The following is a 115343-nucleotide window of genomic DNA, read 5'->3' as shown; positions in this document are numbered from 1 at the left end:
GCGTACGTGTTTACCTGCCCGACGGGACGTTGCTCGGCCGGATCGCCACCGCGACGCCGGCCTCCAATGTCGAGTTCGGCGGGCGGGACGGGAATCGCCTCTTCATTTCGGCGGGCTCCGTGGTGGCGGCCATCGATCTCAAGGTCCGAGGCGCGGTGAAAGCCCGCTGACCGCATTCATATCCTTCAGGATTGCAGCATCCATGACCTTCGCTCGACGTGACATGCTGGCTGCCGGCCTCGCCGGATTTGCCGCACGGACCAGCCAGGCCTCCGCTGAGCAAAAGGGCGCGTCCCAAGCGGAATCCGGCACGGGGGTCGCCAGCGATCAGGGCGTTCCCGGGCTCGAACTCGCCATGGTGGCGAATGCGCCCTCGAACCCCACCGGCATCACCCTGTCGCGAAGCGGCCGCGTCTTCGTGATGATGCCGCGCTTCAACGCCAAGGTCCCTTTCACCCTCGGCGAGGTCATGCCGGACGAGAGCGTGACGCCCTATCCCGACGAGGCCACCAACCAGCCCGACTCGAAGGCCTCTCAGCACCGGCTCCTTCACGTGCCCAATGGTGTGATGGACCGCGACGACAGGCTCTGGGTGCTCGATGCCGGATTGCCGGATGGGTCGGGCCCGCCCATGCCGGGAGGTGCCAAGCTCGTCCGGTTCGATCTGACCACCAACCGGATCGCCCAGGTGGTCCCGCTGGAGGCCGGCGTCACGGCGACCTCCTCGCTCAACGACCTCAGGGTCGATATCCGGGACGGACGGGCGGTGGCCTTCATCACCGACCAGGGCCAGGACGGCCATGGTGCCATCCTCGCGGTCGATCTCGCGAGCGGTCGTGTCACCCGGCGACTCGCCCGGCATGCCAGCACCGAGTCCCAGAAGGGCATCGTCAAAGTAGTCGAGAATCGCCAGATCCTGCAGCGCAAGGCCGAGGGGCCGCCGCGTCCGGTCCAGGGCGGCGCGAACGGCATCGCCCTCAGCCCCGACGGCCGACGCCTCTACTACGCCCCACTGATGGGCCGGCGCCTCTATGCGGTGGAGACCGCTCTTCTCCTCGACCCGGCGGTGTCCGATGCCGAGGTCGCCGCCGCTGTGGAGGATCTCGGCGAGAAGGGCATGACCGGAGGGCTCATTGCCGATTCCAAGGACCGCGTGTATCTCGCCCTGCAGGAGCACAACGCGGTCGGCCGGCGCGAGACGGACGGTACCGTCACGATCCTCGCCACCGATCCCCGGCTCATCTGGGCCGACACGTTCTGGATCACCCCCGACCGCTGGCTCTACATCACGGCCGCGCAGGTCAATCGCAGCCCCGACTACAATAATGGACGCGACCTCAGGCAGCCGCCCTATGCGATTTTGAGGATGCGCATCGACGCCGACCCGGCCTGATCAGCCGAGCAGATGTGTGAGCAGGGCGCGCAGTTGCGCCGGCTTGATCGGCTTGTGCATCAGCTCCGCCCCGAGCCTCGCCACATCGGCTTCGATCGCGGCGGAATGGTCGGCGGTGGTGACGATCGCTGGCAGGTCCGTGCGGATCACGCCCCGCAGGTAGGTGGCCACGTCGAGGCCGCAGGCGCCGTTGTCGAGGTGGTAATCCAGGATCAGCACGTCCGGTGGTGGACGTCCGGCGGAGACGTACTCTCCGACGCTGGCGAGATCGCGATGAGCACTCACATCGGCATCCCAGTTCCGCAGCAGGCGCGTCAGTGCATCTGCGGTGGCCGGATCGTTCTCCACGATGAGCACGCGCGCGCCCGTCAGCCGCGTCGCGATCGGCGTGGGGCCGGCCACCGGCTCGATCGGAGAGGTGCCGATGGGGACGGTCAGGCTCATCCGCGTTCCGTGGCCGGGCCGGGAATTCAGGGTGAGCGCGTGATCGAGGGCCGTTGCCATGCGCTGGACGATGGAGAGCCCGAGACCGAGACCGGGCTCACCCTCGTCACCCTCCCTGCCGCCCCGGTAAAATTCCTCGAAGACGAGATGCCGCTCGCTCTCCTCGATGCCGCAGCCGGTATCGATGATCTCGATGCGGCACGCCTGGTCCCGCCGCCGCGCGGCGATCAGCACACCTCCGCGGCTGGTGTAGCGGACGGCATTGGAGACGAGGTTCTGCAGGATGCGACGAAGCAGGATCGGGTCGCTGTCGACCCGGAGCTCCGGGCAGCGGACCGCGAGGCGCAGGCCCTTGCGCTCGGCCATCGGCATGAAGCTCGCAGCGATGCCCCCGAGCAGATCGGCGAGGGCCACCGGGTGGATGATCGGCCGGACGATGCCGGCATCGAGCTTGGAGATGTCGAGCAGCGTCTTGATCAGATCTTCGATGGTCTGCAGGCCTCGCTCCACCTGCCCCGACATCGCCAGTGCTTCCGGGCTGAGCGGCATGTCGGAGAGGGCCGAGGCCGAGAGGCGCGCGGCATTCAGCGGCTGAAGCAGATCATGGCCGGCGGCGGCGAGGAAGCGGGTCTTCGAGCGGTTGGCGGTCTCGGCTTCCTCCTTCGCCGCGATGAGGGCGGCGTTGGAGCGCTCCAGGCTGTGCATCAGCCCGGTCAGCTCCTCGGTGCGCGAGCGGACCCGACCTTCGAGGATGATCGCGGTCTGAAACAGCGAATAGGCCCCGCCCTGCTGGTCCATGTTGCGTTCCACATGCGCCATGAGGGCGGCGTTGATGCGCTCGAGCTTGGCGATGCGGCGGGCGGCATCGTCCGCATGATCGGCCTTCATCGGGCGCGCGGCCGGCCGATGGCGATGCCGGTGAACGTCTGGTTGAGATGCATCGCCCGGTATTGCTCGCCGTAGGTCTCGAACCCGACCACGTCGTAGCGGCGGTAGAGTTCGCAGATGCCCTGACGGACCTGCCGGCTTTCCGCGTCGAGGCGGCGCAGGACGCAATCGAAGCCGATGATCAGGTCGATCCCACCCAACGCCGCATCGAGGCGGGCGAGGTCGTTGCGGGTGGTCTCTACGATGTCGCGTGGCTGGGCCAGGGTCAGCACGACGCCTTCGTCGATGGCGCAGAAGAAGGTCAGCGAGCCATCGGCGTTCATGCGCCGGATCGAGCGGCAGAAATACTCGCCGCCGACCTTTACGGCGAGCGGATAGGCGGCAAAGCTCATCGGTGTGAGCGCTTCCGGATCGAGCCCCACCGCCATGGCGTATTCGCGGGCGGCGGGCTCGGCGTTCAACTCATGGACGATGCGCTGCTCGTCGTCGGAGGCCGTCACCACGAACTTCGTCGATGTCGGCTCGAAATGATCGCTCTTGAAAGTCTGGAACGGGTGATCCGTCTCCACCAGCACCACCACGGCCGCCCTGCGATGGATCGTGCCGCCGTGAAGCAAGACCGTTTCGCGGAAATGCAGATCGTCGCCGGCCGATCCCCCGACCAGCGGAATGCCGTCGAGGGCCCAGGCGATGGTCGACACCACCGTCTCCTCCGCATTGGCGAGCCCGTCGATGAAGGACAAGGCGAAGAGCCGGTTCGTCGCGTGGTCGGTGGGGTCCGTCGCCAGCGCCCGGCGCAGCGTGCGGACCGACGAGGCCGTGCGAGCCACATCGAGATGGTCGATGGCATCGAGGATCGCCGAGACGACGCGAAATCCCTTGGCCGGAAACGCCACGACGACGAGGCCGCCCTCCAGGCCTCCCGCAGGGCAGATCCCGCCCGACATCGTACACCCGGTGATGGGCGTGCCGGCGAAGGCCTCCCCCAGGGCGGCGTTCAGGGCGCCGACATCGTAATCGGGGGAGAAGAAGGCCAGCATGTGCGAGAGGCCGGCCGGGTCGATATGGGCGGCGATGTCCGCCACGGCGTCGGCCTCCGCCGTCGCCATCGTCCAGGAGGTCTTGATCCCGCACAGATGCCCACGCATCCGCGTGTCCTCCTCCACCGTCGCGCTCCCTCCGGCGTCGTGGAATGGCTTTGCGCCTTCGTCGTCACGCCGCCGACGTGTATGTCGGCGCGCCGAGCGGGGTGCAATGGCGGCGCTCTCCCGCGCCGCCCTTACCTGTCAGTCCACCGTCTTGAGGTCCTTGACCGAGACGTCGCCCTGCCGCGACGAGAAGGTCGGCGCGGAACCGTTGCTCTGAGAGACGCCGCTGATCTGGTGATCGCCGGTATCGTAGGTGGTGCGCTTGCCGTCGGTATCGATTACGAGGCGGCGGGCATCGGGGAAGAACGCATAGCGCATTCCGTTCTGGCCGCCGCTGGTGGAGGGCTGGCCCAGCTCCTGCGGCCACCAGGCCTCGCCGCCGGACATCGGTTTCATCGGCTCCATAGGCTTCATCGGTTCCATGGGCTTCATCGGTTCCATCGTCATCCTCCAAACAGGGTCGCGCGTCTGGCACGGCTACGCCTGAAAGCCGACATGGTTGCATCCCGGGGGAGCCGCCGACCCATCGATTGCACGACCTGCCGGTTTTTCGCGCCGTTCCGAGTCGGCACACCGGTTCGCTTCTCGCGGCATCTGTTTGCCCGCACTCGGTTGCACGCATTGAATTTCCCCGTTGTAGGGATCATATCGCGCACCGTTCGATCCCCGGAGGCAAACCCTTGAGCGATACCCTGGAACGGCACGAATTCGGTGCCGAGGTCGGCCGGCTGTTGGACCTCGTGGTCCATGCCCTTTACTCCGACCGTGAAATCTTCCTACGGGAACTGGTGGCCAACGCCGCCGATGCCCTGGACCGGCGCCGTTTCGAGGCGCTGACGCAATCGGTCTCGGCGCCGCCGGCCGACGCAAAGGTCACGATCACCCCCGAGAAGACCGCGCGCACGCTGACGATCTCCGATCCCGGCATCGGCATGACCAAGGCGGAGCTGGCGCAGAATCTCGGCACCATCGCCCGTTCCGGCACCCGCGCCTTCAGCCAGTCGCTCGGAGATGCGAAGGCCGAGGACAAACCCAGCCTGATCGGCCAGTTCGGCGTCGGCTTCTACTCCGCCTTCATGGTGGCCGACCGCGTGACCGTGACCTCTCGGCGCGCCGGCTCCGACGAAGCCTGGACCTGGGCCTCGGAGGGCCAGGGCAGTTATACCCTGGAACAGGCGACACGCGACGAGCCCGGCACCGACATCGTCCTTCATCTCAAGGAGGATGCCGACGAGTATCTGGAGAGCTACCGGCTCGACCACGTCGTGCGCAAATGGGCCGACCACATCACCGTGCCGGTCGCCATCGTCGCCGAGGGCAAGACCGAGACCGCGAACCAGGGCACGGCCCTGTGGCGCAAGTCGAAATCCGAGGTCACCCCGGAGCAGTACACCGAGTTCTACCGCCATGTCGGCATGAACTTCGACGAGCCCTGGGCGACCCTGCACTGGCGGGCGGAAGGGGCCCTCGAATTCTCGGCGCTGCTGTTCATCCCCGGCATGAAGCCGTTCCAGGCGGTGGAGGGCGAGCGCGCGAGCAAGGTCCGGCTTCACGTCCGGCGCATGTTCATCACCGACGAGGCCGAGTTGCTGCCGACCTGGCTGCGCTTCGTACAGGGCGTGGTCGACACCGAGGACCTGCCCCTCAACGTCTCCCGCGAGATGCTGCAGGCGACGCCGGTCCTCACCAAGATCCGTCGCGCCGTCACCGGTCGCGTCCTCTCCGAACTCGGCACCCGAGCCAAGGATGCGGAGGGCTACCAGTCCTTCTGGGAGAATTTCGGCCCCGTCCTCAAGGAAGGCATCTACGAGGATTACGAGCGCCGGGGCGAGATCGCTCCGCTTCTGCGCTTCCGCTCCTCGGCCGTGGAAGGCTGGACCTCGCTGCCCGATTACGTCTCGCGCATGAAGGACGGTCAGGAGGCGATCTATTACCTCGTGGCCGACGATGCCGACGCCCTGGCCTCCTCGCCGCAGCTCGAGGGTTTCCGCGCCCGGGGCGTCGAGGTTCTGCTGCTCTCCGACCATGTGGACGCGTTCTGGCCGGAGCAACTCGGCCGGTTCGAGGAGAAGCCCCTGCGTTCGGTGACCCAGGGCGGCCTCGACCTCTCGAAGATCGCCGCCACCGAGGAAGCCGGCGAGGCGCCCGCCTCCGTCGATGCCCTCGTCGCCGCCCTCAAGACGGCGCTCGCGAAGGACGTCGCCGACGTGCGAACCACCGACCGGCTGGTGGAGAGCGCCGTGGTGCTCTCGGCCTCCGGTAGCGGACCCGACCTGCAGATGCAGCGCCTTCTGCGCCGGGCCGGGCGTGGAGCCGGCGGATTACCGATCCTCGAGATCAACCCGCGCCACCCGCTGATCGCCTCCCTCGGCGCCAAGGCGGAAGCCGGGGAGGATGTGGCGGAGGCCGCCGGCACACTCGTCGATCTCGCCCGCATTCAGGACGGCGACACCCCGCGCGACCCCGTGGCCTTCGCCCGCAAGGTCGCTGCTGCCCTGGCCCCCGGCGCCTGAACGCACGACCGGAGGCGCCTGCCGGGAGCAGGCGCCTCCGTTGGCCAGCCATGAGTACCGATGCGGTTCTCGACTTGCGCTTCACGTCTTGCGATCTCCGCCGCACTCGTGCTAACGAGCCTTCGTCTCATCGAGGCGCCCCGCGGAGAGGTGGCAGAGCGGTTGATTGTACCGCACTCGAAATGCGGCATGGGTGCAAGCCCATCGGGGGTTCGAATCCCCCCCTCTCCGCCAATCAGCCTGAAAAGCCTTATTTTTCAGACGCTCCCAAGGGAAACAGCGACTTCGCGGCCGTTCGGTGGTACACACGGGTGGTACACGCGTGGTTCTGGCAATGTCACGTCCCTGGCCCCATCCGAAGACCGGCGTCTTCTGGTTCCGCAAGCGGGTCCCGAAGGACCTGCTGGCGCTCGTCGGCAAGCGGGAGGAGAAGGCTAGCCTCGGAACGAAGGAGGTTGGCGAGGCCAAGCGCCGCCACGCTGCGCACGCGGCGCTGGTGGAGGCCCGCTGGGCGAACCTGCGGTCCGGCGTACAGCAGCTGAACATGCTTGAGGTCCATGCCATCGCGGGCGAGTTCTACGATAACCTCGTCCCTAAGTTCCGAACTGGCCAGTTCTCCCCCGTCTTCAACCTGCTCGCGACCGGGGTCATCGAGCGCTTCATCGCCGATACCGGTTCAAAGCAGCGCACCGAGTTCATGCGCTTCTACGGGGCCGAGATCGACGGCCACCTTGCCCGCAAGGGGTTGCTCGTGCACCCCGAGTCGCGCGGCGCACTGGATTACGCGATCGCCAAGGCGATCCTCCAGGCCGTCGAGCAGAGCCTAAAGCACCTAGACGGAGATTTTAGCCCGGACCCGATGGCCGGGCGCTTTCCAAAGATGCCGTCCAAGCCAGCGGCTCCCATCCTACCCCTGGAGGAGTGGTTCGCGAAGTACGCAGAGGAATCGAAGCTCTCAGCCTCTACGCGGAAGCGCTGGCGGCCGGCCTTGGCGACGCTGGAAGCCTCCGTGGGCCACGACGACCTCGCCCGCGTCACCCCGGACGACGTCTCGAATTGGGTCGACACGCTCAAGATCAAGGGGCGCAGCAACAAGACTGTCCGCGACGTCTACCTCGCCTCGGCCAAGGCGCTGTTCGGTTGGCTCAAGGGCGAGCGGAAGATTGCAATGAACCCATGCGCGGACGTCCGGGTGAAGGTCGTCGAGGGGGAAGTGCTGCGCGCCCGCGACTTCACCGAGGCCGAGGCGTCGAGCATCCTCGCGGCAGCTCTTGCCCCCCATGGCGGGCGCCTCAGTCCAGAGCATGCGGCGGCCCGCCGGTGGGTTCCGTGGCTGTGTGCCTACTCCGGCGCGCGGGTCGGCGAGATTACCCAGTTGCGCCGCAAGGACGTGCTCGAACAGGGAGGGGTGCCGTATCTCCGCATCACCCCGGAGGCGGGCACGGTGAAGACGGGGCAGTTCCGGGACGTTCCGATCCACCAGCACCTGATTGAGATGGGGTTCCTCGACTATATCGGAACGCGGACGGGTCCCTTGTTCTTCGACCCGGCGCGCGGACGCGGCGGCTCGGCTGCCAACCCAATGTCGAAGAAAGTCGGCGAGCGGCTGGCGGCGTGGGTCCGCAAGCTTGGGATCGACGACGTCGGCGTCGATCCCAACCACGGCTGGCGGCACAGCTTCAAGACGCGCGGCCGCGCGTGCGGGATGCGGGAGTCGGTCCTGGACGCCATCCAGGGGCACGCTCCTCGAACGGAGGGCGGGAAGTACGGGGGGTACACTCTCGAAACCAAGGCTTCCGAGATGAAGCTGCTCCCGCGCTATGCCGTCACTTTAGCTTGAGCGGGGAGGTAAGGGCTGAGCCGAGGCTCACAAACGGACTGTCCATTTATACCCCCTCTTTCGCCTACCATCGGTTACCGGCATGTGGGCATCGTATGCAATTGCTGTGTCTCATACCTCATCGGTCCGCGTTGCTTGAAAGTAGTGGCCCCAAGACATTGAGCTCAAGCCGGCACCCCCAAAGCCTGCGTCGCCATGGTCCGAAAGTCGGCAACCATAGTCTCCACGGCGACCCGATCCGGTAGGGTCGCGAGATCGACCTGTCGGCCGACGATGCGGAACGGGCCTTGCGGGTGCTGCACCGGCGTCCCATCGACGTCGGGCCACGGGCCGCGCTCCCAGACCCAGTTGTACCAATTCTTCGAGACACCTTCGTCGCACAGCCACATGTAGAGCCATAGCGAGGAGGTACAGGCGTCAGCCGGCTCGAAGAGTGCGGGATCGACCTCGCCTTGCTCGTTGTAGCCCTCGTGCCCGCTGTCGACACGAACGCGAAGTTCCACCATCCATTCGCCGGCCTTCGGGGCGTTCCGGTCGGCGCCTCCGGGCAGGAACAGAAAACAGACCTCGGCAAGTGGAAGGAAGTCCCAGGCCCAACGTTTCAACGGGTCGCCGGTCAGTTGCGGCGGTGGATCGCTGACCCTGGGGCGCCACGCGTAAAACTCGTGCTCGGGGAAGGAGCCCAGCACGACCTGCGCGAGGTCCAGGACGCGACGCTGGTACGACCAGACCAATCTGTACGCCTTGCGGACGTCGGTCAGGGCCTCGGCAAGTGCGGGATCCACATCCGGCATGCGTCACATCCTTCGTAGGGCCCCGTGGGATGCCGGTCCCGAACGCATGCTCTCTATGCGCGCGAGCCAGCCGGCGATGTAATCGGGACGGGCTCCACGCTCCTCCCGTACTTCCTCCGGTGCCCGGAGAGAAGAGGCTGCGAGAGCCTCCTGCGATCGTTCGAACGTTGCCCGCTCCCTGGCGAGAGTCCTCATCTCACGAACGTGGAGGTGGCCATGCAAGGCAAGCGCGTCGAGGATGTCTCCGACGACGCGCCGGTCCCGGTCGTCGAACGTCAGTTGCGCCAGCGTATCTGTCAGGTCGCGCCAGTCCATCGCGACAGCGCGAAAACCCTCGGGCATCGGATCCGGGTACGAGCCGAGGATCGTAGCGACCTCCAGGAGCGGAGCCTTCCCCCACCTGCCGACGGCGAGGAGTACGACGTCCGTATCGCAACCTTCGTCGGGGTATATCTCCGCATGGGCGCGCCACTCCCGCCCCCATTGCCAGCGGTCATGCCCGCCCCCGCGTTTGCATTCCACGATGAGATCGACGCGTCGCGGAGGCTCGCCAATTTCGAACCGCATGAAGACGTCAGGCTCGACGCTCCGCATGCCGGCGGCCGTGGTCAGCGACCATCCAGGCCAGAATTGTACCGCCGTCAACCTAATCGGTTCAGTGCCGACAGGCAGTTCGGCGCGCGTGGCGCATCTCAGAGTGGCCCAGAGGAGGACCGGATCGAGGTAGGCGAGACGCGAAAAAACTGCAGCCGTAAGCGGATCCTCGGCGCTACGGAAAACGCTCTTGAAAGAATCACCTGGTCGCGCGGTTTCCGGCAGACGCCGCCCTTTTCCCCCAAGAATAGCTTTCAGCATGGCGTCTTCTGAACCTTCTTGACGCTCCGCCGTCGTCGCGAACGATGTCCGTCAGACCCTCGGCCCTACGGATCGATACCACCATCCTCTACGCCCGCTGAGCCCCCTCAACTCCATATTTTCGAGCGCGTAGGTCGAAGGCCTTCAGGCCACCTTCCATGATCCGCGTAACGGCTTGCCTTACGGCAGGCGTCTCGATCGCACCATCGACCTCGACACGCACATGCGTCGTACCTTCCGGAGCGCGGTCCTCAGCGATGGTCGAGACCATGGTGACGACCTTGTCGGCATCACCATTGACGACGAGGTTCGCGTTGTGGGTCGAGAAGATGATCTGGCGAGAGGTTTTCGAGGTGCGGATCCTCTCGACAATGCGCATGATCACACGATTGTCGAGGTCGTCCTCCGGCTGGTCAACGATGAGCGTCCCCGCCTCCTGGCGGAGAAGCAGCTCCAGAAGAGCCGAGGCCTGCTGCCCGGGTGATGCCCGTGCAAAAGCGATGTTCTGGCCGTCGCTGACGTAGTGTCCGTCGTCAGATGATTTGGGACATTCAGCGGTGTTCAGGAGCAGAGGCTCTGGTCCATCTGGGGTAAGAGGTTAGGCGGCCTGCGCGTGGTGGCGCAAGCGGCGATCCATCAGGGTCTGGCGCTTGATGCGTTCCCGCTCGGCCAGGATCCCTTCGCCGCATCCGAAGTAGACGTCAGCGGGCGTGAGGTTGCTCAGGCTCTCATGGGCTCGGGCATGGTTGTAGTGTTCGACGAAGTCGGCAACCTGCGTCTCCAGCTCGCCGGGCAAGTAGGCGTGTTCGAGCAGGATGCGGTTCTTGAGCGTCTGATGCCAACGCTCGATCTTGCCCTGCGTTTGAGGATGGCATGGCGCGCCGCGGATGTGGGTCATGCCCCGTATACTGAGCCAGTCGGCCAAGTCGCTGGCGACGTAGCTCGGCCCGTTGTCGGAGAGTAGGCGTGGCCGATGCATCACCCGCGCCTGATCGAGCCCAGCCGCACCCAGCGCCAGGTCGAGCGTGGCGGTGACGTCGCTGGCCTGCATCGTCGTGCACAGCTTCCAGGCGACGATGTAGCGTGAGAAGTCGTCCAGCACCGTCGACAGGTAGTACCAGCCCCAGCCAACGACCTTCAGGTAGGTGAAGTCCGTCTGCCAAAGCTGGTTGGGCGCGGTGGTCTTATCGCGGAACTCGTCGGCGGCCTTGATGACGATATAGGCCGGGCTGGTGATCAGGTCCTGAGACTTGAGCAACCGTTAGACGGTCGCTTCCGAGACGAAGTAGCGACGCTCGTCTGTGAAGCGCACCGCCAGCTCACGCGGACTGAGTTCAGGCTGCTCCAGAGCCAGGGCAACGATCTGCTCGCGGATCTCCGCAGGCAGGCGGTTCCAGACCCGGCTCGGCCGCGAGGGATGGTCATTCAACGCCTCGGGGCCGCCGCGCTGGTAGGTGTCGTACCACCGGTAGAACGTCGAGCGCGTGATGCCGAGCTTGTCCAGGCTGGCACGCACCGGCAGATGGGATTGCTCGACCAGCCGGATGATCTCCAGCTTCTCGGGGGCCGGGTACCTCATGCCTCGTCGCCCCCAGCCCCGCTCATGCTTTTTTTAAGCAGACGGTTCTCCAGCACGAGATCAGCCACGACCTCTTTGAGCGCCCCCGTCTCGCGGCGCAGATCCCGCACTTCATCCGTGGTGGCCGCACGAGCCGTGTCGCCGGACAGGCGCTTCTTGCCAGCCTCCAGGAACTCCTTGGACCAGCCGTAGTACATCGAGGCGACAATCCCCTCACGTCGGCACAACTCGGCGATGCTGTCCTCGCCACGCAAGCCTTCCAGCACCACGCGGATCTTCTCCTCGGACGAGAAATGCCGACGTGTGGCCCGACGTATGTCCTTGATCACCGCTTCTGCCGGCTTCTTGGCCGGTCCGGATGTCTGCTTCATCTTCGCTCCTCAGGGGCTACGATGAACCAGTCATCCTCCGTTCGTGAAGACCCTCAATCTGTCCCACAGGTGCTGACGTCGGACAATTGAGCGCGCCTTTTTAAGCCAGGAAATCTTCCAGGGGGAAGTGATCGATCTCCCCACCGAACGCATCACGGCGCGTGATCGGTTCTCCATAAGGGTAAACCCCGAAGCATCGGACTAACTGCCTGAGCTGAGCCAACGCAAGCTGAAGCTCCGTCGCGTGGCTCGCAGTCAACGATACGTGGCGAAACCGCTGGCGTTTTCCATTTCGAAGCGTCGGTGCCGGCAACCTGAGCTATCGATTTGCCTATCCTCATCCACTACGGCGAAGCCCCGAGCTTTGTAGAACTGCACGGCAGAAACATTCTGCGCGAAGACGTGAAGCCAAAGGATCTGGTGACGATCTTGTGCCGCCTGCAGGAGGGCCGATGCCACACCCCGGCTGACATGTGGGAGATCTACGTACAATGCTGAAATGTAATCTCCATCATCCACGGTGATGAAGGCAATCACGGAGCTATCCACCTCTATTATCAGAGTTTCTGAGTGCCTCAGTAGAAGTGCCAGATGCTCACGAGCAGCGGTTTGCTCCCGGCCCTCCAAGAACGAATGCGAGATCGGGAACGTCCTGTCAAAAACCGCGAGGGCCGCAGCCTCGTCGTCTCCACACCTGCAGGGACGGATATGCATGTCTTGCCGGTTTCTTCCTAGATTGTCAGCCGTAACGCCCAAGGCGAGGGAAGTGCCTCAACTGAGCAGATACGCTTCGCAACGCTGAGACACATTTCAGCGACATCCCGGCCAGCATTGCATTGCGATCCCACCACTGCGCCGACGATGATGTTTAGCACTCTCGCGGATTGAGTGCTAAGGCTACGTTGCGGGGTTAGCTGTAGGACTTTTACGGTCGCCTCTCCTGCAATTCCGCGCCGTACTGGCGACGGTTGATCGCCAGGAAACCGGATCCAAAACATGAAGTTTCGCCCCCTACACGACCGTGTCGTCGTCCGCCGCATCGAAGGCGAAGAGAAGACCAAGGGCGGCATCATCATCCCGGATACCGTCAAGGAGAAGCCGCAAGAGGGCGAGATCATTGCCGTCGGCCCTGGCGCTCGGGACGAAGCCGGCCGGATCAACCCGCCTGATGTGAAGGCTGGCGACCGGGTGTTGTTCGGTAAGTGGTCTGGCACCGAGGTCAAGATCGACGGTCAGGACCTTCTGATCATGAAGGAATCCGACATCATGGGCGTCGTCGCCTAGGTCGGTTGCGTCGCTCGCAAACCCAATGACCTGCCCTTTCGAGGCGGCCGCTGTGGCGTGCCTCAGGGCCTTACATCACTGAAGAGATCACCCCCATGGCTGCCAAAGACGTTCGTTTCTCCGTCGATGCCCGCGAGAAAATGTTGCGCGGTGTCGAGCTTCTTGCCAGCGCCGTGAAGGTCACGCTGGGGCCCAAGGGTCGCAACGTCGTCATCGAAAAGAGCTACGGCGCGCCTCGCATCACCAAGGACGGCGTCACCGTCGCCAAGGAGATCGAACTCGCCGACAAGTTCGAGAATATGGGCGCCCAGATGGTGCGCGAAGTGGCCTCGAAGTCGAGCGACATCGCCGGCGACGGCACCACAACGGCAACCGTGCTGGCTGCCTCCATCGTCCGCGAGGGCGTGAAGTACGTGGCTGCCGGCATGAACCCAATGGACCTGAAGCGTGGCATCGACCTCGCTGTTGCGGCGGTCGTGAAGGACATCGGTGAGCGTGCCCGCAACGTGGCCTCCTCCGAGGAGATCGCCCAAGTGGGCACGATCTCTGCCAATGGCGACAAGGAAATCGGCGAGATGATCGCCCACGCCATGGAGAAGGTTGGCAAGGAAGGCGTCATCACTGTCGAAGAGGCCAAGAATGCCGAAACCGAGCTCGACGTCGTCGAGGGCATGCAGTTCGACCGTGGGTATCTCTCGCCGTACTTCGTCACGAACCCAGAGAAGATGATGGCGGATCTCGAGGATCCCTACATCCTCATCCACGAAAAAAAGCTCGGTTCGCTTCAGGCCTTACTGCCCATCCTCGAAGCCGTGGTGCAGACGGGTAAGCCGCTGCTCATTATCGCCGAGGACATCGAGGGCGAGGCGCTTGCCACCCTCGTGGTGAACAAGCTGCGCGGCGGCCTCAAGGTAGCCGCTGTGAAGGCTCCGGGCTTTGGTGACCGTCGCAAGGCCATGCTCGAAGACATTGCCCTGCTGACCAAAGGCCAGATGATCGCCGAGGATCTTGGGATCAAACTCGAGAACGTCACCCTTGAAATGCTGGGCCACGCCAAGCGGGTGCGCATCGACAAAGAGACCACCACGATCATCGACGGTGCCGGCGACAAGGCCGACATCGAAGCACGTGTGGCGCAGATCAAGGCGCAGATCGAGGACACCACCTCGGACTACGACCGTGAGAAGCTCCAGGAGCGGCAGGCCAAGCTCGCCGGCGGCGTCGCCGTCATTCGCGTCGGCGGCTCGACCGAGGTCGAGGTCAAGGAGAAGAAGGACCGCGTTGATGATGCGCTTCATGCGACCCGTGCGGCGGTCGAGGAAGGCATCGTGCCCGGCGGCGGCGTAGCGCTCCTTCGCGCCAAGGCCGCGGCTCAGGGTCTTACCAACGACAACCCTGACGTTCAGGCCGGCATCAAGATCGTGCTGAAGGCGCTCGAAGCCCCGATCCGTCAGATCGCCCAGAACTCGGGCGTCGAAGGCTCGATTGTGGTCGGGAAGATCCTTGCCAACTCCTCAGCGACTTATGGCTTCAACGCCCAGACTGAGGAATACGTTGACATGCTCCAGGCCGGTATCGTTGATCCCGCAAAGGTCGTGCGTGCAGCACTACAAGGTGCAGCGTCAGTTGCTGGGCTCCTGGTCACCACTGAAGCCATGATCTCGGATGCTCCGAGGAAGGAAGCGCCGGCGATGCCCGGTGGCGGCGGTGGTATGGGCGGCATGGATTTCTGATCCGCGTAAAAACCCAAGCTATCCGGTTTGATAGGGCCGCCTTTTGGGGCGGCCCTTTTCAATATGGCATGCCACTCAATCGGCTACGAAGCCTGTTTCGGCTTGCTACCTGTACGAACTCCCCGCAGTCCGGTTTCGGGATCGCGGGTGCGTGGCGGCCTGATGAATCGGCTCGGGAATAGGAAGGGGCTCCGCGCATGCCGATCAGCAGGAAGGATCTGGCGGATGCGGGCTCGCTGGAGGCGCTCGTCAAACGCATCTTACAGGCCGAGCCCAACCTTCTGGTACCCGTGCCGATCCAGCAGCTATGCGCGCGCCTCGGAATCCTGAGGATCGACGACCTCGACGCCGATGGGTTCGAAGGCGGCCTCGCGACCGACGCGAAGCGGTCCGAAGGGATCATCCTCGCCAAGCGCGGGGGCGAACCGCGTCGCCGCTTCATCATCGCGCACGAACTCGGCCACTTCCTGATGGCGCACCATGTCCCGGATCAGCCCGGCCGGTTCCTTTGCAAGAGTTCTGACCTACTGCGCGTGCAAGCGAAGGAGGGCGACCAGCGGCAGCGCAGGGAGGTCGAGGCCAACCCCTTCGCCGCTCTCGTGCTGATGCCCCCGCACCTGCTGCGAGGTGCCATGGCAGCCTTTCGCGAGCCCAATCTGCAGCACGTTCTTACGCTCGCGCGCGATTTCGGGGTCGGTAAGGAAACGGCGGCTCGGGCCTACGTGCAGTACCACCCCGAGCAGATCGCCATCATCGTGGCGGGCAATGGTCGGGTGCAGCGGTGCTACCGCAGCCTCTCATTTCCAACCATCACCTGTGCAGGTGGCAGCCCGGTCCCGACAGGCTCGCGCTATTATAGCAGTTCGCATCGGCCTAACATCGCGGGCGACATCGCCGCATGTAGTGCCGATCTCCGGATCGATGTAAGGCGCGACCTCCGCGCGCCGGCCCTCTACGAGCAGGTGTACCGCCAGCAGAACGGCTTCGCGATGATCCTGCTGCGTCTGGAACCCATCCCGGAAGAGAGCGCGGAGGAACGCAGGCTGGAGGAGGGATGGCGCTACCGCTTCTACTCGGGGCGAAGGTAGCTGAGACCCATGCCGGATTGGATCGGGCGGGGCACTGGTTTCTGGCGATCTCGCGTGGCTTAGGCGGCCTCTGGGGGATGTGCCTCAATTCGGGCCACAGGTTCATCCGTTATCACGAATTAGGTGCTGAAGGCCTGCAGCTATCGCCGAGCATCCGAGCGCGACCATTATCAGCCGCGACCGTTCGGGGGCCTTCCGCTATTTGGCGCGCGATATAGACACACTTCAACCGGCTCGCGTCGATCTAATGTACGAAGGAGAAGGCCCAGGGGACAGGCCGCCCATCGTGGTGTGCTCCAGTCGCAATCCTCAAACGACGCCCTATTTCAAAGCCGACGAACTCATGCTCAACCGGCGGCGGTGGGGATGTTTTACACCGTCATTTGGCCTCGCCGGCATCAGCCACCGCGACAGGCGGCTCAAGCGCCTGCGCCAACGCCGACTTCGTCGCGCCCCCGGATCTCGCAGCCTGAACCGCGAGCTTGTCCGCCCTGTCGTTGAAAGGGTCGCCGCCACTATGACCCTTCACCCAAACAACCCGAAGCTTGATGTCTGCGCTGACTGCCGCGAACTCATCCCAAAGATCGCGGTTCGCTGCGACAACAGCGCCCCGGTTCACCGTATTTGCGATGTATTGCGAATCGGTCCGGATGATGACGGACGAGCCGCCTCCGGCATGTTTTAGCGCCTCTATCACGGCGCGCAGTTCCATCCTGTTGTTTGTTTCGCCAGCCACGTAGCCAGACCGCTCGACATTTGGCGAATGAACGACGAACGCCCAGCCACCCGCGCCTTGATCTCTCCCCTTCCGGCGGCCCTGTCCTTGGATCGCGCCATCCGTCGATATCGTGAGGGCTTTGGCGCCCATTCTCGTTCGCGGAAGAGCTGCAAGTTTCACGGGAAGGTCGTCGAGGGATTTCTTTCTTACGTCTTCTAGAAGACAAATCCCGCCGAGCCGGCGCTTCGTCTTCCAGTCGGTTCCCCGAAGTTGCCTGGCAAACCAATCTCGAAAATCGACGAGCCTCTTCTCGATTGCTAGATCGAGGTCCATCGTCGTTTGGTTCGCAGTACTATACGAGAAAGCCTCACCCCATCCACGGATAACACGGTCAATGGTGGCCTGTGTCTGCACGTACTTCTTTTTGGCGGCAAAACACTATCCCTGTCGTTTTACCTCAACGATATCATCTCGGCCGGATCTAAGATGGTCGGCGACAACGCTTTCTAGCTTCTGCCTTGCCTTGGCAGACGGTTGCAGCAGAGCCGGGAATATGTCGTACCCCAGGAATACGAACCCCTTATCGACATGGCCGTAGGCCGCCTTATCCTTCGGTGTCTTTCCATTGAAGGGGTCGTGACTTTTCAAGTTCAGACGTTCAAGCGCCCTTCTGGCACTATCGTAAGACTTCGCCGCCTGACTTTCGGACTCAGCCAGTATTACAAAATCATCGATGAAGCGGATGCAGCGTATCCCTCTTGTATTGAATTCTTGGTCGAAATCTTTCAGCAGAATATTCCCAATGAGCGGGGAAAGCGGCGAACCTTGCGCCACTCCCTCGTTATCCGTTGGAAAGACACGTCGATCCTCCCCGAGTGTAGTCTCATTCGAGAGAACGACAGCGGTTGCTTCAGTAAGGACCCGAATGAATTCCGGTTCTTTTATATCGGCAGCAATTCTCTCGATGACTTGAACACGTGGGATGTGATCGAAAAAGCCAGAGATGTCTGATCGAACGAAATGCCTTTTGCCCTCCGAGATCGCATCATGGATCAACTTCAGGCCGTGAGGAACACTGCGTTCAGGGACGCCGCCTACGCTCGTGGGTTCGTTGATCACTCGCTGTACGAGTGGCGATTTCACTTGAAGGTGATTGAGCAGCGCGCGTTCGACGACACGATTTTCCACGGAGGCCATGACGATACCTCGGTGTCCGCCGCTCGATTTTTTGACCAGAACACCCTTTTGAGGCGCGAACTGAAATTTCCCCTGCCGAACTAGCTTCTGGATTTGTCTTAGCTTTTGTTCGGCATGCTGCCCGAAACTATCGATTGCTGCTCGTGTCTCTTCTGCAGACGACAGGCGGCCATTCGACCTAATCTTATGCCATGCCGCCTGCAGATTTCTAAGAGTGGTTGTTTCGTCGAGGTGTTTTCCCAAGTTAAATAAGCTCTGTCTTGGTGGACGACTTCGGTTGCCTTCGCCCTACCTCTGTAGGCTCGACGCTCAACAGGACCTCGGCCTGCAATCCGAAGACCGCCGACCTCGGCACCCCATAGGCTGCTCCTGGCTTTGACCCCAAGCGCAAGCCCGGCTGACAACATCACTCCGGCGCTCAATGTGAACCCGGCGACCGCCACCAACCAAAACGCTGCCGGCACGCGTGCTCCGGCTAAGCTTCGCCGGCCAGGTTGGCTGGCATGTTTTTGCATGCGGGCATCGTCGTCACATCCTTCTCCTAGCGGAGCTTAGCCTTTTTGGCCGGGATGCAAGCGGTTCTGTCGCACACCTCCCGGACGGAGCCGTAAATAGTCCTTTGTGACCACCCGAAACTTCATCTCGATATCGAGATCAAGGGCTATGGTCGTAACAGAGGTAAAGCCCGTCCGACGCTCAACAGGACCTCGGCCTGCAATCCGAAGACCGCCGACCTCGGCACCCCATAGGCTGCTCCTGGCTTTGACCCCAAGCGCAAGCCCGGCTGACAACATCACTCCGGCGCTCAATGTGAACCCGGCGACCGCCACCAACCAAAACGCTACGCCAACCGATGCCGCAGCTCGTCGAATACAAGCGGTCTGCGCGGTGATAGTGCCGTGAAAAGTTACGCAGATGGTTCGCCACGGTGCGAAGGCGCGGAGGCGATCTACCTATTAAGGTAGTCCGTTTGGGACGCCGCCGTGTCGGAATCCAACGACGAGTCCTCTTTCCACGTTCGATGGGATGGCGACGAGGTCGCCTCGCTAAGAGCGGGAGCATAGGCCACCTGCCACCTAGACAGATACATCCGGCCGCGGATGCCGCGGTGCTTTCGACCGGGAATCCGCTCCGTAGTGCGTCTAGCCAATCCGCTATTCACGTCACATCGCTTTGTGGCAACTAATTGATCTGCTCGTAAGGCTGAGTCAGGCAGATAGCAGATCGCCCGCCCCTGGGCGTGCGGCCAACTTTCGCTCAAGGCTCATAGTGGACGCCGACGTGTTTGAGTAACTTTAGGGTATACCCTGACGTGACGTAACATGGCCCGCACCGGCCGTCGTAACATCTGGGTTGACACCGGCTATTTGTGACACTGTAGCCTCGGGCCTAAAGCTTGAGGTTACAAATCATGGCCCGCATTGGTTACGCCCGCGTCAGCACGCTCGATCAGGATCTTGATGGGCAGGTCGCCCGGCTGAAGGCTGAAGGCTGTGGGGTCATTCGGTCGGAAAAGGTTTCGGGCGGCAGCCGCGACAACCGCGCCGAGTTGGCGACAGTGCTGGAGTTCCTACGGCCGGGCGATGAACTGATGGTCACGCGCCTCGACCGCCTTGGCCGCGATACCCGAGACGTCCTCAATCTCATTCACGAGGCCGAGCAGCGCGGCGCCCACGTCACCGTGCTCGACCCGCACGTCTCGACCCGGGGCGAAATGGGCCATGTGGTCCTGACTGTGCTCGGCATGGTCGCGCAGATGGAACGACGATTCATCAGGGAGCGCCAGCGCGAGGGCATCGAACGCGCGAAGGGCAGTGGCGTGTATGCCGGCGGCAAGCGCCGCCTCGACCGCGAGCGGATCAAGGCGATGGCTTCGGCAGGTGATGGGGTCGCGACGATTGCCGCCGCTTTGGCCTGCTCCCGTATGCAGGTGTATCGGGTAATCAGAGAGCCCTGACGGGCCGACTGTATCGGGGCAAGCCGGTTTCTTGGTTTGGCGACAAGTGGTCGTTGAGCCGCCCGATACATGTGGGTATGCCATCGGCAACGGCTCATTGCCACGCTCTACCACGGCTATCCCGTGCTGCCCTCCTATGGAGAGAAGTTATGTTCACCCACGTCATGATCGGCAGCAACGATCTGGACCGGGCTCGGAGCTTCTACGATGCCACATTCGTCGCGTTGGGAGGGAAGCCCGGCGTGATGGACCCCAGAGACAGGCTGATCTACGACCACGAGGGCGGGCGGCTGATGATCACGAAGCCCATCGATGGCAAGCCGGCGACAGTGGCCAACGGCGGAACCATCGGTATCGCCGCATCAAGCCGCGAGCATGTTCTGGCGTGGCATCAGGCCGGCACCGAGCAGGGTGGCGCCGCCATCGAAAGCCCTCCCGCAGAGCGCCCGAACGGGTCCTTTGTTGCTTACCTTCGCGATCCAGACGGAAACAAGCTCACCGTACGGACCCAGGCCACGGACTGACAAAATCCATGGTCGCCATCGCTCTGCTCGGCGTCGAAACCGAGGGCTGATGCTGTGCGTCCTAGAAGGACGGAGAGCGGACCCTGGCCTTTCGCCCTGAAGCGGACGTTCCGCCTCCGACCCAACCTAGTCGAAGACGTAACTCCTAACCGTTGCCGGAAGCAGACGTTCGCCAGTAAAGCTAACGAGCGAGTGCCTTAAAACGATCTCAGGAGGAGGCGTCCAAAGCTTTCTGAGCGACGGCACGAACAACTTGGCGCAGCTCTACCGGCTTGCGCAGCCGTACCACATCCGAGAACGCCTCGGGGATGACGACGTCGTCGTAGCCGGTGACGAAAACGAACGGGATCCCCTTGCTCTGCAGGGCCGAGGCCACCGTGAAGGAGGCACCGTGTCCCAAGTTGATGTCGACCACGGCATAGCCTGGGCTGTCATGCTCGATCACCTGCAGGGCGGTCCGCTCGTCCGGACATGGACCGAGTACGACCGCACCGGCTTGCTGCAATGCTCGCTGGCTATCGAGAGCCAAGTAATAATCATCCTCGACAACGAGGACACGAGCGCCTGCGAGGTTCGCCTCACCTGTCATGTCCAGTTCGCCTCCCGCGATGGTGGTTTGTAGGGTCACAGCATCGGTTTCCAGAATGCTGTCGCCTCGTACGAGCGGAAACTCCAGGCAGCACCGAACGCCCGTCGGCTCGAATGCGAGACTGCCTCGCCCATGCAATTCGTAAGGCACGCGGCGTGTGATGAGTTCCGTACCGAACCCCTTTCGCTGCGGTGGCGGGACACCGGAGCCTTTGTCCTCGTCCCAGTCGAAGCGCAGCCAGGGCTCTCCACTTTGGTAGATCACCATCCAGGCGATGATGACCCGGCCATGCGGCTCAGCCAGAGCCCCATACTTCAGGGCATTGGTCGCCAGTTCATGGACGGCCAGCGTGAGGACTTCCGCGGCCTTTGGAGCCAATAGGAGTTCCGGTCCGGAGAGACGGTACTGGTCGTCGTGCTCCGCCTGGCCCCTGATCTCTTCTCGGACCAGGGTGGCCAGATCCACGCCGGCATTGGCTGTTCGGGTGAGCAGCGTCTGCGTCCGGGCGAGTGCACGAAGGCGACCCTCCAGGCGGTTGCGGTAATCCTCGACGCTGTCTGCCGTGTCGCCCGTGCGGGCCGTCACTGAGCGGATCATGGCCAGGAGATTGCGTACCCGGTGCTGCAGTTCGGCCAACAGGATCGCATGATGTTTGATCGACTGCTTGGCCTCCGTGATATCCTGCGCGATGCCACCGACACGCTCGATCCGCCCGTCTTCGTCGTAGAGCGGGAAGTCGGTATTCCGGATCCAGCGGAAGGCCCCGTCGGAAACGCGCACGATCCGAAACTCGTGCGTGACGGCCTCGCCGTTTCGACCTCGTTCCAGATGTTCCAAAGCCGCGTCGCGATCCTCGGGTACGATGAGGGCGGCCCAGTGCTTGGGGTCACCGAGGAGAGCCTCAGGCGGCACACCGTAGATCGTCTGGATGGCGGGGCTGGCATACTCCATGGCGAGCGTCCGCGCGTTCCGGATCCAGAGCGCGTCCGAGGATGAGGCGGCAAACTGGGCAAAGCGTGCCTCGCTCTCGCGCTGCGCTGACTCCGCCCGGGCGCGCTCGGCTGCGGCCCAGGTACGCTCGGCGACGTCCGCGATGAGCGTGATCTCTGCGGAGGACCATTCCCGAGGACGGCTGGCGTGGACGCCGATGGCGCAGACCACCCGCCCGTTCTTGATGAGGGGCACCGCGGCCTGCGCGGCGATGCCTCCTGCCAGCCAGACGTGTCTCACATCCTCCCGCAGCCGCGGATCGGAGGCGACATCGGAGACGATGACGCGTCCGTTGGCCTGGAACGTCTCGTCCGCAAAGCCCTCGCTGACCATCTTGTAGGGAAAGCGCTCCGGAAAGCGAGTTCCCTCGCGAACGTGCTGGCTGCGAATGATGACTTCGGCATCGTCGCCCACTCCATAGACTTCGGCATACATGATCCGGCTGGCGCCGAGATGTTGCCCGAGCAGGTACGATGCGGCCTGTTGGATGTCGGCGGCCTCAGCCAGAGGCTGCAGCGCGTCACTGAGTTCGAGCAGGAAAGCCTGACGTTCCTCGCTCTCGCGAAGGGCTTCCTGGTGAGCCGCGCGCCGACGCTCGGCGAGCACGTGCTCCGTCGTCTCGAAGGCGGGGTTGAGCACGCCGACGATCCTACCCATTCCATCCCAAACCGGGCTGAAAGTGTAGTTGAAAAAGGCTTCCTCCGGACGCCCGAGCCGCTCAAGTGTGAAGGGGGCATCCTCCAGACGTATCGTCTCGCCTGCGAAGGCGCGTTCGATCTGTGGTGCGATGGTGGCCCGCGCTTCCCCCCAGACCTCGAGGAAGGAACGGCCGAGCGCTTCAGGCTTCTTGCCGAGCAGGGGGCGGTAGGCGTCGTTGTAGAGCGCGATGAGCTCCGATCCCCAGCACAGCACCATCGGCAGCGGGTGGTCGAGAACCATGCTCGATGCGATGCGCAGCGAGAGCGGCCACAGCTCCAGGGGGCCGAGAGGGGTGGCAGACCAATCGTGGCCGCGAACGGCCCGAGCCATCTCGCTATCGCCCGTAAGCCAGTTCGACACGACCTTCACCATGGATGCACTAAGCAGCATCCTGGGGGCCGCTTCATCACTCTAGGTTAGTCGACTCCCTCGAAACGACTGATTGCGGCATTCCTCCCACACGGCTTCGTGTCTTCGCTCCACCCGATCACGCAACGCCGGGCCGGCATCGACGTGATGTCATGCGCGAACGCCCCATCGGGTCCGCCCGTGAGCGGGCCTCTGTCACTGAAAGCCGACTTCTCAAGCCCCCTCGATCAGACGGGCATACTCGGCCTCGGGTGCACCGTAGCTGCCATCTGCGAGCGCGATCAGGCTCGCTCGGTCGCGGATGATGACGCGACCCCGCTTGGCTCTGATCATGCCGTCACCCTCGATCTCCTGCACGGCTAGCGTGGCGCTAGAGCGCCGGATGCCGAGCATCAGGGCCAGGAACTCGTGCGTAATGATGAGCTCGTCACCCTCCGTGCGGTCGTGGCACATCAGGAGCCACCGAGCGAGCCTGACCTCGATCCGATAGGTCGCATTGCTGTAGGCGGTTCGCCCCAGCTGTACGATCTGCGTCTGAATGTAGAGAAGCAAAAGCCCGCGAAGCGAAGCACTCCCGTTGCAGGCCGCCATCAAGGCAGCCGCTTCGATAGCCAGCATCTCTCCGGGCGCCTGGACGAAAACGTGGTGCGGGGTACGGTCGGCGCCGAGCAGGACGGGCGTGGCGCCAATCAGGCCCTCTCGGCCGACGATGCCGATCTCGGACTTGCCCGGCAGCCCATCCGCCACGACGGAGCCATACCCGATCTCGGGGAAGAACAGACGATGGATGGGTTCGTCCGGTGTGACAAGCGTCTGGCGCAGTTCGGTTTCGACAGTCGTCAGGAACGGCTGCAGCAGTGCGAAATCCGAGGGCGAAAGCGCACGCAGCAGGCGATTGCGAACAGTGGCTTGTCGCAGCACGGGCACGGCACTGATCCCGTCAGGGCAACAGTACCGGGGAGGCTCCCAAACACCTGCATCCGGATCCTCCGGTCGACGTTCGCTCAATAAGGCAGGGCGCCGCTCAGCTCGCCATTACAAAAGTTGGCCCTCATCGACCGGTTGCCGAGGCCTCAATCCGGATCGCCTGCCTTCGCCTTGACGCGGATGTCCGCTTATCCGCTTTGCCGCCCGGAAGCAGACCGGCAAAAAGCCACCCTTCTCAGACGTTCAGGGTGGGTGCCGGGCGTCAGTTTTTCACCATTGCATACCAGCAGGGCGCGACGATCACCCCCAGGGCAAAGTCGAGGATCGTCACCAAAATAAGGAAAGTGCGGCTGAGCGGGCTTCGCCTGACGCGCGGAGTCTTGTCGGATGGTAAGAAAGGCAAACGGGGACCATCATGACCAGCCTTCCCGGATTGCCCCCCGAAGCATTTGCTAAGCAGGATCCTACGCCGGATACCCTGTTCTACGCGCAGCCCCGCTTCGTCACCCATATCGACGACGCAGCCATCGAAGCCGTCACCGACTTCTATCGGTCGCATTTGCCGCCCGGCGGTCGCATCCTCGACTTAATGTCGAGCTGGGTCAGCCACCTGCCCGGGAAGGCCGCTTACGCCAATGTGATCGGGCATGGATTGAACGAACGCGAGCTTGCCGCCAACCCGCGCCTGACGCAGCATTTCGTGCAGGATCTCAACGTCGATCCGATCCTGCCACTCGAAACCGCAAGCATCGACGCCGCGCTCATCTGCGTCGGGGTTCAGTACCTCCAAGACCCTGTGGCGGTCCTCAGCGAGGTCGCGCGGGTGTTGGTACCGGACGCCCCCGTGATCATCACCTTCTCGAATCGGTGTTTCGCATCCAAGGCGGTGGCTATCTGGCGCGCGCTGGGCGGGGACGATCAAGCACGGCTCATCGACCTCTATTTGCGACATGCCGGGTTCCCCACCGTAGAGGCCTATGCCGTAGTGCCGGAGGGCGACCTCAGCGATCCACTATGGGCAGTGGTCGGTCGAACGCCATGACCAAAGGACGACCGATAGTGCCACTGGGATGATGAGAAATCACACGGCCGTGTTAGATGGCGCAGCTCGACGACCTAGAACAGCGCGATCTGCCCATAAATTTGACTATAGCAAATCAACCCTTGCTACCTCCATCAAACGTCCGTGATGGGTGGTTTTCAGTCTTCCCGCTTATTGGCAGACGCTTAGCGAAGCGGACGTGCCTTTCCGCCTAGGGTGCTACAATTGGCGACGTGCATGGCCTCCAGCGCTTGGAACCCGCGTCCTCCAGAATGCTGGTCGTCACCCATCATGATGATGGGTTTCATTGTCGATAATGAGAGCATGAGGCGTATCGCCCGAAATAAGATGGTTTACCGAACTCTAGCTCTCATTGAGCGCAAGGATGCGATCAATCTCACATTACATCCAAAATAACCGCCGGGCGTACCTTTGAGCGGGACCAAGGGCCCCCATTATAACTTCCACCGACGTACGATCAGGATAACACAAAGCTGCCCGGACCGTGCCCGGACAGCCTTGCTTCGCTCTAAATTCGGAACCTACTTTGGCATCAGGACCGTGTCGACGACGTGGATCACGCCGTTCGACTGCATCACGTCGGCGATAGTGACGGTCGACTTGCCGCCCTTGCCGTCGACGAGCTCAATCTTACCGCCCTTCTCCTCAGCAGTCAGGCTACCGCCCTCGACCGTCTTCAGCATGGCCTTGCCACCACCGGCCTTAATCGCCTTCTGGAGATCGGCCGCCGTCATGGTGCCGGACACCACATGGTAGGTCAGGATCTTGGTCAGCGTCGCCTTGCTCTCAGGCTTCACCAAGGTGTCGACGGTGCCGGCTGGAAGCTTGGCGAAGGCGGCGTTGGTCGGCGCGAACACCGTGAACGGGCCCTTCCCGGAGAGCGTCTCGACGAGGCCGGCGGCCTTCACAGCGGCAACCAGGGTAGTGTGGTCTTTCGAGTTGACCGCGTTCTCGACGATGGTCTTGGACGGGTACATCGGCGCCCCGCCGACCATCACCGTCTTCTCTTCCGCCGCCTGGACCGCCGTGCCAAACGCGCCTGCGCCGGTAAGCGCCATGGCGAGGGTGAAGCTGGCGACCTTAAACATGCTGGTCATACGTATCTCCAAGTTCCGAACCCGTTATGTGGGATCATCGCTCGTTACGGCCCTGCGAGAGGTGAAGTTTCAAAAAAATCATAGCCGGAAGAGAAAATTCCTGACTTCCCGTTGCAATAATTCCGAGTGGATCGTGCTTCGTGAGGAGGCTGCGCGTTCGCCGCGAATAGCGGCCAAGGTCCATGTGCAAGAGAGCCGCCGGCCGTTTGCCAATTCGAACGTCCGGGTTCGGCAAAGACGGAATTTGCACGCTAATTGCGTTGGAGCGCGATCCGTCCGTCTGCTCAATGACTGGGTTGAGTGGGACACTGTCGTGAACCTTTTCAGAAACTCTCCCGACGGTTCCGAGGAGGTCGTGAAATAATTGATTAGGCCGCCCTAATTTTTCCACTTACATCCCCCGCCCGAACAGGGGCTGCCATTCATGGACGATGACGAGAAGCAGCTCGCTCAGGCTGATGCCCGCGAGGGTAGCTCAGGCGAACCCGCCATGGGTTTGATGGACTTCGGCGCCAGGGAGCCGTTGGGTGGGCCGGGGCTCCATCACTGGCGACAGAGCACGATCACGAGCCCGGGCCTTGAGGATCGAGGCGACGTCTTCTTCGCCGCCATTGAGATGACCCGTATGCCGATGATCCTGGCCGACCCACGCCAGGAAGACGTACCCATTGTTTTTGCCAACAACGCCTTCCTTGACCTCACCGGCTACGAGGAGGGCGAGGTTTTGGGCCGCAACTGCCGCTTCCTGCAAGGGGCCGAGACGGATCAAGCGCATGTTCGGGCGATCCGTGACGCGGTCCACAAGCAAGAAGCGATAGCTATCGAGATTCTGAACTATCGCCGGGACGGAACCCCATTCTGGAATGCGGTGTTCATGGGGCCTGTGCTCAACCCCAAGGGCGAGATCATCTACTTCTTCGCCAGCCAGCTTGACGTCACCCAGCGACGGGAGGCCGACCAGCAGTTCCGACAGGCCCAGAAAATGGAATCCATCGGTCAGCTCACGGCCGGACTGGCGCACGACTTCAACAACCTCCTCCATGTCATCACCAGCAGCTTGGAGCGTCTCCCGGCAAAGCGCCACGATGACCGTGCATTTGAGAGGTATCTGAACGCTGCGACGGTGGCGGCAGAGCGCGGGGCCAAGCTCACCAACCAACTCCTGGGCTTCGCCAGGCGCGGGCGCCTGGAGCCCAAAGGCGTCGACCTCAGTGAACTCGTAAACTCGATTGCCGAGTTGCTGGAGAGTTCGGTGGGCACCAAAGCGACCCTGCACCTCAATCTTCAGCGTCGGCTGCCATCGGTTCGGGTCGATGCCACCCATCTCGAAATGGCGCTTCTGAACGTCATCGTGAACGCCCGCGACGCATCGCCGAACGGTGGTTCGATCACCATCACGACAAAGGAGATCCACCTCCACGGCAACGCCGCCGCAAGACATCTCGAGCCAGGGGATTACGTACTGTTGTGCGTGTCTGACAAGGGCAACGGGATGCCGGAGCATATTCTGGCAAGGGCCACCGAGCCTTTCTTCACGACGAAGACGCACGGCGAGGGAACGGGGCTTGGCCTGGCCATGGCGCACGGCTTCGTCCAGCAATCCGGCGGTCGCTTAGAAATCGAGAGTGAGGTCGGTTCGGGTACCACGATCCGCATGCTCTTCCCGCGAGACAGGCCGCAGGTGGAGCGATTTAACCAAGGCGATGAGGCGACCGGTTACCCGACCAGACCCCTCGACGCCTCCACGGCGCCATCGCTGATCCTTGTCGTCGACGACAGCAGGGAGGCGGCGGTCATGGCGGGCGAAGCCCTGCAGGACATCGGTTACAGGGTGGTGGTCGCGTATTCCGCGGAGGAGGCACTAGAGCGGTTCGAGGAGGCGGCGGCAAGGGGAGACGGGTTCAAGCTTGTCTTCACGGACGTGATCATGCCCGGCGGGGCGAACGGCATCACGCTAGCCAACCAGATTCGGGAGCGTGCGCCAGATGTCCCCGTATTGCTGACCACCGGCTATAACGACGAGATGGCCATCAAGGGCCCGCAGATCCACGCGATGGATGTCTTGGGCAAACCGTACCGTCGGAGCGAGATGATCGACCGGGTTCAATCCAGCTTACGCCGAGGTGCACGCACTGGCCCCGCGCGGCAAACGTCGGACTTCGGGCACGCAAAAGCATGAAGTTACGAGGCATGGCGTTCGCGAAAGGCTAAATGCGGAACGTCCGCTTCGGGGCGAAAAGCCATGGTCCGGTTGCCACCCCGAGCCGAAGTTGCGGAACTGCCGAGGAATGACCGCTGATGGGAAGCGCCGATAGCCATCCCGCGCGACAGCATCACATGGCCGCCGGCAAAGCTTCGGCGGAAGGCATCGTTCCGGGCACGCACCCGGTCGGCGGAGGTGGTCGAGGCGGGATCCGCCTCGACGCTGTTGGGGGCCGGGCGGCTCATTTCCCTTGCATCGCGCCGTGAACCGCGCCGAGCGGAAGCAATCCAAGCTCACTGCGGTGCCGGGTGATCAGCGGATCGTCGGGCCAGTCGCGCCACTGAAGCTCGAAGGCGTCGTCGGCCTTGGTGTACATGATGATCGCCTCGAACCAGCCCTCCTGCGGACCTGCGCAGGCCAGCACGAGGCAGCCGCGTTCGATGCCGGGCCAATCGGTCGGCGCCTTGAAACGGCCGCCAGGGCCTCCGGCGCCCTCAGCGCCACTTGCCCCGCCCCCTGATGCCGGAGGGGCGCTGGCTGCCTTGGCCGAGGCTCTGACAGGCGGGGCAATATCGGGCAGGCCCGCCGCCGCGACGAGCCGGTCGAACACCTCGGCTTTGACGAACGGCACGAATGCCTTGCCACTCTCAAACAGTCGCCCCTGTGGCAGGCCGGCAGCGAGGCTGTGGTGAGTGTCGTCACTGATCTCGAGCACGTGCATGCCCATTAGCCCAGCGGCGCGCTCGGCCTCGGCCTTGTCTCCGGCGGCAAAGCGCGAGGCATGGGGGCGGTGCCGTTCGTCGCGGCCGAACAGGATCAGGCCGGGCGGCACGGCAGTGGGTGTGCTCGTTGTGATGTTCAGGGTCATCAAAGGGCTCCAGAAACGACGAAGGCGGCCCGGAGGCCGCCTTTCGATGGGTATGAGGGGGAGGATGCACCCGCCCGCTGCAGCAGGGTTTCGGGTGGCGGTAAGGGTCATCGGGGCATCCGGTTAGCTGCGAAACAGCCCGCAGCGAACCTCACATTATAAGATTATCATCCTAATGTCAAGCTTAGGTTGATTTTAAGCTGAAGCATCTGCCTATGAGTTGTGCGGCCATGTCTTTTTGATAGTAGCTGAGCAGTGGCCGCGGCGAGCAAATTCTCGTCGTTCTGCTTCCGGGTCATGACTTGTCGGGTAATCCACTCGGTCGGATGAGGCCCGCAGCAATTGCCAGCCAAACGAGATGCGCGTCGTTGCGGGCACCCAGCTTCGCCTTGATGCCGTAATGGTAGTTCTGAATGGTTTTGGGGCTTAGGTTGAGCGCCTTGGCGATGGCCTCCGTGGCCATGCCGGACGCCACGAGTTGGAGCACCTCGACTTCACGGGGGCCGAGCTCGTCGAGCGGGGAGCGCTTGCCGCTTAGACGTTCCGCGGCAAGTTCCTGTGCGATGTCGGCGCTAACGGCCTGGCCGCCGCGTGCCACGATGGCAACTGATCTAACCAGTTCCTCGGGGACGCTGCTCTTGGTGACGTAACCCGAGGCTCCCGCTTCAAAGGCTTTCAAGGCGTAGGCCGCACCCTGATGCATGGTGAACACTAGGATGCGCGCGCGTTGGTCCCATTGCCTAATGTGACGTACCCCCTCGAGGCCGCTAGGCCCCGGCAGCGACAGGTCCATGATCACCAATGTCGGTTTCATGGCCTTATACGCCCGGTAGGCATCAGACGCCGTCTCCGCCTCTGCCACTACGCGGTATCCCGGTTGACGCTCCAGCAGACGACGATACCCCTCGCGTACGACAGGATGGTCATCGACTAGGAGGATGCCGATCTCGCTCACGCGGCAAGCCCCTCTAGCTTCATTTCGGGAGGGATCTTCCTATCGTTCGGTGGGCTAGAAGGATCGGCCTCCGACGGACATGGAATCGTCGCTTCGATCCGTACGCCGCCTTGGGCGGGGACGATGGCCAAAGTCCCGCCGAGCGCCCCGATCCGCTCACGAATGCCGAGCACGCCGTGGCCGCTCCCGGTCTCCACCAGCGCAGCGTCGCCACCGCCGTCATCCACGATGCCAAGCGTCACCATGTCCGGCGCGTGAACGAGGCTGACTTTCACCTGAGTCGGCTTTCCGTGACGAACTGCATTGGTGAGGCACTCCTGCACGATCCGGTAGATGCTGAGCGCAACCGGTGCGGTCAATGTCGAGAAGTTACCGGCGAAGCTCAGGCTGAAAGCGGCGGGCTTTGCGCTTCGTCCCTCCCATGTCGAGACGAGGCGGCGGAGGCTATGTTCCAAGCCGAACTCTTCGAGGTCGGGGGGCCGCAGGCGTGCCAGCGCCCCTTTCAGCGTACCCATCATATGACGGGTGATCCGGCTGATCGAGCGGGCGTCGTCACGCAACTCCGAACGTTCGCCGGCCTCGGCTTCGATTGCGCTCGCCAGGGCTCCCGTGGCGGTCAGACATTGTCCGAACTCGTCGTGGAGCTCACGTGCGAGTGCACGGCGCTCTTCTTCCTGAACGGCAAAAAGGCGCCGGGTCAGCGCCGTCCGCTCGGCCGTAGTCTGCTGAAGACGCTCGCTCAGGGCGTTCACGGCACGCGCGATGCGGTCGAATTCCCCGGCTCGGAACGGGGGTAGGCGGGTGGAATGATCGCCCCTCTCCATCTTGCCGAGGCCACGGGTGATCACCCGCGCCGGCTGTAGTGCGATACCGATCACGAAGGTGGCCAGGATGGCGATACCGCCAGCCATGGCGGCGGCGGCGGCCATCAGCACCCGCACCTGTCGCCAGACCTGGCGTACGGCCGCGCCCCGGTCGGGCGTAGTGACCACGATCCCCGCTTCCCTGCGATTCAGGATCACCGCGCGGCGGATCGGCGGGATCACTCCGAAAGCCTCGCGATACAACGTTTCGAACCACGCCGGAGCTGGCCTACCCGCGGTCTCCAGGCCACTGCATTGCTGAAGCGTGGCCTCGCCCTCCCATGTCAGGGCGACGCAGTTCCCGGGGCTGATGAATCGCAGGGTGTGCGAGCTGCGCCAATCCGGGAAGGCATATTTGGCGGAGCGACCGGCGCTGCCGCGCCAGGTCAGTTCCCGCCAAGCGAGTTCCTGCGCTTCACGGACCACCCTGTCGGCGGAGGCCGCGGTCTCCTCACGGATGCCTTGGTGCACCTCGGCGACGACCCAGGCTGTGGCACAGGCCAGGCAAAGTAGCACTACGCCCAGGACGCGCAGGATCAATCCGATGAGCAGACCCATGCCGTGGTGTTCCCCGCATCCAGCGAGGGAGTGGGACGCAACTGCCGGATGCTGGCAAGTGGTCAAGGCTACGATCAGGCAAAATGCCCGACTGCCGACGGGGATCCTGCCCTACCAGGAGACGGGGTGGGCCAATAGCGTTTCCGTCGTCGGGCTGCTCCGCGAAATAGTCGAAGAAGGCAGCCGGCGACGGGAGGAATTCCATGAAACATGCTTGCCTTCTCGGCTTGGGCCTCGCGGTTGCGGGTGCCACCGCCGGGCTCGCCAATGACGACGTGCTTAAGCGCAGCCAAGACCCCAACCAGCAGGTGCTGCAGACGCTCGACTACGCCAACACCCGCTACTCGAAGCTCGACCAGATCAACGCCGGGAACGTGAAGAACCTACAGGTCGCATGGAATTTCTCAACCGGCGTCCTGCGCGGCCACGAGGGTTCACCGCTCGTCGTCGGTGAAATGATGTTCGTCCACACTCCCTTCCCCAATATCGTCTATGCCCTCGACCTCAACAACGAGGGCAAGATCCTCTGGAAGTACGAGCCGAGGCAGGATTCGTCCGTGATCCCGGTCATGTGCTGCGACACGGTCTATCGCGGCCTGGCCTATGCGGATGGCGCCATCATCCTGCATCAGGCCGACACCACCCTGGTCTCGTTGGACGCCAAGTCCGGCAAGGTGAACTGGTCGGTCAAAAACGGGGATTCGAAAATCGGCGAGACCAACACCGCCACGGTGCTGCCGGTGAAGGACAAGATCATCGTCGGCATCTCCGGTGCCGAGTACGGCATTCGCGGCCATATCACCGCCTACGATGCGAAGACCGGTAATCGCGTCTGGCGCGGCTACAGCGTCGGATCCGATGACGACATGATCGTCGATCCGGCGAAGACGACGTCGCTCGGCAAACCGATTGGTAAGGATTCCTCCCTGAAGTCCTGGGAAGGCGATCAGTGGAAGACCGGCGGCGGTGCGACTTGGGGCTGGTATTCTTACGATCCGAAGCTTGACCTCATCTATTACGGCACCGCCAACCCCTCGACTTGGAACCCGAAGCAGCGCCCGGGCGACAACAAGTGGACTATGGCGATCTTCGCTCGCAATCCCGATACGGGCATGACTAAGTGGGTCTACCAAATGACCCCGCACGACGAATGGGACTACGACGGCATCAACGAGATGATCCTCACGGATCAGAAGATCGACGGTAAGGAGCGCCCTCTCCTGACCCACTTCGACCGCAATGGCTTCGCTTACACTTTGGACCGCGCCACGGGTGAGGTGTTGGTGGCTGAGAAGTTCGATCCGGTGGTGAACTGGGCCTCCAAAATCGACCTGGACAAAGCGTCGCCTACCTATGGCCGCCCCCTCGTCCAGGCCAAGTTCTCCACCGACCAGAATGGTGAGGACACCAATACGAAAGGCGTTTGCCCAGCCGCCCTCGGCACCAAGGATCAGCAGCCCGCTGCATTCTCGCCGAAGACCCAGCTGTTCTACGTGCCTACCAACCATGTCTGCATGGACTACGAGCCATTCCGGGTGAGCTACACGCCGGGCCAGCCCTATGTCGGTGCAACCGTCTCGATGTACCCGGCTCCCAACAGCCACGGCGGCATGGGCAACTTCATTGCCTGGGACAACCTGAAGGGCCAGATCAAGTGGTCAAACCAGGAGCAGTTCTCGGTATGGTCGGGTGCTCTCGCGACCGCCGGTGACGTGGTGTTTTATGGGACTCTCGAGGGGTACCTGAAGGCCGTCGATGCGAAGACCGGCAAGGAACTCTACAAGTTCAAGACGGCCTCCGGCATCATCGGCAACGTGATGACCTACACCCACAAGGGAAAGCAGCACCTTGCCATCCTATCGGGTGTCGGTGGGTGGGCCGGCATCGGCCTCGCGGCCGGTCTGACGGACCCGAATGCCGGGCTCGGCGCGGTGGGTGGCTACGCTGCCCTGTCGAGCTACACCAACCTCGGCGGTCAGCTGACGGTCTTCACGCTGCCGAACTGACCGACCTCGACTCGATGCATCCGCTCTGTTGGGGCGGATGCAAGCACTGTTCTCCCGCGCAGTGACCACTGTCGGGAGGAATGGCGTGTCGCCCTCACGCCAACGACGAAGAGGGCTATTTGCGACAGTAACTGATCCGAACCTCCGTGGGGCGTATGTCCTCCACTATGTTGTCTTACGGAAATGGATCGGCGGGCTTTCGGGCCCGCCATTTTTTTTGGCTGAAGCTAGACGCCCATACGCGAAACAGCTCGCTAACGTAGGCGCCGACAGCCTCACAGCGGGTACTATCCGACGGTCTCGACAGCGAGCGAAGCGAGGCGCTGATGGACGCTCTCAACTCCTGCAGCTTTCGCTGGAGGCGAGGGGGCAGTTCCTGGCACGGCAGGTATCGAAGCACAGCGAAATTGGTCTACGCGATTCGACATGCGGTCTCCGCGCTACACAACCAGGATTGCCGACGTCCTGGTCGTGGGGGCGGTAGTTGCGCCGGTCTATTCGAACTGAAGTACAGCAAGCGTAGTCGCAGAAACGATGTGGAATAAGCAGAATCCTACCGGTGATTACATATTAAGAAGACACAAACGTACCTTGGAAAACCGGGGCTGAGAGCTCCCGATGGCGCCCGCTTCAACGCACGGAGCCACTACTTACTCCGCCGTGTCCTTTGTTCCCGAGGCCTGTGCTGCACCGTACAAACGGGTCGGCTCGGGAAATCCGCAGGAAGTGCCATCAACGACCTTCACATCGTCTTCCCATGGCAGGCGGTAACGACCGGCGGCGAGATCGTGCATGTAAGTGTAGGGGCAGTCTTGCGCGCCACCCTTCACCGCCGTGTATCCACGGTGGCCGAACTGATAGATGTTGTTTTCGACGCCCCAGTGAAGGCGCGCCTCCCGCACCAGATCGGGCCGAACCTCCGCCGTGATGATTTCGTCGGTGCGCCCCGTGGTGCCGTGGGCAATGACCGCCCCGTCGAAATTAACGATCATGCCCTCGCCCATGGAATCGAACGAGCCGTCCGTTCCGCACATGCAGACATTGGCCGTGACCATCAGATTGCAGAACGCGTTCGACTGATTGGTGAAGCGCCAGGACTCGCGGATCGGCGCGGTATAACCCGCCGTGCGAATCATGATCTCGGCGCCTTTGTAAGCGCATTCGCGCGCCATTTCCGGAAACATGCCGTCATGGCAGATGATGAGCGCGATCTTCGCGCCGCGCGGTCCCTCGATCACCGGGATGCCGACGTCGCCGGGCTCCCAGGGCTCCACCGGCACCCACGGGTGCATCTTGCGATAGTAGAGCGCCACGACACCCTGGTCGTCGATGATGAGGCCGGTGTTCCAGGGGGTTCCGCCCGGGTTCAGCTCCATGATCGAGAAGCAGCCCCAAATCTGGTTGTCGATGCAGGCCTGCTGGAAGGCTGCGACCTCCGGCCCATCCATCCGGCACAGGATGTCAGGGTTGGTGTCCATCGACAGCCCGTGCAGCGCGTATTCGGGAAAGACCACAAGGTCCATGGTCGCGAGGTTGCGCCGAGCCTTGGCGACCATGGCGACGATGCGCTCGGTTTGGGCCGTGAGGTCGGCTTTGGTGACGACAGTTGGTAATTGGAGTTGGACGAGGCCAAGCACTACGCCGTTGGGGGATTTGTTGAGTCCACCGAGTCCGTTCATGGGCGTTTCCCCTCATCTCGTTATCGGTACCGAGCCACCGCAACCGAGGGATGACTCGCCAAGCTGGGCCTCCGACCGATGCGAGCAAGGAGAATGCCGCTCGGGAACGTCGGTTGCTTTGGACCGCTTCATCGAGACCGGCCGACGACCTCATTCAGGGGGAATATCGATTTCAAATACCCGCTAGCGGTCGTATCGGCCGGCCACCGTTCCGATCCGGGTCGCGGGCGGACACCTTGCACCCGATGCACCGGAAAATGCGGCGCCAGCCGCCGCTTAGGTAAAGGCGCGGGCGGGTGGCTATAACGCGATGGATGCTGCGGGCAACAGCTGTACGCTCGTTGCTATGCCCGCATCAGAAGTTCCGTTTCCTGGCGGCATTGCCTGCAATCTAATGATCCGCTGATCTTACCTCAGTCTGCTGGGCACGCGAGATCGAGTGCGTAAAGATGCTGCTTCGAGGTGATGAACAGACGCCGCTTGTCTGGCGAGAAGAAGAGGTTGGTACAAACCTGCGGCGTCGGGATCAGCCCGAGACGGTGCCCCTCGGCAGAGAACACTTGGACTCCGGCCTCAGAGCTTGTCCAAATCCAGCCACGGTGGTCTGCGCGAAAACCGTCTGGTACGCCGGGCTCGACCTCAGCGAAGACCCGGTGTTCTCCTAGACTGGCATCATCGCGGACGGGGAAGGCGTAGATCGTGTGCCCCTTGTCGCCCTCTGTTCGGGAGGTGTCGCTGACGTAGAGGGTGCGACCGTCCGGCGCGAATGCAAGGCCGTTTGGTTGGCCAAGGTCAGCCATGCGTCCCACCTCACCAGTTGCCGGGTCGAAACGGTAGACGCTGTGATGGTTGAGGTCGGACTCCGCCAATACCCCTTGTTTAGGCTGCCGCAAGCCGTAGGCGGGATCGGTGAACCATAGGGCACCATCGGCAGCGCAGACTACGTCGTTCGGCGAGTTGAAGCGGTGCCCCACGTAGGTCTCGACCACCACCTCGTAGTGACCGTCCGGTGTTGTCCTGGATAGGCGACGGTTGCCATGCTCGCAGTGAACCAGGTTGCCGTCACGGTCGATAGTATTACCGTTGATGAACGGCGTGGCGTCGATCACAACCCGAACGGAGCCATCAGGATGCCAGCCAAGGACGCGACGTCCTTCGATATCCGACCACACCAGGATGTCCCGGGCAGGCCACCATGTCGGCCCCTCGCTGAAGTTCGCTTGATCGTAGAGCGAAACCAAGAGGGCGTGGTGAGGCACCACCTCGGTGAAGACTGGGTCGTACGCGCGCGGCGGATCGACATGCGGAACAGGCTCGGGCGGGCCGGCGCGTCGCAAAAGATCGGGCATGAGATTTCGTGTTCAATCTGGAACAGGTGACAGAATGGGGATCAGTCTCTGCCGAGCACCTCGTCGGCTTTGGCATCGACCTTCGCCTTGTCGGATTTGGATAAGTTGCCGGCCTTCTCGGATTGCGCGGCTCGAGCCTTAGCGTTCCGGGCATGCGCCTTGTCTTCGATTGGGAAGCGCTTCTCGTCGGGGAGGGCAAAATCCTTTTTTGGAAGGGACTTGCGGTCTTCGGTGGTCAGCTTTGACATCGCTTGCTCCTCTGGCCAAACAACGCCTTTCCCCCGGGTCGGTTCAGCATCCGTCTACGCGTCAACGAATGCCAGCGACCGGACGACACAATATTGCCGCCGAACGACGCGCCCACGTTCGCCTTGCAGCATGATTTGCTCTGAGGCAGCTATGCCGCTTTGGGCCCTATCAAGCCGTGCGAGGCTCATGAGACTGCCAGTAAGCAGACGTTCCAAGTGCTCATGAGGAGTCGAGACCGGTTTCGCCCCAACACGCCAATCTGCTGCTGCATTGGGCCGCAATCTCGCCGCAGAAATGCCGATTCGCGCGATTGAGATGAAGATCGTGGCGGCTCAATACTTTTCGGTCCGTCGCCTACGCATCTGACAGCGTGGAGCGAAGGACTGGCATCTCGGCCAGTCCAGGGTAGCGGATGTGCCTGACCATGGCGGAAGAGACAAAGCGTTTCACGAGGATGCGGAAGGGTTTTGCCCTCATGGGCGTCCTGCCGATGGTAGGTCTCCTTGGTGGAGGCCTGATCAAAGCTGGATACTGGCTTCCCTTTCCATCTTCCTCACAGCTTGACGTGATGGTGACATTGCCGGCTGTGCCAAAAGCGTCCGGCACCGAGGATGAGGCGGCAATCGTCACAGCAGCACCTACAGAGCCTCCGACAGTCGAGGAAGGCGAGGTGCCTGCTCAGTCTCAGCAACCCACTACCTACGCGGCCGCGATAATTCCTTCCACGCCGGGCGACCTTCCCGCCCCTTCGATCACCGTGCCAGCTACCGCACCTCTTGCGTCACGACTTGTACCGCTTCCTGTGCCACGTCCGCCCGAGTTTCGGCCGAATAGGGCACAATCTTCGGCGCCGCGTGTCGCAGTGCGCCGCGATCTCGCCGTTGCATCAGCTCCAAAGGAGGACACAAGGTCCTTCGTCGACAAACTATTCGGCATCGAGAGCCCTGAGCCACCGCGGCTCGCCTATGCCGCACTGGAGACGAAGCCCATCGACAGCGTCTTTCGCAGAGCGCTGAATGTAGTACCGGATGGTGGCACGGGTGGAGTCGCGATTTACGATATCCGCGCCAGGGTTGTCACGCTTCCGAATGGGGAGAAGCTCGAGGCGCATTCGGGGTTAGGTGAGAGCATGGACGATCCGGGTCACGTGCATGTCCGAATGAAGGGGCCTACTCCGGTGGGGACCTACGACATCAGCGAGCGGGAGAAGCCGTTCCATGGGGTTCGCGCTCTTCGCCTCAATCCCCTTGGTGGACCTGAGGCCGTGCACGGTCGGGTTGGACTTTTGGCTCATACCTACATGCTCGGGGCGAGCGGTGCCTCGAATGGCTGCGTTTCGTTCAAGGATTACGACAAGTTCCTGCAGGCGTACCTGCGAGGCGAAGTCCAGCGCCTTATTGTGATCGCAGGCGGTTAGATCTGCCCGACTTAGCCCGCCAGGTCGATGTCGGGCTCGCCCGAGTTGCTCGTAGCTGGTCGCGACCGACCCTCGAGGTATTGCAAGAGCAACCTCGAGAGGCGTCCTCTATCAACCGGGCATGTGTGACCGGTCGGGCTGATGCGCTGTGAATGAACATACTTCGAGCGAAGACGGTTTGGCTAAAGCCGCCGCGGACTTTTGGCCGCGATCAGCTTGACTGGTTCAACGCGCCTTAGGCGATGGAGGTCAGAACCTTGACGCTATTCGGCTATCACGCTTCACATGAGCAATATGCCCCTTCAGCGCTCCTCACCTACGTGCAGGCAGCCGAGCGCGCTGGGTTTGCATGCGCAATGTCGTCTGAGCATTTCAAGCCTTGGAGCAATGCACAGGGCCATGCCGGGCATGCATGGTCGTGGCTTGGTGCAGCGCTCGCAACGACGAACATACCGTTCGGCATCATAACCGCGCCCGGCTACCGTCATCATCCAGCCGTTCTCGCGCAATCTGCGGCAACCCTTTTCGAGATGTTTCCAGAGCGGCTATGGCTTGCTCTGGGCAGTGGCCAACGATTGAACGAGGACATCACTGGTATGGCGTGGCCGGAGAAGGCTGAGCGGACAGCCCGTCTCGCCGAATGCGCGGCAGTGATCAGAGCCTTATTCGAGGGCGAGACCGTGACGCATCGCGGACGGGTCACCGTCGTGGACGCCAAGCTATACTCGCGGCCGGCAAAGGCACCGCTCCTGTTGGCTGGCGCAGTCACGGCCGAAACTGCACGCAAGGTGGCGTGCTGGGCAGATGGCCTCGTGACCGTTGGCATTGAGCCGGACAAGCTCCGTCCCGTGGTTGAGGCTTTTCGCGATGGTGGAGGCGCCGATAAGCCGGTTTTACTCCAAACGAAGGTAGGTTGGGATACCGATCCAACACGTGCCCTGGCTGAGGCTCACCGGCAGTGGTCGAGCAATATGCTGGAAGGCGACGTCAATTGGGACTTGCGGACGCCCGAGGACTTTGAGACGGCCTCGCGATTCGTGCGCCCTGAAGATGTCCATTCCTCCGTACGGGTTTCCGAGGATCTTGGACGTCAAGCGGCATGGCTGGCTGAGCTTGCGGAAATCGGCTTTGCTGAGATCATCGTCCATCAAGTTGGCCGAAACCAGGAAGCCTTTATCGATGCGTTCGGCGGCCACGTGCTGCCGCAGCTTCGAGTTTAGCCGAGGATGCAGCTGCCGCTGTCCTCACGACTTTGGTGATCACTTCCGCGGAGCGTCGTCCCGGCACAATCGCGACCGTTTCCTCAAATTTTATTCGGCAACCGGACCGTCAACGCAAAGCGGGCTTCGCTTAATTTTGCGGCGATCTTATGCCGTTGGGCCCCTACGGCTGATGCTGTTCGATAATGCCGACCGCGAGTGGGGGTGTGCAGGCCGGCGACCCAGCGCCAGGAGAGCGTGTTGCTGGCCGGATCGCCATCGACGAGGTGACGCAAGAAGAACTCGGCGCCGAGGGCCCAAGGCAGGCGCAGGGTGAAGATTCAGATCGAGGCGAACCACATGCGCGCGTGGTTGTGCAGCCACCCTGTCTCGACGAGTTCGCTCGACCAGGCGTCAAAGCAATCGATGCCGCTCCGCCCCTCAATCGCAGCCGCGTAGGTCCGCCGCAGGCCCGGTTCGCCGGCGAGCCGCTCATAGCCCTCAGCGGCCAGCGCAAGGTAGTCCGTCCAGGTGGTGGGATGGGTTTCCAGGTGCCCCTTGAAATAGGTCCGCCAGAATACCTCGCTGACGAACTTCTCGGCCCCCTCGTCACCGAAGGCAGCGACGGTCGCAGCGACGACCTCGGCCTCGGTGATCAGGCGCCGGCGCAGGTAGGGCGAAAGCGTCGAGGTCGTGGACCTCCCTTCGGGCCCAAGGTCGAAGTTGCGGGCCCCGGCATACTCGGCTCCCTCATGTTCTAGAAAGGCAGCGAGACGGTCGAGCCCGGCGGCGCGGGTCATAGGGAAAATGCGATCCATGGCCATGAGCTAGCGCGCGGCGGGGAGAAGCAGATGCGACCGAATCCCGACGGTGAGGGCACCCGTTTCGGCGCTATGCCCTTGGAGGCGTTACAGGCGGCCCACGCGGGCCATCTCGGCCGAAGGCGGGGCGATTCCCGTGATTCACGCTGATGGGGGCTCTCGATGCCTGCAGCCGTCGTTGCGGGGGGGCAGGCTTTCGCCACGGGCATTCGCAAGATGCCGTCAGGCGCTGAGAAGATTTGTGCGATTGAAGCGCGCGAGGGAACCCCAACCGCCACGAGGCCGAGCACCGGCTGTTCTCGTTCCTTATATGCGATGCGAATGGCATCGTTGGCCCAGGCCACCCGAAGGAGATGCCGGTTCTGCTAACGACGCCAGAGGAGCTGCGGACGTGGCCTGAGGCGCCAACCGAGATCGCCCTCGAGCTACAGCGCCCACCCCCGGGACGCCAAGATGAGGATAGTCGCGACCGGGGCGCGGAAGGACCCTGCAGAATCAGGATCGCATCGCGGCCGGCCTGGTGCTGGGACAGGCCGCCCGGGAAGCCGTCCTAACGGGCCGTGGCTTCAGCGTCGGCAACGAGGCGCCGGGTCGTGGGGGCACGCGGGGTCAGGGACGGCGTGGTCGTCAGCTCGGAAGCCGGACGAACCGATGCAGTGACGCGAGCCTGTTCACGGTAGAGGGTCGGCGTGAGGTTAACGCGATCCTCAGCCATTGCCGTACCGGTCAGGGTGATGGCGGCGAAAGCGGCAAGAACGATTTTATGGACGGTCATGGTACTAATCCCTCTGGTGTTTCGGGGCCTGCGCCCCGTCTGATGAGAGGGATATGCGCTGCAGTGCACCATCATTCAAACAGATTGGATCGATAGTCGATATTGATGAAATCGATGTACTTTCATGCCCTCTTCCTTGCCTTGTCACTGGCTCCCGCATTCGCAGCCGAGCCCATCACCGGCCGGGCCTCGGTGATCGACGGCGACACCCTCGATATCGGCAGTACCCGCATCGGCCTTCACGCCATCGACGCGCCCGAAAGCGCCCAGCTCTGCGAAGATAAGGTGGGGAAGGCTTCCGATGCGGGCAGGCCGCTGCCCTCGCGCTGGCCAACCGGATCAACTCTGAACCTGTCTCCTGCGATCCTAGGGATACCGATAAGTACGGACGCACCGTCGAGGTCTTCCGAAAGGGGGCCGAGGATCTGAACCGCTGGCTGGTCGCGAAGGGCCATGCAATCGCCTATCGCCGGTACTCGGAGGACTACGTTGGATCTGAGGACACCGCGAAGGCGGGAAAGCTCGGGACATGGGGAGGAGCCTTCACGGCACCAGGAGATTGGCGCAAGGGCAAGCGGGCCATGACAATGGGGTTCGCGGCAGCGGGCGGTCCAGTTTGTCCGATACCCTCGCCGACGCCTCCGCAAGCGGCCCCCAAGGCCGGCGGCTGCGCGATCAAGGGGAACATTAGCCGAAAGGGCGAGAAGGTCTTCCACGTTCCCGGATCGCGCGACTATGACCGGACCCGGATCAGCGAGAAGGACGGCGAGCGCATGTTCTGCTCTGAAGACGAAGCGAAAGCGGCTGGGTGGCGGGCGCCGCGGTAATACCAAAAGCACTGATTGAGACCGGCATAGATCCGGAGAAGATTTCAGCCATAATGGATGAGATACGCCAGAAAATGTTTGCGGCGACTAATCGCCGTTTCTGAGAAGTTTTATGACTGAGTAGGTTACCGCCTCCCTTGGCCTCATCTCCGAAGGCCCGCTGTTTCCGATCCCCTGCTCCTGCTCGTCCTGGCGTCCGAGAGCGCCGAGGTCGTGCTGGGTATTCGTGTGCGCCTCCTGCAAAATACCTTCGCCCTACGAAGTTACGGGGAACGGTTTTACGGTCTCCACCGTACCTAGGCGGCTGAAGGTCAGGCCCAGACAACGAGACCTTCGCGTACTTCGAATGCCCCCACACTGAGGTGTGAGTGCGTCGTGGGTAACCCATGGCCGACGCGCGAGCGGCTTCGCCGATCATACGTGGGAAAGCGGTTGCAAGGGCTCGGTGAACGGGGGGGCGTCTCACCCTCCCGCGTCACCTCCTAGGAGGCATATTTGAGAACCATAGGCGCGATCATCCTGTCCCTCACCTTGCTCCTGGCACAAGACGCCATGGCGCAAACCCTGTCGCAGGATCAGGCCGTGGAGAGTATCGATGACGTAAGGCCGGGGCCGCCTCCGCCGCTCCCGGACCTGTCGGATCCGAACTCTCGCACCGGAGAGGCACTCGCCGAGCCAGATGCGCGCTCCGGCATCCCGAAGGTCCTGCGAGGATCGGCCAGCAAAGCCGGTGGACCCGCCAACGAACTCAACCCGAGCGGGACTCGCGAGGATGAGACTCCCGCGAAGGGCGATCTTGCTAACGTCATCGCGGGTAAGGATCTGTTCCATGGCAATTATTGCGGCTCGGGCCAGCGTGGCGCGGATCTTCCGCCGACTGACGCCCTAGATGCCGCCTGTCAGCGCCATGACGCGTGCTACGATATGGCCGGACATCGCTCGTGCGCTTGTGACAAGAAGCTGAGGCGCGAGGCGACTGCGGTTTCGGAAAGACCAGACGTCACGCTAGAAATACGTCGCCGAGCCTTGAGCGTTGTCGGGGCTGCGGATGCCATGAGCTGCCAGGCTCCCTGAGGGTAAGCTCCATTAGGGGAGGTCCAGCTGTCACATCCTGGTCTGGCATATCGACGTGATCGTCTGTTGCCGGAACACGGCGCCCCGCATCACCAAGCTGAGGGTCGTGCGGAAGGCCTCGATCATCCCGCCGGTACGGGCGACCAGGTTAAGCCGGTTCGGCTGGGCTGCGCATCAGACCCCGGAGGGCTCTGAACGGAAGCATCAACATCGTCACACAGGCGCCCAGCGCCAGCACAACGAAGACCGACAGGATTGCCGTCAGGATTTTGATCATAGGCGTGCTCACTCCGGCGTACAGCGGCATAGGCTCCGCAGTGCGTTGTAGATACGATCGACCCAAAGGTCGGCGAGAGTGTGTGCAGTTCTACGTTCCCGTTAGGATTGATCGCTGCTCGCCATACCGTTTTCTCGGATGTCGCTACTAAATGACTTCAGCCGCCTCTACGGTCCGCTCTGCATCTCAAAACCTGACATCACAGGGCACACAGGCCATATGTTCGAGATGGTTAATTCAACGCTAACCCGCGTCGGCGACGCCCACGGCCTGCTCAATCCCTGGGAGGCCCGCCATTTCCGACGCTCTTCTTTTGCTCACCCTAGCGACCGAGAACGCCGAGCTACGCGCCCAGCTCGCGGAGGTTCAGGAGCAGTGCGTCGAGCTGGCAGTGGATGCGGGCGAGCTTCACGCCGAGGTGGAACGGCTACAGTGGCGGCTTGCCGTAGCCGAGCGCGACCGCGACAGGTGGCAGGCGCGGGCCGCGCCCTGCTGAGCCGTTTGGGAAAGGCCGGCTGTCCGACCTACGCTACTTGGGTTGAGCGGCACACGTGATCTGCGCAAGCAGCAGGATGGGGAAGTCGCGCATCTGATGCTGAGAGATATATGAGCAACACCGAGCAGTTGGTTCTTCCAAAGTATAATTAGACAATTTTATCGCGCTTGACGGTTATAAAAAATTAGGGAGTGCTCCCGGCTCGGCATGCGAGAGGCCGAAACGATGTGCTTAGGTTGATTGTAAGGAATCATACGGTGGATCAGATCGAAAAGATCATGCGTGATCTCACCAGGGATTTCGAAGTCGAGCGGCAGGCATCCGATACGAAGCAGATTTCTGCGCCTTCACTGGCCGGCATTCTGCGGGTCATTGGCTCGACGGACAGGCAAACCACTGACTCCCCCCCTAATCATCACGCCACCCCACAGGATTGGTCGGACCTGATTGATAGGGTCAGGGACGCTGCGCATCGGGTAAGGGAGGCTGAAGCCGAAACTCAGGAGCAGGAGATCCGCGTTCGTGAGCTTCTAGACCGGGTTCGTGAGGATATGACGGCCGCGCATGAGCGCATCAGAGCAGCCGAGAGCCATGCCAAGGATATTCAAACCCGGTCCGATGCGTTGCTGAAAGCCGCCGATGCGCGCGTTAGAGAAGCGGAAGAGCGGGCTCGCACAGCAGAAGCGTGGCTGTCGAAGATCTCAATGACGATCGCCGAGGAATTCTCTTCCAAAGACGAAAAGCGCCTCACGGCCTAAATTTTATTCGCGTGAGGAACGGATGGCTTTCCTCAGAAGCTGCCAATCAGCATATCCGGTGCATCGGTTCCAGCTTCAGGAACTGTCCGATTGGGACGCAGTAAGTCGGTGACCATGATCCGGAGGTTCGAAAGTTCGAGCCTCCCATGCTCATTGTCGCGGGTTCGTTCGTTGGTATCGGGACCTAGTTCCCATCTTCCTCCGCCATCACTGCCTCGACGGCAGCAATCGCATTCTCCAACTCGGCGACGCGCTTCAGCACACTATCGGCTGGCATAGTGTCGTGATCCGCAGCGGCGACGATCAGAACGTGCTGATGGGCCTTCAGACGGTCAAGGAGAGCGACAAGCTTGGACATGACGCTGGCCGTATCCTGCCCCGGCAATCACGGCAACAATTTCCACCAGATCGTTGAATTATTGCTCCTCCTCAAGGGTGCGGTCGCGTCTCCGTCTGATTCACACGCTCGCGTCGTCCATCGGCCCGCTTGATCCAAACCTCAGTAGCGTCGAGGGCGAGCTCTGGCCCATGGGCGTAATCCCACCTCCAGCTCGGGTCTGCGGTTGGCCCCATCTCAGATCGACACCCTCTCGAAGGACCAGGCGCAGGCGGAATTCCCCCTCATGCTTGCGAACCAATAGGACCCTGAGGGTTTCCGAAGAAGCGATCCAAGCTTCCGAAGCCCCAAGATCCGTGAAAAGGCAGGGTGCATAGTCATCCGTCATGATCTCGCGCCAGGGCGGGAGTTCGTGCGTCATCGATGGCCTATTGCTTCTCATTCCAGGTCGGCGCGGCTGGCTTCGAAGAGCGTTTATATCACCTATCTATTTCTCTGTCCGATAATAATGCTATTGAGAACGCCTCGAAACATTGCTCTATGGGGGTTCCACGGCTCCTCTTGAGAACAACGATATGACAGATCAGACTCCCGAACTGCCGACCAGCCATATCGAGCTTACGGCTGACATCGTCGCCGCCTACGTCTCCAACAACTCGGTTCCGGTAGGATCATTGGCCGACTTGCTGAGCAGCGTGCACGCCGCCATCAGCGGCCTTACCAGCGGTGGATCTAGCGCGCCGGAGGTGGACAAGATCGAGAAGGCGACGCCGGCACAGATCAAGAAGTCGATCACGCCAGACCACCTCATCAGCTTCGAGGATGGCAAGCCCTACAAGACGCTGCGCCGGCATCTAACGCTCCGCGGGCTGAGCCCTGAGGCTTACCGTGCGAAGCATGGCCTACACGCCGACTATCCCATGACCTCCGCAAGCTACTCGGCGCAGCGCTCGGAGCTTGCTCGGTCCCTTGGCCTTGGGCAGCAGCGCAAGGGTGCAGCCAACGCGAAGATAGCCGCTCCAGAAAAGGCCGTCGTTGAAGAGGCCGCTCCGGCCCCTGAGAAACCCAAGATGGCCGGGCGGCCACGCAAGGCTGCTGTCGCTGCCTGACGAGCCTTGAAGGGCGCCGGGCGCATGCTAGGCCCTACCCGCGGTTGGACAGAGGAAAGCGGGAGAAGGTCGAACTGCATCGAGAATAGCAGCTACCCGAAAAGCTAACGGCCACGGACACCGAGCCAAGGTGCGCGTACATCCGGCGTCACCCTGTCCCGGCATCGTGGCCGTCTCCGATCAAGCGACGTGGGTCGCGATCGGCCTAGCCCTCATGTGGGGATCATATGGTTAACGATCAATGAGCATGCCTAATCCGCTACTCCGTAACTTCGGCCTTTGCGTCGCCCTCGGCAAGGATGCTTTGTAAATCGCCTTTGAGCGCGTCGAACTGCTCGGCGGTCGCCACGATCTTGAAGTTGGTCCCGTTCTCGGCTTCCACCGCGAGCTTGATGTGGTCGCCAACCTTCGCCGCGAAAGCGGGTTTCAGGGTGTAGCTAGAGCCGTGCCCTGGCGGGTTGAATCGCTTGGGGTAGGCGATCTGGCTGGCGTGTGATTCACTGGACGGGCTTATGAGGGAGGATTGCCATGCCGTCAGCCCTGTCGGTCGATCTGCGCGAGCGTGTGGTCGCCGCGATTGAAGCAGGTGCATCGCGGCGTCAGGCTGCCAAACGCTTCGGGGTCGGGGCAGCCAGCGCGATCCGTTGGCACGAGCGCTTTCGGCAGGACGGGCGGATCGCGCCCAGGCCCATGGGCGGCGACCGCAACTCGCAGCGCCTGGAAGCGCAGGCGACCCTGATCCTTCGGATCTACGAAGAGCACCCGCTCTCTTTCCTGCGGGAACTGCGCGACAGGCTCTCGGAACGGGGCGTCCGGGCAAGCACGAGCAGCCTGTCACGCTTCTTCGCCCGGCATGGGATCACCCGTAAAAAGGGGCTGTCCACGCGGCCGAGCAGGAGCGGCCGGATGTGAAGGCCGCACGCGAGGACTGGTTCGAGCGCCAACCCGATCTCGATCCGGATCGCTTGGTCTTCCTCGACGAGACGGCCGCCACGACCAAGATGGCCCGCCGCTATGGTCGTGCTCCGCGCGGCGAACGCTGCCGGATCGCCGTGCCTCACGGGCACTACAAGACCACTACCATCACCGCCGCCCTGCGCGCCACGGGACTGATCGCCAGAACCGTCTTCGATGGAGCCACGAATGGTATGCGCTTCCGGGCCTACGTCACCGACACCCTGGCTCCGGTGCTCAAGCCCGGCGATACCGTCATCCTCGACAACCTGAACGCCCACAAGGTCGCTGGGGTGCGCGAGGCCATCGAGGCAGTCGGCGCACGAGTTCTCTACCTCCCGCCCTACAGTCCCGAGTTCAATCCCATCGAGCAAGTCTTTGCCAAGGTCAAAGCCCTCCTTCGGACCGCCGCAGCGCGAACCGCCGACGACCTGACCATCGCCATTCGAGAGGCTTTCTCTGCCTTCCGGCCGAACGAGTGCCGCAACTATCTCACCGCCGCTGGATACGATGCCTATGATCCAAGCTGAGCGGGCACAACTCTAGTGGCATTGTCATTCGCTGCCACGAGGGTCGCCTTGTTCGGCAGCAGCAAACGCCGAGAACGGCGCGAGGGGGATGCGACAGAACCTCTCGCTAGCATCCATGAGAGGGCCTGCTGTTGGTGTGCACGAGGCTACGCCCCTATTTGGGTCGCCCAGTATCCGAATTGGCTGCGGCAATGGGCCGGACAACGAATGCGATGCTCTACGTCAACGATTTGAGGGGCATCTGAACGGTCGCTGCCATGGTGCCTTCGGCTCCCTCGACATCCCGCAACCCGGCCCAGACCTTCCAATCCTCCCAAGCCTCACGCATCTTGAATGCCGCCTCGTCGGCAGAGCCAGCGTTTCCGCCTCGCCGGAACGGTGCCACACCAATATCGAGGTGCATCGCCCATGCCCACTGCTGGTCCGCCACAGGTTCGGCTTGAATACAATCGATCCTTCCGACGATCAGGGCCGCGCTGGTGACAATGTATGTCTCACGCGGCTCCTCCAGCATCAAATTGAAAGCTAGCTTTGCCATGGACTGTCACTGTGCGAGAGTTCGATCTGATCCGTGAGGCAACTCGGCGGAGGCTCGCCGGATGGTCGGGCTCGTCAATCGCCGCCTTCGCCACCCGCTTGTGCTGGATCAATACGCCGGGGCTTCACTGCCCGAGCCTTGCGTGGCTCCTTCTTCGCAGCGCGCCCAGACGGATCGAACGGCACGACGCCACCGCCGCATCCGATACAAACGGACTTCGATAGACGGTCGGTGCGGGCGTCGCGGTCCTTGTCCTTCTTTGCCTGGCTGGCCGAATTCTCCACTTGCTGTTGGTGCATGGCCTCCATCCGCTTCTCCCGATCAGCGTCTGACACGCTTGATGACGGTTGGGACGAAGCGGTGCCAGTGGGCAGCCACAAGCATCCCACGGCAAAGGCCAGGATCGCAGAGCGCTTTAGCAGGGTCGTTCCGCACGGCATGGAGTCTTCCTTCCTCGTCTACCCCTACACCTCAATTAGAAATGCACCGAATGATGCGTTGGCAGCGAGCCGCCTTTCCCCAGGTCGGCCAAGATTGCTGAGGAAAAGGCATGTGACAACGTGTCGACCGGAATCTCAAACTTCGAAAATTTGTCATTTGATTAGTTTTTTTGATCGGTGGTTCGTACGTCCTGTTGTAAAATCAGTCTTATAGAGCAAATTCACCAAGGGGAGCGTGCTACCTCAGCAGCGAAAGCCCCGAATAGCTTAACGTAGCGGAGTAGACAGGACGACTATCCATATCTGTCACAAAGACGACAATCGACATGCGATCTCCATCTGCGGGGATTTCCTCGTATCCGATCGCGGGCAGGAGCTTCTGTGCTGCCCTACGCACCTCCGCCATCGTCTCCAAAATCACCCCCGTATCATCACGCTGGGCTTTGCCGTCGATGTGGAGATCAAAGAAGTAGCGGGGCATAGGCTCTCCCTGTTCGGTTTGCTAGGCCAACCGCGCATCTCCAGCTAGGGTTTCTGTCTGGGTTCATACAGAACTGCTTAGAACAGAAAGGGACAAATTCTGAGAAGTTCCTAATCTTGCAACAATTTGACATATGTGGCTGCGACCGTATTGGGTCGTCGATATCGTTTCTAATCAGCTAGCGAATCAGGCGGCGACTCCTGAGATTAGAATGCTCCCGCCATAGAAGGAGCAAAGCCGTGTCGGGCTCAGCTCAACTCCATCTTAGCGGTTTAGGTGATCGGCAATCGGCGGTTTACCGTGCCATCGTGGTAGCCAAGAGCGGGACGGTCGTGAACGCGATGCGGCTCGCAGCCGACAATGAGGAGCGCGCCGTTCAGCAAGATAAAGCGATGGTGGGCGATGAGACCGTCGAGCTTTGGGACGGCTTGCGCTTTATCGAGAGATTTTCGCCGGTTGATTGAGGCTGGCGCTAGTCGAAGTTCGGCCTTAGATCCGGCATCTTGCGGAGGATTTCCTTCGTTTCGCTCAGAAGGTCACGGCTTCGGGCGATCTCGGCTTTCATCTCCTGCACCAGTCGAACCGAATGGCGGACGCGCTCGGGATCTGACAGAGGGATATACCTACTGCTCAGGTTAATAATTTGCGCCATTAACTTGCCATAGCAGATTAAGAGCGAGGGCATATCGTGCCGATCGCTGGATTGCTGGGGGAAAAGCTCAAGGCTGAATTGCTGCATTGGCCTTTGATCCCCTGCATTTACTAGTGTTGGGTCTACAAAGGTTATCCGTGGCCCAAACAGAAACAGCAGCACCTGAGATGCCGGCGAGCCTTCAGTTTGTAAACTGACCCACTACCCCATCTCGCCTATTCTCACGCCGCCATCGGGACGTTGACCACGTCCATAAATCCAAGGGTCATGACGTGCCGGCCGGCGCCGTCGTGGACATCGACGACCCAATCCGACCAGTCGAGATTTCGCCCGCTCAACTCCATCACCTGCCATGCGGCTCGCTCAGCATGGTGCCAGAGCAAGCCAGTGTTCGGTAGTTTCACACCCATCTCGTCGATGATCACGGCGTGTCCGTCGATGCAGTGAAATCGATATGTCTGGCGCGCCATCCACAGCTCTTCACAGGCTCGAATAGGCCGCATACGGTTAAGATTGACCCGGAACCACCAGCCTGTTTGTTCTCTTTTCGTTCTAACGGAGAGGGCCATGGGCGTCTATCGAATCGACGAGTTGACGCCGGGCGGTACCGACGTTGTCCACATCCCCATCATGGGGCCGACGCTCTGCGCTGGCTTCCCGTCGCCAGCTGACGACTTCCTCGAAGGCTCGCTCGAACTGCCGCGGTGGCTCGCACCGAACCCGCCGGCTACGTTCGCCTGGAACATCTCCGGAGATTCCATGCGCGGCGCCGGCATCTTCGACCGCGATCTTGCCGTCGTGGATCGGAGCCTCAAAGCTGTGCACGATAGCGTCGTGGTCGCTGCCATCGATGGCCACATGTCGATCAAGCGTTTCCTCGTGGACGGGAACGTGGCGCGGCTCTCGTTCGAGAACCCGGACCTGCCGGCCTTCGCGGTTGAGGAGAGCGGCGAGGCCGAGATCTGGGGCGTCGTACGGTTTTCGATCCGCTGGCACATCGCCCGGGCCGGCCTGGTTCGATGAGCCGTGCCATCGCGCTGATCGACGGCAACAGCTTCTATTGCTCCTGCGAGCGGGTGTTCGACCCGAAGCTCGCCCGCGTCCCGGTGATCGTGCTGTCCAACAACGATGGCTGCGCGGTGGCCCGCACCGCCGAGGCCAAGGCGCTCGGGATCAAGATGGGCGAGCCTTGGTTCAAGATCCGCGACCTGTGCAAGCGCGAGGGCGTGCGGGCGTTCTCGTCGAACTACACGCTCTATGGCGACATGAGCGCCAGGGCGAACGCGGTCTATCGCGACTTCTCGCCGGCTGTGGAGATCTATTCCATCGATGAGAGCTTCCTCGATCTGTCGGACGTGCGCGAGGATCGGCGCGTCGAGCTCGCGCGTGACCTGCGTGCGACGGTGCGCGCCTGGACCGGCATTCCGACATGCGTGGGGATTGGGCCAACGAAGACGCTGGCGAAGCTCGCCAACCACATCGCCAAGACGATTCCGGATCTCGGCGGGGTGTGTGACCTCTCGGACGAGGACGAGCGGGCGGCTTGGCTCTGTCGCATCCACGTCGGCGAGGTCTGGGGGATCGGCCGGGCCTCGCTGGCGAAGCTAGAAGCCATGGGCGTCGATTCCATCGCCGATCTGCGCGACCTCGACCCGCGTCCGGTCCGTAAGGCGATGACGGTGGTTGGCGAGCGCATCATCCATGAGCTGCGCGGCGTGTGCTGCCTGCCGCTCGAACTGATGCCGGCCCAACGGAAGGGGTGTGCCGTGACGCGCTCGTTTTCCAGCCGGATCGAGGACCGAGCCACGATGGAGCAGGCGGTGTCCGCTCACGCGACCCGATTGGGTGAGAAGCTGCGCCGGGGTGGGCTCGGCACGAACCACGTCTCGGTTTTCTACCACACCTCCGAGCACGACCGCGGCGACCCGATGCGCTCGGTCTCGACGACTGTCACGTTACCGGAGGCGACGAACGACACATTGGCGCTGATCAAAGCGGCGCTCGAGGGTGTGACCCGCACTTGGCGCGAGGCACCAGGCGACCGGCCGTGGCGCTACAGTAAGGCTGGCGTCATCACCACCGACCTCAAGCTGTTGGAGGAATCCCAGCGCGCCCTGATCGGCCAGCTCGACCGTGAGCGCAGCGCTCCGTTGATGGCCGCGATGGACGAGTGCAATCGGCGCTTTAGGCGCGGTGCCGTCGTGCCGGCCCGGGCGGGCCTGGAAACGAAGCGGACCTGGTCGACGAAGTTCGAGATGCGGAGCCCGCGCTACACGACACAGATATCAGAGCTGCCAACGGCGCATGCGTGAGAAGAGGCGACAATACCGTTGATGCACACGGCATTTGGCCCATGCCCTTCCGCCTGCAGAGCACCAAGCGCTGTTCATCGGTACCACGTAATCTTGGAGCGGAGGCGCGCAAAACGCGATCAGATTTGATCGGAAGATTTCCAATCTTCACTACCGGTCAGCGGATTGACGCCAACTGCTTTTGATGCCCGTCGTCACTTGTAAAGTTTCTAGTGGGCGCGACCACGATGCGGTTACGGCCCGCCGCCTTAGCACGATAGAGTGCCTGATCTGCTTCAATGAATAGCGCCTGAAAGGGCTGATCTGGCGTGCGGGTTGCAACACCTGCTGAGATGGTAACTGATACGACGGCCGAGCCAGCATGGACGAGTGTTCGAGCTATGGTTTCCCGGAATTCGTCAAGTCGCTGAAGCAGGCTTCGTTCGTAGCAACCGTCGGTGATCAGCGCGAACTCTTCGCCTCCAAGTCGCCCAATTCGTCCAATGGCGCCGAGCTCGCGCTGCATAATTTCGGCTACGACACGAAGAACTTGATCGCCAACCAAATGGCCGTGATTATCGTTCACTGATTTAAAATGATCTATATCGACGATCATAAGTGCCATCAGCGTCGAGCGCTCCTCAACATCTTCGAGAAGGGCCCGCCGATTCAGCAGCCCAGTTAACGGGTCGGTCTGGCTTGCCCTGAAAAGTGCTAAGTGCGCTTTGCCGATAGCTCTTGTGACGGGAGCGGCAACGACGATTACAACTACAACGGTGATGACCCAAGACCGAACTGCGGATGTCCAGCTCTGAAAAAATACAAGCTGCTGAACCACATCGAAGAGAAGCGCGACGCCAATGCAGAAGGCTGTCGTTCGGATCATATAAAATTGAAGATCACGCTTCGACGCAATGCGTAGCTTTTTAAGAGGGTTGCGGATAAGCGGCATGACATACATACACTTTGAAGCGGTACGGCGCTTACGCCTAAGGCGACAGGCTGAATCAATACCTCAGATTTAGCGTCAACGTTCAATTAATGTCCTCCCCGCTTGTCTGGTTTCTGGCGCCTCTCTAAAGGCGGTTCAGAAGCTCGATGACTGGCCTCACGTGGGATGGGGGTAGACTTACCGTGTCCTTCGTTCCGGTTTGAGAACGCAAACGAGTGGCGTGCCGCAATCCGTCCGGGCCATACTTCTTTGCTTCAACTATCAAATCTTGGACTTGTCCGCTCGCTCAGCAGCAAGCGTTTTCACCATCAGTTCCCGGATAACCTTAGACCGGCTCAGCCAGAGCGGGCAGGCCCAGCCACTCCAACGCCGCGTCGAACGATCTGAAAAGACGCTGCCGGATCGTCCCGGCGTCCTCAAGCGGCGACACCCGCCAACTCCACTTGCCTTCCTCTCGCGCCAGATTGCCGACGACCTCGCCAGCCTGGATTAGGTGATGCTCGTCAGGTCCAATGCGGTAGAGGCTCAGGGACATGGCTTCCTGACCGGCACCTCGATCGTCACCAGCTTGCCCGAGATCGGATCGAAAACGGTGAGCGTCATGGTGGCCTCCGGGCGTAGTCCGAAAGATGCCGGGGGAATGGTTAACGAGGGCTTAAGCGCGTTCCTGAACGACCGGCGGCCGGACGTAATGCTGAGACGCTGAGATTGGGAAGTCGATTGGTAAAGGGGCGTTCGTAACGCTACCTCAGACCTCGGACGCGCTGCCAATCACTCAGGGCACGGCTTCGGGCATCGTAAAGCGCGCGAAGTCTGGTTCCCTCTTCCCCACGGCCCTCTGGTTGGGCCGAGATTGCATTGACCATCTCGTCACCAAACCGTGCCGCTAGCTCTGTGGCCCAGGCTTCGTCAGCGGCATAGAGGCGACTAGCTGTAACCGATAAGAAAGGGACGGGCCTCGGGCGTGCTTTCGCATTCATCATGCGCGCTGGTACGGCAGGCGGATCATCTAGGTTTCAAAAGTGAATACAATATTTCAATCTATTATGGCATCGCTTGTGCCAACCAATCAAATTTGCAGGCAGCCCCGCCCAGGCCGACCCTTAGGGCAGGCGTTCCAGGCGGCGAGAACAAAAAGCCCGGCGCGCCATGACAGCGGCGGGGCTTGAGAAGAAAAATTAAGAGCCGGCTGCTACTGCACTGAACGGATGGTGACCGGATACGACGAAGAGTTGAAACACGCCGCTTATGTCGCGGCACTTCAAGGCTTTAAGGCATTAGCCGAGAGCCTCGGTGTTTCGAGGGAGAGTTTCGAGGTGATCTTGCGAGAGGTTGCCGCTGAAGGGACGACCTCGACTACCGGCACGTCTGAATGGCAACTCACCGCAATTCGCCGCCTTACCGTCAAGAAAGCGGCACGACAGTTTAAGGCGCCCTAGTCAAAACCAAAAACTACCCGCGGCGTGAGCCGGGCAGGTTAATAACCGTTCTTGCAGAAATTCATCTGTACGCCCCGATCGGGCCGTAAATAGCTAAGTCCCGTCCGAGTTACACTCGTTCTGAGCTTCCTCGTCCGCGCGCTTCGCTTTACGCAATGCTGCGCGAATTTTGGCTCGTCCTTCCTTAGTTGCCTGAACTCGCGCGCTTCGCTTCGCTTCAGCATCAGGTGAACGGACCGGTGGGGTTTGCTCAGTCATCGGCCTAATGCTTCCCGAAAGCAGTCGCGGCGATTGTCAAATGCCAAGGCCCCGACCGAGGTGGATCTTGTGAATTCACGGTGCTTTTCTATCAAGGAGACCGACCGCCGGAAAGGCATGTACCGAGTCCAAAGAAAATATCCCGCTCCGGCTTTCGCCGGGCAGAGTCATATTGTGCTCTCGGGACGACCGGCACACGGGGTAGCGCGTCGGGTGGACCAGTGCCGCATGAAAAGCCCCCGCGCGGCCTCAGCCGACGGGTCATGATTACTCAGAGCACTATAGCCCTAACGAGAGCCATTATTTGGGCTTGTCGCCAGGCCCCCATCCCTTCGCTTTGATGATCTGCACGATCTTCGTCTGCATCTCGGGCATCAGGCCCTGCATCCACTGTGTCGTGCCGGCCATCTGAGCCTGAACTAGCTGGGGTTGTGCTGCGGCAAGGCGGCGGCCAGCCGGAGAGGCATAGAACGTCCCCACCGCCTGCAGATCCTCTTTGCTGAGGACACCTGCGAAGCTGCGTGCCTGGATATCGAGGAGCTCGTCGTAATGGGCCGTCAACATTGGAAGTACGGCCTCTTGAACGATGACCTGAGCCCGATCAGCTTCCTTGATTCCCATCTGCTGCATCATGCCGGCCATGGGGGCGGCCATTGAGGATAGCGTAGTCGCGCGATCCCCCTGCATCTGGGTCACGACCTCACGTGCCACCTTTAGCGTCGCCGGATCTTGTGCCGCCGTTGCAGCAGGCTTGGCCGCTGGCGCTGCTGCTTGGGCAAGCGCTTCCGATGCGAGCGGAATGCACAGGGAAAGGCCTGCGATTAGGGGGCCCAAACGGCCGATACGATTCTGCAAGAGGTTTCCTCCAGTTGTGGAACTGCAGAGGTAGGGCGATCCAAACGAAAAACCCGCCGCGGCGTCAGCCGGGCGGGCAAGGTCGGTCTCCAAGGCCAGAGGCTTGAGGCCATCTAGCATTCGATGCATTGTCACATTGCGGGAACGCGATGGCGTCGCGTTTCGGCAGCCCTTTTGGGCGTTTCCTCCCTAGACTCGGGTCGCTCTTCGGGGCGGCCCTTCTTTTTAGGAGCCCCTCCCTAGCAGCATACCCCCTATGCGAAAAGTGAAATCCAGTACTTAGGTATTTGGGTCGCGGGCACCATACGAAAAAACCCGCCGCAGCGTGAGCCGGGCGGGTCAGTTGTTCAGAGAAGCATGAGGGAGGACAAGCTCCCTCAGCGCCATGCACGGGGTGTGCCGGGCGTTGGCGGAGGTCGCTGGCAGGCCGCTTCTTAGCAAAGCACCGGTCGAAGTCCTTCAGCCACCCAATTTAGGTCGGGCGACAAAGCGACCAATCCCGCGACGACGCCGACCGCATTTGCCCAGGCCAGCCCGATCCGGAACCGTGTCCATTTCGGCACGCCGACGCCAATGATGTTCGGTGCCGCGACCAGCATGAAGATGCCGAGCGCGATCACCTTCCGATAGTCGCCCTGAAGCTGGACAAGCGAGGCATTGAGGCTGGTGAGCTGCGCCCGATAGGTTCCGCGGTCCGCGGTGGAGGCTAGGGCCGTGCCCGGGCGGGCAACCTCTTTTCGCAGGGAGGCGAATAAAGACGCATTGGCAGCTAGGGTGACACAGGGTAGTCGCCAGATTTTTGATGCCGCTGGCGGTGCCTTCAAGGTCATTTGCGGCCCCACTCGCTTCACGGAGCTTCGTGGCAGTGTTCGATGCCTCCTGCCCAAACTACGCAGAGGCGACACGTGCGGCCTGAAGCAGGCTCGCCATACGCGCGGCGTTCTGCTGGGTACCGGCGGTGAAGGTATAGTTCTGGGACGTAGGGGCCGGTGAGGGGGAAGACGCTGGCGGGAGGATCGTCGGAGCAACCCGGCTCGCGAGTAGAGGAGCCGTCGGCGGAGACGCATCGCCACCACCTCCGCCCGCCGCTGGGCACGGAGACCTGGTGCCGAAACATGCGGCAGCGGCAGCCGACGCGGCGGCTTCTGTAATGGCGCAGGTGAAGGAACTAACGTTCTTCGTCGTGTCGCCGAGCCGCTTCCCAGCCTAGAAAAGCCGCGAGGTGCCGCGCGCCGCCTGGGACATGGAGTGCCCATCCGGTTCGCCTGCGTCTGAGCGTCGGCTATCTAGAGCCGTGCCCTGGCGGGTTGAATCGCTTGGGGTAGGCGATCTGGCTGGCGTGTGATTCACTGGACGGGCTTATGAGGGAGGATTGCCATGCCGTCAGCCCTGTCGGTCGATCTGCGCGAGCGTGTGGTCGCCGCGATTGAAGCAGGTGCATCGCGGCGTCAGGCTGCCAAACGCTTCGGGGTCGGGGCAGCCAGCGCGATCCGTTGGCACGAGCGCTTTCGGCAGGACGGGCGGATCGCGCCCAGGCCCATGGGCGGCGACCGCAACTCGCAGCGCCTGGAAGCGCAGGCGACCCTGATCCTTCGGATCTACGAAGAGCACCCGCTCTCTTTCCTGCGGGAACTGCGCGACAGGCTCTCGGAACGGGGCGTCCGGGCAAGCACGAGCAGCCTGTCACGCTTCTTCGCCCGGCATGGGATCACCCGTAAAAAGGGGCTGTCCACGCGGCCGAGCAGGAGCGGCCGGATGTGAAGGCCGCACGCGAGGACTGGTTCGAGCGCCAACCCGATCTCGATCCGGATCGCTTGGTCTTCCTCGACGAGACGGCCGCCACGACCAAGATGGCCCGCCGCTATGGTCGTGCTCCGCGCGGCGAACGCTGCCGGATCGCCGTGCCTCACGGGCACTACAAGACCACTACCATCACCGCCGCCCTGCGCGCCACGGGACTGATCGCCAGAACCGTCTTCGATGGAGCCACGAATGGTATGCGCTTCCGGGCCTACGTCACCGACACCCTGGCTCCGGTGCTCAAGCCCGGCGATACCGTCATCCTCGACAACCTGAACGCCCACAAGGTCGCTGGGGTGCGCGAGGCCATCGAGGCGGTCGGCGCACGAGTTCTCTACCTCCCGCCCTACAGTCCCGAGTTCAATCCCATCGAGCAAGTCTTTGCCAAGGTCAAAGCCCTCCTTCGGACCGCCGCAGCGCGAACCGCCGACGACCTGACCATCGCCATTCGAGAGGCTTTCTCTGCCTTCCGGCCGAACGAGTGCCGCAACTATCTCACCGCCGCTGGATACGATGCCTATGATCCAAGCTGAGCGGGCACAACTCTAGTGGTCAATGTCTGACGGATTGCATCCGCCCTGAACGCCCGAGATGGGTGGCTTTCTGCCCTTCCGCTTCCGGACGGCGGATGCATCGAAGGGGACATAGCCGCGGAGACCGGTCACGACCCCTCGCAGACCCTGGAAAGATCCGCTTATCGGCAGCTTGATGCGCGTCTGATCCAGTGCGCTCTGGCGTTATCCCCAGTTCGGGGCACGTGACGTGGAGGAGGCGGACCGCAGTTCCATGCGGAATAGAACGGACGTCGCGGATCAATTGCCGGGCTGTCCAATCGCCGGCGCCACCGCAAACGTTTGTACGGATAAGGACCTTCCGTTCGCCGACGCTAGGCGACCTTGCGCTGTGCGATGTTCTACCCTCAGGTACAGGCACGGTAACCGAAACGTGACCCGAACGACCAGCCCATACGACGTTTCGGAACGTCGGCATCCGAGCTTGCTTCTGCCCCATGCCTGAGAACGCTTCCGACGGGTTCCCCTTCTTCCTCGCAGGCGGTGGCAAAATGGGCGCAATCATGCGCTCGCATGAGTGGTCTGGCTCGCCGCTTGGGCGTCCCAATACATGGCCCTCCTGTCTTCGCTCAACTGTGAGCCTGATGCTGGGATCGCGGTTCCCGATGTTCGTGGCCTTCGGGCCAGAACTCGGCTTCCTTTACAACGATCCCTATGCGGAGATCCTCGGCGACAAGCATCCGGCCGCACTCGGAAATCGCTTCCATGACATCTGGCCGGAGATCTGGCCTGACATCGCTCCTCTGATCAAACAAGCAATGTCGGGCGAAGCGACATGGTCCGAGAACATGCCACTGACCATGAACCGGCATGGCTACGACGAGGCGACTTGGTTCACGTTTTCCTACTCACCGGTGCGCGACGAGCGGGGTACGGTCGCAGGCATGTTCTGCACCTGCGCCGAGACGACTGGGCGGGTCCAGGCCGAAGCTGCTCTCCGCGAGAACGAGGCACGACTCAGGTTTCTCGACCGTCTGGGAAAGGAAGCTGCCAACAGCACCGATGCCGACGACATTCTCGCGACGACCACACGCATGGTGGCCGAGCATCTTGGATTGTCCAACTGCGCCTATGCGGACATGGACCCGGACGAGGATGGCTTCACCATCCGGGGGGATTGGGCAGCCGAAGGGGCCCTGAGTATTGTCGGGCATTACAGTCTCGCGGACTTCGGGCGGCGGGCCGTCGAGGACCTAGGGGCGGGCAGGCCGCTGGTCATTCACGACAACTTGGATGAGTTGGCCCCCGGGGAGGCAGCCACGTTCCAGGCTATCGGCATCGCAGCCACGATCTGCATGCCCTTGGTCAGGGACGGCCGACTGATCGCGCTGATGGCCATCCATGATCGTGTGCCACGCGTGTGGACGGACTACGAGCTTGCACTGATCAGCGAGGTAACGGAGCGTTCCTGGGCGCACATTGAGCGTGTCCGGGCCGTGGCGGCGCTGCGCGAGGCGGTTGATGACCTCGAAGCCTTGAACACAACGCTTGAGCAGCGCGTGGAGGAGCGCACCTCGCGGCTCTTCGAGACGGAAGAGGTTTTGAGGCAATCACAGAAGCTGGAGGCCGTCGGACAGCTCACAGGTGGGGTAGCGCATGACTTCAACAACTTGCTGACCATCATCCGCTCATCTGTAGATTTCCTGCTTCGCCCCAACCTGCCTGAAGAGCGTAGGAACCGTTATCTGAACGCCGTCTCCGACACGGTCGAGCGCGCGTCCAAGCTGACAAGTCAGCTTCTCGCGTTCGCCCGTCGCCAGACGCTCAAACCCGTGACGGTCAACGTCGGTGCACGGCTGCATGCCCTGGCTGATCTGATTGGGACGATTACGGGCGCCCGCATCCGCGTCGTGACCGAACTGCCGGTACGGCCCTGCTTCATTGAGGTCGATGTCAGCCAGTTTGAAACCGCCCTGGTGAACATGGCGGTGAACGCGCGAGATGCAATGGATGGTGAAGGAACCCTGACGCTACGGCTGGCGTGCGGCTCGCCCCTGCCACCGATCCGGGGCCATGCTGGTTCACCAGGTCCGTTCGCCGCGATATCGCTTCAGGATACCGGCTGCGGCATTGCTCAAGAAGTTCAGGCTCGGGTGTTCGAGCCATTCTTCACAACCAAGGACGTCGGCAAGGGCACAGGCCTTGGGCTGTCCCAAGTCTTTGGCTTCTCCAAGCAGTCGGGCGGGGACGTCACCTTCGAGAGCTCTCCCGGTTACGGCACGACCTTCACGCTCTATCTGCCGCAAGTCGCTGCTATGGCTTCTTCAGAAGAGCAGGAAGTCGAGACTGTCTCATTTGAACCGGGTGGTGCCGGCCAGCGGGTGTTAGTGGTGGAGGACAACATAGAGGTTGGACGTTTCGCGACGCAGATCCTGCAGGATCTGGGCTACGAAACGACCTGGGCAACCAACGCTGAGGATGCTCTCGACAGACTCGGACCTAACGGGGCCGACTTCGACGTCGTGTTCTCGGACGTCGTGATGCCTGGCATGGGTGGCATCGAACTCGCTAAGGTTCTGCGGAGCAAACTGCCTGACCTGCCGGTGATCCTAGCCTCGGGTTATAGTCACGTCCTCGCGCGCGACGGAACGTATGGCTTCGATCTATTAAGCAAACCTTACTCTGCAGATCAGGTCTCACGCGTGCTTCGCCGCGTCGTCCAAGGCAAGCGGCGGATGTCCACCAAATCAACCTGAGAGATGTGGCCTTCCCGGACGCCATGCGATGACGCGTACTAGGTAACTGAACTCATAAGACCGTGAACCGCCTCTTTCCCCATGCCTGCCGCAAAGATGCGAGGTGCCGATAAAGGCAGAACGGTTCTCGGCATCGCTTCGGTTGATTTTCGGTTCTGGCAGCCTCGCGGACTAGCTTGTCCAGTGAAACTGGTCGCAGGCAGAACGTCCGCTTCGGGTGGAATGGCCAACGTCTGGTCACCACCCCGAGCCGAAGTTGCCGGAAGGCTGACGAATGGCCGCTTCGGAGAAGGGTCCAAGGCTGTTCGGGTGGCTGGGTCGGGTCGACAGCGGCTGGTCCGGTCACGACCGAGTTGGGTGGGTTTCTGCCGGTCTGCTTTGGGAAATATAAAATACAGAGCAGACGTGTTCCTCCTTTGCAACACCGAATTGCCAACTGACCAAGTCGATAGAAGTGATTGGATTTTACCGATCATTCACGATCCTAGCTCCTGAGACCACGCGAACCAACGGTCTGACGCGGTCAGGCTGCGTACGGGCGGGTGGCCGCTGGCTCAGTATCGGACTGCCCTATGTCGACCACCTTGTATCAGGGGCAATCCGGGGACGTGGTTCAGAAGCCACGACCGGCGAGGGACGCCTTCCAGATCTTTGTTCTCGCGGCTGGATTGCTGATGGTCGCCCTCGTCTGGGTCGGCCTCTCCTACCACTTGCGCCTGCGCGAACAGTCCGTCCAGGACCAGGCGACCCGAGACGTTGTGAACCTGTCGATCGGGGTCGAGCAGCATGTCGAGCGCCTCCTTGTCGGCATCGACCAGGTCATGCGCTTCATCGCAGAGGATCACTTTCGCGACCCGGAGACCTTCGACTTCGCCGCCTGGATCCGCCGCGCGACCTCGCTCAATCACGTTGCGCACCAGATCTCCCTATTCGACGAACGTGGAGATTTCCTCGCCTCGCGCACGCCGCCGCCGCCCAGCCTGCCGCGCGTCAACGTCCGCGACAGAGCCTACTTCCAGGTCCTCTCTGCCAATCCCGATCAGGGCCTCTACATCGATCGGACGATGAAAGGTCGGTTCAGCGGCGCCGACCTCATCCAGACGGCGCGGCGGCTCAACCATCCCGACGGACGCTTCGCGGGCGTCATCGTCACCTCGATCGACCCGGCCTACCTGGCCAGCCAGTTCAAGGCTTTCAATCTTGGGGCGCAGGGCAGCATCGCCCTGATCGGCAAGGACGGGTTCATGCGTGCCCGCTCGCCGCAGATCGCCGGCATGTACGAAATCAACACCCGCGCCGTCGGCCTGCCCAGCGATCTCTTCCAGCCGAACACCTCAGGTTCGTTCCAGATGACGAGCCCGTACGATCACGTCACTCGCATCTACGGCCACCGCTCCGTCGGGTCGCTGCCGCTCGTCGTCAACGTCGGCAAGTCTCTCAACGAGGTCATGGCGCCTCTCGCAGACGAGCGCCTGCGCGCCAGGGTAGCTGGGGTTATCGTGACGGTTTTGTTGGTGGCTGGTGTCCTCATCCTGTTACGGGGATTGGAGCGTGGCAGCCGGCAGCGGGCAGCTCTCGCGCTGGCCAACGACACCTTAGCTGAGAAAGAGATCGTTGCCCGTAGGGCCGAGGGTCAGGCGCAGGAGGCTAACCGGTTGCTCAGCCTCGCCGCGCAGATCGCCCATATCGGGCATTGGCGTATTGGCCTGCCTGAACACACTGTCTTCTGGTCCGACGAAGTGTTCCGGATTCATGGCCGCGATCCCAGAGACGGGCCACCGTCCCTCGAAGCAGCGATCGCAGCTTATCATCCGGACGACCAGGACGAGGTGGCGCGTCGCGTCTCAGAGGCGATAGAAACCGGCCGGAGCTTCTCCTTTTCGGCTGGCATAGTGACCGACAGTGGAGTTCCGCGCGAGGTCATCTGTCGGGGGTTGTGTGAGCAAGATGCCGCCGGCGCTACGACGGCCATCTTTGGGACCATCATGGACGTCACCGACCTGCGCCAGACGGAGCGGGCCGTGATTGAGAGCGAGGCTCGCTACCGGCTCCTAGCTGATCACACCAGCGATATGATCGTCCAGGTCGATCTCCACACTACCCGCCGCTACGTTTCTCCCGCCTGTCGAGATCTTCTCGGTTACGAGCCCGAGGAACTGATCGGGACGAAGCCCATCGATATGGTGCATCCTGACGACCAGCCCGAGGTCGCCGCCCTGCTTGCCGACCTCACGAACGGCCAGCGAACTCAGGCGCTGAAGCGCCAGCGCTACCGGCGCAAGGATGGCACCTACGTCTGGGTCGAGGTTGGCTATCGGATCATCCAGGACGCCATGGGACAGGCCATCGGCTGCGTCGCCTCGACCCGGAACATCACGCCCCGTGTGGAGGCCGAGCAGCGCATCCGCGAGAGTGAGCAGCGCTTCCGCTTATTGGCCGAGAATACCAGCGAACTGATCATGCTCGGCCATGACAGCGGCCGGCGCTCGTACATCTCTCCGGCCTCCGAGCGACTCCTCGGCTACACCCCCGAGGCTCTGGGCGCGATGCGGCTCAGCGACTACGTTCACCCGGACGACCTCGACCTGGTCTACGCGACGACGCGCTCCCTGGTTGGCGGTCAGGCGGAAGCCACGTGCGAGTACAGGTCACGGCACAAGGTACGGGGCTGGATCTGGGTCGAGGGGGTGTTCCGACGCATTCCGAACACCCAGCCGAATGAACCGACGATCGTCGCGACCTTCCGCGACATCTCGGAGCGCCGAGCGCAAGGCCAGGCACTGGCCGACGCCAGAGCCACTGCCGAGCGCGCGAGTAAAGCCAAGACTGAGTTCCTGGCGGCAATGAGCCACGAAATCCGCACACCGCTCAACGGCATCATCGGCTTCACCGACCTGATGATTATCTCCGGCCGCCTGCCTCTGGACCTGCAGCGACACGCCGAGCTGGTGCGCACATCGAGCGCATCCCTGCTTACGGTGGTCAACGACATCCTCGACTTCTCCAAGGTCGAGGCCGGCGCAATTGAGCTCAATAGGCAGGTCTTCGACCTGCGGGCCCTGATCTACAACGGACTCTCGATCGTACGCGGCGCGGCGGTTCAGAAGGGCTTGGAGATCCGGGCGGTGATCGACCCGACCCTGCCCAAAGGATTGGTAGGCGACGAGGCTCGGCTACGGCAGGTGCTGCTCAACCTCCTGAACAACGCCATCAAGTTTACCCAGCGTGGCTCCGTCACCCTAGGCGTCCAACACGTCGGCACGACCGAAGCCGGTGAGCGTCTGCGCTTCAGCGTGTCCGATACCGGCATCGGCATCGCCAAAGACAAGCAGGACCGCCTGTTCAAGCGCTTCTCTCAGGTCGACGGCTCGATCGAGAGGGATTTCGGCGGCACTGGCCTCGGGCTTGCCATCTGCAAGCAGCTTGTGGACCTCATGGGCGGCGAGATCGGTGTTCTCTCTGAGACGGGGGTCGGCGCAGCGTTCTGGTTTTCGGTGCTGTTACCGCGCGGCTCGATTGCGCGGACGATCACTCTCGTCAAGGACGCACCAGTGGCGCGGCTCTCTGGGCACCTGCTTCTGGTCGAGGACAATGCAATCAACCAGGAACTGGCGCGAGCCGTCCTTGAAGTCGGGGGCCATACGGTTGAGGTGGTTGCTGATGGAGGGGCTGCGATCCAGGCAGTGAAGCGGAGCCGCTATGACCTTGTGCTAATGGATGTGCAGATGGCCGGGATGGACGGCATGACGGCGACGCGGCGCATCCGGGCTCTCGGCGATGCTGCATCGACGATTCCTATCATTGCCATGACCGCCAATGTGCTCGCGGATCAGGTTCAGGCCTTCCGCGAAGCTGGCATGGACGACCACATCGGCAAGCCGTTTAAGCGTGCAGAACTCTATCAACTGATCGACAAGTGGCTTGCTATGGGGACCGGCGGTGCGTCGTCAGATGCAGTCAATGGCGGATCCCAGGTCGGCCTTCTTGACCAACGGATCTACGACGAAGCTTCGGCACTCATTAGCTCCGACAGCTTAACTGACTTGCTAGAGGTACTCGGTGACGAGATGGCCGGGAGCTTCCTTACCAGCGGTATTTCTGCAGAGGACCGCGAGCAGCTTCGCTTCGAGGCCCACACCCTCGCGACCTCATCCGGTATGCTCGGCTTTTTGGCGCTATCCGACGCCTGCCGCGCCCTGGAGAGCTTCAATGAGCAGCGCGTGGCCCATGAAGGGCTGGCGGTGTTCCGAAACTGGCTGGAACAGACGCGTTCGCTCTGCCGCCAAACGCAGGCTTCGTCGCAAATCCTCATGGAGAGAGCAAGGTGTGGGTCAGATGTGCCGCTCTCGCTATCCAGCAATAGTTTGGCCGACGACGCATTTGAAGCCGCTACTTCATGATGTTTGGCTGCCGTGCCCGCCTTCTCAAACGCAAACATCTCCGTACCAAATTATAGAAGCCCTTCTCTGGTGTGCTGCGGGCGCGCAAACGTATATGTTTGCACAAAGGCGTTCTTACATCCGTGCAGAAAGCCCTCGACGCATAATCCTGAGAATCTCTTGAAGCAATATTTGATTATCCATACCAGCAACGTCTGCTTTCGGCGCCCATTAGGAGCCACTTTTCGACTGGGTCGGGTCGGGCCCCGTCAGTCCGCGTGATGAACGGATCGGGTAGGTTTCGGCCGGTCCGCTTCCGAACAGCGATAGCGCTGAAGCGGACATCATCCATAGGCGCACCGGTGCAAATGTTCGCTATGAGCACAGCCTGGAACAAGTCGCCCACGTCACTTGCAACACGGCTCACGCACTGTGTCCGACCCGCCCGAATGCGGGAAGAGAAGGAACGGCCGATGAACTATAAAGTGCTTCACGCGCTAATGCTGAGCACGGTTAGCAAGGATGTAGGCGCGCGCGGCCGGTGGCGATAACGGGCGGCTGAACAGAAAGCCCTGTACCTGCGTGCAGCCCTCGCGACGCACCAGCTCTAGCTGCTCTGCGGTCTCAACACCCTCAGCGACGATGCCCATACCGAGTCGCTCGCCGATACTGACCACCGCCCTCACGATAGCGGCTGCGTCAGGATCGTCGATGTCGCGGATAAACGATTTGTCGATCTTGATCTTGTCGAAGGGAAAGCGACGCAGATAGCCCAACGATGAGTACCCCGTGCCGAAATCGTCCAACGCGACGACCACGCCGAGGGATCGCAGTCGATGGAGACTGGCGATCACCGCGTCCCCATCCTGCATCAGAACGCTCTCGGTCACTTCCAACTTGAGGCGATTGGCTGGCAGACCCGTGTCGGCGAGGGCGGTGAGCACTGCTTCCTCAAGGCCGCTCCGAAACTGCACGGCCGATACGTTGACACCGACACGCAGCGTCTCCGGCCAAGTCAGTGCTTCGTGGCAGGCCTCGCGCAACGCCCAAGCGCCCAGCGGCACGATCAAGCCGTTCTCCTCGGCCAGCGGGATGAATTCCCCGGGCGAGACCTCACCACGAAGTGGGTGATGCCATCGCATCAGCGCCTCTAGGCTGACCACAGCACCGGTGGCGGCATCGACGACCGGTTGGTAGACGAGGTAGAATTCACCGCGCCGAACCCCCTCCTTCATGTCGAGCCCGAGTTGCCCGCGGGTCGAGACGCGTGCTCCGACATCCGGGCGGAAGATACGGTACGTGTTGCGGCCGCCGGCCTTGGCTTCGTAAAGCGCCATATCTGCCCGCTTGAACAACTCGTCCGCATCCCTGTCGCGCTCTGTGGCGATGGTGAATCCGACCCTGACGCCAACTTCAACGATCTGCCCGTCGAGGTGAAAGGGTGCTCCCACGGCGGCGATCAGCCGCTCAGCGAGACAAGCTGCGGCGCAGGGCTCGTCGAGATAGGCCAGCACGATCGCGAACTCGTCGCCGCCGAGGCGAGCGACGGTGTCGTAGGGTTGCAAGACCGATCGCATCCGCTCGGCCACCTCGCGCAGCAGAGCATCACCGGCCGGGTGACCCAGACTGTCGTTGATTGCTTTGAATCGGTCGAGGTCACAGGCGAGCACGGCGGACGGGCTGCGCGTTCGTGCTGTTTGAGCGATGGCTTGGTTCAGACGGTCGTGGAACAAGGCGCGGTTGGGCAAGCCGGTCAAAGTGTCGTGCAGGGCTAGGTACCGGACCCGGTCCTCCGCTTCCCGACGCGCCGACACATCGCGCAGGACGGCGACGTAGCCAGAGGGGCTGCCCACATCCGCGTCGTGGAGCAGGCTCACGGATGCTTCGATCCACACGTGGTGGCCGTCTTTGTGCTGGTACCGGACGCAACAGGTCGGTCGCTCACCGATCCCGACCCGCACCTGCGCCCAGTGCTCGGCGAAGGTGTGAGCATCGTCGGGGTGGATCAGGCTGAAGGCCTTCGCGCCGATCAGCTCCTCGGGTGCGTAACCGAGAACGTGTCGTACCGCGGCGGACGCGTAGGTGCGACGCATGTCGAGGTCGCAGAGGACGAAGATGTCATTGGCGCTGTCCGCGAGAAGGCGGAAGCGACGCTCGCTGTCCACCGCCTGCCGTTGCGCGCGATGCGCCACGTGATGTGCGATCCGCCCGCGCAGGGCGGCTTCGATGAAGACGGCGAGATCGGAGAGACGCTCTCGATCCTCGTCGCCGAACACCGCCCGCGGCATCGTATCGGCCAGGCAGACGGTCGCGCTATCGCCCGGGCCATCGTCGAGTGAGATCGGCACGCCGGCATAGAAGCGGAGGTGCGGCTTGCCCGTGACGTGCGGATTATCGACGACGCGGGGATCGGCCAGGGTGTCGAGGATGACGAGGGGGGTATGGCGCTGTTCGAGAGCTGTGAGCGCACACAGTGCGTCAGAGCGCGATGATGAACTGAGCGACAAGCCTTCGCAGCCGAGCAGAACTTGAGACACTTCGTCGAGCTGCGACACATATGCATAGCGAACACCAAAAAGCGCCGCGGCGACGCGGCAGATGGCGTCAAGCTGCGGGTCGCGGGTCGACGCAGGCAAAGTCGCGCAGTCGCCCGTTCCAGGGAATGCACAAGGACGCTGAGGCATCGGCATCTCGACACATTTCGATCGCAACCAACGTGCGATGACAAATCTCAATAATCAACCGGGGGTAGCCCTCAGATATCTCCAGTATTCACTCTAAGCATTGGGCAATTTGTCGCTGCTTGCGGCGAATATTAATTTTATAACCCATGTTTGTTCGGTTTATAACAATAGCACTAATTCAATATTATAACCCATATTGTTAAGCGACTGCTGAGCCGAACGGACGGATTGTGCACCGAGCCATCTTCCGTTGATTACCCGAGCCGATGTTGCCTGCTGGCCATCGAATGACGGCTTTTGGGATGCGCCTACGGTGGTCCGCGTGACCGGGTTGGGTCGGATGCGGAACATTCGTTTACGGTCAGGCAGACGAGTTCCGCCGTTGGTGCAAAACGAACGTCAGCTTAGCTAGTGACATCGGGGTACACCCTAGCGTGACTTAACGTGACTGGCATAAAACGTCGCAACATCTGGTTTGACACGGGTTATTTGTGACAAGGTAGCCTCGGACCTAAAGCTTGAGGTTACAAATCATAGCCCACATCGGTTACGCCCACGTCAGCACACTCGATCAGGACCTTGATGAGTAGTCGCCCGGCTGAAGGCTGAAGGCTGAAGGCTGCGGCGTAATCCGTTCGGAGAAGGTCTCTGGTGACAACCGCGATGGCCGGTCCAAGTTGGCGACCGTATTGGAGTTCCTTCGACCCGGTAACGAACTCATGGCCACGTGCCTCCACCGCCTTGGGCGCGACACCCGTAACGTCCTCAACCTCATTCACGAGGCCGAGCAGCGCGGGGCCTTTGTCATCATGCTTGCCCCCCTATCTCAACGCGCGGCGAAATGAGCCACAATAAGCCACGTCGTCCTGACGGTACTCGGCATGGTCGCGCGAATGGAACGGTGGTTCATCAAGGAGCGCCAGCGCGAGGGCATTGAGCGCGCGAAAATCAACGGTGCTTATACCGGCGGCAAGCGCCGCCTCGACAGCGACCGGATCAAGGCCCTGTGTGAGGCAGGCAATGGTGTTGCGGCGATTGCCGCTGAGTTGGCCAGCTTCCGCATGCAGGTGTACCGTTTTCTACGGGAACCGTAGCAGTCCGACCATCAAAAGTTTGATAGACCAGTGCACTTGCGGCTTTGTTTGGCTGGATGCGGCCTGGCTCGCCGGGCTCTCATTGTGTCATCGGTGAGTGCCGGCTCGACCGTGACCGGATCATGTCGTTGTCAAAGGTCGGCAACGGGGCCGCAGCGATTGTTGCGGCCCCGTTGCTCCGCATGCAGTTTTGCCCAGCAGCTATTCCGCCGCCATATGCGCTACACCGACGGCAGATACTCGAGCCGCACAGAACTTGAACTCCGGAATCTTGCCCATCGGATCAAGTGCCGGATTGGTCAGAAGATTTGCCGCGGCCTCGGCGTAACAGAACGGCATGAAGATCATGCCGACTGGTACGTCTCGGTCGGATCGAACCTTCAAGTGGACAGCGCCCCGTCGCGTTTCCAGTCTCATCGTATCGCCGGGTTCGAGGCCGAGTCGGTAAAGCTCCTTCGGTGCCAGAAAGGCGACCGCCTCCGGTTCGAGTGCGTCGAGGACGCCCGCACGCCGCGTCATCGATCCGGTATGCCAATGCTCCAGCACCCGGCCGGTCGAGAGCACCATCGGGTATTCTGCGTCCGGCACCTCGTCAGGCGGTACGATGGCCGCCGGTACGATCTTGGCCCGGCCACTCTCGGTCGGGAAGCCGGCGTAGAAGATGATCTCGTTTCCGGGCTTGTCTGGCGCGTCGACCGGGTAGGTCACAGCGCCCTCTCGCTCCAGGCGCTCCCAGGTGATGTTGTTGAACGATGGCATCACCTGCGCCATCTCAGCGAAGATGTCGGCGGGCCCGCCGTAATTCCACACAAGCCCCATCCGATTGGCGAGTTCCTGAATGATCCACCAATCCTGGCGAGCGTCACCCGGCGGCGAGACCACGGGTTTGGCGATCTGAACGCGACGGTCGGTGTTCGTGAAAGTGCCGGCCTTCTCGGCGAAGGCCGAAGCCGGCAGAACAACGTCGGCGTGGAACGCGGTTTCGGTCAGGAACAGGTCCTGCACGACGAGGTGGTCGAGCATCGCCAGCGCGTGACGGGCGTGGTTGAGGTCAGGGTCCGACATAGCCGGATTCTCACCCTCAACGAACATGCCCTTGATTTCGCCCGCATGGATCGCGCGCATGATTTCGACAACGGTCAGGCCATTGTTCGGATCGAGGGACTGCCCCCAGAACTCCTCGAAGAGCTTGCGTACCGCCTCTTTCTCGACGGACTGGTAGTCCGGGTAGACCATCGGGATCAGGCCTGCGTCAGACGCGCCCTGGACGTTGTTCTGGCCTCGGAGCGGGTGTAGCCCCGTACCTGGGCGCCCGATCTGCCCGGTAATAAGCGCGAGCGCTATGAGACAGCGTGCGTTGTCGGTACCGTGGACGTGCTGGCTGACGCCCATGCCCCAGAAGATGATCGAGGACTTAGCCCTTGCGTAGAGGCGGGCGACCTCGCGCAGGGTCTCGGCGTCGATGCCACAGACCGGAGCCATCTTCTCTGGCGTAAAGTCGACGATCTTCTCCTTCAGCGCCTCGAAGTTTTCGGTGTAACCCGCGATGTATTGCTCGTCGTAGAGCCGCTCCGTGACGATCACGTTGAGCATCGCATTCAGCATCGCGACGTCGGAGCCCGGCTTGAAGGCGAGGTGTTTAAAGGCATGCCGCGACAAAACCTGACGACGCGGGTCCATCACGATCAGCTTGGCGCCGTGCTGCTTCACGGCGTTCTTCAGGAAGGTCGCCGCGACCGGGTGGTTCACGGTCGGGTTGGCACCGATCACGATGATGACCTCGGCGTCCAGCGCCGCCGAGAATGGTGCAGTAACGGCACCGGAGTTCAGGCCTTCCATCAGTGCGGCAACTGAGGACGCGTGGCACAGGCGTGTGCAATGATCGACGTTGTTCGAGCCGAAGCCGAGCCGGACTAATTTCTGGAAGAGATACGCTTCCTCGTTCGAACCCTTGGCGGAGCCGAATCCGGCGAGCGATTTGCGCCCGTGCGTGTCGCGGACCTTGGTCAGCCCACCGGCTGCCCGGTCGAGCGCCTCCTCCCAAGTTGCCTCGCGAAAATGCGTCCATGGGTTGGCGGGATCGACCTGGTCGTTGGCGTCCTTCGGGACATTGTCGAGTCGGATCAGCGGTGCCGTTAGGCGATGGGGGTGGTGGATGTAGTCGAAGCCGAAGCGCCCCTTCACGCAGAGCCGGTTATGGTTCGCCGGCCCGTCCACACCCTCGGCGTAGACGATCCGCTCGTCCTTGACCTTGTAGGAGACTTGGCAGCCGACGCCACAATACGGGCACAGTGAGGTGACCTCCCGGTCGGGATAGAGCGTCCGGGTATTGTGTTCGGCATCGAGGTAGGCCGAGGGCATCAGCGCGCCGGTCGGGCAGGCCTGGACGCACTCGCCGCAGGCGACGCAGGTCGAGCCGCCCATGGGGTCATCGAAGTCGAACACGACCTTGGCGTCGGCGGAGCGGTAGGCCATGCCGATAACGTCGTTGACCTGCACCTCGCGGCAGGCCCGGACACAGAGATTGCACTGGATGCACGCGTCAAGGTTGACGCTCATGGCAGGGTGGCTGAAGTCTCCGGTCCAGCGCTCGGCCGCCGGGAAACGGCTTTCCGTGACGTCGAGGAAGTCGGCCTGCACCCAGAAATGCGACGTTGGATCGTGCGAGGTCTCGCGCTCCGGCTGGTCGGCGACGAGCAGTTCGAGCACCATCGCTCGGGCCTTGGTCGCCCGCTCGGATGCGGACTTCACCTTCATGCCGATGGCGGGGGTACGCTTACACGAGGCGGCGAGCACGCGCTCGCCCTCAATCTCGACCATGCAAGCACGGCAGTTGCCGTCCGGGCGGTAGCCTGGGTCGGGCTTGTGGCAAAGGTGCGGGATGTGCGTCCCGATCCGCTTGGCCACCGCCCAGATGGTTTCGCCGGGCTGAGCCTCGACCTGCCGACCATCGAGCTCGAACGCAATCGACGACGGGGCGACCGGGCCGTCCCTCAAGCCGAACGTCCCGGTCGGATCAGGAGCGGCCTGCCCCCCCGATTTCGCCCCTTGCGAATAGGCGCCGCCCGCCTCGGGTTTCGACCCCTGCGTAGAGCCGCCGGCATCCTGCGCGCCGTCGGCCCGGATTTTGTGCCTTACGGACGTATCGTCGTGCGTTTCGGGGGCGTTGCTCATGCGTCCGCTCCTGGCTTGCGCGTGGAAAGGGTAATCGTGACCATCATTCGGCAGCCAGCGCCTTGGGGGCAGGAAAAAGATCGGGGAAGAACCGAATGACGCTGCTCAGGGGGTTCGAGGCCGCCTGGCCCAACCCGCAGATCGAGGCGTCGCGCATGCATTGGGCGAGTTCCCCCAGAAGCTCGGTGTCCCAGATGCCATCCTCCATCAGGATACGGGCCTTCTGGGTGCCGGAGCGACAGGGCGTGCACTGCCCGCAACTCTCGTCCTCGAAGAATCGCATTAGGTTCAGGGCGGCCCCCCGAACGTCGTCCCGGTCGGACATGACAACGACGGCCGCCGATCCGATGAAGCAGCCGTATTTTTCAAGTGTGCCGAAATCGAGCGGGATGTCGTTCATCGACGCCGGCAGGATACCACCGGACGCGCCGCCCGGCAGGTAGGCCGAGAAGGTATGGCCCTCCAGCATGCCGCCGCAATGCTCATCGATGAGTTCCTGGATGGTGAGGCCGGCGGGCGCTAGCTTCACACCGGGTTCCCTCACGCGTCCGGACACCGAATAGGAGCGCAGGCCGACACGGTCGTTACGGCCATGGCTCTTCCACCAGCCAGCGCCGCGTTCGATCAGGTCGCGCACCCAGAACAACGTCTCGATGTTGTTGATGAGGGTCGGACGATTGAACAGACCGACCTGGAACGGGAAGGGCGGTTTATGCCGTGGCAGCCCTCGCTTGCCTTCGAGCGACTCGATTAGTGAGGATTCCTCGCCGCAGATATAGGCCCCGGCCCCGCGGCGGAGATGGATGCGCGGTCCGCCCGTAGGAAGCCGGGCGATTTCTCGGGTCAGGATCTCACGGGAGATCGGATACTCGTCGCGAAGGTAGATATAGACGTCCGTGGCCTCGACCACGTGGGCGCCAATCAGCATGCCTTCGAGGAAGCGGTGTGGGTCGGTGTTAAGGTAGAGCTGATCCTTGAAGGTGCCAGGCTCACCCTCGTCGCCGTTGACCGCCATCAGCCGCGGCCCAGGTTCGCCGCGCACCGATCTCCACTTGCGCCCCGTTGGGAAACCCGCGCCGCCGAGGCCACGCAAGCCGCCGTCGTCGAGCACCTGGAATATGTCGTCTATGGAAAGTTCGCCGCCTCGGAGACGGTCCAGCGTCGCGTATCCGCCGGTCGCCCAGTACGCGTCGTAGTCGATGTATTGGGGCAGATGGGCGTGGGTGTCACCGGCCTCGACGGCCGCCCGCACGGATGCCAAGTCTGCCTTGTGGAGGAAGTTATGCCCGACCTCGACGGCGGGCGCGTGGTCGCAGAGGCCGACGCATGGGGCACGCACGACACGGACCCGGTCCGACGCAAGCTCCCGCTGGAGCGTTGTCAGCAAGTCGTCGGCGCCGAACATCGCGCAGGTGATGCTGTCGCAGACGCGGACAGTCAGCTGCGGAATGTCAGCGTCGCCCTCCTTCACCACGTCGAAATGGGCGTAGAACGTCGCCGTCTCGAAGACCTCGGCGAAGGCGAGGTCCATCTCGTCCGCCAACGCCGCGAGATGGTGTGCCCCGATCTGGCCGTAGGTATCCTGGATCAGATGGAGATGCTCGATCAGCAGGTCGCGTTGGCGCGAGCGCGTCCCAAGGAGTTGCTCGATCTCGACTTTGGCATTCGGCTCGACCTGACGGCCCTTTGGCACGGCTCGGACCTTGTTGCGTCCCGTGCCAGGATGAGAAAAATTCCTGACTGTCCCTGCTGCCTCACTCATGGGCGATCCGGTTTCCATTCGTTCTTGCGGTGATTGGTGCGAGCGCTGCCTATTGGCCACCAAAGGCCCGTAGCGGCTGACCGGCTTCGGAGCGATGTTCCATCGTCACAGCACCGGTGGACGTCTCCAGCGACGCGACCCGTGGGCCGACGATGGACCGAAGTTCCGACTCGAAAGCGTCCAGGGCAGCGTTGAGACGGTCCGTCGGGCTTTCGTCCGATCCCGACTGGCCTTTTGAATCGAGGGCCTCGGTCAGTACGCTTTGAAGCCGCTCAATCAACTCTTGGGTGAGTGGTGGCTTGGCCTGCTCGACATAGGCTTGCGTCACAGCATGCGCCTGATCGGTCGCCGTGAGGATGGGGAGCTCGGTCATGGTTGGGCTCGCAAGGGTGCAAAAAGGCGGTGCATGGCGTGCCCGTTGTTTCGGTAACTCGGCATTCTGCCTCTGGCTACCCGTTAATACGCGATATATTTCATGTGGTATATCGCTATTGCAATGGTTTCAAACTGGCGCTGCGTTGCGGGGGCAAGCCCTGGGAGCATGGCTCGGGACCGACCGGGAAGTGACGAGCTTGAGCTTTGCAGGGCGGTGGTGAGCCAGATACTCGTTATCATGGGGCATCACTGGACCCCGGTTCACGAGTTCGACGACGAGCCGGACACGGCTCGGTGAAGCGATTTGGCGGGCAGGCTCATAAAACCTCGCGGTGGTCGAGTGGGCTAGCGTTGGACCAGCCCAGAAATTGGAATCTACTCGCATACGAACGAACGAGGACCGCTGCGTTCCAGCCTTGTACGGATCGTATTGGTCGGTCGTGACGGCCCCTTCGAGCGTGCTTGTACGCCGGTGGTATAATCCGCCGAGCAGATGTTTGCAGGGTGGATGAGTTACTTAGCAAATTCCGATGGGGCGATATTCCATGAAATCGCCCAAGCTGCGCGTTAGAGACGGTCGCAGTTGGAGGAGTTCTTCTCGGCTTCTTGGGAAACATAGCCGACATCGATATACCGATGCACATATCTCGTGTGCCGCGCATCTGCGTCGGCTGAGCGAGCAGGTGTGGACGCATCGATGTTTGAAGGGACGTGGCGCAGCGCGGCCGGTGCCGAGCTCCGACTATGGCAATTCGGGGAGGCGGTATCCGGCACGTATGCTGCTGGCCAAGCGGAGGCGATGCCGCCGCATCGTGGTCGCATACTGGTCGGTATGGCGGAAGGCAACGTGATTGGTTTCGTGACGGCATCAGGAGCATCGCACACAATCAGGAGCTGGGCGGGTCGCATCTATCCGTCTGAAGGAGGAATGGGTTTCGAGCTTCACCTATTGAGCCAAACTGTCGGACAGCAGACGTCGCGGGTTAAGTTTTCGCGGTCGGTCAAGCTTGAGACCGTCGTGTTCACCCAGGTGACCGTCGATTAATTAGCGCCTACCCGAAGCTAGAGGCTGTTATGAACCGTGCCAGTTGAGCGACCTGTTTTAAGCATGAGGCAGACGAAGGCGACGATGTTGATGCTGGGTTAGTACGACAAGAGCGGATGCAGGACTGGCCACAGGAACGTCTGGGACGCGTGCTCGGGCGCTGGGACTCTCATGTTTCCCGCGGGCTTGTCCTTCATCTCGGCCAGGGCAGTGAGCTCGACCTCGACCTGCGCGAACTGGGAACCGACGACGTCCAGCGGACGCTTGCTCGCCTCGGTCGGGAAGACACCGCGCATGGATCGGTCAGCAGCCGCATCCCGAGCTGTTCATCAAGATCCGTCATGGCGCGGCTCAGGGCCGATTGGGGCACGCCCAGTCGTGCCGCGGCAAGGGCGAAGCTGTCCTGCGGCGATACCGTTGCAAAGGACCGGAGGTCGGTCAGGTTCTCACGCGCAATCGACGGTCCCCGGCGCGCGCATCCGTAGGGGGGTGATCCTGCAGCTGCGGCGTGCCGAACCGACCCCATAGTCCACGCTCATGACCCTATGTGGGTTTGCAGGGCAAATCGACGAGATCGTGCGCCGTACATTGGAGCCTATCCAAGGTGTGAGTGTTTCCTCCGCACAACCCGCTCGCGCCGGACGGTTCGAAGCGCCGCCCCCGCATCCCTACGGAGGCCGAGATGGGACGATCTGGAGATCATGAATTGAATCGGAGAGACTTGATGGTGGGAGCATCCGCCACGGCGGCCCTCGCGGCCGTACCCTCGGCGGCGGGCGCCGCCCCCGTGAGCATCGACAAGCCGGTGCTGACGAAGGTGTCGTTGACGGTGAACGGCCAGCGCCGCGACCTTGAGCTCGACACCCGCACGAGCCTGCTCGATGCCGCCCGTGAGCACCTGCATCTGACCGGTTCCAAGAAGGGCTGCGACCACGGCCAGTGCGGCGCCTGTACGATGATCGTCGAGGGGCGGCGTATCAACTCTTGCCTCACCCTCGCGGTGATGCACCAGGGCGCCGAGATCACCACCATCGAGGGTATCGGCCAGCCCGAGAACCTACACCCGATGCAGGCGGCCTTCATCAAGCACGACGGTTACCAGTGCGGCTACTGCACCCCGGGCCAGATCTGCTCCGGCGTCGCCGTGCTCGCCGAGATCAAGGCCGGCATTCCCAGCCACGTCACCGCCGATCTCAATGCCACCCTCCAGGTGACAGAGGCCGAGATTCGGGAGCGCATGAGCGGCAACATCTGCCGTTGCGGCGCCTATTCCAACATCGTCGAGGCGATGACCGAGGTTGCCGGGAGGCCCGTATGAAGTCCTTCACCTACGAGCGCCCAAGCTCGCCCTCCGAGGCAGCCGCCGCCGTCGCCCGCACCCCGAACGCGAAGTTCATTGCAGGCGGCACGAACTTGCTTGACCTGATGAAGCTACAGATCGAGACACCGGCGCACCTCGTCGACGTGAACGGCCTAGGCCTGGACACCATCGAACCGACGCCCGAGGGCGGCCTCCGGGTCGGTGCCCTGGTGCGTAACACGGATCTGGCCGCCGATGCCCGGGTCCGCAAGGACTACGCCGTGCTCAGCCGCGCGCTCCTGGCGGGCGCCTCGGGCCAGCTGCGCAACAAAGCCACCACCGCCGGCAACTTGCTCCAGCGGACCCGCTGCCCATACTTTTACGACACGGCTCAGGCCTGCAACAAGCGCCAGCCCGGCTCCGGCTGCTCGGCCCTGGATGGGGTCTCGCGCCAGTTAGCGGTGATCGGCGGCAGCGAGGCCTGCATCGCCACCCACCCGGGTGACATGGCGGTGGCCATGCGGGTGCTCGACGCCAACGTCGAGACCGTGGATGCCAAAGGCTCATCGCGAAAAATCCCGATGGCGGAATTCCACCGCCTGCCCGGCGACCGGCCCGAGATTGACACGACCCTCAAGGCCGGCGAGCTCATCACCGCCGTTACCCTGCCGAAGCCGTTAGGCGGCACGCATGTCTACCGCAAGGTCCGCGACCGGGCCTCCTACGCCTACGCCCTCGTCTCGGTCGCTGCAGTGCTGCAGCCGGACGGCACGGGTCGGGCAGCATTTGGTGGCGTCTCGCACAAGCCATGGCGCGTCGAGGCGGCAGAGGGTGATCTGCCACGCGGCGCCAAGGCCGTGACCGACAAGGCCTTCGCCGGGGCCAAGCCTACTCACCAGAACGCCTACAAGCTGAAGCTCGCCGAGCGTACGCTAATGGCGGCGATCCACGAAGCGAGGGCCTGAGCCATGAAGTTCGACACCCCCGCAGGCCAGAACCCCATCGACCGTCTTAAGGTCGTCGGCCAGCCGACCGACCGGATCGACGGCAAGTACAAAACCACTGGCACCGCGCCCTACGCCTACGAACGCCATGACGTGACGCCGAGCCAGGCCTACGGCTACGTGCTCGGTGCCGGCATTGCCAAGGGCCGCATTCGCGGCATGGACACCTCCATTGCCAGGACGGCCCCAGGTGTCCTCGCCATCGTGACGACGCTCGAAACGCCCCGAATGGAACGGGGCACAATGAACACGGCCTACTTGTTCGGCGGCGACCAGGTTCAGCACTACCACCAGGCCATCGCCGTGGTGGTGGCCGAGACCTTCGAGCAGGCCCGCGCGGCCTCCTTCCTGATCACGGTCGATTATACCCCTGAAACGGGGAAGTTCGACCTGGCCGCCGAAGCGAAGTCTGCGAAGCCGGTGAAGGGCGACAGCGGCGAGGGCAGCGGTGGCAACGGCGAGGAGCGTGTCGGTGATTTCGAGGGTGCCTTCGCAAAGGCACAGGTCACGTTCGACGAGATCTACGCGACCGCCGACGAGAGCCACGCGATGATGGAGCCGCACGCGACCGTCGCGGCATGGGAGGGCGAGAAGGTCACGCTCTGGACCTCGAACCAGATGATCACCTGGGCCCATGAAAGCATGGCCAAGATCCTTGGTATTCCGAAGGCGAACGTGCGGATCGATTCTCCCTACGTGGGCGGCGGATTCGGCGGCAAGCTGTTCGTGCGCGCCGACGCGGTCCTCGCGGCGCTCGGTGCCAAGGCGGCGGGACGGCCGGTGAAGGTCGCACTGACCCGTCCCCTCATCGCCAACAACACCACCCATCGGCCCGCCACTATCCAGCGCGTGCGCATCGGGGCGACGAAGGACGGCACCATCACGGCCATCGCCCACGAGAGCACCTCCGGCAACCTGCCCGACGGCGATCCCGAGACGGCGGTGAGCCAGACGAAGCTTCTCTACGCGGGCGCCAACCGGCTCACGGCGATGAAGCTCGCACTCCTCGACCTGCCCGAGGGCAACGCGATGCGCGCGCCCGGCGAGGCTCCGGGCCTGATGGTCCTGGAAGTCGCCATGGACGAGATGGCAGAAAAGCTAGAGATCGACCCCGTGGAGTTCCGCGTTCGCAACGACACCCAGGTCGACCCCCACGCCCCGGATCGCCGCTTCTCGCATCGTGACCTCGTCGGGTGCCTCAAGCTGGGGGCGGACAGGTTCGGTTGGGCGAAGCGTAATGCCAAACCTGGCTCCGTCCGGGACGGGCAGTGGCTCGTTGGTGTCGGGGTCGCCTCCGCGTTCCGCAACAACATGGTGATGAAGTCCGGCGCACGCGTTCGCCTGGATGAACAAGGGACGGTCACGGTTGAAACCGACATGACCGACATTGGAACGGGTACCTACACCATCATCGCCCAGACGGCCGCCGAGATGATGGGCGTCCCGCTGGACAAGGTCGTGGTGCGGCTGGGGGACTCCGATTTCCCCGCCTCGGCGGGATCGGGTGGCCAATGGGGCGCCAACTCCTCGACGTCCGGGGTCTACGCGGCCTGCGTGAAGCTGCGCGAGGCCGTGGCGCAGCGTCTTGGCATCAACTCGGCCGACGCAGTCTTCGAGGACGGCCAGGTCCGCTCCGGAAACCGCGCAGTGCCGCTCGGCGAAGCGGCGCGGGGAGGGCTGACGGTCGAGGACACCATCGAGTTCAGCGAACTCTCGAAGACCTATCAGCAATCAACGTTCGGAGCCCATTTCGTCGAGGTGGGCGTCGATGTCCACACGGCGGAGATCCGGGTCCGGCGCATGCTTGCGGTCTGCGCCGCCGGTCGCATCCTCAACCCGAAGTCGGCCCGCAGCCAGGTCATTGGCGGCATGACTATGGGTGTTGGTGCTGCGCTGATGGAGGAGCTTGCGGTCGACACCAAACGCGGCTTCTTCGCTAACCACGACCTCGCCGGATACGAGGTGCCGGTACATGCTGATATCCCGCACCAGGATGTGATTTTCCTCGACGAGGTCGATCCGATCTCTTCGCCGATGAAAGCCAAGGGCGTGGGCGAGCTCGGCATCTGCGGCGTCAGCGCGGCGGTGGCAAACGCCGTTTACAACGCGACGGGTATCCGGGTGCGGGAATACCCGCTTACCCTCGACAAGTTCCTTGACCGCATGCCCGACGCAGCCTGAGCTACGGGGAACGGCAGGGACAATGTACGGATATGCGACCTTGTTCGGGCTCGCCTCCGTAGCCGGAATGCACAGCATGTCGGCTTGTGCCGCAGTGGCGTGGGCCACCTCGGAGGGCGGGACACGGGGCGCCTCGATCCCGGCCGGCGCGGGAGCACGAGCCATTGTGACGACACTGCCGCGTGGTGAGATGGCAAGGGACAAGATGTCGTTCCCAGCGGATTGCCGCATCCCGCCCTCGTTCGCATTTCGGCTCGCAATCGGCGGATGAGCGTTGGTCGGCCGTCAATCGTCACCCAGGACCGGGGCCCAGGCCGACGCCGTCGCGGGTACACGTATCGGCCGAGCGGCCCGGGGACCGGACTCGCGCAAGTTCCCTGGTCGTGCCCAGGGGCCTTATCGAGGATGCCGCTGCCATAGGGCTTGCGGTTCTCGTCGTTTCTACGGCCGAACGGCATCATGAGCCTATCAGTGCCTATCCCGAAGCTCGTAGTTGGTAAGGCCTTGATGCCCCACTGTAAGGATTCATAGAGACCATCGCGGTCGAAGATGCCCCATCGTGTGGCCGTCATGATGCGGCATGCCGGAACCCGCGTCGCATCTAACCGTGGTGGCTCGCCCGTCCATCGATCTCACGGCCGGATTGCACGCCCCTTCGACGATAGGCCCACTAGGCTGGCCGCCTGCGAACCATCTGCCGTGCCGGAACGGAGAACGGTACGGGCGCCAGGACAGTCCGCCTGCTTCCGGGCGGTCAATTGGTTAAGTAGATCTTATTAGTCGGCCGAAGCTGACCCTTCTCAGACCTTAGGAACGTCCGCTACCGGGCTATTCAATTTATCAGATGGCTATGAAGGGAATGGACAGCTTTCTGCTCATCCGCTTTCAGGCGGATGATAGGCTAATTAAACGTTGGAGGAACCGGTATGCCAATGGTCAAGCTCGCACCACGCATCCTGCGGGAAACATTCACATCCTAGTAGCGGCCGAGGCAGCTGCCCGTTATCCGTTTGGGCCGAAACCGCGCTTAGGCGGGGATCTTCGAACCGTCCCAAGCGAAAACGCTGCCGGTGTCGGCCGCGCTAAGGCCGTTCAGCACGCGCAGGAGATGGGCCGCGCTCACTTCGGGCGAGAAGACGCCGTCGGCCGTCGGGTCCGGCCGGAAGGGCCGCGACAGGCCGGAGGCGACCGTGCCGGGATGCAAGCCCACGACGATCGCCTCCGGTCGGCTTCGGGCGACCTCGATCGCGAGCGTTCGCAGGATCTGGTTCAGTGCCGACTTTGAGGCACGGTAGGTATACCAGCCGCCAAGTCGGTTGTCGCCGATCGATCCGACCCGCGCCGACAGGGCCGCGAACACGCATCGCTCCCGTCGCGCAAGCAGGGGCACGAAATGCTTGGCGACAAGCGCAGGGCCGATCGTGTTGATCGCGAAGATGGTGGCCATCGCGGCGGGGTCGAGCGCCCTGACCGTCTTCTCAGGCGAGACACCCGCCCGGTGAAGAAGGCCGGTAGCGACGATAACCAGACCCACCGGTCCGGCTTCGCCGACCCTGGCCGCCGCCGCAGCAACCGTTGTCTCATCGCTCAGGTCGATCGGGAGGGTTCGGACACCCGCGGGAACAGATGATCCCGAGCGTGAGAGCGCGAAGATCGGCGCGTAGGCTTCGCCCTCGGCGAGCGCGCGGACCACGGCCCCACCGATGCCGCCGGACGCACCGATGACAATCGCGCTGGTCGGGCGTGAAGCGGTCAAGGCGCGGCCTCCCGGTCAACGGCGGAGCCTCGGCGCCCTCGGCGAAAGATCAAACTGAGGTTATTGGCCGGCATCGTGATGCGCTCTGCCAGATGAAGATCATGCGTTTTTGCAGCAGCCACGACCGCCTCGATGTCGCGGACCCCCCAGGAGGCATTCCTCGCGCGCAGGCTGTTGTCGAACGTGGCGTTGCTTGGCGCGGTGTGCGCGCCATGCTCCCGGAAAGGACCGTAGAGGTACAACACACCACCCCCCGCTAGCGCCGCTTCTGCGCCAGCCATCAGCCCGATGGTCGCATCCCAGGGTGCGATGTGGATCATGTTGATCGCGACGACCGCGTCCACCCGCGGCACCGGCCACGGCTGACGAATCGCATCGATCGCCAACGGCGACCGGATGTTGGCCAGCCCGGAGGCGTGGGCATGGGCGACGATGCTGCGACGGGCCACTTCATTGGGATCGCTTGGCTGCCAGTCGAGGGCGGGCAGCGCACGGGCGAAATGGACGACGTGCTCGCCCGATCCGCTCGCGATCTCGAGCACGAGACCGCTGGGCGGGAAGACGCGTTCGAGGACCTCGGCGATCGGGGCGGCGTTGCGGGCTGCGGCCGGCGAGAACAAAGTATTGGGCATGGGTCACTTCTAAGCGCGGCCGATGCCGAGTGCATGCCCTTTCGTGGCAGCGCGCCTACTTCGGGGAAAAGACGCGTCTTCAGCTCATAGCGCGCAGCTGCGGCGCGGGCCGATCGCGATGAGATGCTGATGGCTCCTCAAACGGAGTTCAATCATGACTTCGACCAACGACACCACCCGCCGACCGTGGAATCTCGGCCGCCTCTTCGGCCCTAAGCCGCCGTTAAAGCCCGAGCTCATCTATTCGATCCGCACTCGCCTGCAGCACGAGGGCCGCACGCGCGACTTCGCCTTGTTCAACACCGCCATCGATAGCAAACTGCGTGGCTACGATCTCGTCCGCCTGCGCGTGGCCGATGTCCATCTCGGCGACGGCGTCCGCCTGCGCACCACCATCGTCCGGCAGAAGACTGGCCGGCCCGTATCCTTCGAGCTGACCGAGACTACCCGTGAGACCGTCGCGGCATGGCTCAAGCTGCTTCTATAGTAACAGATGAGTTGCGCTCTGAGATAAATTTGGGAATAATCTTGCGACTCGATTTCTGCGGGAGTTAATTCAGGAGCCGCCGAATGTTTCGCTCTTCAGCTCTCGCATTCCTGCTTCTGACCAATATCGCTGCACTGGCTGGCGAGCTTCCGCGCTACAACGTGGAAGCCACGTGTCGCGCCGCTCCGAGCCTGGAGGTTGGTGACCGGAACACCGACCAGACCTGCGTGCGTGATGAGACGCAGGCCCGCACGCAACTCGGGCAGCAATGGGCCGGCTTCGATGAGAAACGCCGCGACAAGTGCATCCAGGAGGAGAGTATCGGGGGCACGCCAAGCTACGTCGACCTGCTGACTTGCCTGCAAATGTAAGCTGGCTCGCCCTCCCAAGGAGCACACCGGCACCGAAGCGCACTGACGGGAGGGGACATGTCTACCTGGCTCTTCGAAGAAGTCGCTCCAGCGACGAAGCCCAAGACCTCCTTGGGCATGCGCTACATCCCCGGCGGGACGTTCCGCATGGGATCGGACAGGCACTTTCCGGAGGAAGCACCGGCACACCGAGTGACGGTGGACAGCTTCTGGATCGACGAGACCCCCGTTACGAACCGGCAGTTCAAGACGTTCGTTCAGGCCACCTCCCATCGTACCGCCGCCGAGATCACGCCGGATCCCAAGGACCATCCCGGCGCGATGCCGCACATGCTCTACGCCGGCTCGCTCGTTTTCGTACCGCCTGACCTACCAGTCGATCTGCGGCTCTGGGGCGAGTGGTGGACCCTGCTCAAGGGGGCCAACTGGCGACGTCCCTACGGCCCGAAGAGCAACATAAACAGCCTCGACAACCATCCCGTGGTGCACGTGAGTTACGCCGACGCACTCGCCTATGCGCGGTGGGCGGATAAGGACCTACCAACCGAGGCTGAATGGGAGTTCGCCGCCCGCGGCAGCCTCGACGAAGCGGAGTTCGCCTGGGGCGAGGTCTTCACTCCGAACGGGCAGCATATGGCCAACACCTGGCAGGGTCAGTTCCCCTGGCAGAACCTGGCGCAGGACGGCTTTGAGCGCACCTCGCCGGTCAAGGCCTTTCCACCTAATGGGTACGGCCTCTACGACATGACCGGCAACGTCTGGGAGTGGACGAGCGACTTCTACACCGATCGCCACTCGGCCGACGCGCCGAAGGCCTGCTGCATACCGACAAATCCGCGCGGTGGCCCGGTCGAGCGAAGCTACGATCCGAGCCAGCCCGAGAGCCGGATCCCCCGTCGGGTCCTGAAGGGCGGCTCGCACCTGTGCGCGCCCAACTTCTGCAGCCGCTACCGACCGGCAGCGCGCCTTCCAGAGCCCGTCGATACCTCCACGAGCCATGTCGGCTTCCGCTGCATCATCAGGGAAAGGAGCGTTCCATGACCCGTGACAAAGCATTTACGCCGGGTACCGTAGGCCGAAACCGCAAGCGGTCCATGAGGGCGGCGCTGATCGGGGCGACGGCCTTGATCACGACGATGCCGGCGGTGCCGACCTTCGCCCAGGCGCCGCAGCAACAGAAGCCCAACATCCTTCTCATCGTCTCAGACGACACCGGCTATGGCGACCTCGGACCTTATGGCGGTGGACAGGGGCGTGGCATGCCGACGCCGAACATCGACCGCCTCGCCGATGACGGGCTGACCTTCTTCGCCTTCTACGCCCAGCCCAGCTGCACCCCGGGGCGCGCCGCGATGCAGACCGGGCGCATCCCCAACCGCAGTGGCATGACCACGGTCGCGTTCCAGGGTCAGGGCGGTGGCCTGCCTGCGGCCGAATGGACGCTCGGTTCAATGCTGAAGCAGGGCGGCTACAAGACCTACTTCACCGGCAAGTGGCACCTCGGCGAGGCGGACTACGCGTTGCCCAACGCCCAGGGCTACGACGTGATGAAGTATTGCGGCCTCTACCACCTCAACGCCTACACCTACGCCGACCCGACCTGGTTCCCCGACATGGACCCCGAGCTTCGAGCCATGTTCCAGAAGGTCACCAGGGGGGCGCTGTCGGGGAATGCCGGCGGGACGGTGACCGAGGAGTTCAAGATCAACGGCCAGTACGTGAACACGCCCGTGCTGGACGGCAAGGAGGGCGTCGTCGGCGTGCCCTTCTTCGACAGCTACGTGGAGAAGGCGGCGCTGAGCTTCCTCGACGAAGCTGCGAAGGCGAGCACGCCTTTTTACATCAACGTCAATTTCATGAAGGTGCATCAACCGAACATGCCGGCCCCGGAGTTCGAGCACAAATCGCTCTCCAAGACCAAGTATGCCGACTCGGTGGTGGAACTCGACACTCGTATCGGCCGCATCATGGACAAGCTGCGCTCGCTTGGGCTCGATAAGAACACGCTCGTCTTCTACACGACCGACAATGGCGCCTGGCAGGATGTGTATCCCGACGCCGGCTACACCCCCTTCCGCGGCACCAAGGGCACCGTTCGCGAGGGCGGCAACCGCGTACCGGCGATCGCGGTTTGGCCGGGCAAGATCAAGCCGGGCAGCAAGAACCACGACATTGTCGGCGGTCTCGACCTCATGGCCACGTTCGCGTCCGTCTCCGGCTTGAAGCTGCCAGAGAAAGACCGCGAGGGTCAGCCGATGACCTTCGACAGCTATGACATGTCACCGGTGCTGCTCGGGACGGGTAAGTCGGAGCGGAAATCGTGGTTTTTCTTCACCGAGGATGAACTGACCCCGGGCGCGGTCCGTGTCGGCAACTACAAAGCCGTGTTCAACCTTCGCGGCGATAACGGTGCAACAACCGGAGGTCTGGCTGTCGATACCAACCTGGGCTGGAAGGGCGCGAGTAAATACGTCGCGACAATCCCGCAGATCTTCGATCTCTGGCAAGACCCGCAGGAGCGTTACGACATCTTCATGAACAACTACACCGAACGCACTTGGACAATGGTCACCATGAGCGAGGCGGTGAAGGGGCTGATGAAGACCTACGCGCAGTATCCTCCGCGTAAGCTGCAAAGCGAGGTCTACACCGGCCCTGTCACGATCTCACAATACGAGCGGCTGCAATCGGTCCGAGATATGCTCTCCAAGGAGGGGATCAGTCTGCCGATGCACGGAGGCCAATGACGGCTTGATGACGCTTGGGACGGGCGCCTTTTCGTAGGCGCCCGTTTGTCTAAAGCGAGGAAGATCATGATGACCACGCGACTATCCTGCCTCTGGGCCTTGCTGTTTGTGGCCGCGCAATTCTCGTCAGCTTCTGCTCAAACCGATCCATTGCCCTCCTGGAACGACGGGCCAGCCAAGCTGGCAATCGTCTCGTTCGTAAGCGACGTCACATGCCAAGGCTCGCCGGACTTCACCGCGGTCCCCGAGCGGATCGCGACGTTCGACAATGACGGGACCTTGTGGGCCGAGCACCCAATGTATTTCCAACTCGCATTCGCGTTCGAACGAGTGAAGGCGCTGGCGCCGCTGCATCCAGAGTGGACGGAGACGCAGCCCTTCAAGGCGGTTCTTGAGGGAGACATGAAGACCTTCGCCGAATTGGGCGAGCGCGGGGCAAGCGAAGTCATCATGGCAACCCACGCCGGCATGAGTACGGCCGAATTCGAAACTATCGTGACCGACTGGCTCGCCATCGCGCGCCATCCGCGGTTCCAACGGCCCTACACCGACCTCGTCTACCAACCTATGGTCGAGTTGCTGGCCTACCTTCGAGCCAATGGCTTCAAGACCTTCATCGTGTCTGGTGGTGGTATCGAGTTCATGCGGCCGTGGGTGGAACGGGTCTATGGCATTCCGCCCGAACAGGTCGTGGGCTCGTCGATCAAAACGTCGTTCGAGATGCGTGCCGGAAGACCAGTCCTGTTCCGCCTGCCCCAGGTCAACTTCGTCGATGACAAGGCGGGCAAGCCCGTCGGCATCAACGAGCACATCGGACGACGTCCACTCGCTGCGTTCGGCAATTCCGATGGGGATCTTGAGATGCTGCAGTGGACGACGATGGCTGGAGGCGTCCGACTCGGGGTGATCGTCCACCACACAGACGCGGAACGTGAGTACGCCTATGATCGCAACTCGCCCTTCGGTCGCCTAGACAAGGCCTTAGACGCCGCCACGGCGAACCAATGGACGGTGGTGGATATGAAGCGGGACTGGAAGCGGGTTTTCCCCTTCGAGGCTCTTGAGAGATAGGCACCAGAGGCTGCCAATAGACTGCGCTACGATTCTGCCGGGCAATGTTCAGATGTGCTGTCGATACGTCTTTATCTGGAGTGTGAGGGTACGTCCGCTCGCGCGGAGGACACGCGCTGACGGAATCGTCCCCCAGACCCGCGCTTGCCGTTAGTCAGCAAATCGATTGCGGTAAGCGCCGGCTGATACCGAAGCGGCGGCCGGCGAAAAAGCCATAGGTCTTACTCTTCCGCTGCATCGTAATGAGACACGGCGGCAGCTTGGCGGAGAACAGTCGCTCGTTGAAAAAGTCGTAGGCCTCAGAGAGACCAGAATACGTGCGCGTGGTCGGATCCGTCAGCACATTGATCATGTCGTACGAAACAATGCCCTCTAACCAAGCTTATCTCGCATATGGTGCTTCGTACGGAACAAATCATCCCTCCGTCATGACTGATGGCAAGACCGGCGTTCGTCACAGCAGAGCAATTTGGGCGCCCAGGAGCCTGTATCCCCCTCCTGTCGTACCCCGGTATATCTTGGGATTTTGATCGGCGCTCATGCGCGATGGACTGGCCTGCCCACTGAAAAGTGGTCCTCCCTTAGGTATGATGGTGTGGAACGTTGGAGTTGACCCGCTTTGTGGTCCACGGCCTATGCAAGTTCTCGGGCTGTGACAGCTTGGTTGGCGAAGGCTCGGGGGGCAAGCCGCCCAGGGCCGTGTGGGGTCGATCTTCGTTGTAGTGGCACCTCCAGTCCTCGATGCGCTCGCGGGCATCAGCCAGCGACAGGAACCACGAAGCGTTCAGGCATTCCGCCCCCAGACGGCCGTTGAACGACTCGATGTAGGCGTTGTCGGTCGGCTTGCCCGGTCGGGAGAAGTCGATCTTGACCCCGTTCAGGTAGGCCCTTTGGTCGAGCATGCGACCGGCAAACTCAGGTCCGTTGTCTACCCGTAGACTTTTCGGTCGACCTCGCGGCCTGACCAAAGCGTCGAGCGCCTCAGTTACCTGGTATGCGCGGAAGTTGGCTCTCGGTGTGAGCGAGAGCGCCTCTCGCATGTGGCAATCGACGACGGTCAAGATCCGGAACGGACGTCCGTCGAAGATGCGGTCGGACATGAAGTCCATGGCCCAGACCTCGTTGGGGCTGGCGATCGCCGGTCGCCCCTGGCGATAGCGCCAAGCTCGCTTGCGCTTAGGCAGCTTGGCCCGGATCGACAGTCCCCCGTCGCGGTAGATCCGGTAGGTGCGCTTGTGGTTCACCTTCCAGCCCTCCCGTCGCAGCAGGATGTGTAGACGCCGGTAGCCGTAAAGCACCCGCACGGCGGCCAACGCCGCATGCGCAGTGCGACCTGAGGGTCCGAGCGCTTCCTCTAGCGCTGGGACGAACGGCCGAAGCCGGTAGCCAGACAGGCCCGCCGCTCGCTGATGCCGTAGACCACCTAGAGGTGGCAGGCGACCTCGCGGCGAGCGGCGGGCCTCACCACTTTCGCTTGAGCACGTCCTGAAGCATCGAGCGGTCCAGCGTCAGGTCGGCCACCAGTCGTTTCAGCTTGCTGTTCTCATCTTCCAACTGCTTCAGCCGCCGGATCTCCGGCACACCCATACCGACGAACTACTTCTTCCAGCGGTAGAACGTCGGCTCAGAGAAACCCATCTTCCGGCAGACCTCGTCCACCGTCGCGCCGTTCTCCGCCTGCCGCAGGGCGAAGGCGATCTGTTTGTTCGTGAAACGCTTGCGAGGCATGGCATCCACCCTCCTTCAGGGTTCAGGATGCCCGAAAAACTTGCGTTCAGCGCGGACCAGTTTGCTGGGTCAGGGTCACCTGCCGCCAGCCATCGCTGCGCCTGCTGGTAGACAGCCTCCCAGGGTGGGAGGTCGTCGGGCATCCACCGCCAGGGTGCCCCCGTCTTCACCACGTAGCGTAACCCGTTGAACGCCTCGCGAAGCGAAGCCTCACGCTGCCCCGCATCCTAGCGCAGCAGCGTCAGGTACGGCACGACCAGCGCCCATTCATCATCGGAAACATCGGACGGGTAGGCTTGCCGCGAAGAGGTCATGCCTCCTCGTCTGGATCCCAGACCGCTCAAATCTATAACAGCATCTAGCTTTCTTATTTCGCCGCTTCCCACATCACTTGCTTCTTAAATCTATGAAGCCCAGCCGCGTTAGGCGAATTTTAACAAAATCGGTGCGTCAAAAGGTAAATTTTGGAGGGGAGGCGCCAGACAAACGCGCCTCCCCTTAATTTATAGGGCCGAATCGCGATCAGCGCTTCCCAGCGAGGTCGCCGTCGCGCATCCTGCCTGTCGGCTCTTGTACGTGAGCTTCGAGGAACCACAGCTGTTTATCTACGCCGCGCGAGACCTCGGTGAAGAGATCGGCCGTGCCGGCATCGCCCGCCTCGTCGGTGTCTTCAATATTTTGGCGGACAGCGTTCGCATAGACTGCGTAGCGGTCAATCAGCGCCGCGAGGTGGTCGGCAATCGCGTAGGCGTCGAGGGGATAGGGGGCCAGTTGTGAGGCCGCTACCACAGCAGCTGCGGTGCCACGCGCCGTACCGCCGAGCTGAGTGATACGCTCGGCCACCTTGTCGTTGTAATCGTCCAGCTCGTCGCGGAACCCATCTAGCATCAGGTGAACGCCGATGAACTGCGGACCCTTCAAGTTCCAATGCGCCTGCTTGACCGCTAAGGCCAGATCGATTCCGTCCGAAAGTCGCGCATTGAGCGCCTCGGTCGAGACCTTCTTTGCGTTCGATTTCGTGTTGTTCTGGGTCTCGTGGAGCCGCTGCCCTGTGGTGGAGTTCGTGTTCGCCATGAGAAGTTCCTTGTGGTATTGGCGGATGGCTGAAATCGGCTTCTCGCCGCGCGATGAGTTTAACGTGAGCCGGTGCCGCACGTCTTGAAGGGCAACGGGTAAACTTGGCCCTCGTACACTGCAACTAGCGGATGTACGGTTCATCATGAGCTCCGTACGCAACGCCCGATCATCAAGCTTGGGAGGCGGCACCGAACCACCCATGCCACCTACATACTTAATGCTTTGGAGCACATCCTGAACAAGCGTCATCCCGTACAGGGCGGGAGCATATGCACCACTGCGAAAGGGGCTCGCAATACCTTGCGCTGCGCTACACAGAGCAGTTGGCCGAGGCAGCCGTGAGCCCAAGCCATCCGTCGACGATAGCTATTACAGCGCCTGGGCCGACACGATCAACGGCCTGTTCAAGACCCAGGTCACCCACGGCTTACGTTCCGCCGACCACCTTGCCATCGTGCAAACAAGAACGGAGGTGTCAGATAAGCGCAGAGACGCCACCGGCGCACCCGAGCATGTTGGACCAGCTTGATCCATCAACCCCAATGAGAAGCGACATTTCGGGAGGCAAGCTGATGCAAGAGCTCAATCCTGCAATTCGCCATGGATAAGAACAAGAATTCAGGGCTACGATCTGATGAACTCGCCGATAGAAGAGAGGCGAGCTCATGAGCACGACCAAGACAATCCGACCCTATCGAGCAGCTGCTGGCGGATGGGGCGCACTCAAGGCAACGGGTGAGGCACTGATCGCGCAGCGGACGCCTTTTAAAGGCTCCAAAACGCTGTTGCAGATGAACCAGCCGGCCGGCTTCGATTGCCCAGGTTGCGCATGGCCCGATCCAAAGCACACTTCGTCCTTCGAATTTTGCGAGAACGGTGCGAAGGCTGTTGCTTGGGAGGCAACGGCGCGGCGCTGCACGCCGGATTTCTTTGCCGCACATACTGTCACTGAGCTTGCAACATGGAATGATTACGACCTTGAAATGCAAGGTCGATTAACACATCCAATGCGCTACGATTGTTTATCCGACCGATATGTCCCTATCGCTTGGGATGAGGCATTCAATATCATCGCAGAACGTCTAAACAAACTGGATAGTCCGAACGAGGCAGCATTTTACACTTCAGGCCGAACTTCGAACGAGGCGGCTTTTTTATATCAACTCTTCGTACGCGGGTTCGGCACCAACAACTTTCCGGATTGCTCGAATATGTGCCACGAACCAACAAGTGTTGGTCTACCGGCATCGATCGGGGTCGGAAAGGGTACGTGCCTGCTAGAGGATTTCGATCTCGCAGATGCGATTTTCATCTTCGGACAGAACCCCGGCACTAATTCGCCCCGCATGCTGACAAGTCTGCGCGACGCTTCACGCCGGGGTGCCAGCATCATCTCATTCAACCCATTCCGTGAGCGGGCCCTGGAGCGGTTCCAGGCCCCACAATCGCCGGTGGAGATGCTGACCCTCGGATCCACGCCGATCAGCAAGGCCCTCTACCAACTGCGCGTTGGAGGTGACGTCGCGGTTCTGAAGGGAATGATGAAGGCCCTGATCGAGGCAGACGACGCGGCGCGGACCGCAGACCTGGCTGCCGTCCTCGATTGGGATTTCATCGCTGGGCACACGCACGCTTTCGACGAGTTGGCGGCCGACCTTCGTGCCACGGCCTGGACCAAGATCGAGGCCCGGTCGGGTCTGACGCGCACCGACATTCGCACTGCGGCCGATGTATATGCGAAGGCCGATCGCGCCATCCTCGTCTACGGCATGGGCATCACCCAGCACCGCAACGGTGCTCATAATGTCCAGCAGATTGCCAACCTCGCCCTGATGAGAGGCAATGTCGGCCAGCCCGGCGCCGGGATCTGCCCGGTTCGGGGGCACTCGAACGTGCAAGGCGACCGCACCGTCGGGATCACGGAAATCCCGACGCCTGAGTTTCTGGCCCGGCTTGCGGAGCGCTACGGGTTCACGCCCCCATCGCAGCCGGGGCACAACGTCGTCTCCGTGCTGGAGGCCATGCTCTGCGGGGACGTCAAGGTGTTCGTCGGCCTGGGCGGCAACTTCGCCGGGGCAATCCCGGATCACGGGCGTACCCACGATGCGATCCGTAGGCTGGATCTCACCGTCCAGATCTCCACGAAGCTCAATCGCGGACACCTCGTCCACGGACGCGACGCCCTCATCCTTCCGTGCCTCGGGCGGACTGAGATCGACAGACAGGCGACCGGACCGCAATCCGTCACGGTCGAGGATTCCATGTCGATGGTTCATGCCTCAGCGGGGCGCAACGAACCCGCCTCAAGTGATTTGCGCAGCGAGCCCGCCATCGTTGCGGGCATGGCCCGAGCAACCCTCGGCAACCGCATCAAGGTCGAATGGGAGGCCCTCGCCGGGCATTACGACCTGATACGTGACGAGATCGAAGCGATTTTTCCAGCGTTCCGAGGCTACAATGCTCGCGTCCGGCAGCCCGGCGGCTTCCATCTCACCAATTCCGCACGCGAACGGATCTGGGCTACGTCCACCGGGCGGGCGAACTTCCTGGTGACGCCCGGTCTCACGGAAGACCTGCCGTTCGACGCGCCGGACGGGCTCTGGCTCACGACAATGCGCAGTCACGACCAATACAACACGACCCTCTACTCGCTGTCCGACCGCTATCGCGGGGTCTATGGCCAGCGCGACGTCGTCTTCCTCAACGCGACGGAGATGGCCGTCCGGAATCTGGAAGCGGGAGACCGGGTCGATCTGGTCACATTATCCTCCGACGGAATCGAGCGATGCGTCCGAGGCTTCACCGTCGTGCTCTACGCGCTCCCGGCCGGGTGCTGCGGTGCCTATTACCCAGAGACCAATGCGCTTCTGCCGCTCTACGCTCACGACCCGGTCAGCGGAACGCCCTCCGCCAAAGCTGTTCCGGTTCGTCTCGTCCGCTCCACCCCCGATTGAGTGGTCCCATCGTTCTGCCTCGAGGTCCCGAATGTCACCCATCTGCACGCATGCTAATGCGATCCGTCACGTCCACCCGAGTGCCAAGGGGTGCGAGGAATGCCTGCGGATCGGCAGCGCATGGGTGCACCTGCGGCTGTGCCGGACCTGCGGCCATGTAGGATGCTGCGATCAATCTCCGCACCGACACGCCACTGCGCATTTCCGAACGACAGGCCACCCGATCATCGAAGGCTACGATCCTCCCGAGGGATGGGGCTGGTGCTACGTCGACGAGGTCATGCTAGATCTCGGCGACGACACCACGCCACAGGTAGGGCCGATCCCGCGCTATTACTGAGCGCCATGCCTGTACGAAATGTTTGCTTAGCTCACGCAGGCAGTCCGGCGTTCCTTCTTGGATGGCGTGCTCGTCCAAGAAGCGGCGTAAATCGTCAAGCCGATTAGTCCTGCAGATGTTGTTCTTTTTGCAGCACGGCTACCGCGTCGTGGCGAGAGACCGTCGCGGCCATGGACGCTCGGTGCAGGTCGGTGGCGGCCACGACATGAAACACTACGCCACCGACGCCTTCGCGGTGAGCGAGGCGCTGGACCTGCGCAACGCCGTGCATATCGGTCATTCCACCGGCGGTGACGAGGTCGCCCGCTCCGTCGCCAAGCACGGCCAGCCTGCCGGACGGGTGGCCAAGGCGGTGCTGGTCTCGGCGGTACCGCCGTTGATGGTCAAGACGGAGGCCAATCCCGAGGGCCTGCCGATCGAGGTGTTCGACAGTTTCCGTACGGCCACTGCCGCAAACCGTGCGCAGTTCTTTCTCGACGTCGCCAGCGGACCCTTTTACGGCTTCAACCGCGACGGCGCGACGGTCCAGCCCGGCGTGATCCAAAATTGGTGGCGCCAGGGGATGATCGGCAGCACCAAGGCCCGTTATGAGGGCATCAAGGCCTTCTCCGAAACCGACCAGACCGCGGATCTCCGGGCCATTACGGTCCCGACCTTGGTCGTGCATGGCGAGGACGACCAAATCGTTCCGATCGGCGCCGCGGCGTACAAATCGATCAATCTTCTGGCTCACGGCACGCTCAAGACCTATCCAGGGTTCCTACACGGCATGCTTACCGTCCACTCCGATGTCCTCAACCCAGATCTCCTCGCCTTCGGGAAGGGCTGAGATCGGCCTGTCCCGCGGGCGCCGCACGATGGCTTGTGTTGCGGCGACCGCGCGGCCCGGGTGCGTCCCGGAGACCTTGATGGGCGCCGAGAATGGTTTCCCGAGCGACCTCCGATGACGACGATGGAGGTAAATGAAAGATCATGTAGTGCCGACGCGAAACCTCAGTGAGCACGGCCAAACCGAGTTCACTGAGGTTTTATCGATATTGGCGTTGCCGGACGGAGAAGAGCGGATTGTGCGAGGCCCGCGCTGAATGTCCGCGCAGGCCTCGCAACCGGATGGAGTCAGCGGCGCCGAGAGTTGCGATGGCGTTTGGCGCTGCTCTTTTTCACCGGCGTCATGGCTTTGCTGCGGGAAGGGTTCGCTGTTGTCACGCCCCTCGGCCGTCCGTTGCCCTGAGACGCGGAATCAGCATCCAGTCCGTCCCCCGGGCTATCCATCTGAGCCAGTTCGACTCGGCGATCATTCGGCTGTTGTGTGCTGGTCTCTGCCATCGCGGGGGCCGAGAGCGTCACCAGCGTCGTTAAAGCCAAGGCTTGAATCGTTTTCATCTGTCATCTCCGAGTTGATGGTTGGTTGAACACGGGGCCGGATGTTGTCTGCGACCGCCCACCGAATCCGTGCGATGGGGAAGGAGCCGCAGCGAACGGGACATACTGTTCTGCCCAGGGATGGACCCCGGGACTCAAGGCATACGCCTAAGCTCTCGTTCGGCTCGCTTTAGAGCGAGACGGCACAGGGCAACGTTCCCTTCTTCCGAAGCCTGGCGGGCCCGCGCAAGGGCGCCGAGGGCGCTCTCGCCGCCATCCCATGCGCCGTACCGGCTTTCTGCTGCGGCGATCGAGGCCGGCGTCGGCTGATGGCTACGCGTCGCCGAACGGCTTTCCGGGGCGGACGGCCCCTTGGCCGCGTGACGAGCGAGGGCGCCGTCGATCCGATCCTGCATCCGAACGATGCGGGCCCCGCAAACACCTGGCGGCGTTGCGCCCAAGCGCCCCGGCCAGAGCAGAACGACCAGGGTGACCGCGAGGGGCATCGTGGTCCAGCAACGCTCCACCTTTCCCGTCTCCTGATCTCAGAACGGCGCGACCTGAGATCTATCCGTGCTCCAGTCCGATTTCTTGTACAAATCGGACAGGATTTGAAATCCGCCTGGGAAATGGTCGAATCGTCCAATGCGCGGCAACGCCGGTAAAGAATTCGACCGGCAATGTCGCTGAATTTGCACAGCTCGTAGGCGATACCGATCATGTCGCATGCCACGGCGACGAATTCGGCCTTGGCGACGGGAAGATCTGATGGCTCATCCGAAGACATCGCGCTCACCTCGAAGGCAGGAGATGTCTCATGCCGGCGTAAGCCCACTTCCCGACAGCTGCGCCGCTTGTCAGGCACCCGATGGTCCGTGCCGATGTCCCTGAACGGCACCGGCTGCGTCTTCGGTATCCGGACTGCGCTGACCGCTCTGGCGGTCCTATGGCTGGCCATGTGGCTCCAACTCGACAACCCCCGCTGGGCGGCTTGGACGGTGATGTCGCTAGCGCTACCCACTCGCGGACAGGTCGGTCTCAAGGGCCTGTGGCGGATCGGAGGGACGATGCTCGGGCTCGTCGCAGGCGTGGCGGCGGTGGCCCTGCTGGCGCAGCAGCCCGTGGCCATGGGCTTGTTCCTGGCCCTCTGGTGCGGGCTCAATTCCTACATAGGCGGTCGCCTTCCGGGGCTCGCCTCCTACGGGGCCGCCCTGTCGAGCCTCACTGCCGCCCTCGTCGTGGCTTTGAGCGCATCGGCGCCGCTCGACATCTTCGAGACGGCGCTGATGCGCGGCGTCGCCATCATGATCGGCGTCGGCGGAGTCTACGCCGCCAGTGCCCTGGCCGAGAGCCTGGAAGGGCCGCGCCCCGGACCGGCCTTTCCGCCGGGACCTGCACCGGGCGAGCCGGAGGTCCTCGCCAACGCGGTCCGCGCGGTCCTAGTGGTGGGCGCGGGCTGGGCGATCTGGATCGCCACCGCCTGGCCGTCTGGCGGCATCTTTGTCACCTTCGCGGGCGTTACCGCCGTGATCTTCTCGACCATGCCAGACGCAGATCGCCGCGCGCGGGCCTATCTTGGCGGGGTCATTATCGGCCAGGCCGTCGGCCTTCTCGTGCGCTACGAACTCCTTACTGCGCCATCCTCCTTCGGGCTCCTGGCGGCAATCCTATTTCCCTTCCTCTTAATCGGCGCGGTGGGGATGACCGATCCGCGCTCCACAGGCCCGGCCCTCGGCTACAACCTCTCCTTCCTTATCGCCGTCGAGCCGCTCAACCCGATGCAATACGACCTCGCCGCTTCTCTAAACGAGAGCTTTGCGATCTTTGCTGGCCTCGCCTTCGGCGCAGCGGCCTATGACGTAATCCTGCCCGAGCGCGTTTGGAGATTGTCCCGGTGATTCTGCCAATGCGTGAGATCGACGTGATGGGGGTGCTCATCTCACCCTTCGCGCTCTGCCTGCCCATGGCGGTCGCGGGCACCTGGGCCATGATCGCCGTGTTGCGGCGGATCAATCCCGCCGCGCTGCCGGCGCGCGGTGCCCTGCTTGAGCTTGCGTTGTTCACGACGCTGCTGTCCGGCCTCGTCCTCCTGCTCAGACGGAACTGATCCATGGGATCGCCCGACAAACCCGTCCCCGCCGTGCCCACGGCCTTCGGGCTCTTCGCCGTCGCGGCGGTGGTCGCCCTGTCCGGCCTCTTCGCCTGGGCGGCCTGGAGCTACTATTTCGACACGCCCTGGACCCGGGACGGCACCGTGCGGGTCTACACCGCACAGGTGGCACCTGAAGTGTCCGGCCGGGTGACGGCTGTTCTTGTCGCGGACAACCAGGCCGTACGCAAAGGCGACGTCCTATTCCGGATCGATGATCGCGACTATCGGATCGCGGTGCGTCGCGCCGAGGCAGCGCTTCGCGAGGCCACTGCCCAGGCGGTGAACAGCCGCGCCGAGGCGGATCGTCGAAACCGGCTGAGCGACCTCGCAGTGACTGCGGAAGATCGCGAGACCTACCAGAGCAAGGCGGAGGCAGCCGCAGCGAGCGCCGAGTCCGCCTCCGCCAATCTCGACCATGCCAGAGTTAATCTCGACCGCGCCGAGATCCGCTCCCCGGTCAACGGCTATGTGAGCAACCTCCTTCTCCAGGCCGGCACCTACGCCACCGCGGGACAAGCCATCATGACCTTGGTCGACTCGGACACTTACTGGATCGCGGGCTATTTCGAGGAGACGCAGACTGCGGGCGATTAGCGTCGGCGCGCCCGCTCGGATCGTTCTCATGGGCTATTTGGATCGCGTCATCGATGGGCGTGTAGAGAGCCTCGCCCGCGGCATCATGGATCCGAACGCCGCTCCCGGCGTGGCTGGCCTGCCCAACGTCAATCCCATCTTTACCTGGGTACGGCTCGCCCAACGCATCCCAGTTCGGATTCGGATCGAGCGCATGCCGGAAGGCGTACATCTTGCCGCCGGCATGACCGCAACGGTCGATATTCGTAGACCCGGGGCGACGGACAGGCCGACACCCTGATGCCGTCGGACGGCGATGGCCGAGGCACCGGACCACTGCCACAGGGAGACAGCCTCCACCGCCACGATCATCACGGCGGATGCGGCGAGCTATTTGTACGACTTCCGTAAGTTCCCTTTGGGATGCGGGATGGCGCTTTGGCTCATACGCCACGCTGGCTCAGAAGACCGTATCCACTTAGATCAAACGGATCCGGCCTCAGACGTTCTTGACCTTCAGGAGAGACGCCGTCTCCGCACCGGTGCCCGGCAGGCATCGGCATCCGCCATTAGGTAGATGCTGCAGTTCGGGATCATCCGCGTGAGGGCGGGCAGCCATGCACCGGCGGCAAGCTATTCGGCAAAGCAGCGTTCCAACCCTTCGAGGGCGATGAACGCCGCGGTGGAGGCATTTGGCGAACCGCGTCACCTGCGGCGGGACAAATTTGTCGATGGCCGCTACCGGTGTGATGCACATTGCGGTTGGGAAGATGCCGTTGGAAGATTCGCCCATGTTGACGTCGTCGTTGGGGCTGATCGGATACTGACTTCCAAGTTCCCCACCGAGCCATTGGATCGCCTGGTTCGAGATCACTTCGTTGACGTTCATGTTGGCTTAGGTGCCGGCCCCTGTCTGCCAGACAAACAACAGAAAATTCGCGTTGAGAAGCTCCGCGATGGTCTCGTCGGCGGCGCGCATAATCGCGCTCGCTTCCAGGCTGGAAAGCGGCCCACCTCGGCATTCACCAGAGCGCTTGCTTTCTTGACGATGCCGTAGGCTTGGTAGACCGTTCCCGGCATCCAGTCGCCGCCGATGTCGCGATGTTGGAGCGAGCGCTCGGTCTACGCTCTCCGGTAGCAGTCAGCTGGAACCTCGACCTACCCCATCGAATCAAATTACTGGCGGATTTCGGTGACCGACATTCCAAACAGGAAGCACTGCATCGTTGCGATTTCGGGTTCCCTGATTACCGTCACCATTCCTCATAAAAATCCGTATTTATATACTATAATTGTAGTATTATTACGAAGAACAAAAATAATATAATTATATTGTATAACATTATTATTTTTCAATGTTTTTTAATTCGAATGCGTACGTAGATACCTATGGAGCGAGTCGTCTTTCTGCGATTTTCTTACTTTAGATGAGGCCAGCATGCAGCAAAGCTGCGGATCTAGGTCAGCCCTGCCAGTCCTTAAGAAAATCAAGCAATAAGCGGTTGACTTCAGCCGGCTGCTCTTCGTGTGGAAGGTGACCGCAATGTTCGATCGCGACGGCACGAATATCGTGGGCCATCTCAGCCCAGACCGCTGCCATGTCGAACATCTTACCAACGGCTCCAAAATCGGCGCCCCAAAGGGATAAGACCGGGCAGCCGATCTTGACGGCTGCATCCATCTCGTCCTGAGCATTATCCTCAGCGTTGGCTCGGTAATCCGCCATCGACCCGCGCACCGCTCCGGGCGCACGATAGGCTGCCACATAGGCTTCGAAATCTTTCCCTGTGATTGTATGCGGATTGAAGCACCAGTCCGAGAAGAAGTGTCGAAGCCAGATATGCTCACGACCGGCGATCAGCGCTTCCGGGAGGTCCGGAACGAGGTGGAATGCGAAGAACCAATATGCTCGCGCGATTTGCGCATTCATGCTGCGTGCTACGATCCGAGTTGGCACGTTGTCCATAACGACCAGCCGCGCAACGCGCGCCGGATGATCCTTGGCGAACCGCGTCGCAACACGGGCGCCTCAATCGTGTCCGACCAGCGCAATCTGCTCGATGCTAAGCGAGTCGAGAAGCTTCACAAGATCCAGAGCCATGTTACGCTTATCGTAACCTGACGCGGGCTTCTCCGTTTCTCCGTATCCTCGCAGGTCGGGCGCGATGATTCGAAAATGCTCGGCAAGAACCGGAATTTGATGGCGCCAAGCGTAGCTCGTCTCCGGAAATCCATGGAGCAGCACGACAGGGGGACCCGCTCCTGCCTCGAGAAAATGCTGCCTTATGCCGTTGGCGTATACCGTATGATGATGGACTGTGACCATCACAATTAATACTCTCATTGCTCGAGAAGCAGATCGGAGAGGCGAGTAATAAACGATCAATTATAAAGTCAAACCTGGATTAATACAGTTCTTTATCGGGACGTACCCGACCGCGGAAGATAAAATACACGGCGGCGGTGTAGGCGAGGGTTAGAGGTAGGACGAAGAGGCCGGCACCCCAAAATAAGAAGCGTAGGGACGATTCAGGCGCTGCCGCCTCGGTGATCTTGATCGTGAAGGGAACCATGTATGGCAGGAAGGAAAGCGCCAGCGTGGCAAAGGCCGCGAGGAAGATGACGGCGCCGGCGGAAAACAGCAGCCGATCGGCTCCTCTACGCAGGCCGAGCGCCATGGTGGCGAAGGCGGCCAGACCCAGCATCGGAAACAGGAACAGAACCGGCCGTTCGCCCCAGCGATGGATCACCGCCAAGTCGAGGATGGCGGCATGCAGGAAAGCCGCGACAAGGAACACAAGGAGCGCCCCCATAAGGCGGGGCAGGATGTGCCGGCTGAAGGCGCGAACGTCGTCAGCACCCTTTCCCGCGAGCCAACATGCGCCGATCAGCGCGTAGCCAATGCACAGGCCGACTCCGCAGAGCAATGCGAATGGTGAGGCCCAGGCGAAGGGCCCGCCAGCATAGCGCTGATTCTCCACCACAAGCCCTTCGACGATGGCGCCGACGGCGGTGCCTTGGATGAACCCGGCGGCATAGGATCCGACAACGAAGCCTGCGTCCCAGACCGGCCGCAGGCGTTCGGACTTGTAACGGAACTCGAAGGCGACGCCGCGCAAGATCAGGCCAGCCAGCATTACGAGGAGCGGCAGGTAGAAGGCCGAAAGCAGGAGCGCGTAGACGGCTGGGAAGGCTCCAAACAGGATCGCCGCCGCCACCACGAGCCAGGTCTCGTTGCCGTCCCAAACGGGGGCGATGGCGGCGAGCATCTGCCGGCGGCGGCCTTCATTGCCCGCGAAGGGAAACAGCATGCCGACGCCGAGATCGAAGCCGTCGAGGAGGACGTAGAGAAGGAGAGACAGCGCCAGCGCTCCCGCCCAGAAATCCACGAGTGTCATTCGCCGGCCTCCAACACGTGTGGCACGCCCGGGCTTGATCCGGGGATCGAGAGCGGACGTTTCGGATTGCTCGTGCCGGCACCCGAGACGGCCGTCGGGATCGGTCCGGCGCGGAGCTGGCGATAGATGATGTAGGTGCCGAAGGCGAAGATGAGCGCGTAGACAGCGGCGAACACCGCGAGGCTGGTGGCAACTTGGGGCGTCGTCAGGAACGGCGTCACAGCGTCTGCCGTACGGAGTTGGCCGTAGACGACCCAAGGCTGGCGTCCAACCTCAGCAGTGAACCAGCCCGTCAGGGTCGCCACGAACCCAAGCGGAAACGAGAGGAACGTGGCCCAGAGGAACAGCCTGGCGCGCTGGATGCGCTCGCTCAAGCTGAGCCACGACCCGAGCCAAGCAATGCCGAGCATGAGGAGGCCGCAACCGACCATGACCCGGAAGGCGAAGAACGGGATCAGCACGGGCGGGCGTTGGTCCTTTGGGAAGCTCTTGAGGCCAACTTCCTTGGAGGTGAGGCTCATCGAGCCGATGAGGCTGCCGAGGTACGGAATCTTCAGGGCGTAGTCCGTCGTCTCCGTCCGGTCGTTCGGCCAGCCAATCAGGATCTCGGAGGCCGGCTGCTCGTTCTCCCATCGCCCCTCAATGGCGGCGAATTTCGCGGGCTGCTTGTCATGGACGTAGTCGCCGGTGAGATGCCCGAAGCCGATCTGGATCGGCACAAGGATCGCGGCGAGCCGCAGGGCCATGGTGAGCATAACCCGGCCCTCGTAAGCCCCGCGTTCGCGCAACATGTACCAGGCCCCCGTCGCCGCGATGCAGAAGGCAGAGGTCACGTAGGCCGCGAGCATCATGTGCGGAAAGCGCACCCACACAACTTCGTTAAAGATAATGGCCGACCAGTCCGTAGGGACGAATACGCCGTCCGATCCCATCGCGTATCCGGTCGGCCACTGCATCCAAGTGTTGTTGACGAGGATCCAGAACGACGAGAGACTAGTCCCGAGCGTCACCATCAGGCAGGCGACGAAGTAGACCCAGCGCGGCACTCGATTGCGTCCGAACATAAGGACGCCGAAGAATGCGGCCTCAAGTGCGAAGGCGGTAAAGCTCTCATAGCCGAGGAGCGGACCCTGGATAGGCCCGGTCCGCCGAGACAGCTCGCTCCAGTTGGTGCCGAACTGGAAGGCCATGACGATGCCCGAGACCACTCCAAGCCCGAAGGCAACGGCAAAAATCTTGAGCCAAAAATCCGAGAGGCGACGATAAATGCCGCGACCCGTCACGAGGCCGCAAGCCTCGAGATAGGTGAGCCACGCTGCAAGCCCGATGGTGAAGGCCGGAAAGATGATGTGGAAGGAGATCGTGAACGCGAACTGGATTCGCGACAGGAACAGCGGTGTCAGGTCCACAAGCACCCCCTTATGGATGAACGGAGAGTAGGAAAGGGGTGCCTCAGCGCGGCAGGAGGTTTGTCTTGGCGAGATCGACCACCGCGTCGCCGCGACCGCTCATCACGGCACGCAAGAGCCACAGGCTGAAACCCTTCACCTCCTCAAGTCCGATCGTCGGCGGCATCGAGAGTTCCTGGGTCGCGGTGACGACATCGAGGAGGGCAGGGCCGTCATGGGCCAAGACGTCCGCGACGGCGTCGGCCAGATCGCCGGGATCTTCCACGCGAATCGCGTGGATGCCCATTGCCCGCGCCATAGCAGCGAAATCAGGGTTCTTTAGGTCGGTTCCGAGTTCGACGAACCCGGCAGCCTTCATCTCAAGCGCGACGAAGCCGAGGACGCCGTTGTTAAAGATCACTACCTTTACCGGCAGTTTCTCCTGTGTCAGCGTGATCAGGTCACCCATCAGCATCGTGAAGCCGCCATCACCCGAGAGGGACACGACCTGCCGTCCTGGTTGCGCCGCCTGGACGCCTATCGCCTGGGCCATCGCATTCGCCATCGAGCCGTGCGCTAGCGAGCCGACGAGGCGCCGGCGCCCGTTCATGCGCAGGTAGCGCGCCGCCCATATCGTTGGTGTACCGACATCAAAGGTGAATACGGCGTCGTCAGCCGCGGCCTCGCTGACGAGGCGCGCTAGGTATTGCGGGTGGATCGGCTTACGGCCGAGGGTACCCTGCGCCAGATGATCAAGTCCTTCCCGCGCAGCACGGTAGCTGGTGAGGCTGTCGTCGAGATGCAGGCGGTCGACCTTGACCGTCAGCCTGGGAAGTAGCGCATCGATCGTTGCCCGCACATCGCCAACGAGGCCGAGATCAAGCCGGGCCCGGCGACCAAGCTGCTCCGGCCGGATATCGACCTGCGCAATGCGGCACCCGGTCGGCAGGAATTGCTTGTAGGGAAAGTCGGTCCCCAGCATCAGGAGAACATCGCAGGCGTGCATGGCCTCGTAGCCGGATGAAAAGCCGATGAACCCCGTCATCCCGACATCGTAGGGATTATCGTACTCAACATACTCCTTGCCCCCAAGCGCATGGACGATGGGGCTCTTCAGCGCATCGGCCAGGGCCATCAATGCGCCGTGCGCGCCGGCGCAGCCGCGACCGCAGAACAGGGTAACGCGGTCGGCGCCGTTTAAGAGCGCGGCCAGGGCGTCGAGCTCCGCTTCAGCAGGCCGCACGACTGGCACCGGAGGCAGAAGCCCCGGAACCTCCGACACGGCCCGGACGGGCGCAGGCTTCAAGGCGACATCGCCCGGCACGACGATCACCGCAACGCCGCGTTGCCCAACAGCGGCACGGATCGCATTCTCGATAACGAACGGCATCTGGTGCGGATCGGAGACAAGCTCGCAATAAACGCTGCATTCGCGAAACAGCGATTGCGGATGGGTTTCCTGGAAATAGCCGCCGCCGATTTCGGCCGAGGGGATTTGGGCCGCGATCGCCAGGACGGGCGTCCGGGTGCGCTGGGCATCGTAGAGGCCGTTGATCAGATGCAGGTTGCCCGGCCCACAGGAGCCGGCACAAACCGCGAGGCGACCTGTGATCTGTGCCTCGCCGGCGGCAGCGAAGGCCGCAACCTCTTCATGGCGGACATGAACCCAGTCGATGTCGGACTGATGCCGAAGTGCCTCCGTCAAACCGTTCAGGCTGTCTCCAACGACGCCATAAATCCGTTCAACGCCGGCACGATTGAGCGATGCGACAATGAGTTCGGCTATATTCCCAGTCGACATGATTTCATCCCAGCAGACTAGTTCGTGGAAATATGAAGCAATCGGGTTAAAGCGGTATCTGGAGCCGACCTCCACGGATTGTACAGAAACTGCTTTTCTTGAATGAATACCTGTATTTTTCAACGCCGCTTTGGCCGCCTTTCGCAGGACGAGAGACCGACGTTGGGCATAGCGGAGGTGATCGCTGGTTGCATCGCTCGACCTATCCCGCAGTACGGAAAGTGCGCATCCATTACTTCAGACATATCGCGGCCGCAGTAGCGGCGGACGTTCAGCGTCCTATCCCTCGGCAGGATGATCGGAACGGCGTTTCAGGGCTCGTTCAATCGAGCGGATAATGGTGGCCCCGTCGCACGGCTTCTTGAGGAAGTCGCTCGCGCCCGTCGCCAGGATGGAGTTTCGCAAAGTATCGGTCGGGAAAGCTGTCACGAAAATCACTGGTACCCGCGATCCGAGGGAAAGCAGGCCCTGGTGCAACTCCACGCCGGTCATCCCAGGCATCTGTACATCGGTGATGACGCAATCGGGCGCGTCCTTGAGATAGGTGTCGAGAAAGTCCCGTGCCGAGGCATAGATGCGGGCCGTGTATCCAAGGGAACGGATTAGGCTTCCGGTCGCCACCCGCACGTCTTCGTCGTCGTCGACGATCGCGATTACAGGCGTTAATGGCATTGCATTGACCTACGGTTCGCCGTCCGTCCCAATGATCGGAGAGCGTTGACACAGGGCGAGATATGGTCCTTCAAGCCACCCAGCGGAATCATACGGAGGTTTGCCGAGCCGAACCTTTCGCAGGCGGGGCATCGGTCAGCCGGCGATCGTATTTTCGGCATGAGAGGCTGCAAGGAGGGCCTCGGCGCTGCGAATGAGGTCGGCCAGAGATCGTGCCTTCATCTTAAGCATGACGTGGCCGCGGTGGATCTTAACCGTGATTTCGCTCAGACCGAGGTTGCTGGCGACCCGCTTGTTCATTAGCCCGGCAGTGACCTGCGCCATCACTTCTCGCTCCCGCGTGGTCGGGATCTCGTAATTGGCCCTGAGATCGTCGAGGGACGCTTGCGCGCTGCGCTGCCGCGCGTCGCGCGCCAGGGCGGTGCCGATCGCGTCGAGGAGGTCCTGCTCGTTGAACGGCTTGGCCAGGAAGTCGACCGCCTCGGCCTTCATCGCTTTGACCGACATCGAGATATCGTCGTGCCAGGTCATGAGGACCATCGGAATGTCGACCTGAGTGGTCTGTAATCTAGATGAGGAGGCATGACCTCTTCGCGCCAAGCCTACCCGTCCGAGGTTTCCGATGATGAATGGGAGCTGGTCGCACCGTACCTGACACTGCTGCGCGAGGACGCGGGGCAGCGTGAGTCTTCGCGTCGCGAGGCGTTCAACGGGTTACGCTACGTGGTGAAGACGGGGGCACCCTGGGCGACGCGCTTCCGCCGCCTCGTCAAGGATTACGAGCGCTATCCCAGCACACTCGCCGATCTCCACATCGTCGCCTTCGTCTGCCTCATGCTCAAACAGGCAGCTCAACTGGCAAGCGGTTCATAACAGCTTCTAGCATTACTTTGGCAAAAAGGTACTCTGACCTAGATATACGCCACAAGCAGGAAACTAGTCTGAGAATTATGCAATCTCAGGTGCCTAAAACCAGACGATTTCGACGCCGCTTAAACCTACACGAAGTTCCATCATGGCTCTTCAGGCAAGAATGCCAAAGTAGTGCTAGAAAGCGAGCAGTGCTTCCTGGGCCTGCTTGCGCTCGGCAATGTCTACGGCGAAGAACTGCACGCATTCGAACCCCTCGTCGCGGAAGGGGAACGTGATACCGAAAAAGATTGGCACCGCCTCGCCCGACGTGGCCCGAGACCATCTTCTCGTGCGGGCGGGCGGCCTCGCCGCGACCATGTCCGACTATGTTGTACGCCGGATCGCGTCGTCGCCGCGCATCACGCTGCACACGCAGACGGAGATCACCGTGCTCCTAGGCGAGGACACGCTGACATCGGTGACTTGGACCGACCGAGCGAGCGGGGTGAGCGAAACCCGAAAGATCAGAAACGTCTTAGTCATGATCGGTGCCATGCCAAATACAGGATGGCTCGCCGACTGCCTCGCCCTGGACCAGAAGGGGCTCGTGCCACCGGTCTCAAAACCGACGGTTCGCCGTCCTCGTTTCCCTACGCCACGGTCGTTCCGGGCCTCTACGCTGTCAGCGATGTCCGCGCGCGCTCGGTGAAACGGGTCGCATCGGGGGTCGGCGACGGATCAGTAGTCGTCCAGGCGATCCACGGCTTCCTGCATTCGGAGCCGTGAGCCGCCGCAGGGGTCCGGAGCGATCCGGTCCAGTAAGGAATGCCGGGGGACGGGCAGCTCCGCTCGTCGATACCCATTCCGATACGTTCAGGCCCTGTGCTTCTCCCATCAGGAGAGGCACAGGGCCTGAATGTTATAGCCATGTGCACATGGCCATGCCTCAGCCAGCTGGAACGGAGCGGTGGACCGGGTGGCTAAGGAACGGGACCACCGGTCCTCCACCGCGAGCCTCATTCCGCCTGCCGGTCGGCATGTCGGCGCGCCGGGCGGCGACCGGCCCCGGTGGGGATCGGATCCGCCGCGCTCATCGAAGATTGGATCCGGCCTCCCGGTACCCCAGCGGCATCGAGCCCCGCCGGAGGCGTGTAGGATTGTGCGAACGGCGCTGTCGTCCCCAGTGCGAGAGTGAGCGCAAGGCAAGGCCTGATGAGAAGGTTCATGTCGGTCTCCCTGGATGCGACGCAGCATGCGGTGACGGCGGGTCGTCAGTCGGCGGGGCCGCCGGAGGTGGTGCCGAAATTCGGAACCGCATGGTTCGTCTCGTCCGCATTGCCGCCCTTGGCCGAGCTGTCGATGGTCCGATAGCCCTGCGGCTCCCCGAGGGGCGGGAGGGAACCGGTCCCTTCAACGGCGCTCCTCTCGACGGTGGTGCGCGATTGATGGTGATCGGGCATGGCCAGGGCAGGCGCCATCAGGCCGAACTGGAGAAGGGCGACGGCAGCGAGATGCTTGATCATGATGCGGCTCCGGATGTTGGATCGGTCTTGGGACGGAACGGGGCGGCGGGATGTCTCCGTTGCTGCCCTTGGTTCGTGTCCTGATCTTAGGCCGATCAATGCAGCCGGATACTATACGGCAGAACATCGAGCCGATGCGTTGGTTGAGCCGCCTCATACCAAAGTTTCGGTCCGGCCTGGCTTCGAGGCCTTGCCGTCATGGCTCGCCCCTCAGCGCCGGCGGGTCGCTGCGATGCCGAGTTGGTCCGCCATACGGACGAGATCGGCAAGGGATCGCGCTTGCATCTTCTCCATCAAACGCCGTTTATGAACCTTGGCGGTGATCTCGGTGATGCCGAGCTCGGCGGAAATCTGCTTGTTCATCAATCCACCGATGGCGCAGCACATCACGTCGCGTTCCCGGGGCGTCAGAACGTCGAGCCGAGCGACCAGTTCGTCCTGGGCGCGGCGGTCGTCGACGGCGGCGGCATCGGCCTCCAGGGCCTTGCGGAGGGCGGCGATGAGGACGTCGGCAATGAAGGGCTTGGTCAGGAATTCGACGGCACCGCCCCGCATGGCGCGGACCGACATCGGGATCGTGCCGTAGCCCGTGAGGAAGATGATCGGGACGGTGCTGCCGGCGGCGCGCAGCATCTCCTGCACAGCCAACCCGCTCTGCTCGGCGAGACGCACGTCGAGCAGGATGCATTGGGGTGAACGGCGCGGCAGCGAACCCGACAGGCTGCTGGGATCTTCGTGCCCAACGGCGGCAAGTCCTTCCGAATAACAGAGTCGAACCAGCGCATCGCGCAGCACGGGATCGTCGTCTACGATATGGACGGTCGCTTCGAGCATCGTTCTCGTAGGGGCAACTACATCTGGCCTATACATGAGCACGGAGCATCTGGGCGAGAATTTTAGCGCTCGCCACTATCACGAGTTCCGCTTTTTACCGAATGCAACGGACAGGCAACGCTCGAACTGCTCGGCGCCGAAAGGCTTGGTAAGATAGTCCGAGGCCCCCGAGGCAAAGGCCCGCTCCCGGGTCGCCTCGCTAGGATATGCGGTCATCATTATGACGGGCAGGTCCGGGGAACGCGCGTTCAGGATGCGGAGCAGATCCAATCCCGTCAGCCCCGGCATCTGGATATCGGTAACGACCACGCCAATCCCACAAGGAGCAGGCTCGGTTAGGAGAGGGTCGGCCCCTTCGAACAGGACTGCCTGGTACCCGAGTGAGCGCGTCAGCCGGGCGAGCGCCGTGCGGATCGAGGGATCATCGTCGACGATGGCGACCAGGGTTCCGCGTGGTGGAGACTCATGCATGGGAGATCGGAAGGGTGAAGTGGAACGCCGCGCCGCCGCTCGGCGCGGCTTCGATCCAGATGTCGCCGCCATGGGCATCGATGAGATTGCGGCAGATGGCCAATCCCATGCCCATGCCGCCTAATTTCGTAGAGTGAAACGGTTGGAAGATCCGGGCACGCCGCTCTGGCGCGACCCCAGGTCCCGTATCCGTGACAGCAACAGACACGAACGCGGATTCGTGGCGGAGGGCAATGACGATGTCCCGACGCCCGACGCTGTCGCTCATTGCCTGCGCAGCGTTGAGAAGCAGATTTACGAAGACCTGCTGAACCTGGACGGGATCAGCAGCGATCAGAGGGATCTCGCCCTCGGCAGCGATATGAACCGTCGCGGCGTGCACCCGCATCTCGCGCTCAACGAGCAAGTTGGCATCGCGGGCTGCCTGGAGCGGATCGACGGGGGCGAACAGGCTAGATGCGTTACCAAGGTAGGCCCGGGTTCGTGAAATTACGTCGCGCGCGCGTGTGGCAGCAGCAACGACGTCGTCGAGAGCGGCGGACGCCTCAGCGACATTCGGCTCAGACCGTCTAAGCCAACGCAGGGCGGCCTCGGCATTAGCTACGATCACTGCAAGCGGTGAATTGACCTCGTGTGCAATCGAAGCGCTCAGAGCACCGACCGTGGTGATCCGCGAGGCTCGGGCAAGTTCCGTGTCGGCAAGAGCAAAGCGAGTCTGGGCCTGCTTGAATGCCGTCACATCGAGGGACGTAACGATAATCTCGGCAAACCCGTCGAGGTCCTGCGGAAGCATTGCGGTGAAGAGTGTATCCCCCTCGCTTCCATCGGCTCGCACCACATGTGCTTCAGAGCGGAAGAACCGATCGCCGCGGCCGAACGCAACGAGCCATTGGACGAAGGTCTGGTCTGTCGAGGGCAGCAACCGATCGAGGGGGCCAAGATAAGCGCTTTTATCGGCAGCGCCCGTCTCCTCAACGGTAAAGGTATTCACATCCGTAACGAGGACCTGGGCGCACAGCGCGCGTAGCTCATCAGGACGACTGGCATAGTAGCACTCGATATCGGTCACGCCCGCCCGGCGCAGCTCCATGACCGCCCGAGCCGCCGCCGTCCAATCCTCGCGCCACATAGAAATTCCAGCTCGCTCAAAGATCGCGGCGAAACGTGCTTCGCTCTGTTTCGCTGCGGCTCGCCATCGTGCGATCCGATGAACGGCGAGGACGAGGGCAAGCAGCGCTCCGCCCCCTATGAGTATGGCCACCGTCACCGAAGACGTGGCGGCCGCCCAGCCGGCGAGGCCCATAAGAATCACTGGCATGACGGCGACGTTTGCAGCGGAGACGAGCTCGGCGGGGCACAATCTCCCGCGACGAGCTGGCCCGGGCCGCATCCAGGCCGGGGTATCATCGGCGCTGAGATGATCCGCACTTGGGGATACGGACGCTTGGCTTGGCCAGCGCGAAAATACCTGCCGCATTCGTTGGTCTGCCCATGCCCACCAAGATGGCAGGCTCCTCCAATTTGGTATCTGATACACCTGTATAATAGCGTTCGTGCGGCGTGGCTTGCACGTTGTTTGGATGGATCTGCACCGTCACAGCGCGCACAAGTTCCCCAATGCGGGTCTCCTTGCCACGTCGGCTGGACGGCACTGGACCGGCGTCGCGGCCGAGTTGCGGTCTCATCCTGCGGGCGACCTCCCTGCCATCGTCCCGACCCAGATGGAAATAACCCTTGCGATCGGGCGCAGCTCGGATGCTTATGTGAGCCGGAAGGGAGCAGGAATACGGCAGCGAACGGCGGTTGAGGGCGGCACGATTTGGCTCTGCCCCGTCGGGGTCGGAGAGGACGACATCAACATCTCCGCACCGCTTGACGATATCCTCCACATCTATCTGCCTGCGGACCGCTTTGAGAGCCTCGCGGTCCAATACGGAGATAGGCGCATTCGTGCGGATTCCGTGCGCTATCTTGCCGGGGTCGAAGACCCGCTACTGGCCCAGATTGGGCTCTCGATATATCAGGAACTAATTCAGGAGAGTTCGGCGGGCCGGATGCTTGTTGAGACGGCGGCATTGGCCTTGACCGCCCGGATTGCCCAGGCCTACGGACATGATCGGCCTGACACGAGGGCTCTACTGCCCCTCGAAGTTGATTGCCCGGACCGTATTAAGCGAGCGGTCGCTTTCATTAAAGAGAACATACACCGTGATCTTTGCTTAGCTGAGATTGCGGCTGTGGCTTGCTTAAGCCCCTTTCACTTTACTCGCATGTTTAAGCGGGTTACTGGGAAGACACCTTATGGCTTCGTCAGCGAAGAAAGACTCGATTTAGCTAAAAAACTACTAAGCAACCGCACTATTCCCCTCGTTGACGTGGCACTGTCATCCGGCTTCTCAACACAGGCCGCATTTAACACTGCATTCAAACGCGCCATAGGTAAACCACCCGGAGAGTACAGGAATAATATTTCCTAGTATCGCAAATTAACTTAGCAAGATATTGTAAAAACGCCGCAATATCGAGAAATACCAAATCCTGGTTTTAATTTAAGAGTTCTTCATACTATCATGGAGAACGAGACATGCTTTATGCGCCTGTCCAAGGGATGGATCCTCAAACTCCTTCGCGGCCCGCAACTTCGTCTCCCCCTATGCCGAAGAAGCAATCCATTCATTGCGATCACTTATTAAGCACGTCCGCAACTCATATAAGCATCGGACCCAACGATTGGAGTGACGGCGTATTTATTATGATGCCGCGGAGTACCGTCGCCGCCGACCTTCGGATCGAAGGTACTAATGCGATTTTACTCCAGATTCAGACGGGCGTTAACCACAGAACATTCACGAGAAGCGAATGCGACGATCCTAACGAACGCGGCGATGCCTCGTCACCCCGATTGACGTGTGCAGGAGAGACGATCCTCCATGATCTACGCCAGCGGCAAACCTTAAAGGCATGCCCACAAACCATTCAACTCGGGGTTGATTGTCGAATTTTGAAGCAGGTTGCAGAAGATCTTACCATCTTCGATATCGATACACTGGATCAACTACATCCTGTTTGCGGGAATATTTTTGTGGACCCCATATTACATGATATTGCCGTGAGCCTCACGGCAACACTGGATCGGCATGATCAATGGTCAAAGCTTGTTCGCAAACAGTTGGTTCGTGCAGTCGCCGCTCATCTCCTAGGAACTTACACCACCCTAGCTCCTGGCTTGGAAACGGTTCGTGGCGGACTGGCTCCCTGGCAACTTCGCCGAATGCAGGACCATATCCGCGCCGACCTCTGCCGGTCCCTTCATTTGCAAGAGGTAGCGGAGATATGTGGCCTTTCCGTCAGCCACTTCGCCCGCGCTTTTCGCCAATCCACCGGTATATCACCCCATGCGTGGCTAACACGAGAGCGTATCATTAAGGCTAAGGTTATGATGCGTGAATTGAATTTGACACTAGCTGAGATCGCAATAGCGTGTGGCTTTGCCGATCAAAGTCACTTCACCCGTGTATTCGCTAAAGAACAGGGAACCAGCCCAGGACGCTGGCGTCGATTGGCGGTTGCCCGTCCTCGCTCGATTGGACAACATCAAAATTAGTGCACCGAATATCGCAACACATTGGCTAAGCACGCGCATTTATAAACGTGTTGCGTAGGAATGTGTGCAGATAGGAGGATCTACAACAGTAAATTTTCGCATCCCTCGTCCAAAATGGAGAAGCTTGCCATGATGACCAGGAGAAAACTAATTGGTGCGATCGTAGCCGCCTGAGCAATCTCACGACTTTCGGAAACCATGTCGGCATAGGAGGTGAGGCGAGCATGCAATATGGTTGTAGTAACTTGGTCAGCCCTCATTGAAGTGGTCCGCCCTTTAGGATGGCTTTTGAGTCTGGAGGACGGACAAGATGGCAAAGCACCCGAAGCCTGAGGAGATTGTCGCCAAGCTACGACAGGCGGATGTGCTGATCTCACAGGGCCAGAGCGTTGCAGATGCAATCCGCGCGCTCGGCGTGAGTTCAGTGACGTAGTACCGGTGGCGGCGTGAGTTTGGCGGCCTGAAGTCGGATCAGGTTCGACGGATGAAGGATCTAGAGACCGAGAACGCTCGGCTTAGAGCGACTAACAGAACGGCACGAAGCTGGAAGTTCAGCGTTGGTTTGGCATGGCCAGACCGCTTCTCCCCGATGATCTCTGGGATGAGATCGCTCCTCTCCTCCCGCCACCTCGGCCCCGTCCGAAGGGCGGGCGTCGTCCGATTGAGAACCGGGCCGCCCTGACGGGCATCCTGTTCGTGCTGCGCTCGGGTCTGCCGTGGGAGATGCTACCGGCCGAGATGGGCTGCGGCTCCGGCATGAGTTGCTGGCGGCGGCTGCGGGACTGGCAAGCGGCGGGCGTATGGAGCCGCCTGCATCACGTGCTGCTGGAGCGCCTGCACGCAGCGGGTGAGATCGACTGGAACCGGGCTTGCCTGGACAGCGCGTCTGTCCCGGCTAAAAACGTATGGCCCGCCCCGTCCGCAAGTGGCTGATGATCCGCTGGTCTGAGCAGTCTGCATAAACGTATCCGGCCTTTCGGCGGTGCCGTTGGCCAAGATGGAGATCCGCGCGTTCTGGTCCTCATAAAGGGGTCGGCGTCGAGCGCCATTTTTCGCCGGAGGCTTCCAGAACACCGATCGACTGTCAGGCCATCTTCCTCTCACCGCTCGCAGACATCGGAAGGCCGACGAAAGCTTCGCCGACCAAGCTCGGTTCAGGCAGCCACCGCCGCCGGCTCGTAGACGCGTTCGTGCCGCAGCAGCGCCCAGACGGTCCGGGCCATCTTGGCTGCCAGCGCCACGACGGCAGTGTTGGCGTGCGCCCGCGCCAGCAGGCCTCGTAGCCACTGGCCGATCAGCGTCTCGCTCTTGCGGAGGGTCGGCATCGCGGCCCGTGCGCCCTGGATCAGCATTTTGCGCAGGTACTTGCTGCCGCTCTTGGTGATCCCGAGGAGGCGTGGTCGTCCGCCGGTGGTGACCTGACGCGGGACGAGGCCGAGCCAGGCCGCCAGATCACGTCCGCGAGCGAAAGTGCCGACATCGCCGATCGCCGCGACCAGCGCTGTGGCATTGAGTGCGCCGATGCCTGGGATGGTGGTGAGCCGGCGAGCGCTCTCGTCGGTCCGAGCCTGTTCGGCGAACTCTGCATCGAGTGCTGCGATGCGCCCATCGAGGGACTGCCAGCGTTCCCGGACATCCGCCATCAGGCTACGCATCCGTGGTGTGAGGTCTGAGACCGCCTCGGTATCGAGCAGACTTTCCAAGCTGGCGGCGAGCTTGGCGCGTCCCTGTGGGACGATGTGACCGCGCTCCAGAAGGACGGCTCGGATCTGGTTCATCAGGGCGGTGCGTTCGCCGACGAGCTGGTCCCGCACCCGGTGCAGGGTCTGAATGTCGAGCTGCGCTTCCGACTTCAGTGTGACGAACCGCATGGTCGGACGAGTCGCAGCCTCCGCGATCGCTTCGGCGTCGCGGTCGTCGTTCTTCTGTGCCTTGACGTAGGGCCGCACATATTCCGGCGACATCAACCGGATGGTGTGGCCTTGAGCGGCGAGCGCCCGGCCCATGTGATGCGCGCCACAGCACGCCTCCATCGCGATGATGCAGGCTGGAAGCGTCGCACCGAAGGTCATCACCGTCTCGCGCCGCATCCGCCGTCGCAGGACGACCCGACCGGTCGCATCCTGCCCGACAAGGCTGCAGCTGTTCTTGCCCAGATCGATCCCGAGTATCGCAATGGCCATCGGTCCGCTCCATCACTGGTGTGAGCCACACTGCAAACCTAGCAGTGAAGCCCGGTGAGGGGCGGGCCATCCATAAAGGGGGCCTGCCACCGGCCCGAACCCGACGGACCGGGGGAAGCCGGGCACGAAGCGCCACCTCGTCACCGACGCGCGCGGCACGCCGCTCGGCTTCTGCCTGAGCGGGGCCAACAGACACGACACCGTCATGATGGCGGCCACCCTCGATGCCATTCCGCCTCTGCGGAGTGGTCGACGAGGGCGACCGCGACGCCGTCCGGACAAGCTGCACGCCGACAAGGCCTACGATGCCCGACCCCGCCGCCAGGAGTGCCGGGCGCGGGGCATCGTCCCGCGCATCGCGCGGAAGGGTATCGAAAGCAGCGAGAAACTTGGTCGGCATCGTTGGGTCGTCGAGCGTACCCACGCGTGGTTCAACCGCTTCCGCCGCCTGCCCGTCCGCTACGAGCGACGTGCAGACATCTACGAGGCCTTCACCAGCCTCGCGACCAGCCTCATCACTCTCAACCAGATCAAACGGTTCTGTTAGGCGCTCTTAGAAAGGCGATTGCGGATCTCACTCTCGACAAGCTGATCTTGCAGGAGGCGTCCCGGGGAAACTTCTGAGCCCCGCGCGCCGACGCGCCTGTGTCGAGCACATCATGCTGACGATGACCGTCCCCGAGCGCCGCGCCTGTCGGGCGCTCGGACAGCATCGCTCGACACAGCGCAAGGTACCCCGGGGCCGCGACGACGAAGAGGCGCTGACGGCTGATCTCGTGGCGTTGGCCGAGAAGTACGGGCGCTACGGCTACCGCAAGATCAGTGCGTTGCTGAAGGCGGCCGGGTGGTTCATCAACGACAAGCGCGTCGAACGCATTTGGCGGCGTGAAGGTCTGAAAGTGCCGGCCAAGCAGCCCAAGCGGGGGCGGATCTGGGACAACGACGGCTCCTGTGTTCGTCTTCGCCCGGAACACCGCAATCACGTGCGGTCGTACGACTTCGTCGAGGCCCGCAGCACGATGGGCGTAAGATCCGGATGCTCAACGTGGTCGACGAGTTCACGCACGAATGCCTGGCGATCCGGGTCGCATGCAAGCTCAAGGGGATCGACGTCATCGACGTGCTCTCGGACCTGTTCATCCTGCGTGGCGTACCGGGCCATATTCGTTCGGATAATGGGCCGGAGTTCGTCGCGAAGGCTGTGCAAGCCTGGATCACCGCGGTCGGCAGCAAAACCGCCTACATCACGCCAGGCTCACCGTGGGAGAATGGGTACGTCGAGAGCTTCAATGCTCGTCTGCGTGACGAACTCCTGAACGGCGAGATCTTCTACACACTCAAGGAGGCGCAGATCGTGATCGAAAGCTGGAGGCGTCACTACAACACCGTGCGCCCACATGCATCGCTGGGATACCGGTCGCCGGCACCAGAGGTGTTCGTGCCAGCGTTCTCCGCTTGGCCAGCTGCGCTTGCCCGACCAAGCGACCTGTGGTGGAGCGCCCAACCTTGCACTAACTTTACCCTTTACCACCTCGTGGGGGTCGATCAACACGCATCGACGTTGCCCTCCGAACAGCCCGCCGGTTACGCCAGCACGGCACGCTTCAACGGTCGAGGCGTAAAAACCGTTCGATAGCGTTTGGGTATGCCAACCCAGGCCCCGGTCGGCGATCTGGGATTGGTGCCAGCGTCTGCTTAGCTCGTCATTTCTCCGAATTTGGACAGGCAGAAAGCCGTCCAAACAAGAAAGTTGTCCTAATAATCAGAGTGTCAGCTATCGGGCTGTTTTCCCGGCACCGAGCTTCTGCAGGCTTTGGCCCCCCAGTATCGTGACCCAGACCTGCAGGTGCCGACCCTTCTCCGACTATGGATCGGCGTCGAAGCATGACCCCTCCCACAATTCTGCTTAGGTCATTGCTAAATCGAGCGAATTTTTCTGCGAGTCGGGGTCACACTCGGCGCCGATCGTGACACCACCCAAATCTCATATTTTGATGTTTTTTTCCAAAGGCTTGGCAGCGCTTCTCATAC

General features: G+C 62.2%; 96 protein-coding genes, 1 tRNA gene and 15 pseudogenes (1 of these 112 cut by a window edge). 54 read left to right on the top strand and 58 right to left on the bottom strand.

Features of this window, described 5'->3' with window-relative positions:
• A protein-coding gene (locus tag ACYQML_RS01985) for an SMP-30/gluconolactonase/LRE family protein (protein ID WP_461234537.1) crosses the window boundary here: on the top strand, window positions 1-170 show its 3' end. The gene continues 802 nt to the left of window position 1, outside the view; 170 of the gene's 972 nt are visible here — the last part of the coding sequence; the start codon falls outside the window, past its left edge; its stop codon occupies window positions 168-170.
• A gap of 32 nt (window positions 171-202) precedes the next feature.
• The gene (locus tag ACYQML_RS01980; RefSeq protein ID WP_461234536.1) at window positions 203-1393 is read left to right on the top strand and encodes an SMP-30/gluconolactonase/LRE family protein; all 1191 of its coding nucleotides are present in this window, start codon (window positions 203-205) and stop codon (window positions 1391-1393) included.
• Here ACYQML_RS01980 and ACYQML_RS01975 read toward each other — a convergent pair whose 3' ends face one another.
• The 3 genes from ACYQML_RS01975 to ACYQML_RS01965 all read right to left on the bottom strand — a co-directional run bounded on the left by ACYQML_RS01975 (window position 1394) and on the right by ACYQML_RS01965 (window position 4314).
• Entirely contained in the window at window positions 1394-2725 is a 1332-nt protein-coding gene (locus ACYQML_RS01975) for an ATP-binding response regulator (protein WP_461234535.1), read from the bottom strand.
• Window positions 2722-3873: an FIST N-terminal domain-containing protein gene (locus ACYQML_RS01970; protein ID WP_461235640.1), complete on the bottom strand. Its 1152-nt coding sequence runs from the start codon at window positions 3871-3873 to the stop codon at window positions 2722-2724. The genes ACYQML_RS01975 and ACYQML_RS01970 overlap by 4 nt, the downstream gene beginning before the upstream one ends.
• 138 nt (window positions 3874-4011) lie before the next feature.
• The gene (locus ACYQML_RS01965) at window positions 4012-4314 is read right to left on the bottom strand and encodes a hypothetical protein (RefSeq protein WP_027171815.1); all 303 of its coding nucleotides are present in this window, start codon (window positions 4312-4314) and stop codon (window positions 4012-4014) included.
• A 239-nt stretch (window positions 4315-4553) separates the two neighbouring features.
• Here ACYQML_RS01965 and htpG point away from each other — a divergent pair, with 239 nt between their 5' ends.
• From htpG to ACYQML_RS01950, 3 genes are all read left to right on the top strand, one after another.
• On the top strand, window positions 4554-6386 hold the full coding sequence (gene htpG, locus ACYQML_RS01960; protein WP_056454820.1) for a molecular chaperone HtpG: 1833 nt from the start codon (window positions 4554-4556) through the stop codon (window positions 6384-6386).
• 144 nt (window positions 6387-6530) lie between these two features.
• Window positions 6531-6620, top strand: a tRNA-Ser gene (locus tag ACYQML_RS01955).
• 100 nt (window positions 6621-6720) lie between these two features.
• Window positions 6721-8226 (top strand): DUF6538 domain-containing protein, encoded by a 1506-nt coding sequence (locus ACYQML_RS01950; protein ID WP_461234534.1) that lies wholly within the window; start codon window positions 6721-6723, stop codon window positions 8224-8226.
• A gap of 164 nt (window positions 8227-8390) precedes the next feature.
• On the opposite strand, the gene ACYQML_RS01945 is transcribed toward ACYQML_RS01950, so the two are convergent.
• The 5 genes and pseudogenes from ACYQML_RS01945 to ACYQML_RS01925 all read right to left on the bottom strand — a co-directional run bounded on the left by ACYQML_RS01945 (window position 8391) and on the right by ACYQML_RS01925 (window position 12539).
• The gene (locus tag ACYQML_RS01945) at window positions 8391-9020 is read right to left on the bottom strand and encodes a hypothetical protein (RefSeq protein WP_461234533.1); all 630 of its coding nucleotides are present in this window, start codon (window positions 9018-9020) and stop codon (window positions 8391-8393) included.
• Window positions 9021-9023: 3 nt separating this feature from the next.
• Window positions 9024-9614 (bottom strand): hypothetical protein, encoded by a 591-nt coding sequence (locus ACYQML_RS01940; protein ID WP_461234532.1) that lies wholly within the window; start codon window positions 9612-9614, stop codon window positions 9024-9026.
• A 349-nt stretch (window positions 9615-9963) separates the two neighbouring features.
• Window positions 9964-10377 carry an AAA family ATPase gene (locus ACYQML_RS01935; RefSeq protein ID WP_461235639.1) on the bottom strand — a complete coding sequence of 138 codons (414 nt, stop codon included), beginning with the start codon at window positions 10375-10377 and terminating at the stop codon, window positions 9964-9966.
• A 96-nt stretch (window positions 10378-10473) separates the two neighbouring features.
• Window positions 10474-11825: pseudogene (locus tag ACYQML_RS01930) on the bottom strand (IS3 family transposase).
• 255 nt (window positions 11826-12080) lie between these two features.
• Window positions 12081-12539 (bottom strand): GNAT family N-acetyltransferase, encoded by a 459-nt coding sequence (locus ACYQML_RS01925; RefSeq protein WP_461234531.1) that lies wholly within the window; start codon window positions 12537-12539, stop codon window positions 12081-12083.
• Window positions 12540-12821: 282 nt separating this feature from the next.
• Here ACYQML_RS01925 and ACYQML_RS01920 point away from each other — a divergent pair, with 282 nt between their 5' ends.
• The 3 genes from ACYQML_RS01920 (at window position 12822) to ACYQML_RS01910 (ending at window position 15930) form a co-directional block, all read left to right on the top strand.
• Window positions 12822-13109, top strand: coding sequence for a co-chaperone GroES (locus ACYQML_RS01920; RefSeq protein ID WP_207412317.1), 288 nt, complete (start codon window positions 12822-12824; stop codon window positions 13107-13109).
• A 95-nt stretch (window positions 13110-13204) separates the two neighbouring features.
• Complete coding sequence (gene groL / locus ACYQML_RS01915; RefSeq protein ID WP_461234530.1) at window positions 13205-14842, top strand: chaperonin GroEL; 1638 nt, start codon at window positions 13205-13207, stop codon at window positions 14840-14842.
• A 197-nt stretch (window positions 14843-15039) separates the two neighbouring features.
• Entirely contained in the window at window positions 15040-15930 is an 891-nt protein-coding gene (locus ACYQML_RS01910) for an ImmA/IrrE family metallo-endopeptidase (protein WP_461234529.1), read from the top strand.
• A gap of 379 nt (window positions 15931-16309) precedes the next feature.
• Here ACYQML_RS01910 and ACYQML_RS01905 read toward each other — a convergent pair whose 3' ends face one another.
• A complete protein-coding gene (locus ACYQML_RS01905) occupies window positions 16310-16981 on the bottom strand; it encodes a ribonuclease H family protein (protein ID WP_461234528.1) in 672 nt (223 codons plus the stop codon).
• A gap of 105 nt (window positions 16982-17086) precedes the next feature.
• Window positions 17087-18088 carry a reverse transcriptase domain-containing protein gene (locus ACYQML_RS01900; protein WP_461234527.1) on the bottom strand — a complete coding sequence of 334 codons (1002 nt, stop codon included), beginning with the start codon at window positions 18086-18088 and terminating at the stop codon, window positions 17087-17089.
• A 1168-nt stretch (window positions 18089-19256) separates the two neighbouring features.
• Between ACYQML_RS01900 and ACYQML_RS01895 the strand changes: the two genes are divergently transcribed.
• Together ACYQML_RS01895 and ACYQML_RS01890 are read left to right on the top strand one after the other, a co-directional pair.
• Entirely contained in the window at window positions 19257-19802 is a 546-nt protein-coding gene (locus ACYQML_RS01895; protein ID WP_461234526.1) for a recombinase family protein, read from the top strand.
• Between the two features lie 149 nt (window positions 19803-19951).
• A complete protein-coding gene (locus ACYQML_RS01890) occupies window positions 19952-20326 on the top strand; it encodes a VOC family protein (protein WP_461234525.1) in 375 nt (124 codons plus the stop codon).
• Between the two features lie 208 nt (window positions 20327-20534).
• Here the strand turns inward: ACYQML_RS01890 and ACYQML_RS01885 are convergent, their stop codons facing one another.
• Window positions 20535-22994 carry an HWE histidine kinase domain-containing protein gene (locus ACYQML_RS01885; protein ID WP_461234524.1) on the bottom strand — a complete coding sequence of 820 codons (2460 nt, stop codon included), beginning with the start codon at window positions 22992-22994 and terminating at the stop codon, window positions 20535-20537.
• A gap of 192 nt (window positions 22995-23186) precedes the next feature.
• Window positions 23187-23900, bottom strand: a complete 714-nt coding sequence (locus tag ACYQML_RS01880; protein ID WP_461234523.1) for a Crp/Fnr family transcriptional regulator — start codon at window positions 23898-23900, stop codon at window positions 23187-23189.
• A gap of 415 nt (window positions 23901-24315) precedes the next feature.
• Here ACYQML_RS01880 and ACYQML_RS01875 point away from each other — a divergent pair, with 415 nt between their 5' ends.
• A complete protein-coding gene (locus ACYQML_RS01875) occupies window positions 24316-24942 on the top strand; it encodes a class I SAM-dependent methyltransferase (RefSeq protein ID WP_461234522.1) in 627 nt (208 codons plus the stop codon).
• 542 nt (window positions 24943-25484) lie between these two features.
• On the opposite strand, the gene ACYQML_RS01870 is transcribed toward ACYQML_RS01875, so the two are convergent.
• Complete coding sequence (locus tag ACYQML_RS01870) at window positions 25485-26051, bottom strand: fasciclin domain-containing protein (protein WP_056431732.1); 567 nt, start codon at window positions 26049-26051, stop codon at window positions 25485-25487.
• A gap of 433 nt (window positions 26052-26484) precedes the next feature.
• On the opposite strand from ACYQML_RS01870, the gene ACYQML_RS01865 reads away from it, so the two are divergent.
• Complete coding sequence (locus tag ACYQML_RS01865; RefSeq protein ID WP_461234521.1) at window positions 26485-28239, top strand: ATP-binding protein; 1755 nt, start codon at window positions 26485-26487, stop codon at window positions 28237-28239.
• A gap of 265 nt (window positions 28240-28504) precedes the next feature.
• Here ACYQML_RS01865 and ACYQML_RS01860 read toward each other — a convergent pair whose 3' ends face one another.
• The 3 genes from ACYQML_RS01860 to ACYQML_RS01850 all read right to left on the bottom strand — a co-directional run bounded on the left by ACYQML_RS01860 (window position 28505) and on the right by ACYQML_RS01850 (window position 31507).
• Window positions 28505-29131, bottom strand: coding sequence for a hypothetical protein (locus ACYQML_RS01860; protein WP_461234520.1), 627 nt, complete (start codon window positions 29129-29131; stop codon window positions 28505-28507).
• Window positions 29132-29426: 295 nt separating this feature from the next.
• On the bottom strand, window positions 29427-30086 hold the full coding sequence (locus ACYQML_RS01855; RefSeq protein WP_461234519.1) for a response regulator: 660 nt from the start codon (window positions 30084-30086) through the stop codon (window positions 29427-29429).
• Window positions 30083-31507 carry a HAMP domain-containing sensor histidine kinase gene (locus ACYQML_RS01850; RefSeq protein ID WP_461234518.1) on the bottom strand — a complete coding sequence of 475 codons (1425 nt, stop codon included), beginning with the start codon at window positions 31505-31507 and terminating at the stop codon, window positions 30083-30085. Before ACYQML_RS01850 ends, ACYQML_RS01855 begins: the two co-directional genes overlap by 4 nt.
• Before the next feature lie 203 nt (window positions 31508-31710).
• Between ACYQML_RS01850 and ACYQML_RS01845 the strand changes: the two genes are divergently transcribed.
• Both ACYQML_RS01845 and ACYQML_RS01840 read left to right on the top strand, forming a co-directional pair.
• Window positions 31711-33513 carry a methanol/ethanol family PQQ-dependent dehydrogenase gene (locus ACYQML_RS01845; RefSeq protein ID WP_461234517.1) on the top strand — a complete coding sequence of 601 codons (1803 nt, stop codon included), beginning with the start codon at window positions 31711-31713 and terminating at the stop codon, window positions 33511-33513.
• Between the two features lie 390 nt (window positions 33514-33903).
• Window positions 33904-34020 (top strand): DUF4113 domain-containing protein, encoded by a 117-nt coding sequence (locus ACYQML_RS01840; RefSeq protein WP_461235638.1) that lies wholly within the window; start codon window positions 33904-33906, stop codon window positions 34018-34020.
• Window positions 34021-34163: 143 nt separating this feature from the next.
• Here the strand turns inward: ACYQML_RS01840 and ACYQML_RS01835 are convergent, their stop codons facing one another.
• The 3 genes from ACYQML_RS01835 to ACYQML_RS01825 form a co-directional block, all read right to left on the bottom strand.
• The gene (locus tag ACYQML_RS01835; protein ID WP_461234516.1) at window positions 34164-35192 is read right to left on the bottom strand and encodes a formamidase; all 1029 of its coding nucleotides are present in this window, start codon (window positions 35190-35192) and stop codon (window positions 34164-34166) included.
• 413 nt (window positions 35193-35605) lie between these two features.
• Window positions 35606-36541: an SMP-30/gluconolactonase/LRE family protein gene (locus ACYQML_RS01830; protein ID WP_461234515.1), complete on the bottom strand. Its 936-nt coding sequence runs from the start codon at window positions 36539-36541 to the stop codon at window positions 35606-35608.
• 41 nt (window positions 36542-36582) lie between these two features.
• Window positions 36583-36789, bottom strand: a complete 207-nt coding sequence (locus tag ACYQML_RS01825; protein WP_461234514.1) for a hypothetical protein — start codon at window positions 36787-36789, stop codon at window positions 36583-36585.
• A gap of 863 nt (window positions 36790-37652) precedes the next feature.
• On the opposite strand from ACYQML_RS01825, the gene ACYQML_RS01820 reads away from it, so the two are divergent.
• Window positions 37653-38207, top strand: a complete 555-nt coding sequence (locus ACYQML_RS01820; protein ID WP_461234513.1) for a DUF2778 domain-containing protein — start codon at window positions 37653-37655, stop codon at window positions 38205-38207.
• A 242-nt stretch (window positions 38208-38449) separates the two neighbouring features.
• Complete coding sequence (locus ACYQML_RS01815; RefSeq protein WP_461234512.1) at window positions 38450-39427, top strand: TIGR03885 family FMN-dependent LLM class oxidoreductase; 978 nt, start codon at window positions 38450-38452, stop codon at window positions 39425-39427.
• A gap of 83 nt (window positions 39428-39510) precedes the next feature.
• Here ACYQML_RS01815 and ACYQML_RS01810 read toward each other — a convergent pair.
• Window positions 39511-40206, bottom strand: a pseudogene (locus ACYQML_RS01810) (FAD-binding domain-containing protein).
• A 571-nt stretch (window positions 40207-40777) separates the two neighbouring features.
• Window positions 40778-41002: a hypothetical protein gene (locus ACYQML_RS01805; RefSeq protein WP_207412344.1), complete on the bottom strand. Its 225-nt coding sequence runs from the start codon at window positions 41000-41002 to the stop codon at window positions 40778-40780.
• Window positions 41003-41107: 105 nt separating this feature from the next.
• Between ACYQML_RS01805 and ACYQML_RS01800 the strand changes: the two genes are divergently transcribed.
• The 4 genes from ACYQML_RS01800 (at window position 41108) to ACYQML_RS01785 (ending at window position 44434) form a co-directional block, all read left to right on the top strand.
• Window positions 41108-41431, top strand: coding sequence for a thermonuclease family protein (locus ACYQML_RS01800; RefSeq protein ID WP_461234511.1), 324 nt, complete (start codon window positions 41108-41110; stop codon window positions 41429-41431).
• Complete coding sequence (locus tag ACYQML_RS01795) at window positions 41329-41829, top strand: thermonuclease family protein (protein WP_461235637.1); 501 nt, start codon at window positions 41329-41331, stop codon at window positions 41827-41829. Before ACYQML_RS01800 ends, ACYQML_RS01795 begins: the two co-directional genes overlap by 103 nt.
• Before the next feature lie 552 nt (window positions 41830-42381).
• The gene (locus ACYQML_RS01790) at window positions 42382-42903 is read left to right on the top strand and encodes a phospholipase A2 family protein (protein ID WP_082490349.1); all 522 of its coding nucleotides are present in this window, start codon (window positions 42382-42384) and stop codon (window positions 42901-42903) included.
• A 1030-nt stretch (window positions 42904-43933) separates the two neighbouring features.
• A complete protein-coding gene (locus tag ACYQML_RS01785) occupies window positions 43934-44434 on the top strand; it encodes a hypothetical protein (RefSeq protein WP_207412345.1) in 501 nt (166 codons plus the stop codon).
• A gap of 184 nt (window positions 44435-44618) precedes the next feature.
• On the opposite strand, the gene ACYQML_RS01780 is transcribed toward ACYQML_RS01785, so the two are convergent.
• Window positions 44619-44792 (bottom strand): hypothetical protein, encoded by a 174-nt coding sequence (locus tag ACYQML_RS01780; RefSeq protein WP_200930133.1) that lies wholly within the window; start codon window positions 44790-44792, stop codon window positions 44619-44621.
• A 554-nt stretch (window positions 44793-45346) separates the two neighbouring features.
• Here ACYQML_RS01780 and ACYQML_RS01775 point away from each other — a divergent pair.
• Window positions 45347-45880 carry a Ros/MucR family transcriptional regulator gene (locus ACYQML_RS01775; RefSeq protein ID WP_461234510.1) on the top strand — a complete coding sequence of 178 codons (534 nt, stop codon included), beginning with the start codon at window positions 45347-45349 and terminating at the stop codon, window positions 45878-45880.
• 259 nt (window positions 45881-46139) lie between these two features.
• Here ACYQML_RS01775 and ACYQML_RS01770 read toward each other — a convergent pair whose 3' ends face one another.
• A complete protein-coding gene (locus tag ACYQML_RS01770) occupies window positions 46140-46262 on the bottom strand; it encodes a hypothetical protein (protein WP_461234509.1) in 123 nt (40 codons plus the stop codon).
• Between the two features lie 146 nt (window positions 46263-46408).
• Here ACYQML_RS01770 and ACYQML_RS01765 point away from each other — a divergent pair.
• Window positions 46409-47364, top strand: a protein-coding gene (locus ACYQML_RS01765; protein ID WP_461222664.1) for an IS630 family transposase whose coding sequence is annotated in 2 segments (ribosomal slippage) — window positions 46409-46760 and window positions 46760-47364 — 957 coding nt in all. Because the reading frame shifts where the segments join, the coding sequence is not laid out codon by codon here.
• Window positions 47365-47581: 217 nt separating this feature from the next.
• Here ACYQML_RS01765 and ACYQML_RS01760 read toward each other — a convergent pair.
• The 3 genes from ACYQML_RS01760 to ACYQML_RS01750 all read right to left on the bottom strand — a co-directional run bounded on the left by ACYQML_RS01760 (window position 47582) and on the right by ACYQML_RS01750 (window position 48823).
• Window positions 47582-47902 (bottom strand): hypothetical protein, encoded by a 321-nt coding sequence (locus ACYQML_RS01760; RefSeq protein ID WP_461234508.1) that lies wholly within the window; start codon window positions 47900-47902, stop codon window positions 47582-47584.
• 74 nt (window positions 47903-47976) lie between these two features.
• Entirely contained in the window at window positions 47977-48210 is a 234-nt protein-coding gene (locus tag ACYQML_RS01755) for a hypothetical protein (RefSeq protein WP_461222220.1), read from the bottom strand.
• Window positions 48211-48580: 370 nt separating this feature from the next.
• A complete protein-coding gene (locus ACYQML_RS01750; protein ID WP_056434697.1) occupies window positions 48581-48823 on the bottom strand; it encodes a DUF6894 family protein in 243 nt (80 codons plus the stop codon).
• Window positions 48824-49062: 239 nt separating this feature from the next.
• On the opposite strand from ACYQML_RS01750, the gene ACYQML_RS01745 reads away from it, so the two are divergent.
• A complete protein-coding gene (locus ACYQML_RS01745; protein WP_461222221.1) occupies window positions 49063-49287 on the top strand; it encodes a hypothetical protein in 225 nt (74 codons plus the stop codon).
• An 8-nt stretch (window positions 49288-49295) separates the two neighbouring features.
• Here ACYQML_RS01745 and ACYQML_RS01740 read toward each other — a convergent pair whose 3' ends face one another.
• Together ACYQML_RS01740 and ACYQML_RS01735 are read right to left on the bottom strand one after the other, a co-directional pair.
• Window positions 49296-49562, bottom strand: a complete 267-nt coding sequence (locus ACYQML_RS01740) for a hypothetical protein (protein WP_461222222.1) — start codon at window positions 49560-49562, stop codon at window positions 49296-49298.
• Window positions 49563-49696: 134 nt separating this feature from the next.
• Complete coding sequence (locus tag ACYQML_RS01735) at window positions 49697-50044, bottom strand: DUF6894 family protein (RefSeq protein WP_461234507.1); 348 nt, start codon at window positions 50042-50044, stop codon at window positions 49697-49699.
• Between ACYQML_RS01735 and ACYQML_RS01730 the strand changes: the two genes are divergently transcribed.
• Both ACYQML_RS01730 and ACYQML_RS01725 read left to right on the top strand, forming a co-directional pair.
• On the top strand, window positions 50043-50498 hold the full coding sequence (locus ACYQML_RS01730) for a LexA family protein (protein WP_461234506.1): 456 nt from the start codon (window positions 50043-50045) through the stop codon (window positions 50496-50498). The two genes, ACYQML_RS01735 and ACYQML_RS01730, sit on opposite strands and share 2 nt — an antisense overlap.
• Entirely contained in the window at window positions 50495-51787 is a 1293-nt protein-coding gene (locus ACYQML_RS01725; protein WP_461234505.1) for a Y-family DNA polymerase, read from the top strand. Before ACYQML_RS01730 ends, ACYQML_RS01725 begins: the two co-directional genes overlap by 4 nt.
• A gap of 157 nt (window positions 51788-51944) precedes the next feature.
• Here the strand turns inward: ACYQML_RS01725 and ACYQML_RS01720 are convergent, their stop codons facing one another.
• Window positions 51945-52718, bottom strand: a complete 774-nt coding sequence (locus ACYQML_RS01720) for a GGDEF domain-containing protein (RefSeq protein WP_461234504.1) — start codon at window positions 52716-52718, stop codon at window positions 51945-51947.
• Between the two features lie 325 nt (window positions 52719-53043).
• Entirely contained in the window at window positions 53044-53253 is a 210-nt protein-coding gene (locus tag ACYQML_RS01715) for a hypothetical protein (protein WP_461228473.1), read from the bottom strand.
• Window positions 53254-53926: 673 nt separating this feature from the next.
• On the opposite strand from ACYQML_RS01715, the gene ACYQML_RS01710 reads away from it, so the two are divergent.
• On the top strand, window positions 53927-54157 hold the full coding sequence (locus tag ACYQML_RS01710; protein WP_461234503.1) for a tautomerase family protein: 231 nt from the start codon (window positions 53927-53929) through the stop codon (window positions 54155-54157).
• A 558-nt stretch (window positions 54158-54715) separates the two neighbouring features.
• Here ACYQML_RS01710 and ACYQML_RS01705 read toward each other — a convergent pair.
• Window positions 54716-55270 (bottom strand): DUF2059 domain-containing protein, encoded by a 555-nt coding sequence (locus ACYQML_RS01705; protein WP_244478073.1) that lies wholly within the window; start codon window positions 55268-55270, stop codon window positions 54716-54718.
• Window positions 55271-55704: 434 nt separating this feature from the next.
• Window positions 55705-56100, bottom strand: a complete 396-nt coding sequence (locus ACYQML_RS01700; RefSeq protein ID WP_461234502.1) for a hypothetical protein — start codon at window positions 56098-56100, stop codon at window positions 55705-55707.
• A gap of 547 nt (window positions 56101-56647) precedes the next feature.
• Here ACYQML_RS01700 and ACYQML_RS01695 point away from each other — a divergent pair.
• From ACYQML_RS01695 to ACYQML_RS01685, 3 genes are all read left to right on the top strand, one after another.
• Window positions 56648-57603, top strand: a protein-coding gene (locus ACYQML_RS01695; RefSeq protein WP_461222664.1) for an IS630 family transposase whose coding sequence is annotated in 2 segments (ribosomal slippage) — window positions 56648-56999 and window positions 56999-57603 — 957 coding nt in all. Because the reading frame shifts where the segments join, the coding sequence is not laid out codon by codon here.
• A gap of 644 nt (window positions 57604-58247) precedes the next feature.
• Window positions 58248-60338 carry a GAF domain-containing protein gene (locus tag ACYQML_RS01690; protein ID WP_461234501.1) on the top strand — a complete coding sequence of 697 codons (2091 nt, stop codon included), beginning with the start codon at window positions 58248-58250 and terminating at the stop codon, window positions 60336-60338.
• Window positions 60339-60910: 572 nt separating this feature from the next.
• Entirely contained in the window at window positions 60911-64738 is a 3828-nt protein-coding gene (locus ACYQML_RS01685) for a PAS domain S-box protein (RefSeq protein WP_461234500.1), read from the top strand.
• Between the two features lie 476 nt (window positions 64739-65214).
• Here ACYQML_RS01685 and ACYQML_RS01680 read toward each other — a convergent pair whose 3' ends face one another.
• A complete protein-coding gene (locus tag ACYQML_RS01680) occupies window positions 65215-67353 on the bottom strand; it encodes a sensor domain-containing phosphodiesterase (RefSeq protein WP_461234499.1) in 2139 nt (712 codons plus the stop codon).
• A 653-nt stretch (window positions 67354-68006) separates the two neighbouring features.
• Between ACYQML_RS01680 and ACYQML_RS01675 the strand changes: the two are divergent.
• Window positions 68007-68495: pseudogene (locus ACYQML_RS01675) on the top strand (recombinase family protein).
• Between the two features lie 201 nt (window positions 68496-68696).
• Here the strand turns inward: ACYQML_RS01675 and fdhF are convergent.
• The 3 genes from fdhF to ACYQML_RS01660 are packed head-to-tail and all read right to left on the bottom strand — an operon-like array spanning window position 68697 to window position 73804.
• The gene (gene fdhF / locus ACYQML_RS01670) at window positions 68697-71669 is read right to left on the bottom strand and encodes a formate dehydrogenase subunit alpha (RefSeq protein WP_461234498.1); all 2973 of its coding nucleotides are present in this window, start codon (window positions 71667-71669) and stop codon (window positions 68697-68699) included.
• Window positions 71670-71712: 43 nt separating this feature from the next.
• A complete protein-coding gene (locus ACYQML_RS01665) occupies window positions 71713-73431 on the bottom strand; it encodes an NAD(P)H-dependent oxidoreductase subunit E (RefSeq protein ID WP_461234497.1) in 1719 nt (572 codons plus the stop codon).
• Between the two features lie 49 nt (window positions 73432-73480).
• A complete protein-coding gene (locus tag ACYQML_RS01660; RefSeq protein WP_056434670.1) occupies window positions 73481-73804 on the bottom strand; it encodes a hypothetical protein in 324 nt (107 codons plus the stop codon).
• Window positions 73805-74503: 699 nt separating this feature from the next.
• Between ACYQML_RS01660 and ACYQML_RS01655 the strand changes: the two genes are divergently transcribed.
• The gene (locus ACYQML_RS01655; protein ID WP_082470353.1) at window positions 74504-74851 is read left to right on the top strand and encodes an avidin/streptavidin family protein; all 348 of its coding nucleotides are present in this window, start codon (window positions 74504-74506) and stop codon (window positions 74849-74851) included.
• A 98-nt stretch (window positions 74852-74949) separates the two neighbouring features.
• Here the strand turns inward: ACYQML_RS01655 and ACYQML_RS01650 are convergent, their stop codons facing one another.
• Window positions 74950-75147 carry a hypothetical protein gene (locus tag ACYQML_RS01650; protein WP_461235788.1) on the bottom strand — a complete coding sequence of 66 codons (198 nt, stop codon included), beginning with the start codon at window positions 75145-75147 and terminating at the stop codon, window positions 74950-74952.
• Window positions 75148-75212: 65 nt separating this feature from the next.
• Window positions 75213-75377, bottom strand: a pseudogene (locus ACYQML_RS01645) (hypothetical protein); the annotation flags it as partial.
• A gap of 198 nt (window positions 75378-75575) precedes the next feature.
• On the opposite strand from ACYQML_RS01645, the gene paoA reads away from it, so the two are divergent.
• Genes paoA through paoC form a run of 3 tightly spaced genes read left to right on the top strand, consistent with a single transcriptional unit; the run spans window position 75576 to window position 79336 of the window.
• Window positions 75576-76169, top strand: coding sequence for an aldehyde dehydrogenase iron-sulfur subunit PaoA (gene paoA / locus ACYQML_RS01640; protein ID WP_056434664.1), 594 nt, complete (start codon window positions 75576-75578; stop codon window positions 76167-76169).
• On the top strand, window positions 76166-77116 hold the full coding sequence (locus ACYQML_RS01635) for an FAD binding domain-containing protein (protein WP_461234496.1): 951 nt from the start codon (window positions 76166-76168) through the stop codon (window positions 77114-77116). The genes paoA and ACYQML_RS01635 overlap by 4 nt, the downstream gene beginning before the upstream one ends.
• 3 nt (window positions 77117-77119) lie before the next feature.
• A complete protein-coding gene (gene paoC / locus ACYQML_RS01630; RefSeq protein WP_461234495.1) occupies window positions 77120-79336 on the top strand; it encodes an aldehyde oxidoreductase molybdenum-binding subunit PaoC in 2217 nt (738 codons plus the stop codon).
• A gap of 1027 nt (window positions 79337-80363) precedes the next feature.
• Here the strand turns inward: paoC and ACYQML_RS01625 are convergent.
• Entirely contained in the window at window positions 80364-81092 is a 729-nt protein-coding gene (locus ACYQML_RS01625; protein WP_461234494.1) for an SDR family NAD(P)-dependent oxidoreductase, read from the bottom strand.
• Window positions 81089-81724: a DUF938 domain-containing protein gene (locus ACYQML_RS01620; RefSeq protein ID WP_461234493.1), complete on the bottom strand. Its 636-nt coding sequence runs from the start codon at window positions 81722-81724 to the stop codon at window positions 81089-81091. The genes ACYQML_RS01625 and ACYQML_RS01620 overlap by 4 nt, the downstream gene beginning before the upstream one ends.
• Window positions 81725-81878: 154 nt before the next feature.
• Here ACYQML_RS01620 and ACYQML_RS01615 point away from each other — a divergent pair, with 154 nt between their 5' ends.
• From ACYQML_RS01615 to ACYQML_RS01595, 5 genes are all read left to right on the top strand, one after another.
• Window positions 81879-82211: a site-specific integrase gene (locus ACYQML_RS01615; protein WP_461234492.1), complete on the top strand. Its 333-nt coding sequence runs from the start codon at window positions 81879-81881 to the stop codon at window positions 82209-82211.
• A gap of 83 nt (window positions 82212-82294) precedes the next feature.
• Window positions 82295-82582: a hypothetical protein gene (locus ACYQML_RS01610; RefSeq protein WP_461234491.1), complete on the top strand. Its 288-nt coding sequence runs from the start codon at window positions 82295-82297 to the stop codon at window positions 82580-82582.
• A gap of 57 nt (window positions 82583-82639) precedes the next feature.
• Window positions 82640-83623: a formylglycine-generating enzyme family protein gene (locus ACYQML_RS01605; protein WP_461234490.1), complete on the top strand. Its 984-nt coding sequence runs from the start codon at window positions 82640-82642 to the stop codon at window positions 83621-83623.
• Between the two features lie 95 nt (window positions 83624-83718).
• Window positions 83719-85329, top strand: coding sequence for an arylsulfatase (locus ACYQML_RS01600; protein WP_461234489.1), 1611 nt, complete (start codon window positions 83719-83721; stop codon window positions 85327-85329).
• Between the two features lie 66 nt (window positions 85330-85395).
• Complete coding sequence (locus ACYQML_RS01595; protein WP_461234488.1) at window positions 85396-86400, top strand: HAD family hydrolase; 1005 nt, start codon at window positions 85396-85398, stop codon at window positions 86398-86400.
• A 154-nt stretch (window positions 86401-86554) separates the two neighbouring features.
• Here the strand turns inward: ACYQML_RS01595 and ACYQML_RS01590 are convergent, their stop codons facing one another.
• The 4 genes and pseudogenes from ACYQML_RS01590 to dps all read right to left on the bottom strand — a co-directional run bounded on the left by ACYQML_RS01590 (window position 86555) and on the right by dps (window position 89202).
• A complete protein-coding gene (locus ACYQML_RS01590) occupies window positions 86555-86752 on the bottom strand; it encodes a hypothetical protein (RefSeq protein ID WP_461234487.1) in 198 nt (65 codons plus the stop codon).
• A gap of 281 nt (window positions 86753-87033) precedes the next feature.
• A pseudogene (locus tag ACYQML_RS01585) lies at window positions 87034-88128 on the bottom strand (IS3 family transposase).
• An 80-nt stretch (window positions 88129-88208) separates the two neighbouring features.
• Window positions 88209-88442 (bottom strand): annotated as a pseudogene (locus ACYQML_RS01580) (transposase); the annotation flags it as partial.
• A gap of 208 nt (window positions 88443-88650) precedes the next feature.
• The gene (gene dps, locus ACYQML_RS01575; RefSeq protein ID WP_461234486.1) at window positions 88651-89202 is read right to left on the bottom strand and encodes a DNA starvation/stationary phase protection protein Dps; all 552 of its coding nucleotides are present in this window, start codon (window positions 89200-89202) and stop codon (window positions 88651-88653) included.
• 668 nt (window positions 89203-89870) lie between these two features.
• Between dps and ACYQML_RS01570 the strand changes: the two genes are divergently transcribed.
• From ACYQML_RS01570 to ACYQML_RS01560, 3 genes and pseudogenes are all read left to right on the top strand, one after another.
• Window positions 89871-92159 carry an FdhF/YdeP family oxidoreductase gene (locus ACYQML_RS01570; RefSeq protein ID WP_461234485.1) on the top strand — a complete coding sequence of 763 codons (2289 nt, stop codon included), beginning with the start codon at window positions 89871-89873 and terminating at the stop codon, window positions 92157-92159.
• 31 nt (window positions 92160-92190) lie between these two features.
• On the top strand, window positions 92191-92499 hold the full coding sequence (locus ACYQML_RS01565; RefSeq protein WP_461234484.1) for a UBP-type zinc finger domain-containing protein: 309 nt from the start codon (window positions 92191-92193) through the stop codon (window positions 92497-92499).
• Window positions 92500-92611: 112 nt separating this feature from the next.
• Window positions 92612-93328: pseudogene (locus ACYQML_RS01560) on the top strand (alpha/beta fold hydrolase); the annotation flags it as partial.
• A gap of 287 nt (window positions 93329-93615) precedes the next feature.
• On the opposite strand, the gene ACYQML_RS01555 reads toward ACYQML_RS01560, so the two are convergent.
• Entirely contained in the window at window positions 93616-93882 is a 267-nt protein-coding gene (locus tag ACYQML_RS01555; RefSeq protein ID WP_461227863.1) for a hypothetical protein, read from the bottom strand.
• 860 nt (window positions 93883-94742) lie between these two features.
• Between ACYQML_RS01555 and ACYQML_RS01550 the strand changes: the two genes are divergently transcribed.
• Genes ACYQML_RS01550 through ACYQML_RS01535 form a run of 4 tightly spaced genes read left to right on the top strand, consistent with a single transcriptional unit; the run spans window position 94743 to window position 96887 of the window.
• Window positions 94743-95759: an FUSC family protein gene (locus ACYQML_RS01550; protein WP_461234483.1), complete on the top strand. Its 1017-nt coding sequence runs from the start codon at window positions 94743-94745 to the stop codon at window positions 95757-95759.
• 8 nt (window positions 95760-95767) lie between these two features.
• A complete protein-coding gene (locus ACYQML_RS01545; RefSeq protein ID WP_461234482.1) occupies window positions 95768-95968 on the top strand; it encodes a DUF1656 domain-containing protein in 201 nt (66 codons plus the stop codon).
• A 3-nt stretch (window positions 95969-95971) separates the two neighbouring features.
• Window positions 95972-96607: an HlyD family secretion protein gene (locus tag ACYQML_RS01540; RefSeq protein WP_461234481.1), complete on the top strand. Its 636-nt coding sequence runs from the start codon at window positions 95972-95974 to the stop codon at window positions 96605-96607.
• A gap of 28 nt (window positions 96608-96635) precedes the next feature.
• Window positions 96636-96887 (top strand): HlyD family secretion protein, encoded by a 252-nt coding sequence (locus ACYQML_RS01535; protein ID WP_461234480.1) that lies wholly within the window; start codon window positions 96636-96638, stop codon window positions 96885-96887.
• Between the two features lie 198 nt (window positions 96888-97085).
• Here the strand turns inward: ACYQML_RS01535 and ACYQML_RS01530 are convergent, their stop codons facing one another.
• The 7 genes and pseudogenes from ACYQML_RS01530 to ACYQML_RS01500 form a co-directional block, all read right to left on the bottom strand.
• Window positions 97086-97475, bottom strand: coding sequence for a lyase family protein (locus ACYQML_RS01530; protein WP_461234479.1), 390 nt, complete (start codon window positions 97473-97475; stop codon window positions 97086-97088).
• Window positions 97476-98048: 573 nt separating this feature from the next.
• Window positions 98049-98912 (bottom strand): annotated as a pseudogene (locus tag ACYQML_RS01525) (alpha/beta fold hydrolase).
• Window positions 98913-98991: 79 nt separating this feature from the next.
• Window positions 98992-99984 (bottom strand): cytochrome d ubiquinol oxidase subunit II, encoded by a 993-nt coding sequence (cydB, locus tag ACYQML_RS01520; protein ID WP_461227867.1) that lies wholly within the window; start codon window positions 99982-99984, stop codon window positions 98992-98994.
• Window positions 99981-101393, bottom strand: a complete 1413-nt coding sequence (locus ACYQML_RS01515; protein ID WP_461227868.1) for a cytochrome ubiquinol oxidase subunit I — start codon at window positions 101391-101393, stop codon at window positions 99981-99983. Before ACYQML_RS01515 ends, cydB begins: the two co-directional genes overlap by 4 nt.
• Before the next feature lie 43 nt (window positions 101394-101436).
• On the bottom strand, window positions 101437-103173 hold the full coding sequence (gene poxB / locus ACYQML_RS01510; protein ID WP_461235636.1) for a ubiquinone-dependent pyruvate dehydrogenase: 1737 nt from the start codon (window positions 103171-103173) through the stop codon (window positions 101437-101439).
• Between the two features lie 279 nt (window positions 103174-103452).
• Window positions 103453-103845 carry a response regulator transcription factor gene (locus ACYQML_RS01505; RefSeq protein ID WP_461234478.1) on the bottom strand — a complete coding sequence of 131 codons (393 nt, stop codon included), beginning with the start codon at window positions 103843-103845 and terminating at the stop codon, window positions 103453-103455.
• Window positions 103846-103980: 135 nt separating this feature from the next.
• A pseudogene (locus ACYQML_RS01500) lies at window positions 103981-104388 on the bottom strand (response regulator transcription factor); the annotation flags it as partial.
• Between the two features lie 39 nt (window positions 104389-104427).
• Between ACYQML_RS01500 and ACYQML_RS01495 the strand changes: the two are divergent.
• Window positions 104428-104592, top strand: a pseudogene (locus ACYQML_RS01495) (transposase); the annotation flags it as partial.
• A gap of 481 nt (window positions 104593-105073) precedes the next feature.
• Complete coding sequence (locus tag ACYQML_RS01490; RefSeq protein WP_461234477.1) at window positions 105074-105406, top strand: hypothetical protein; 333 nt, start codon at window positions 105074-105076, stop codon at window positions 105404-105406.
• Between the two features lie 307 nt (window positions 105407-105713).
• On the opposite strand, the gene ACYQML_RS01485 is transcribed toward ACYQML_RS01490, so the two are convergent.
• The 5 genes and pseudogenes from ACYQML_RS01485 to ACYQML_RS01465 all read right to left on the bottom strand — a co-directional run bounded on the left by ACYQML_RS01485 (window position 105714) and on the right by ACYQML_RS01465 (window position 108843).
• Complete coding sequence (locus ACYQML_RS01485; RefSeq protein ID WP_461227872.1) at window positions 105714-105923, bottom strand: hypothetical protein; 210 nt, start codon at window positions 105921-105923, stop codon at window positions 105714-105716.
• Window positions 105924-105968: 45 nt separating this feature from the next.
• On the bottom strand, window positions 105969-106220 hold the full coding sequence (locus ACYQML_RS01480; RefSeq protein ID WP_461227873.1) for a hypothetical protein: 252 nt from the start codon (window positions 106218-106220) through the stop codon (window positions 105969-105971).
• 210 nt (window positions 106221-106430) lie between these two features.
• Entirely contained in the window at window positions 106431-107054 is a 624-nt protein-coding gene (locus ACYQML_RS01475; RefSeq protein ID WP_461234476.1) for a response regulator transcription factor, read from the bottom strand.
• A gap of 135 nt (window positions 107055-107189) precedes the next feature.
• Window positions 107190-107525 (bottom strand): annotated as a pseudogene (locus tag ACYQML_RS01470) (response regulator transcription factor); the annotation flags it as partial.
• Window positions 107518-108843 (bottom strand): sensor histidine kinase, encoded by a 1326-nt coding sequence (locus ACYQML_RS01465; RefSeq protein ID WP_461234475.1) that lies wholly within the window; start codon window positions 108841-108843, stop codon window positions 107518-107520. The gene ACYQML_RS01465 and the pseudogene ACYQML_RS01470, both read right to left, overlap by 8 nt.
• Before the next feature lie 262 nt (window positions 108844-109105).
• On the opposite strand from ACYQML_RS01465, the gene ACYQML_RS01460 reads away from it, so the two are divergent.
• The 4 genes and pseudogenes from ACYQML_RS01460 to ACYQML_RS01445 form a co-directional block, all read left to right on the top strand.
• Entirely contained in the window at window positions 109106-110002 is an 897-nt protein-coding gene (locus ACYQML_RS01460; RefSeq protein WP_461234474.1) for a helix-turn-helix domain-containing protein, read from the top strand.
• A gap of 176 nt (window positions 110003-110178) precedes the next feature.
• On the top strand, window positions 110179-111129 hold the full coding sequence (locus ACYQML_RS01455; protein ID WP_461234473.1) for an AraC family transcriptional regulator: 951 nt from the start codon (window positions 110179-110181) through the stop codon (window positions 111127-111129).
• A gap of 310 nt (window positions 111130-111439) precedes the next feature.
• Window positions 111440-111649, top strand: a pseudogene (locus ACYQML_RS01450) (transposase); the annotation flags it as partial.
• 47 nt (window positions 111650-111696) lie between these two features.
• Window positions 111697-112029: pseudogene (locus ACYQML_RS01445) on the top strand (transposase); the annotation flags it as partial.
• 254 nt (window positions 112030-112283) lie between these two features.
• Here the strand turns inward: ACYQML_RS01445 and ACYQML_RS01440 are convergent.
• Entirely contained in the window at window positions 112284-113312 is a 1029-nt protein-coding gene (locus ACYQML_RS01440) for an IS110 family RNA-guided transposase (RefSeq protein ID WP_461234472.1), read from the bottom strand.
• A gap of 79 nt (window positions 113313-113391) precedes the next feature.
• Between ACYQML_RS01440 and ACYQML_RS01435 the strand changes: the two are divergent.
• Window positions 113392-113859, top strand: a pseudogene (locus ACYQML_RS01435) (IS5 family transposase); the annotation flags it as partial.
• A gap of 5 nt (window positions 113860-113864) precedes the next feature.
• Window positions 113865-114827 (top strand): annotated as a pseudogene (locus tag ACYQML_RS01430) (IS3 family transposase); the annotation flags it as partial.
• Between the last annotated feature and the right edge of the window lie 516 nt (window positions 114828-115343).

It is taken from the genome of Methylobacterium sp. CM6244, assembly GCF_054817885.1.
The sequence above is the reverse complement of the archived record's forward strand: the minus strand, read 5'-3'. Positions and strand labels throughout refer to the sequence as shown.

Excerpts from the sequence above, each read along its gene's own strand:
- poxB (WP_461235636.1), bottom strand. The coding sequence starts at position 103,173 with ATGTCGACTGGGAATATAGCCGAACTCATTGTCGCATCGCTCAATCGT.
- ACYQML_RS01895 (WP_461234526.1), top strand. The coding sequence starts at position 19,257 with ATGGCCCGCATTGGTTACGCCCGCGTCAGCACGCTCGATCAGGATCTT.
- ACYQML_RS01660 (WP_056434670.1), bottom strand. The coding sequence starts at position 73,804 with ATGACCGAGCTCCCCATCCTCACGGCGACCGATCAGGCGCATGCTGTG.
- ACYQML_RS01590 (WP_461234487.1), bottom strand. The coding sequence starts at position 86,752 with ATGATCAATGTGCTGACGGATCCGACCACGCGCACGTATTCTGGTCTC.
- cydB (WP_461227867.1), bottom strand. The coding sequence starts at position 99,984 with ATGACACTCGTGGATTTCTGGGCGGGAGCGCTGGCGCTGTCTCTCCTT.
- ACYQML_RS01850 (WP_461234518.1), bottom strand. The coding sequence starts at position 31,507 with ATGGGTCTGCTCATCGGATTGATCCTGCGCGTCCTGGGCGTAGTGCTA.
- ACYQML_RS01555 (WP_461227863.1), bottom strand. The coding sequence starts at position 93,882 with ATGAAAACGATTCAAGCCTTGGCTTTAACGACGCTGGTGACGCTCTCG.
- ACYQML_RS01460 (WP_461234474.1), top strand. The coding sequence starts at position 109,106 with ATGGATCTGCACCGTCACAGCGCGCACAAGTTCCCCAATGCGGGTCTC.
- ACYQML_RS01685 (WP_461234500.1), top strand. The coding sequence starts at position 60,911 with ATGTCGACCACCTTGTATCAGGGGCAATCCGGGGACGTGGTTCAGAAG.
- ACYQML_RS01690 (WP_461234501.1), top strand. The coding sequence starts at position 58,248 with ATGTTCGTGGCCTTCGGGCCAGAACTCGGCTTCCTTTACAACGATCCC.
- ACYQML_RS01815 (WP_461234512.1), top strand. The coding sequence starts at position 38,450 with ATGGAGGTCAGAACCTTGACGCTATTCGGCTATCACGCTTCACATGAG.
- ACYQML_RS01605 (WP_461234490.1), top strand. The coding sequence starts at position 82,640 with ATGTCTACCTGGCTCTTCGAAGAAGTCGCTCCAGCGACGAAGCCCAAG.
- ACYQML_RS01750 (WP_056434697.1), bottom strand. The coding sequence starts at position 48,823 with ATGCCCCGCTACTTCTTTGATCTCCACATCGACGGCAAAGCCCAGCGT.
- ACYQML_RS01925 (WP_461234531.1), bottom strand. The coding sequence starts at position 12,539 with ATGCATATCCGTCCCTGCAGGTGTGGAGACGACGAGGCTGCGGCCCTC.
- ACYQML_RS01860 (WP_461234520.1), bottom strand. The coding sequence starts at position 29,131 with ATGACCCTGAACATCACAACGAGCACACCCACTGCCGTGCCGCCCGGC.
- ACYQML_RS01650 (WP_461235788.1), bottom strand. The coding sequence starts at position 75,147 with ATGCGCGGTGTCTTCCCGACCGAGGCGAGCAAGCGTCCGCTGGACGTC.
- ACYQML_RS01620 (WP_461234493.1), bottom strand. The coding sequence starts at position 81,724 with ATGCCCAATACTTTGTTCTCGCCGGCCGCAGCCCGCAACGCCGCCCCG.
- ACYQML_RS01730 (WP_461234506.1), top strand. The coding sequence starts at position 50,043 with ATGGGCGTCTATCGAATCGACGAGTTGACGCCGGGCGGTACCGACGTT.
- ACYQML_RS01665 (WP_461234497.1), bottom strand. The coding sequence starts at position 73,431 with ATGAGTGAGGCAGCAGGGACAGTCAGGAATTTTTCTCATCCTGGCACG.
- ACYQML_RS01475 (WP_461234476.1), bottom strand. The coding sequence starts at position 107,054 with ATGCTCGAAGCGACCGTCCATATCGTAGACGACGATCCCGTGCTGCGC.
- ACYQML_RS01550 (WP_461234483.1), top strand. The coding sequence starts at position 94,743 with ATGTCCCTGAACGGCACCGGCTGCGTCTTCGGTATCCGGACTGCGCTG.
- ACYQML_RS01490 (WP_461234477.1), top strand. The coding sequence starts at position 105,074 with ATGTCCGACTATGTTGTACGCCGGATCGCGTCGTCGCCGCGCATCACG.
- ACYQML_RS01790 (WP_082490349.1), top strand. The coding sequence starts at position 42,382 with ATGGCGCAAACCCTGTCGCAGGATCAGGCCGTGGAGAGTATCGATGAC.
- dps (WP_461234486.1), bottom strand. The coding sequence starts at position 89,202 with ATGGCGAACACGAACTCCACCACAGGGCAGCGGCTCCACGAGACCCAG.
- ACYQML_RS01940 (WP_461234532.1), bottom strand. The coding sequence starts at position 9,614 with ATGCGGAGCGTCGAGCCTGACGTCTTCATGCGGTTCGAAATTGGCGAG.
- ACYQML_RS01830 (WP_461234515.1), bottom strand. The coding sequence starts at position 36,541 with ATGCCCGATCTTTTGCGACGCGCCGGCCCGCCCGAGCCTGTTCCGCAT.
- ACYQML_RS01825 (WP_461234514.1), bottom strand. The coding sequence starts at position 36,789 with ATGTCAAAGCTGACCACCGAAGACCGCAAGTCCCTTCCAAAAAAGGAT.
- ACYQML_RS01965 (WP_027171815.1), bottom strand. The coding sequence starts at position 4,314 with ATGGAACCGATGAAGCCCATGGAACCGATGAAGCCTATGGAGCCGATG.
- ACYQML_RS01775 (WP_461234510.1), top strand. The coding sequence starts at position 45,347 with ATGACAGATCAGACTCCCGAACTGCCGACCAGCCATATCGAGCTTACG.
- paoA (WP_056434664.1), top strand. The coding sequence starts at position 75,576 with ATGGTGGGAGCATCCGCCACGGCGGCCCTCGCGGCCGTACCCTCGGCG.
- ACYQML_RS01570 (WP_461234485.1), top strand. The coding sequence starts at position 89,871 with ATGAGCACGACCAAGACAATCCGACCCTATCGAGCAGCTGCTGGCGGA.
- ACYQML_RS01760 (WP_461234508.1), bottom strand. The coding sequence starts at position 47,902 with ATGGCAAAGCTAGCTTTCAATTTGATGCTGGAGGAGCCGCGTGAGACA.
- ACYQML_RS01465 (WP_461234475.1), bottom strand. The coding sequence starts at position 108,843 with ATGCCAGTGATTCTTATGGGCCTCGCCGGCTGGGCGGCCGCCACGTCT.
- ACYQML_RS01805 (WP_207412344.1), bottom strand. The coding sequence starts at position 41,002 with ATGACCGTCCATAAAATCGTTCTTGCCGCTTTCGCCGCCATCACCCTG.
- ACYQML_RS01910 (WP_461234529.1), top strand. The coding sequence starts at position 15,040 with ATGCCGATCAGCAGGAAGGATCTGGCGGATGCGGGCTCGCTGGAGGCG.
- ACYQML_RS01610 (WP_461234491.1), top strand. The coding sequence starts at position 82,295 with ATGTTTCGCTCTTCAGCTCTCGCATTCCTGCTTCTGACCAATATCGCT.
- ACYQML_RS01600 (WP_461234489.1), top strand. The coding sequence starts at position 83,719 with ATGCCGGCGGTGCCGACCTTCGCCCAGGCGCCGCAGCAACAGAAGCCC.
- ACYQML_RS01655 (WP_082470353.1), top strand. The coding sequence starts at position 74,504 with ATGTTTGAAGGGACGTGGCGCAGCGCGGCCGGTGCCGAGCTCCGACTA.
- ACYQML_RS01635 (WP_461234496.1), top strand. The coding sequence starts at position 76,166 with ATGAAGTCCTTCACCTACGAGCGCCCAAGCTCGCCCTCCGAGGCAGCC.
- ACYQML_RS01875 (WP_461234522.1), top strand. The coding sequence starts at position 24,316 with ATGACCAGCCTTCCCGGATTGCCCCCCGAAGCATTTGCTAAGCAGGAT.
- ACYQML_RS01800 (WP_461234511.1), top strand. The coding sequence starts at position 41,108 with ATGAAATCGATGTACTTTCATGCCCTCTTCCTTGCCTTGTCACTGGCT.
- ACYQML_RS01615 (WP_461234492.1), top strand. The coding sequence starts at position 81,879 with ATGACTTCGACCAACGACACCACCCGCCGACCGTGGAATCTCGGCCGC.
- ACYQML_RS01905 (WP_461234528.1), bottom strand. The coding sequence starts at position 16,981 with ATGGACCTCGATCTAGCAATCGAGAAGAGGCTCGTCGATTTTCGAGAT.
- ACYQML_RS01755 (WP_461222220.1), bottom strand. The coding sequence starts at position 48,210 with ATGGAGGCCATGCACCAACAGCAAGTGGAGAATTCGGCCAGCCAGGCA.
- ACYQML_RS01710 (WP_461234503.1), top strand. The coding sequence starts at position 53,927 with ATGGTGACCGGATACGACGAAGAGTTGAAACACGCCGCTTATGTCGCG.
- ACYQML_RS01565 (WP_461234484.1), top strand. The coding sequence starts at position 92,191 with ATGTCACCCATCTGCACGCATGCTAATGCGATCCGTCACGTCCACCCG.
- ACYQML_RS01870 (WP_056431732.1), bottom strand. The coding sequence starts at position 26,051 with ATGTTTAAGGTCGCCAGCTTCACCCTCGCCATGGCGCTTACCGGCGCA.
- ACYQML_RS01595 (WP_461234488.1), top strand. The coding sequence starts at position 85,396 with ATGATGACCACGCGACTATCCTGCCTCTGGGCCTTGCTGTTTGTGGCC.
- ACYQML_RS01950 (WP_461234534.1), top strand. The coding sequence starts at position 6,721 with ATGTCACGTCCCTGGCCCCATCCGAAGACCGGCGTCTTCTGGTTCCGC.
- ACYQML_RS01845 (WP_461234517.1), top strand. The coding sequence starts at position 31,711 with ATGAAACATGCTTGCCTTCTCGGCTTGGGCCTCGCGGTTGCGGGTGCC.
- ACYQML_RS01865 (WP_461234521.1), top strand. The coding sequence starts at position 26,485 with ATGGACGATGACGAGAAGCAGCTCGCTCAGGCTGATGCCCGCGAGGGT.
- ACYQML_RS01535 (WP_461234480.1), top strand. The coding sequence starts at position 96,636 with ATGGGCTATTTGGATCGCGTCATCGATGGGCGTGTAGAGAGCCTCGCC.
- ACYQML_RS01890 (WP_461234525.1), top strand. The coding sequence starts at position 19,952 with ATGTTCACCCACGTCATGATCGGCAGCAACGATCTGGACCGGGCTCGG.
- fdhF (WP_461234498.1), bottom strand. The coding sequence starts at position 71,669 with ATGAGCAACGCCCCCGAAACGCACGACGATACGTCCGTAAGGCACAAA.
- ACYQML_RS01455 (WP_461234473.1), top strand. The coding sequence starts at position 110,179 with ATGCCGAAGAAGCAATCCATTCATTGCGATCACTTATTAAGCACGTCC.
- ACYQML_RS01545 (WP_461234482.1), top strand. The coding sequence starts at position 95,768 with ATGCGTGAGATCGACGTGATGGGGGTGCTCATCTCACCCTTCGCGCTC.
- ACYQML_RS01720 (WP_461234504.1), bottom strand. The coding sequence starts at position 52,718 with ATGCCGCTTATCCGCAACCCTCTTAAAAAGCTACGCATTGCGTCGAAG.
- ACYQML_RS01835 (WP_461234516.1), bottom strand. The coding sequence starts at position 35,192 with ATGAACGGACTCGGTGGACTCAACAAATCCCCCAACGGCGTAGTGCTT.
- ACYQML_RS01740 (WP_461222222.1), bottom strand. The coding sequence starts at position 49,562 with ATGCAGCAATTCAGCCTTGAGCTTTTCCCCCAGCAATCCAGCGATCGG.
- ACYQML_RS01480 (WP_461227873.1), bottom strand. The coding sequence starts at position 106,220 with ATGATCAAGCATCTCGCTGCCGTCGCCCTTCTCCAGTTCGGCCTGATG.
- ACYQML_RS01485 (WP_461227872.1), bottom strand. The coding sequence starts at position 105,923 with ATGAACCTTCTCATCAGGCCTTGCCTTGCGCTCACTCTCGCACTGGGG.
- ACYQML_RS01700 (WP_461234502.1), bottom strand. The coding sequence starts at position 56,100 with ATGACCTTGAAGGCACCGCCAGCGGCATCAAAAATCTGGCGACTACCC.
- ACYQML_RS01980 (WP_461234536.1), top strand. The coding sequence starts at position 203 with ATGACCTTCGCTCGACGTGACATGCTGGCTGCCGGCCTCGCCGGATTT.
- groL (WP_461234530.1), top strand. The coding sequence starts at position 13,205 with ATGGCTGCCAAAGACGTTCGTTTCTCCGTCGATGCCCGCGAGAAAATG.
- ACYQML_RS01970 (WP_461235640.1), bottom strand. The coding sequence starts at position 3,873 with ATGCGTGGGCATCTGTGCGGGATCAAGACCTCCTGGACGATGGCGACG.
- ACYQML_RS01540 (WP_461234481.1), top strand. The coding sequence starts at position 95,972 with ATGGGATCGCCCGACAAACCCGTCCCCGCCGTGCCCACGGCCTTCGGG.
- ACYQML_RS01530 (WP_461234479.1), bottom strand. The coding sequence starts at position 97,475 with ATGAACGTCAACGAAGTGATCTCGAACCAGGCGATCCAATGGCTCGGT.
- ACYQML_RS01715 (WP_461228473.1), bottom strand. The coding sequence starts at position 53,253 with ATGTCCCTGAGCCTCTACCGCATTGGACCTGACGAGCATCACCTAATC.
- ACYQML_RS01920 (WP_207412317.1), top strand. The coding sequence starts at position 12,822 with ATGAAGTTTCGCCCCCTACACGACCGTGTCGTCGTCCGCCGCATCGAA.
- ACYQML_RS01725 (WP_461234505.1), top strand. The coding sequence starts at position 50,495 with ATGAGCCGTGCCATCGCGCTGATCGACGGCAACAGCTTCTATTGCTCC.
- paoC (WP_461234495.1), top strand. The coding sequence starts at position 77,120 with ATGAAGTTCGACACCCCCGCAGGCCAGAACCCCATCGACCGTCTTAAG.
- ACYQML_RS01440 (WP_461234472.1), bottom strand. The coding sequence starts at position 113,312 with ATGGCCATTGCGATACTCGGGATCGATCTGGGCAAGAACAGCTGCAGC.
- ACYQML_RS01975 (WP_461234535.1), bottom strand. The coding sequence starts at position 2,725 with ATGAAGGCCGATCATGCGGACGATGCCGCCCGCCGCATCGCCAAGCTC.
- ACYQML_RS01735 (WP_461234507.1), bottom strand. The coding sequence starts at position 50,044 with ATGGCCCTCTCCGTTAGAACGAAAAGAGAACAAACAGGCTGGTGGTTC.
- ACYQML_RS01945 (WP_461234533.1), bottom strand. The coding sequence starts at position 9,020 with ATGCCGGATGTGGATCCCGCACTTGCCGAGGCCCTGACCGACGTCCGC.
- ACYQML_RS01885 (WP_461234524.1), bottom strand. The coding sequence starts at position 22,994 with ATGCTGCTTAGTGCATCCATGGTGAAGGTCGTGTCGAACTGGCTTACG.
- ACYQML_RS01505 (WP_461234478.1), bottom strand. The coding sequence starts at position 103,845 with ATGCCATTAACGCCTGTAATCGCGATCGTCGACGACGACGAAGACGTG.
- ACYQML_RS01780 (WP_200930133.1), bottom strand. The coding sequence starts at position 44,792 with ATGTCCAAGCTTGTCGCTCTCCTTGACCGTCTGAAGGCCCATCAGCAC.